This is a genomic window from Nonomuraea insulae (assembly GCF_042656245.1).
In genome coordinates, this window is record NZ_JBHSPA010000062.1 from 1 (window position 1) to 110,204 (window position 110,204).

General features: G+C 67.7%; 112 protein-coding genes, 1 tRNA gene and 2 pseudogenes (1 of these 115 running past the window's edge). 59 read left to right on the forward strand and 56 right to left on the reverse strand.

What is annotated here, in order from left to right:
- Positions 1 to 401: pseudogene (locus ACFPZ3_RS45445) on the forward strand (zinc carboxypeptidase); the annotation flags it as partial.
- A gap of 69 nt (positions 402 to 470) precedes the next feature.
- On the opposite strand, the gene ACFPZ3_RS45450 reads toward ACFPZ3_RS45445, so the two are convergent.
- The gene (locus tag ACFPZ3_RS45450) at positions 471 to 1,973 is read right to left on the reverse strand and encodes a M28 family metallopeptidase (protein ID WP_379520621.1); all 1,503 of its coding nucleotides are present in this window, start codon (positions 1,971 to 1,973) and stop codon (positions 471 to 473) included.
- Positions 1,974 to 2,096: 123 nt separating this feature from the next.
- Entirely contained in the window at positions 2,097 to 3,044 is a 948-nt protein-coding gene (locus ACFPZ3_RS45455; RefSeq protein ID WP_379520622.1) for a DNA polymerase domain-containing protein, read from the reverse strand.
- A gap of 59 nt (positions 3,045 to 3,103) precedes the next feature.
- Between ACFPZ3_RS45455 and ACFPZ3_RS45460 the strand changes: the two genes are divergently transcribed.
- Both ACFPZ3_RS45460 and ACFPZ3_RS45465 read left to right on the forward strand, forming a co-directional pair.
- Positions 3,104 to 3,670 (forward strand): histidine phosphatase family protein, encoded by a 567-nt coding sequence (locus ACFPZ3_RS45460; protein WP_379520623.1) that lies wholly within the window; start codon positions 3,104 to 3,106, stop codon positions 3,668 to 3,670.
- 34 nt (positions 3,671 to 3,704) lie between these two features.
- On the forward strand, positions 3,705 to 4,361 hold the full coding sequence (locus ACFPZ3_RS45465) for a TenA family protein (RefSeq protein ID WP_379520624.1): 657 nt from the start codon (positions 3,705 to 3,707) through the stop codon (positions 4,359 to 4,361).
- 1 nt (position 4,362) lies between these two features.
- On the opposite strand, the gene ACFPZ3_RS45470 is transcribed toward ACFPZ3_RS45465, so the two are convergent.
- Positions 4,363 to 6,477, reverse strand: a complete 2,115-nt coding sequence (locus ACFPZ3_RS45470; protein WP_379520625.1) for a carbon starvation CstA family protein — start codon at positions 6,475 to 6,477, stop codon at positions 4,363 to 4,365.
- A gap of 22 nt (positions 6,478 to 6,499) precedes the next feature.
- Positions 6,500 to 6,829: a hypothetical protein gene (locus ACFPZ3_RS45475; RefSeq protein WP_379520626.1), complete on the reverse strand. Its 330-nt coding sequence runs from the start codon at positions 6,827 to 6,829 to the stop codon at positions 6,500 to 6,502.
- A 289-nt stretch (positions 6,830 to 7,118) separates the two neighbouring features.
- Here ACFPZ3_RS45475 and ACFPZ3_RS45480 point away from each other — a divergent pair, with 289 nt between their 5' ends.
- Complete coding sequence (locus ACFPZ3_RS45480) at positions 7,119 to 9,113, forward strand: GxGYxYP domain-containing protein (protein WP_379520627.1); 1,995 nt, start codon at positions 7,119 to 7,121, stop codon at positions 9,111 to 9,113.
- A gap of 36 nt (positions 9,114 to 9,149) precedes the next feature.
- On the opposite strand, the gene ACFPZ3_RS45485 is transcribed toward ACFPZ3_RS45480, so the two are convergent.
- The 7 genes from ACFPZ3_RS45485 to ACFPZ3_RS45515 all read right to left on the reverse strand — a co-directional run bounded on the left by ACFPZ3_RS45485 (position 9,150) and on the right by ACFPZ3_RS45515 (position 17,880).
- Positions 9,150 to 10,295, reverse strand: coding sequence for a CaiB/BaiF CoA transferase family protein (locus ACFPZ3_RS45485; protein ID WP_379520628.1), 1,146 nt, complete (start codon positions 10,293 to 10,295; stop codon positions 9,150 to 9,152).
- Positions 10,296 to 10,363: 68 nt separating this feature from the next.
- Positions 10,364 to 11,317 carry a MaoC family dehydratase gene (locus ACFPZ3_RS45490; RefSeq protein ID WP_379520629.1) on the reverse strand — a complete coding sequence of 318 codons (954 nt, stop codon included), beginning with the start codon at positions 11,315 to 11,317 and terminating at the stop codon, positions 10,364 to 10,366.
- Positions 11,314 to 12,663 carry an MFS transporter gene (locus ACFPZ3_RS45495; RefSeq protein ID WP_379520630.1) on the reverse strand — a complete coding sequence of 450 codons (1,350 nt, stop codon included), beginning with the start codon at positions 12,661 to 12,663 and terminating at the stop codon, positions 11,314 to 11,316. Before ACFPZ3_RS45495 ends, ACFPZ3_RS45490 begins: the two co-directional genes overlap by 4 nt.
- A 118-nt stretch (positions 12,664 to 12,781) precedes the next feature.
- A complete protein-coding gene (locus tag ACFPZ3_RS45500) occupies positions 12,782 to 14,308 on the reverse strand; it encodes a xylulokinase (RefSeq protein ID WP_379520631.1) in 1,527 nt (508 codons plus the stop codon).
- Complete coding sequence (locus ACFPZ3_RS45505) at positions 14,305 to 15,012, reverse strand: GntR family transcriptional regulator (protein WP_379520632.1); 708 nt, start codon at positions 15,010 to 15,012, stop codon at positions 14,305 to 14,307. The genes ACFPZ3_RS45500 and ACFPZ3_RS45505 overlap by 4 nt, the downstream gene beginning before the upstream one ends.
- Positions 15,013 to 15,028: 16 nt before the next feature.
- Positions 15,029 to 16,204: a CaiB/BaiF CoA transferase family protein gene (locus tag ACFPZ3_RS45510; protein WP_379520633.1), complete on the reverse strand. Its 1,176-nt coding sequence runs from the start codon at positions 16,202 to 16,204 to the stop codon at positions 15,029 to 15,031.
- A 2-nt stretch (positions 16,205 to 16,206) separates the two neighbouring features.
- Positions 16,207 to 17,880, reverse strand: coding sequence for a thiamine pyrophosphate-binding protein (locus ACFPZ3_RS45515; RefSeq protein WP_379520634.1), 1,674 nt, complete (start codon positions 17,878 to 17,880; stop codon positions 16,207 to 16,209).
- A 161-nt stretch (positions 17,881 to 18,041) separates the two neighbouring features.
- Between ACFPZ3_RS45515 and ACFPZ3_RS45520 the strand changes: the two genes are divergently transcribed.
- The 4 genes from ACFPZ3_RS45520 to ACFPZ3_RS45535 are packed head-to-tail and all read left to right on the forward strand — an operon-like array spanning position 18,042 to position 21,700.
- Complete coding sequence (locus ACFPZ3_RS45520) at positions 18,042 to 19,025, forward strand: sugar ABC transporter substrate-binding protein (RefSeq protein ID WP_379520635.1); 984 nt, start codon at positions 18,042 to 18,044, stop codon at positions 19,023 to 19,025.
- Positions 19,022 to 20,002 carry an ABC transporter permease gene (locus ACFPZ3_RS45525; protein WP_379520636.1) on the forward strand — a complete coding sequence of 327 codons (981 nt, stop codon included), beginning with the start codon at positions 19,022 to 19,024 and terminating at the stop codon, positions 20,000 to 20,002. Before ACFPZ3_RS45520 ends, ACFPZ3_RS45525 begins: the two co-directional genes overlap by 4 nt.
- The gene (locus ACFPZ3_RS45530) at positions 19,999 to 20,751 is read left to right on the forward strand and encodes an ATP-binding cassette domain-containing protein (protein ID WP_379520637.1); all 753 of its coding nucleotides are present in this window, start codon (positions 19,999 to 20,001) and stop codon (positions 20,749 to 20,751) included. The genes ACFPZ3_RS45525 and ACFPZ3_RS45530 overlap by 4 nt, the downstream gene beginning before the upstream one ends.
- On the forward strand, positions 20,741 to 21,700 hold the full coding sequence (locus ACFPZ3_RS45535) for a hypothetical protein (protein WP_379520638.1): 960 nt from the start codon (positions 20,741 to 20,743) through the stop codon (positions 21,698 to 21,700). Before ACFPZ3_RS45530 ends, ACFPZ3_RS45535 begins: the two co-directional genes overlap by 11 nt.
- Positions 21,701 to 21,705: 5 nt before the next feature.
- Here the strand turns inward: ACFPZ3_RS45535 and ACFPZ3_RS45540 are convergent, their stop codons facing one another.
- A complete protein-coding gene (locus ACFPZ3_RS45540; protein ID WP_379520639.1) occupies positions 21,706 to 22,047 on the reverse strand; it encodes a hypothetical protein in 342 nt (113 codons plus the stop codon).
- A gap of 103 nt (positions 22,048 to 22,150) precedes the next feature.
- Here ACFPZ3_RS45540 and ACFPZ3_RS45545 point away from each other — a divergent pair, with 103 nt between their 5' ends.
- Positions 22,151 to 23,092: a DUF2332 domain-containing protein gene (locus ACFPZ3_RS45545; protein WP_379520640.1), complete on the forward strand. Its 942-nt coding sequence runs from the start codon at positions 22,151 to 22,153 to the stop codon at positions 23,090 to 23,092.
- A gap of 7 nt (positions 23,093 to 23,099) precedes the next feature.
- Here ACFPZ3_RS45545 and ACFPZ3_RS45550 read toward each other — a convergent pair whose 3' ends face one another.
- Together ACFPZ3_RS45550 and ACFPZ3_RS45555 are read right to left on the reverse strand one after the other, a co-directional pair.
- Complete coding sequence (locus tag ACFPZ3_RS45550) at positions 23,100 to 23,750, reverse strand: hypothetical protein (RefSeq protein WP_379520641.1); 651 nt, start codon at positions 23,748 to 23,750, stop codon at positions 23,100 to 23,102.
- 11 nt (positions 23,751 to 23,761) lie between these two features.
- A complete protein-coding gene (locus ACFPZ3_RS45555) occupies positions 23,762 to 24,460 on the reverse strand; it encodes a class I SAM-dependent methyltransferase (protein WP_379520642.1) in 699 nt (232 codons plus the stop codon).
- A 30-nt stretch (positions 24,461 to 24,490) separates the two neighbouring features.
- Here ACFPZ3_RS45555 and ACFPZ3_RS45560 point away from each other — a divergent pair, with 30 nt between their 5' ends.
- The 6 genes from ACFPZ3_RS45560 to ACFPZ3_RS45585 all read left to right on the forward strand — a co-directional run bounded on the left by ACFPZ3_RS45560 (position 24,491) and on the right by ACFPZ3_RS45585 (position 27,357).
- Positions 24,491 to 24,715 carry a LysE family translocator gene (locus tag ACFPZ3_RS45560; RefSeq protein ID WP_379520643.1) on the forward strand — a complete coding sequence of 75 codons (225 nt, stop codon included), beginning with the start codon at positions 24,491 to 24,493 and terminating at the stop codon, positions 24,713 to 24,715.
- Positions 24,712 to 24,951, forward strand: coding sequence for an NAD(P)H-binding protein (locus ACFPZ3_RS45565; RefSeq protein ID WP_379520644.1), 240 nt, complete (start codon positions 24,712 to 24,714; stop codon positions 24,949 to 24,951). Before ACFPZ3_RS45560 ends, ACFPZ3_RS45565 begins: the two co-directional genes overlap by 4 nt.
- Positions 24,948 to 25,427 (forward strand): GNAT family N-acetyltransferase, encoded by a 480-nt coding sequence (locus tag ACFPZ3_RS45570; RefSeq protein ID WP_379520645.1) that lies wholly within the window; start codon positions 24,948 to 24,950, stop codon positions 25,425 to 25,427. The genes ACFPZ3_RS45565 and ACFPZ3_RS45570 overlap by 4 nt, the downstream gene beginning before the upstream one ends.
- 118 nt (positions 25,428 to 25,545) lie before the next feature.
- Positions 25,546 to 26,301 (forward strand): UMP kinase, encoded by a 756-nt coding sequence (pyrH, locus tag ACFPZ3_RS45575; RefSeq protein ID WP_379520646.1) that lies wholly within the window; start codon positions 25,546 to 25,548, stop codon positions 26,299 to 26,301.
- Positions 26,288 to 26,617: a hypothetical protein gene (locus tag ACFPZ3_RS45580; protein WP_379520647.1), complete on the forward strand. Its 330-nt coding sequence runs from the start codon at positions 26,288 to 26,290 to the stop codon at positions 26,615 to 26,617. The genes pyrH and ACFPZ3_RS45580 overlap by 14 nt, the downstream gene beginning before the upstream one ends.
- Positions 26,618 to 26,643: 26 nt before the next feature.
- The gene (locus ACFPZ3_RS45585) at positions 26,644 to 27,357 is read left to right on the forward strand and encodes an HAD family hydrolase (RefSeq protein ID WP_379520648.1); all 714 of its coding nucleotides are present in this window, start codon (positions 26,644 to 26,646) and stop codon (positions 27,355 to 27,357) included.
- Here the strand turns inward: ACFPZ3_RS45585 and ACFPZ3_RS45590 are convergent.
- A complete protein-coding gene (locus ACFPZ3_RS45590) occupies positions 27,348 to 28,172 on the reverse strand; it encodes an inositol monophosphatase family protein (RefSeq protein WP_379520649.1) in 825 nt (274 codons plus the stop codon). The genes ACFPZ3_RS45585 and ACFPZ3_RS45590 overlap by 10 nt on opposite strands.
- Before the next feature lie 444 nt (positions 28,173 to 28,616).
- Here ACFPZ3_RS45590 and ACFPZ3_RS45595 point away from each other — a divergent pair, with 444 nt between their 5' ends.
- Positions 28,617 to 29,063: a GNAT family N-acetyltransferase gene (locus ACFPZ3_RS45595; protein ID WP_379520650.1), complete on the forward strand. Its 447-nt coding sequence runs from the start codon at positions 28,617 to 28,619 to the stop codon at positions 29,061 to 29,063.
- Positions 29,064 to 29,094: 31 nt separating this feature from the next.
- On the opposite strand, the gene ACFPZ3_RS45600 is transcribed toward ACFPZ3_RS45595, so the two are convergent.
- Positions 29,095 to 29,760 (reverse strand): histidine phosphatase family protein, encoded by a 666-nt coding sequence (locus ACFPZ3_RS45600; RefSeq protein WP_379520800.1) that lies wholly within the window; start codon positions 29,758 to 29,760, stop codon positions 29,095 to 29,097.
- Positions 29,761 to 30,011: 251 nt separating this feature from the next.
- Between ACFPZ3_RS45600 and ACFPZ3_RS45605 the strand changes: the two genes are divergently transcribed.
- Positions 30,012 to 30,692: a hypothetical protein gene (locus ACFPZ3_RS45605; protein WP_379520651.1), complete on the forward strand. Its 681-nt coding sequence runs from the start codon at positions 30,012 to 30,014 to the stop codon at positions 30,690 to 30,692.
- Positions 30,693 to 30,805: 113 nt separating this feature from the next.
- Complete coding sequence (locus ACFPZ3_RS45610) at positions 30,806 to 31,477, forward strand: DNA alkylation repair protein (RefSeq protein ID WP_379520652.1); 672 nt, start codon at positions 30,806 to 30,808, stop codon at positions 31,475 to 31,477.
- Positions 31,478 to 31,508: 31 nt separating this feature from the next.
- Here the strand turns inward: ACFPZ3_RS45610 and ACFPZ3_RS45615 are convergent, their stop codons facing one another.
- Both ACFPZ3_RS45615 and ACFPZ3_RS45620 read right to left on the reverse strand, forming a co-directional pair.
- Entirely contained in the window at positions 31,509 to 32,825 is a 1,317-nt protein-coding gene (locus tag ACFPZ3_RS45615; protein ID WP_379520653.1) for an aspartyl protease family protein, read from the reverse strand.
- 554 nt (positions 32,826 to 33,379) lie between these two features.
- Positions 33,380 to 33,745 (reverse strand): DUF2809 domain-containing protein, encoded by a 366-nt coding sequence (locus ACFPZ3_RS45620; protein ID WP_379520654.1) that lies wholly within the window; start codon positions 33,743 to 33,745, stop codon positions 33,380 to 33,382.
- Between the two features lie 152 nt (positions 33,746 to 33,897).
- Between ACFPZ3_RS45620 and ACFPZ3_RS45625 the strand changes: the two genes are divergently transcribed.
- The 3 genes from ACFPZ3_RS45625 to ACFPZ3_RS45635 all read left to right on the forward strand — a co-directional run bounded on the left by ACFPZ3_RS45625 (position 33,898) and on the right by ACFPZ3_RS45635 (position 37,063).
- A complete protein-coding gene (locus ACFPZ3_RS45625) occupies positions 33,898 to 34,269 on the forward strand; it encodes a type II toxin-antitoxin system RelE/ParE family toxin (protein WP_379520655.1) in 372 nt (123 codons plus the stop codon).
- Positions 34,266 to 34,628: a helix-turn-helix domain-containing protein gene (locus tag ACFPZ3_RS45630; RefSeq protein ID WP_379520656.1), complete on the forward strand. Its 363-nt coding sequence runs from the start codon at positions 34,266 to 34,268 to the stop codon at positions 34,626 to 34,628. The genes ACFPZ3_RS45625 and ACFPZ3_RS45630 overlap by 4 nt, the downstream gene beginning before the upstream one ends.
- A 719-nt stretch (positions 34,629 to 35,347) precedes the next feature.
- Positions 35,348 to 37,063 carry a BTAD domain-containing putative transcriptional regulator gene (locus ACFPZ3_RS45635; protein WP_379520657.1) on the forward strand — a complete coding sequence of 572 codons (1,716 nt, stop codon included), beginning with the start codon at positions 35,348 to 35,350 and terminating at the stop codon, positions 37,061 to 37,063.
- 111 nt (positions 37,064 to 37,174) lie between these two features.
- Here ACFPZ3_RS45635 and ACFPZ3_RS45640 read toward each other — a convergent pair.
- The 5 genes and pseudogenes from ACFPZ3_RS45640 to ACFPZ3_RS45660 form a co-directional block, all read right to left on the reverse strand.
- Positions 37,175 to 37,564, reverse strand: a pseudogene (locus ACFPZ3_RS45640) (S26 family signal peptidase); the annotation flags it as partial.
- Between the two features lies 1 nt (position 37,565).
- Positions 37,566 to 38,081: a TlpA family protein disulfide reductase gene (locus tag ACFPZ3_RS45645; RefSeq protein WP_379520658.1), complete on the reverse strand. Its 516-nt coding sequence runs from the start codon at positions 38,079 to 38,081 to the stop codon at positions 37,566 to 37,568.
- 373 nt (positions 38,082 to 38,454) lie between these two features.
- Complete coding sequence (locus ACFPZ3_RS45650) at positions 38,455 to 39,093, reverse strand: P-loop NTPase family protein (protein ID WP_379520659.1); 639 nt, start codon at positions 39,091 to 39,093, stop codon at positions 38,455 to 38,457.
- 132 nt (positions 39,094 to 39,225) lie between these two features.
- Positions 39,226 to 39,423 carry a hypothetical protein gene (locus ACFPZ3_RS45655; RefSeq protein ID WP_379520660.1) on the reverse strand — a complete coding sequence of 66 codons (198 nt, stop codon included), beginning with the start codon at positions 39,421 to 39,423 and terminating at the stop codon, positions 39,226 to 39,228.
- A 372-nt stretch (positions 39,424 to 39,795) separates the two neighbouring features.
- A complete protein-coding gene (locus ACFPZ3_RS45660) occupies positions 39,796 to 40,410 on the reverse strand; it encodes a TetR/AcrR family transcriptional regulator (RefSeq protein ID WP_379520661.1) in 615 nt (204 codons plus the stop codon).
- A gap of 106 nt (positions 40,411 to 40,516) precedes the next feature.
- On the opposite strand from ACFPZ3_RS45660, the gene ACFPZ3_RS45665 reads away from it, so the two are divergent.
- Together ACFPZ3_RS45665 and hemE are read left to right on the forward strand one after the other, a co-directional pair.
- Positions 40,517 to 41,650 (forward strand): Gfo/Idh/MocA family protein, encoded by a 1,134-nt coding sequence (locus ACFPZ3_RS45665; RefSeq protein WP_379520662.1) that lies wholly within the window; start codon positions 40,517 to 40,519, stop codon positions 41,648 to 41,650.
- 166 nt (positions 41,651 to 41,816) lie between these two features.
- Entirely contained in the window at positions 41,817 to 42,923 is a 1,107-nt protein-coding gene (hemE, locus tag ACFPZ3_RS45670; protein ID WP_379520663.1) for a uroporphyrinogen decarboxylase, read from the forward strand.
- Positions 42,924 to 42,942: 19 nt separating this feature from the next.
- Here the strand turns inward: hemE and ACFPZ3_RS45675 are convergent, their stop codons facing one another.
- Positions 42,943 to 43,506: a GNAT family N-acetyltransferase gene (locus ACFPZ3_RS45675; protein ID WP_379520664.1), complete on the reverse strand. Its 564-nt coding sequence runs from the start codon at positions 43,504 to 43,506 to the stop codon at positions 42,943 to 42,945.
- Between the two features lie 567 nt (positions 43,507 to 44,073).
- Between ACFPZ3_RS45675 and ACFPZ3_RS45680 the strand changes: the two genes are divergently transcribed.
- On the forward strand, positions 44,074 to 44,655 hold the full coding sequence (locus ACFPZ3_RS45680) for a DUF4240 domain-containing protein (protein WP_379520665.1): 582 nt from the start codon (positions 44,074 to 44,076) through the stop codon (positions 44,653 to 44,655).
- Between the two features lie 143 nt (positions 44,656 to 44,798).
- Here the strand turns inward: ACFPZ3_RS45680 and ACFPZ3_RS45685 are convergent, their stop codons facing one another.
- Positions 44,799 to 45,275, reverse strand: a complete 477-nt coding sequence (locus ACFPZ3_RS45685) for a hypothetical protein (RefSeq protein ID WP_379520666.1) — start codon at positions 45,273 to 45,275, stop codon at positions 44,799 to 44,801.
- A 346-nt stretch (positions 45,276 to 45,621) separates the two neighbouring features.
- Here ACFPZ3_RS45685 and ACFPZ3_RS45690 point away from each other — a divergent pair, with 346 nt between their 5' ends.
- Together ACFPZ3_RS45690 and ACFPZ3_RS45695 are read left to right on the forward strand one after the other, a co-directional pair.
- The gene (locus tag ACFPZ3_RS45690; RefSeq protein WP_379520667.1) at positions 45,622 to 46,161 is read left to right on the forward strand and encodes an SMI1/KNR4 family protein; all 540 of its coding nucleotides are present in this window, start codon (positions 45,622 to 45,624) and stop codon (positions 46,159 to 46,161) included.
- A gap of 224 nt (positions 46,162 to 46,385) precedes the next feature.
- Positions 46,386 to 46,823: an NUDIX hydrolase gene (locus tag ACFPZ3_RS45695; RefSeq protein WP_379520668.1), complete on the forward strand. Its 438-nt coding sequence runs from the start codon at positions 46,386 to 46,388 to the stop codon at positions 46,821 to 46,823.
- A gap of 167 nt (positions 46,824 to 46,990) precedes the next feature.
- Here ACFPZ3_RS45695 and ACFPZ3_RS45700 read toward each other — a convergent pair whose 3' ends face one another.
- A complete protein-coding gene (locus tag ACFPZ3_RS45700) occupies positions 46,991 to 47,161 on the reverse strand; it encodes a hypothetical protein (protein ID WP_379520669.1) in 171 nt (56 codons plus the stop codon).
- A 527-nt stretch (positions 47,162 to 47,688) separates the two neighbouring features.
- On the opposite strand from ACFPZ3_RS45700, the gene ACFPZ3_RS45705 reads away from it, so the two are divergent.
- Positions 47,689 to 47,949, forward strand: a complete 261-nt coding sequence (locus ACFPZ3_RS45705; protein ID WP_379520670.1) for a CopG family transcriptional regulator — start codon at positions 47,689 to 47,691, stop codon at positions 47,947 to 47,949.
- Positions 47,946 to 48,359, forward strand: a complete 414-nt coding sequence (locus ACFPZ3_RS45710; protein WP_379520671.1) for a type II toxin-antitoxin system VapC family toxin — start codon at positions 47,946 to 47,948, stop codon at positions 48,357 to 48,359. The genes ACFPZ3_RS45705 and ACFPZ3_RS45710 overlap by 4 nt, the downstream gene beginning before the upstream one ends.
- Positions 48,360 to 49,118: 759 nt before the next feature.
- On the opposite strand, the gene ACFPZ3_RS45715 is transcribed toward ACFPZ3_RS45710, so the two are convergent.
- The 10 genes from ACFPZ3_RS45715 to ACFPZ3_RS45760 form a co-directional block, all read right to left on the reverse strand.
- A complete protein-coding gene (locus ACFPZ3_RS45715; protein ID WP_379520672.1) occupies positions 49,119 to 49,706 on the reverse strand; it encodes a hypothetical protein in 588 nt (195 codons plus the stop codon).
- Between the two features lie 315 nt (positions 49,707 to 50,021).
- A complete protein-coding gene (locus ACFPZ3_RS45720) occupies positions 50,022 to 51,980 on the reverse strand; it encodes an AAA family ATPase (protein ID WP_379520673.1) in 1,959 nt (652 codons plus the stop codon).
- A gap of 27 nt (positions 51,981 to 52,007) precedes the next feature.
- Complete coding sequence (locus ACFPZ3_RS45725; RefSeq protein ID WP_379520674.1) at positions 52,008 to 52,835, reverse strand: inositol monophosphatase family protein; 828 nt, start codon at positions 52,833 to 52,835, stop codon at positions 52,008 to 52,010.
- Positions 52,832 to 53,704 carry a DUF5919 domain-containing protein gene (locus tag ACFPZ3_RS45730; RefSeq protein ID WP_379520675.1) on the reverse strand — a complete coding sequence of 291 codons (873 nt, stop codon included), beginning with the start codon at positions 53,702 to 53,704 and terminating at the stop codon, positions 52,832 to 52,834. The genes ACFPZ3_RS45725 and ACFPZ3_RS45730 overlap by 4 nt, the downstream gene beginning before the upstream one ends.
- 1,324 nt (positions 53,705 to 55,028) lie before the next feature.
- Positions 55,029 to 55,274, reverse strand: a complete 246-nt coding sequence (locus tag ACFPZ3_RS45735) for a hypothetical protein (protein ID WP_379520676.1) — start codon at positions 55,272 to 55,274, stop codon at positions 55,029 to 55,031.
- Positions 55,275 to 55,607 carry a DUF6247 family protein gene (locus tag ACFPZ3_RS45740; RefSeq protein WP_379520677.1) on the reverse strand — a complete coding sequence of 111 codons (333 nt, stop codon included), beginning with the start codon at positions 55,605 to 55,607 and terminating at the stop codon, positions 55,275 to 55,277. It lies immediately after the preceding gene.
- 491 nt (positions 55,608 to 56,098) lie between these two features.
- Positions 56,099 to 56,476: an ankyrin repeat domain-containing protein gene (locus tag ACFPZ3_RS45745; RefSeq protein ID WP_379520678.1), complete on the reverse strand. Its 378-nt coding sequence runs from the start codon at positions 56,474 to 56,476 to the stop codon at positions 56,099 to 56,101.
- A 150-nt stretch (positions 56,477 to 56,626) separates the two neighbouring features.
- Positions 56,627 to 57,172 (reverse strand): hypothetical protein, encoded by a 546-nt coding sequence (locus tag ACFPZ3_RS45750; RefSeq protein WP_379520679.1) that lies wholly within the window; start codon positions 57,170 to 57,172, stop codon positions 56,627 to 56,629.
- A 58-nt stretch (positions 57,173 to 57,230) separates the two neighbouring features.
- A complete protein-coding gene (locus ACFPZ3_RS45755; protein WP_379520680.1) occupies positions 57,231 to 58,757 on the reverse strand; it encodes an RNA-dependent RNA polymerase family protein in 1,527 nt (508 codons plus the stop codon).
- 247 nt (positions 58,758 to 59,004) lie between these two features.
- Positions 59,005 to 60,477 carry a helix-turn-helix domain-containing protein gene (locus ACFPZ3_RS45760; protein ID WP_379520681.1) on the reverse strand — a complete coding sequence of 491 codons (1,473 nt, stop codon included), beginning with the start codon at positions 60,475 to 60,477 and terminating at the stop codon, positions 59,005 to 59,007.
- A gap of 376 nt (positions 60,478 to 60,853) precedes the next feature.
- Here ACFPZ3_RS45760 and ACFPZ3_RS45765 point away from each other — a divergent pair, with 376 nt between their 5' ends.
- From ACFPZ3_RS45765 to ACFPZ3_RS45805, 9 genes are all read left to right on the forward strand, one after another.
- Positions 60,854 to 61,087: a hypothetical protein gene (locus tag ACFPZ3_RS45765; RefSeq protein ID WP_379520682.1), complete on the forward strand. Its 234-nt coding sequence runs from the start codon at positions 60,854 to 60,856 to the stop codon at positions 61,085 to 61,087.
- A gap of 148 nt (positions 61,088 to 61,235) precedes the next feature.
- Positions 61,236 to 61,967 (forward strand): GntR family transcriptional regulator, encoded by a 732-nt coding sequence (locus ACFPZ3_RS45770; RefSeq protein ID WP_379520683.1) that lies wholly within the window; start codon positions 61,236 to 61,238, stop codon positions 61,965 to 61,967.
- A 127-nt stretch (positions 61,968 to 62,094) separates the two neighbouring features.
- Entirely contained in the window at positions 62,095 to 62,511 is a 417-nt protein-coding gene (locus tag ACFPZ3_RS45775; RefSeq protein ID WP_379520684.1) for a plasmid replication, integration and excision activator, read from the forward strand.
- Complete coding sequence (locus ACFPZ3_RS45780; protein WP_379520685.1) at positions 62,508 to 62,801, forward strand: hypothetical protein; 294 nt, start codon at positions 62,508 to 62,510, stop codon at positions 62,799 to 62,801. Before ACFPZ3_RS45775 ends, ACFPZ3_RS45780 begins: the two co-directional genes overlap by 4 nt.
- 82 nt (positions 62,802 to 62,883) lie before the next feature.
- Positions 62,884 to 64,302 carry an FtsK/SpoIIIE domain-containing protein gene (locus ACFPZ3_RS45785; RefSeq protein WP_379520686.1) on the forward strand — a complete coding sequence of 473 codons (1,419 nt, stop codon included), beginning with the start codon at positions 62,884 to 62,886 and terminating at the stop codon, positions 64,300 to 64,302.
- Complete coding sequence (locus tag ACFPZ3_RS45790; RefSeq protein ID WP_379520687.1) at positions 64,299 to 64,454, forward strand: hypothetical protein; 156 nt, start codon at positions 64,299 to 64,301, stop codon at positions 64,452 to 64,454. Before ACFPZ3_RS45785 ends, ACFPZ3_RS45790 begins: the two co-directional genes overlap by 4 nt.
- Positions 64,451 to 66,061, forward strand: coding sequence for a replication initiator (locus ACFPZ3_RS45795; RefSeq protein WP_379520688.1), 1,611 nt, complete (start codon positions 64,451 to 64,453; stop codon positions 66,059 to 66,061). The genes ACFPZ3_RS45790 and ACFPZ3_RS45795 overlap by 4 nt, the downstream gene beginning before the upstream one ends.
- On the forward strand, positions 66,058 to 66,282 hold the full coding sequence (locus ACFPZ3_RS45800) for a helix-turn-helix domain-containing protein (protein ID WP_379520689.1): 225 nt from the start codon (positions 66,058 to 66,060) through the stop codon (positions 66,280 to 66,282). The genes ACFPZ3_RS45795 and ACFPZ3_RS45800 overlap by 4 nt, the downstream gene beginning before the upstream one ends.
- Positions 66,279 to 67,427 (forward strand): tyrosine-type recombinase/integrase, encoded by a 1,149-nt coding sequence (locus ACFPZ3_RS45805; protein WP_379520690.1) that lies wholly within the window; start codon positions 66,279 to 66,281, stop codon positions 67,425 to 67,427. Before ACFPZ3_RS45800 ends, ACFPZ3_RS45805 begins: the two co-directional genes overlap by 4 nt.
- A gap of 80 nt (positions 67,428 to 67,507) precedes the next feature.
- Here ACFPZ3_RS45805 and ACFPZ3_RS45810 read toward each other — a convergent pair.
- Positions 67,508 to 67,581: transfer RNA gene (locus ACFPZ3_RS45810), tRNA-Gly, on the reverse strand.
- Between the two features lie 98 nt (positions 67,582 to 67,679).
- On the opposite strand from ACFPZ3_RS45810, the gene dcd reads away from it, so the two are divergent.
- The 3 genes from dcd (at position 67,680) to ACFPZ3_RS45825 (ending at position 70,135) form a co-directional block, all read left to right on the forward strand.
- Positions 67,680 to 68,255, forward strand: a complete 576-nt coding sequence (gene dcd / locus ACFPZ3_RS45815) for a dCTP deaminase (RefSeq protein WP_379520691.1) — start codon at positions 67,680 to 67,682, stop codon at positions 68,253 to 68,255.
- Positions 68,256 to 68,501: 246 nt separating this feature from the next.
- Entirely contained in the window at positions 68,502 to 69,119 is a 618-nt protein-coding gene (locus ACFPZ3_RS45820) for a DUF47 domain-containing protein (protein ID WP_106243913.1), read from the forward strand.
- A gap of 8 nt (positions 69,120 to 69,127) precedes the next feature.
- Positions 69,128 to 70,135, forward strand: a complete 1,008-nt coding sequence (locus ACFPZ3_RS45825; RefSeq protein ID WP_379520692.1) for an inorganic phosphate transporter — start codon at positions 69,128 to 69,130, stop codon at positions 70,133 to 70,135.
- Between the two features lie 179 nt (positions 70,136 to 70,314).
- Here the strand turns inward: ACFPZ3_RS45825 and mshD are convergent, their stop codons facing one another.
- Complete coding sequence (mshD, locus tag ACFPZ3_RS45830) at positions 70,315 to 71,223, reverse strand: mycothiol synthase (RefSeq protein ID WP_379520693.1); 909 nt, start codon at positions 71,221 to 71,223, stop codon at positions 70,315 to 70,317.
- A 176-nt stretch (positions 71,224 to 71,399) separates the two neighbouring features.
- Between mshD and ACFPZ3_RS45835 the strand changes: the two genes are divergently transcribed.
- Positions 71,400 to 73,187: a bifunctional metallophosphatase/5'-nucleotidase gene (locus ACFPZ3_RS45835; protein ID WP_379520694.1), complete on the forward strand. Its 1,788-nt coding sequence runs from the start codon at positions 71,400 to 71,402 to the stop codon at positions 73,185 to 73,187.
- A 33-nt stretch (positions 73,188 to 73,220) separates the two neighbouring features.
- Here ACFPZ3_RS45835 and ACFPZ3_RS45840 read toward each other — a convergent pair whose 3' ends face one another.
- Together ACFPZ3_RS45840 and ACFPZ3_RS45845 are read right to left on the reverse strand one after the other, a co-directional pair.
- Positions 73,221 to 73,526: a nucleoside triphosphate pyrophosphohydrolase family protein gene (locus tag ACFPZ3_RS45840; protein WP_379520695.1), complete on the reverse strand. Its 306-nt coding sequence runs from the start codon at positions 73,524 to 73,526 to the stop codon at positions 73,221 to 73,223.
- A gap of 10 nt (positions 73,527 to 73,536) precedes the next feature.
- Positions 73,537 to 74,907, reverse strand: coding sequence for a sensor histidine kinase (locus ACFPZ3_RS45845; RefSeq protein ID WP_379520696.1), 1,371 nt, complete (start codon positions 74,905 to 74,907; stop codon positions 73,537 to 73,539).
- 195 nt (positions 74,908 to 75,102) lie between these two features.
- Between ACFPZ3_RS45845 and ACFPZ3_RS45850 the strand changes: the two genes are divergently transcribed.
- Positions 75,103 to 76,080: an NAD-dependent epimerase/dehydratase family protein gene (locus tag ACFPZ3_RS45850; RefSeq protein WP_379520697.1), complete on the forward strand. Its 978-nt coding sequence runs from the start codon at positions 75,103 to 75,105 to the stop codon at positions 76,078 to 76,080.
- Here ACFPZ3_RS45850 and ACFPZ3_RS45855 read toward each other — a convergent pair.
- Positions 76,075 to 77,460, reverse strand: a complete 1,386-nt coding sequence (locus tag ACFPZ3_RS45855) for an MFS transporter (protein ID WP_379520698.1) — start codon at positions 77,458 to 77,460, stop codon at positions 76,075 to 76,077. The genes ACFPZ3_RS45850 and ACFPZ3_RS45855 overlap by 6 nt on opposite strands.
- A gap of 81 nt (positions 77,461 to 77,541) precedes the next feature.
- Here ACFPZ3_RS45855 and ACFPZ3_RS45860 point away from each other — a divergent pair, with 81 nt between their 5' ends.
- Both ACFPZ3_RS45860 and ACFPZ3_RS45865 read left to right on the forward strand, forming a co-directional pair.
- Positions 77,542 to 78,969: a purine-cytosine permease family protein gene (locus ACFPZ3_RS45860; protein WP_379520699.1), complete on the forward strand. Its 1,428-nt coding sequence runs from the start codon at positions 77,542 to 77,544 to the stop codon at positions 78,967 to 78,969.
- 2 nt (positions 78,970 to 78,971) lie between these two features.
- Positions 78,972 to 79,433: a hypothetical protein gene (locus ACFPZ3_RS45865; protein WP_379520700.1), complete on the forward strand. Its 462-nt coding sequence runs from the start codon at positions 78,972 to 78,974 to the stop codon at positions 79,431 to 79,433.
- A gap of 73 nt (positions 79,434 to 79,506) precedes the next feature.
- Here the strand turns inward: ACFPZ3_RS45865 and ACFPZ3_RS45870 are convergent, their stop codons facing one another.
- Positions 79,507 to 81,294, reverse strand: coding sequence for an alkyl/aryl-sulfatase (locus ACFPZ3_RS45870; RefSeq protein WP_379520701.1), 1,788 nt, complete (start codon positions 81,292 to 81,294; stop codon positions 79,507 to 79,509).
- Positions 81,295 to 81,388: 94 nt separating this feature from the next.
- On the opposite strand from ACFPZ3_RS45870, the gene ACFPZ3_RS45875 reads away from it, so the two are divergent.
- Together ACFPZ3_RS45875 and ACFPZ3_RS45880 are read left to right on the forward strand one after the other, a co-directional pair.
- Positions 81,389 to 82,015 (forward strand): HAD family hydrolase, encoded by a 627-nt coding sequence (locus ACFPZ3_RS45875; RefSeq protein WP_379520702.1) that lies wholly within the window; start codon positions 81,389 to 81,391, stop codon positions 82,013 to 82,015.
- A 33-nt stretch (positions 82,016 to 82,048) separates the two neighbouring features.
- Entirely contained in the window at positions 82,049 to 82,987 is a 939-nt protein-coding gene (locus tag ACFPZ3_RS45880) for a ribose-phosphate diphosphokinase (protein WP_379520703.1), read from the forward strand.
- Here the strand turns inward: ACFPZ3_RS45880 and ACFPZ3_RS45885 are convergent.
- Positions 82,974 to 83,789 carry an SDR family NAD(P)-dependent oxidoreductase gene (locus ACFPZ3_RS45885; RefSeq protein ID WP_379520704.1) on the reverse strand — a complete coding sequence of 272 codons (816 nt, stop codon included), beginning with the start codon at positions 83,787 to 83,789 and terminating at the stop codon, positions 82,974 to 82,976. The two genes, ACFPZ3_RS45880 and ACFPZ3_RS45885, sit on opposite strands and share 14 nt — an antisense overlap.
- Before the next feature lie 10 nt (positions 83,790 to 83,799).
- Here ACFPZ3_RS45885 and ACFPZ3_RS45890 point away from each other — a divergent pair, with 10 nt between their 5' ends.
- Both ACFPZ3_RS45890 and ACFPZ3_RS45895 read left to right on the forward strand, forming a co-directional pair.
- Entirely contained in the window at positions 83,800 to 84,528 is a 729-nt protein-coding gene (locus ACFPZ3_RS45890; protein ID WP_379520705.1) for a nucleotidyltransferase domain-containing protein, read from the forward strand.
- A gap of 100 nt (positions 84,529 to 84,628) precedes the next feature.
- Positions 84,629 to 85,267, forward strand: coding sequence for a maleylpyruvate isomerase N-terminal domain-containing protein (locus ACFPZ3_RS45895; protein ID WP_379520706.1), 639 nt, complete (start codon positions 84,629 to 84,631; stop codon positions 85,265 to 85,267).
- Between the two features lie 93 nt (positions 85,268 to 85,360).
- Here ACFPZ3_RS45895 and ACFPZ3_RS45900 read toward each other — a convergent pair whose 3' ends face one another.
- A complete protein-coding gene (locus ACFPZ3_RS45900) occupies positions 85,361 to 85,927 on the reverse strand; it encodes a TetR/AcrR family transcriptional regulator (RefSeq protein WP_379520707.1) in 567 nt (188 codons plus the stop codon).
- A 61-nt stretch (positions 85,928 to 85,988) separates the two neighbouring features.
- On the opposite strand from ACFPZ3_RS45900, the gene ACFPZ3_RS45905 reads away from it, so the two are divergent.
- Both ACFPZ3_RS45905 and ACFPZ3_RS45910 read left to right on the forward strand, forming a co-directional pair.
- Entirely contained in the window at positions 85,989 to 87,164 is a 1,176-nt protein-coding gene (locus ACFPZ3_RS45905) for an FAD-dependent monooxygenase (RefSeq protein WP_379520708.1), read from the forward strand.
- Between the two features lie 56 nt (positions 87,165 to 87,220).
- Entirely contained in the window at positions 87,221 to 88,045 is an 825-nt protein-coding gene (locus ACFPZ3_RS45910; RefSeq protein ID WP_379520709.1) for an NAD(P)H-binding protein, read from the forward strand.
- On the opposite strand, the gene ACFPZ3_RS45915 is transcribed toward ACFPZ3_RS45910, so the two are convergent.
- Complete coding sequence (locus ACFPZ3_RS45915; protein ID WP_379520710.1) at positions 88,006 to 89,253, reverse strand: alpha/beta hydrolase family protein; 1,248 nt, start codon at positions 89,251 to 89,253, stop codon at positions 88,006 to 88,008. The genes ACFPZ3_RS45910 and ACFPZ3_RS45915 overlap by 40 nt on opposite strands.
- 108 nt (positions 89,254 to 89,361) lie before the next feature.
- Here ACFPZ3_RS45915 and ACFPZ3_RS45920 point away from each other — a divergent pair, with 108 nt between their 5' ends.
- On the forward strand, positions 89,362 to 90,564 hold the full coding sequence (locus ACFPZ3_RS45920) for a sensor histidine kinase (protein ID WP_379520711.1): 1,203 nt from the start codon (positions 89,362 to 89,364) through the stop codon (positions 90,562 to 90,564).
- Positions 90,561 to 91,208, forward strand: a complete 648-nt coding sequence (locus ACFPZ3_RS45925; RefSeq protein ID WP_379520712.1) for a response regulator — start codon at positions 90,561 to 90,563, stop codon at positions 91,206 to 91,208. Before ACFPZ3_RS45920 ends, ACFPZ3_RS45925 begins: the two co-directional genes overlap by 4 nt.
- Before the next feature lie 181 nt (positions 91,209 to 91,389).
- Here the strand turns inward: ACFPZ3_RS45925 and ACFPZ3_RS45930 are convergent, their stop codons facing one another.
- From ACFPZ3_RS45930 to ACFPZ3_RS45950, 5 genes are read right to left on the reverse strand one after another with little or no spacing between them, the layout of a single operon-like run.
- Positions 91,390 to 92,394: an ABC transporter ATP-binding protein gene (locus ACFPZ3_RS45930; RefSeq protein WP_379520713.1), complete on the reverse strand. Its 1,005-nt coding sequence runs from the start codon at positions 92,392 to 92,394 to the stop codon at positions 91,390 to 91,392.
- The gene (locus tag ACFPZ3_RS45935) at positions 92,391 to 93,470 is read right to left on the reverse strand and encodes an ABC transporter ATP-binding protein (RefSeq protein WP_379520714.1); all 1,080 of its coding nucleotides are present in this window, start codon (positions 93,468 to 93,470) and stop codon (positions 92,391 to 92,393) included. Before ACFPZ3_RS45935 ends, ACFPZ3_RS45930 begins: the two co-directional genes overlap by 4 nt.
- Positions 93,471 to 93,528: 58 nt before the next feature.
- Positions 93,529 to 94,410: an ABC transporter permease gene (locus ACFPZ3_RS45940; protein ID WP_379520715.1), complete on the reverse strand. Its 882-nt coding sequence runs from the start codon at positions 94,408 to 94,410 to the stop codon at positions 93,529 to 93,531.
- Positions 94,407 to 95,462 carry an ABC transporter permease gene (locus tag ACFPZ3_RS45945; protein WP_379520716.1) on the reverse strand — a complete coding sequence of 352 codons (1,056 nt, stop codon included), beginning with the start codon at positions 95,460 to 95,462 and terminating at the stop codon, positions 94,407 to 94,409. Before ACFPZ3_RS45945 ends, ACFPZ3_RS45940 begins: the two co-directional genes overlap by 4 nt.
- Complete coding sequence (locus tag ACFPZ3_RS45950; RefSeq protein WP_379520717.1) at positions 95,459 to 97,132, reverse strand: ABC transporter substrate-binding protein; 1,674 nt, start codon at positions 97,130 to 97,132, stop codon at positions 95,459 to 95,461. Before ACFPZ3_RS45950 ends, ACFPZ3_RS45945 begins: the two co-directional genes overlap by 4 nt.
- Before the next feature lie 288 nt (positions 97,133 to 97,420).
- Between ACFPZ3_RS45950 and ACFPZ3_RS45955 the strand changes: the two genes are divergently transcribed.
- The gene (locus ACFPZ3_RS45955) at positions 97,421 to 97,795 is read left to right on the forward strand and encodes a ribosomal maturation YjgA family protein (protein ID WP_379520718.1); all 375 of its coding nucleotides are present in this window, start codon (positions 97,421 to 97,423) and stop codon (positions 97,793 to 97,795) included.
- Here the strand turns inward: ACFPZ3_RS45955 and ACFPZ3_RS45960 are convergent.
- Positions 97,745 to 98,566, reverse strand: coding sequence for a helix-turn-helix transcriptional regulator (locus ACFPZ3_RS45960; RefSeq protein ID WP_379520719.1), 822 nt, complete (start codon positions 98,564 to 98,566; stop codon positions 97,745 to 97,747). The genes ACFPZ3_RS45955 and ACFPZ3_RS45960 overlap by 51 nt on opposite strands.
- An 87-nt stretch (positions 98,567 to 98,653) precedes the next feature.
- Here ACFPZ3_RS45960 and ACFPZ3_RS45965 point away from each other — a divergent pair, with 87 nt between their 5' ends.
- Positions 98,654 to 99,361 carry an SDR family NAD(P)-dependent oxidoreductase gene (locus ACFPZ3_RS45965; protein WP_379520720.1) on the forward strand — a complete coding sequence of 236 codons (708 nt, stop codon included), beginning with the start codon at positions 98,654 to 98,656 and terminating at the stop codon, positions 99,359 to 99,361.
- Positions 99,362 to 99,378: 17 nt separating this feature from the next.
- Here ACFPZ3_RS45965 and ACFPZ3_RS45970 read toward each other — a convergent pair whose 3' ends face one another.
- Entirely contained in the window at positions 99,379 to 99,642 is a 264-nt protein-coding gene (locus ACFPZ3_RS45970) for a heavy-metal-associated domain-containing protein (RefSeq protein ID WP_379520721.1), read from the reverse strand.
- Positions 99,643 to 99,733: 91 nt separating this feature from the next.
- On the opposite strand from ACFPZ3_RS45970, the gene ACFPZ3_RS45975 reads away from it, so the two are divergent.
- A complete protein-coding gene (locus ACFPZ3_RS45975; protein WP_379520722.1) occupies positions 99,734 to 100,279 on the forward strand; it encodes a type 1 glutamine amidotransferase domain-containing protein in 546 nt (181 codons plus the stop codon).
- Here ACFPZ3_RS45975 and ACFPZ3_RS45980 read toward each other — a convergent pair.
- Positions 100,276 to 100,824, reverse strand: coding sequence for a TetR/AcrR family transcriptional regulator (locus ACFPZ3_RS45980; protein WP_379520723.1), 549 nt, complete (start codon positions 100,822 to 100,824; stop codon positions 100,276 to 100,278). The genes ACFPZ3_RS45975 and ACFPZ3_RS45980 overlap by 4 nt on opposite strands.
- Positions 100,825 to 100,918: 94 nt before the next feature.
- Here ACFPZ3_RS45980 and ACFPZ3_RS45985 point away from each other — a divergent pair, with 94 nt between their 5' ends.
- Together ACFPZ3_RS45985 and ACFPZ3_RS45990 are read left to right on the forward strand one after the other, a co-directional pair.
- Positions 100,919 to 101,815 carry a zinc-binding dehydrogenase gene (locus ACFPZ3_RS45985; protein ID WP_379520724.1) on the forward strand — a complete coding sequence of 299 codons (897 nt, stop codon included), beginning with the start codon at positions 100,919 to 100,921 and terminating at the stop codon, positions 101,813 to 101,815.
- Positions 101,816 to 101,911: 96 nt separating this feature from the next.
- Positions 101,912 to 103,441 (forward strand): amino acid permease, encoded by a 1,530-nt coding sequence (locus tag ACFPZ3_RS45990; RefSeq protein ID WP_379520725.1) that lies wholly within the window; start codon positions 101,912 to 101,914, stop codon positions 103,439 to 103,441.
- Positions 103,442 to 103,493: 52 nt separating this feature from the next.
- Here the strand turns inward: ACFPZ3_RS45990 and ACFPZ3_RS45995 are convergent, their stop codons facing one another.
- The 3 genes from ACFPZ3_RS45995 to ACFPZ3_RS46005 all read right to left on the reverse strand — a co-directional run bounded on the left by ACFPZ3_RS45995 (position 103,494) and on the right by ACFPZ3_RS46005 (position 108,573).
- Positions 103,494 to 105,029, reverse strand: a complete 1,536-nt coding sequence (locus ACFPZ3_RS45995) for an alpha/beta fold hydrolase (RefSeq protein ID WP_379520726.1) — start codon at positions 105,027 to 105,029, stop codon at positions 103,494 to 103,496.
- Positions 105,030 to 105,154: 125 nt separating this feature from the next.
- Positions 105,155 to 105,790 (reverse strand): lipoyl(octanoyl) transferase LipB, encoded by a 636-nt coding sequence (gene lipB, locus ACFPZ3_RS46000; protein WP_379520727.1) that lies wholly within the window; start codon positions 105,788 to 105,790, stop codon positions 105,155 to 105,157.
- Between the two features lie 50 nt (positions 105,791 to 105,840).
- Positions 105,841 to 108,573 carry a helix-turn-helix transcriptional regulator gene (locus ACFPZ3_RS46005; RefSeq protein WP_379520728.1) on the reverse strand — a complete coding sequence of 911 codons (2,733 nt, stop codon included), beginning with the start codon at positions 108,571 to 108,573 and terminating at the stop codon, positions 105,841 to 105,843.
- A gap of 121 nt (positions 108,574 to 108,694) precedes the next feature.
- Between ACFPZ3_RS46005 and ACFPZ3_RS46010 the strand changes: the two genes are divergently transcribed.
- Both ACFPZ3_RS46010 and ACFPZ3_RS46015 read left to right on the forward strand, forming a co-directional pair.
- Positions 108,695 to 109,144 carry an SAM-dependent methyltransferase gene (locus ACFPZ3_RS46010; protein WP_379520729.1) on the forward strand — a complete coding sequence of 150 codons (450 nt, stop codon included), beginning with the start codon at positions 108,695 to 108,697 and terminating at the stop codon, positions 109,142 to 109,144.
- Between the two features lie 12 nt (positions 109,145 to 109,156).
- Positions 109,157 to 110,204, forward strand: the 5' portion of a protein-coding gene (locus tag ACFPZ3_RS46015) for an FAD-dependent monooxygenase (protein ID WP_379520730.1). Its footprint extends 386 nt past the window's final position; only the first 1,048 of its 1,434 coding nucleotides appear in the window; its start codon is at positions 109,157 to 109,159; the stop codon falls past the right edge of the window.

Genomic DNA, 110,204 nt, shown 5'->3' on the forward strand with positions numbered 1-110,204 from the left:
TCGGCACCACGGTCAGCGGCACGAACGACCTGGTCACGGGCCCCCTGGCGGGCACCGCCGTCGGCGACTTCGACATCGACGGCGGCATCACCTCGATCCAGTCGCCACCTATCACGCTGCCGTCGACGGGCGCGCTGAACCTCTCGCTCTCCTGGTACCTGGCGCACGGCTCGAACGCCTCCAGCGCCGACTACCTCCGGGTACGCGTGGTCGGCACCACCACGACCACCGTGCTCAACCAGGCGGGCGCGGCCACCAACCGCAACGGCGCCTGGGCCACCGCCACGGCCAGCCTGAACGCCTTCGCGGGTCAGACGGTCCGCATCCTCATCGACGCCGCCGACGCCTCGGGAGCCTCCCTGGTGGAGGCAGGGGTGGACGACGTCAAGATCACCCGATAACCCCCGGACGATTCGGCCGGGTGGGCAGACATACCCACCCGGCCGGATGCCGTCAGACCGTGAGGCCGGTCAGCTTGTGCTCTCCGGCGACAGAGCAGCCGCCGTCTTCGCGGCCACCCGCTGCGGGATGCCGCGGAGGCTGAAGGCGAAGCGGGCCGTCGAGTCGGCGATGGCGTCCAGGTCCACGTCGAGCGCCGTGTCGTTGATGTTGGCGATCGTGTCGCACGCCTGGTGGTAGCAGACGTCGTACGCCACCCCCGCCGTCCCGCCGAACAGCGCCGCCTCCTCGGCCGTCTTGATGCCCTCCGCGCCGGTGAAGATGCCGCCGGCCGGAATGCCGACCGCGATGAACGGCCCGTAGTCCGAGCGGCCGTCGAAGTCGGTGCCGATGGTGGGCAGTGAGCGCGAGCCGTAGAAGGACGTCAGTATCTGCTCGATCCGGTCCGAGCCGGGCGGACCGGCCGGGGAGCCTTCGCCGTCGGAGTCGTCACCGTCGTACAACATGTAGGCGTAGTTCGGCGAGGCGACCATGTCGAAGTTCAGGTACACCCTGATGCGGTCCCGCTGCGCCTCCGACAACGACGCCACGTACTGGTCGGAGCCCAGCAGCCCGATCTCCTCGGCCGCCCAGAACGCGAAGCGGACCTTGTTCTTGACCGGGTAGAGCGCCATCTCCTCTGCGATCTCCAGGATCGACGCCGTACCGGAGCCGTTGTCGTTGATGCCGGGCCCCTCGGGCACGCTGTCGAGGTGCGCGCCGACCATGACGACGTTGCGCGGGTCGCCGAAGCGGGACTCGGCGATCACGTTGTCGTTCGTGCCGAGCACGAGGTTGGCGTCGACCTTCAGGTGGACGGTGGCGCCCGCCGTGGCGGCCAGCTCGTTGCCCACGGCGAAGTCGGCGAAGACCATGGGGATGCCGGCCCGCCACTCACCGATGTCCAGCGGGAAGGCGTCCGTACGTCCGGGCTGGCCCTCGTTGAAGACGATGATCCCGACCGCGCCCGCCGCGGCGGCGTTCTGCACCTTGTTGACGAAGGGGCAGGTGCCGCGCTGGATGAGGGCGATCCGGCCGGCCACGAAGCCGGTGAAGTCCGCCGCCTCGCAGCCGCTGGTCGAGGTGGGTGCCGGGCTCGGCGGCAGCGTCAGGTCCACGCCCTGGACCTGCGCGGTCACGTCGCCCGACGGGGAGGGCTGGAAGGTGAAGAAGTCGTTGTTGGGCGAGTAGGACTTCGCGGTGGGCGCGGTGAGGTCGAGGACCGGCGGCGAGTTCTCCGACCAGCTCTCGACGAAGTTGATCGGCTGCAACGTGACCTTGTATCCGGCCTTGCGCAGCTTGCCCGCCACATAGTCGCGGGAGGCGTTGTAACCGGGTGTGCCGGCGGCGCGGGTGCCGCCGTTGGCGTTCGCGATGGCCTGCAGGGCTTGGAGGTGCTTCTTGGCGTTGGCTCCCTTGACCTGCTTGACGAGCAGCTTGGCGAACACGTCGTCGAGCCCGCCCGCACTGGCCGGTACAGCCATGGTCAGCGGTAAGGCGAGAGCGGCGATCAGGACGATGAGCGTTCTTCGCATACGGGATTCCCCCCACAGATGGACAGGAGATCGCGCCGGCAATTCCCCCGAGCCGCCGCGAACGGAACGTAACCCGGCGAAGAATCCCTGAGAAGACCCACTAATGCGTCAAAATCCGGACATTCACTCCCCGCGACGGGCGCGGGCCTTCCGCCGTTTGCCCTCGTGCATGGCCGCGACGCGGGCGACCGGAATCGTGTGCCCCTCCGCCACGAGGTCGTCCGGCAACCGCTGCGGCGCCGGCATGTGCTCGGCCCACGGATCGGCCTCCCCCAGCAGGCCGGGCGCGGTACGCATCGTGAAGTCCAGAGGCGCCACCCGATCCAGGTCCGCCCAGGCCACGGGGAAGGAGACGGGCACGCCGGGGCGGATGCGGGGGCTGTAGGCGGCCGCCATCGTGGCGCCGCCCGCGCGCGTGGAGTCGAGGAAGACCTTGCCCTCGCGGTCCTCGCGGATGAACGCCGTGGTGGCCACCTTCGGATCCACCCGTTCGGCACGCGCGGCCAGGGCGCGGGTGGCCGCCGCCAGGTCGTGGGGCGAGGTGCCCTCCACCACGGGCACGAACACGTGCACGCCCTTGGCCCCGCTGGTCTTCACCGCCCCCGCCAGCCCGGCATCGTCAAGGGCCTGCTTGACCAGGAACGCGCCGCGCACGGCCATCGCGAAGGAGTCGCCCTCCGGCGGGTCGAGGTCGAGGATCATGTGCGTGGGATGCTCGCCGACGAACAGCGCCGGGTGGTACTCCACCGCCCGCTGGTTCGCGAACCAGAGCAGCGTGCGCCGGTCGTCGCACAACGCGTACGTCACCTGCCTGCGCGACGAATCCGCCCACACCGTCACCGACCGCATCCAGTCGGGGGCGTATTTGGGCAGGTTCTTCTGCACGAACGGCTCCTGCCCCGGGCGTACCCGGATGACCGACAGGGCGCGGTCGCGCAGGGCGGGCAGGATGCGGTCGCGGACGGCGTCGAGATAGTCGACCAGGTCGCGCTTGGTCGCGTCCGCGCCGTCGAACAACGGCTGGTCGAGGTTGGTCAGGGCGACCTCGTCGCGTGTCTCATCAGCGGCCACCCGCCCTACGATGCCCACACTCGAACGTATGGTCAACATCCCAGGCCACAATGGTCCGCATGACCCGTTACCTCTACCTCACCCGTCACGGCGAGGCCACGCCGGACGAGAGCGGCCTGTCGGACACCGGCCGCCGCCAGGCGGCGCTGCTCGGCAAGCGCCTGCGGGGCGTCCCTCTCACCGCGATCCACCACGGCCCCCTGCCCAGGGCCGCCGAGACCGCCCGCCTGATCGGCGAGCACCTCCCCGAGGTGCCGTTGCACGTGTCGGAGGCCGCGGGAGACTACGTCCCGTACGCGCCGACCAGGGCGGAACTGCCCCCGCAGTACGCCGACCGCCTCCTCGCCTTCGTCGGCCAGTTCCCCGGCGCGGACCAGAAGCTCGCCGACGAGGCCCTCGACCTGTTCACCGGACCGGTGGACGAGACCCGCCACGAACTGGTGGTGACGCACAACTTCCTGGCCGCCTGGCTGGTCAGGGACTCCCAGTACGCCCCGCCGTGGCGCTGGCTCGGCCTCAACCACGGCAACGCCGCCCTGACCGCCATCCGCTACTCCCCTGACCGTCCGCCCGCCCTGCTCTACTTCAACGACCAGGGCCACCTGCCCCATGAGCTGCGCACCTGAGCTACTTCCACGCAATCTAGTGAAAAGAGACGCGATGTTCTGCGATGACATGTGGCTGCGCACGGCCGATCTGATGAAGGCCATCCACGGGCATCCCTTCCTCGAAGGGCTCGGCGACGGCACGCTCGAACGCGACCGTTTCGCGTTCTACATGGTGCAGGACGCCCGCTACCTGGAGGCGTACGCCAAGGCGCTGGCCACGGCCTCCGCCCGCGCCACCGATCCGGCCGACGCGGCGTTCTTCGCCCAGAGCGCGCACACGGCGCTGGCCGCCGAGCGGCTGCTGCACGCCGGGTACATCGAGGACGCGACCGGTGTCGCCACCTCGCCGACGTGCCTGGCGTACGCGTCGTTCCTACAGGCCACGGCGCTCACCGCGCCGTACCCGGTGATCGCGGCGGCGGTGCTGCCGTGCTTCTGGATCTACCAGGACGTCGGTACGGCGCTGCTGACGAAGGCCGTCCCCGGGCACCCGTACGGCAAGTGGATCTCCACCTACGCCGACCCCACCTTCGCGGCCTCCGTCGAGCAGGCCAAGGGCATCGCCGACCGGCTCGCGAACGCCGCCGACCCGGACACCCGCGAGGCGATGGCGCGGGCGTACGGCCGGGCGGCGGCGTACGAGTGGATGTTCTGGGACAGCGCCTGGAGGCGCGAGAGCTGGCCCACGGAGGGCTGGCTCGCGCCCTGACTCAGGGCGCCTTGGCCATCATCTCCCTTTCTTCACGCGTGGCGATGAGCCCGGCCGGGGCGAGGATCTTGGACTCCTCGAACGGCGCCTCCGTGCTCGGCAGCGGCTCCCGCGTCCTGATCGCCTTGGTCCACACGCGGGCCGCGTCGGCGATCACCACGATGATCAGGACCGCGAACAGCGCCGCCAGGACGCCGTCCACGGTCGAGTTGAGCACGACCTGCTGCATCGCGTCGGTCGTCTTGGCGGGCGCGAGCAGTTTCCCCTGGTCGAGCGCCGTCTGGTAGCGGTCGCGCTGGGCGAAGAAGCCCAGCGTGGGGTCGGTCGAGAAGACCTTCTGGTAGCTCGCGGTCAGCGTGACCGCCACGTCCCAGGCCAGCGGCACCCCGGTCACCCAGGCCCATTTGAGCCGCCCGCTCTTGATCAGCAAGGTCGTGGCCACGGTGAGCGCCACGGCGGCCAGGAGCTGGTTGGCGATGCCGAACAGCGGGAAGAGCTGGTTGATCCCGCCAAGCGGGTCGTTGACGCCCTGGTAGAGGAAGTACCCCCAGGCCGCCACGACCACGGCGCTGGCCGCGACCAGCCCCGGCCACCAGCTCACCCGCGAGAGGGGCTTCCACAGGTTGCCGAGCGTGTCCTGGAGCATGAACCGCCCCACCCGCGTCCCCGCGTCCACCGTGGTGAGGATGAACAGCGCCTCGAACATGATCGCGAAGTGGTACCAGAACGCCTGCAGCCCCGCTCCCCCGAGGAAGCCGGAGAAGATCTGCGAGATGCCCACCGCCAGCGTGGGCGCGCCGCCCGTCCTGGCGATCAGCGTCTCCTCCTGTACGGCCGTCGCGGCCGCCTGCAACTGCTCGGGCGTGATGACGAAGCCCATGTTGGCGACCGCCTCAGAGGCGGTCTGCACGGTGGCCCCGACGACGCCGGCCGGGGAGTTCATCGCGAAGTAGAGCCCGGGGCTCAGCACGCAGGCCGCCGTGATCGCCATGATGGCCACGAACGACTCCATGAGCATGGAGCCGTAGCCGATCATCCGTACCTGGGTCTCCTTCTGGATCATCTTGGGCGTCGTGCCGGAGGAGATCAGCGAGTGGAAGCCCGACAGCGCCCCGCAGGCGATGATGATGAACACGAACGGGAACAACGACCCGGCGAACACCGGCCCCTTGCCGCTGAAGGCGAAGTCGGTGAAGGCGGTGGTCTGCATGGCCGGCATGGTGACGGCGATGCCGATCGCGATCAGCACGATGGTGCCGATCTTCATGAACGTCGACAGGTAGTCGCGCGGCGCCAGCAACATCCAGACGGGCAGGATGGCGGCGACGAACCCGTACGCGATCAGCCACAAGGACAGCGCGGACGGGCTCAGCGTGAAGATCGGCGCCCAGCTCGACCCCTGCACCCAGCCTCCGGCCACGATCGCCAGGAGCAGCAGCGCGACCCCGATCACCGTGGTCTCGACGACCCTGCCCGGCCTGATCACCCGCAGGTAGAAGCCCATGAACAGGGCGATCGGGATGGTCATGGCGATGGAGAAGACACCCCACGGCGACTGCGCCAGGGCGTTGACCACGACGAGCGCCAGCACGGCGAGCAGGATGATCATGATGGCGAAGACCGCGATCAGCGCCGCCGCCCCGCCCACCGGGCCGATCTCGTCGCGGGCCATCTGCCCGAGGCTGCGGCCGTTGCGCCGCATGGAGAAGAACAGGATCACCATGTCCTGCACGGCCCCGGCGAAGATCACCCCGGCGACGATCCAGATGGTGCCGGGCAGGTAACCCATCTGCGCCGCCAGCACGGGCCCGACCAGCGGCCCCGCTCCGGCGATGGCGGCGAAGTGGTGACCGAACAGGATGCGGCGGTCGGTCGGCTGGTAGTCGATGCCGTTGTCGAGCCGCTCCGCGGGGGTGGCCCTGCGGTCGTCGGCGCGCAGCACCTTGCGCACGATGAAGCGGGCATAGAACCGGTAGGCGATGGCGTACGAGCCGAGCGCGGCGCACAGGAGCCACACCGCGTTGACGTTCTCGCCTCTGGACAGGGCGAGCACCGCCCACCCCACGGCCCCGACGATGGCCACCGCCGACCAGATGATGATGGAACGCAGCTTCACCGGTTACCTCCCATATATCGGGCTATATAGGGCGCCCCAGGCAGCAGCGCAGACCGGCGTCCGGTGGCAGATCGGTGACGAAACGCCGCCAGCGCCACAGCGGACGGCAGTCGATCGTGACGGGAAGCTCGGCGAGATGCACCCAGGCGGTCGGATGGGCGTACACCAACTCTTTCGCCTCTGTCGTCCTGAGGGGGCGAGCCCGGCGGGGCAGGCGGGATCGGCGCAGCGGCCTTACCGAGAACTCCCCCGCGTCCGCGCAACACAGGCCGGTGACATGCCAGTCGAAGAAGATCACTTCTTCGCCGAGCAGTGCTTCAAGGGCGGCAGGGGTGAGCGTGATACGGGACATCTGTGGCTCCTGAGATTCAGGCAGCTCAGAATTCACCGTCGGCCTTACCCGGCGTGATCAACTTATAAACCAAAAGCTTGCTTGCTTTACGGTCGCCCGTAGCCCACCACCCACCGCACTTCGGCTGACGACCACGCACACCGCTCAGGCTAGGAGCCAGCACCCGAGCGCGACACCGGCCGAAAGTACGGTCCCTTTTACAGCATGGACAACAACCCGTCACGTTGTTACGTTCACGGATGACAACGCTGTCATGCCCTGGTTCTCCCCCCACAGGAGCAGTGAACCGATGGTGTCTCGACGTAGTTTCCTCTGGGCGAACGGCGTGGTCCTGGCGGCCGGCGGACTCGGGCTCACCCTGCCCGCCTCCCCCGCCGCGGCCCGCGCCCAAGCCCCCCTCCTGCCCGGCTTCGGCCGCCCCACCCGCCTGGACTTCGCCGACATCAGCACCCTGCACGGCAACGACCAGTTACTCCTGACCACCCTCCAGGGAGTCGTCAACCGGCGCCGCCCCCGCCTGTACTTCAACTACACCCCCGAGAACTACGACGTCCGCTGGTTGCCGAGCACCGGGGCCACCGTCACCCGCCACGACCGCCCGCTCGACCTGATCACCCGCTACAAGAATGAGGTCAGGGGCGCGATCCTGCACGACCCGGCCGTACCGGACTCGGTGAACGTCGCCACCACCCTGGCGGGCCTGGAGAGCGCCGTCGCCGCCACCGCCGAGCAGGCCGCCCAGTACGGCCTCAAGACCATCACCGACCTGCGCGGCCGGTTCGACCCCGGCGACGTGCTCGCCACCTACCGCTGGCAGCTCGACACCCTGTTCCCCCGCTGCACCCACGCCCTGCTCAGCGGCCTGCCCCCGACCAGGACGGTCAAGGTGGGCGACGTCCAGTGGCGCGAGGTCGCAAGGGAGAGCGAGCGGATCAGGGACTCCTCCAACCGGGAGGTGCGCACGTTCGACCTCAGCCAGGAGCTGACCGGTCAGGACGGCGTCTACCTGCGCTTCCAGGACTCCCTGGGCGACGACGGCTGGGGCGCTTCGGTCGGCTCGGTCGTGGTCAAGGCCGACGGGACGCAGATCGCCTCGTTCACCCCCGGTACGGAGGCCGAGACCCCGTACCTCTTCGACGGCCTCAACTCGGCCCTCGGCGGGGACGCCAACCGTTTCGCCGACGGCGGCAACTACTTCATCTACCGCTTCACCGCCCCGCCCGGCGCCAAGCAGCTGCTCGTCGAGGTGGACCTGTGGAACCAGTACCTGGTCACCGCCACCACCACCGCGCCGACCCGGGTCGAGCCTTTCCCGTACTTCCGCGACTACACGGTGGCGATGCGCGCCATGGTGTTCTGGCTGCCGCCCAGCGGGCAGACGGGTGAGCTGCTCGACGAGATCCTCGGCAAGGTCGAACCCACGACGCCGTACGCGGGCTGGTTCTCCAACGACGTGGCCGGGGAGTGGGGCGGCGTGGACCGGGCCTCGCAACACGCGGTCGAGGTGGTGCCCGCCGACTACTACATGAACGCCACCGTCCACGCGGGCGTCGCCGCCAAGGTCTCCGACCGCGTACGCCCGAGGCCCCAGGCCACCGTGCGCAACAAGGTCTACCTGACGCTCACGGTCGGCGAGGGCGACAACGTCCAGTACTGCCAGCGCAGGATGCGGGAGTTGTGGGACGACCCGGCGCGCGGCCGGGTGCCGACGAACTGGACGGTCAGCCCGCTGCTGGCCGAGATCGGGCCCGCGCTGCTGGCGTACTACCAGCGCACGGTCACCGACAACGACCTGCTGATCGCGGGCCCGTCCGGCGCGGGCTACACCTATCCCGGGTCGTGGCCGGAGAAGGATGTGGACGCCTATACCGAGCTGACCGGGCGGTTCCTCCGGCGTACCGGGATGGATCTGGTCTATGCCTACAACCATCGCAAACCGGAGGGCGATGGCTGGGTGGCGTTCGATGAGCGGATCGTGGCGTCGTACCGGAAGAACACGCCGCTGCGCGGCATCATCCAGTCGTGGGAGAGCGGCGACCTGCAGATCCGGCCTGCCGGGATCCCCGTGATCGGGAACTTCTCGCCGCAGGGGAAGGCGCAGGAGTACCGGGACACGTTGCTCAGGAAGATCGAAGGGTGGGACGGGACGCGGCCGCTGTTCATCGCCGGGGCGGTGAACGCCTGGAACTGGACGCCGAGCGACATCGCCGAGCTCGGCGCCCTGCTCACTGACCCGTTCGAGATCGTACGCGGGGACGTCTTCTTCCATCTCCTCGCGAAATGATCGTCCGGTGCGGCCATCGCCCTGATGGCCGCACCGTCACCCGGGCAGCCAGTCGGCCAGGATCTCCGCCGTGTGCTCGCCCAGCCGGGGCGGCGGCAGGCGGACGGCGCCGGGAGTCCTGGAGAGCTTCACGGTGACGCCGGGCAGCGGCACGGGGCCGAGCGCGGGGTGCTCGACCTCGACGATCTGCTCGCGGTGCCGGAGTTGCGGATGGCGTACGGCCTGCGCCACCCCGTTCACCCTCCCGCAGGGCACCCCGGCCGCCTCCAGCACCGCCAGGAGCTTGTCCCCAGGCAGCCGCGACGTCCACCGCTCCACGATGGCGTCGATCTCGTCCCGATGGGCGAGCCGGTCCTCCAGCGTGCGGAAGCGCGGGTCGTCGGCCAGCTCCGGACGGTCCATGGCGGCCAGCAGCCGGGGGAAGTGGGCATCGCTGCCGCCCACGACGTGCACCCAGCCGTCGGCGCTGCGGTAGGTGTTGCCCGGAGCGCCGTACCGGTCGCGGTTGCCCACCGCCCCGGTCTCGCGGCCCTGCATGAGGTACTCGGTGGCCGAGGTCATCATCAGCGAGAACGCCGTGTCGAGCAGCGCCACGTCCACCACCTGCCCCCGCCCGGTACGCTGCCGCTCCGCGTAGGCGGCCAGCACCCCGATCGTGAGCTGCATCCCGGCCGAGTAGTCCACCATGAACGTCCCCGACATCATCGGCTCGCCGCCCGGCTCGCCGGAGATGCTCATCAGCCCCGACTCCGCCTGCGCGATCGCGTCGAACCCGGTGCGCCCGGCCTGCGGCCCGTCCTGCCCGAACCCGGAGCAGCGGGCCACGATCAGGCCCGGGTTGCGGCGCAGCAGCTCGTCCGGGCCGAGCCCCATCTTCTCCAGCGTGCCCGGCCGGAAGTTCTCCACCAGCACGTCGGCCCGCTCGGCGAGTCGGGCCAGCAGCCGCTGGTCCTCAGGGGAGCGGAAGTCCACGGTCATGCCGCGCTTGTTGCGGTTGAAGGCCAGCAGGTAGAAGCTCTCGTCGCCGGCGCGCGGCCGCATCAGCCTGGCCTCCTCGCCGGTGCCCGGCTTCTCGGCCTTGACGACGTCCGCGCCGAGGTCGCCGAGCAACATCGCGCAGTACGGCCCGGCGATGAACCGCGACAGGTCCAGCACCTTCACGCCGTCGAGCGGCCCGCTCACAGCAGCTCCTTCCACGCCGCCGGGCGGCCCGCTCACAGCAGCTCCTTCCACACCGTCGGGCGGCCCGCTCACAGCAGTTGCCCCGGCCGCTCGTCCGAGTCGCCGATCGCGGCGCTCGCCCAGCCCAAGGCCGTCTTGCGGCCGTCGTCCTTGTCCACCCAGACCTCCAGCTCCAGCCGCCCGCCGCTCTCCTCCAGCACCGCGCCGCGCACGGTGAGCGCCTCTCCGCAGTACGCCGGAGCGACGAACCGCAGGTCGAGCTGCCCGCTGGTGAACCAGGCCGCCCCGAAGAAGTCCGTCATCGCCCGCGTGATCAGCCCCGTCTGCTGCTGGGCCTGGACGATGGTGCGGTCGAGCCCGGACTCGGCGGCCCGGTGGATGCTGGTGTGCACGTTGGAGTAGTGCTGCCCGGCCCAGGAGAAGACGTTCATCTGGTCCTGGGAGACGCGCTTGGTCAGCGGCGGCAGCCCGGCCCCCTTGGGCAGCCCGTGCGCGGCCCGCTCCGCCACCGGCGCGTCCGCCCGCACCAGGCCCCCGACCCGCCGTCCCGACGGCTCCGCGCTGCCGCGCCCGACGACCTTGCCGGCCACCACGCGCATGATCTCCACACCCCGGTGGCTCACCAGCAGCCGCCCGTCCTCGCCCCTGGCCTCGGCCTCCAGCACCACGTAGCCGTTGCCGCGCCGCTCGTACTTCTCCACGTACGCGCCGCTGACCGTGACCCGCTCGCCGGCGAAGCCGGGGTTGTGGAAGGTGAGCCGTTCGTGGGTGTGCAGGCCCTGCGCGGTGTTGCCGTCGTACCTGTCGTAGAACAGGAACAGCAGGTCGTTGGCCAGCGCCAGCGGGTGCGCGACGGGGCCGCCGAAGGGTGAGGGGCCGAAGTACCAGGAGCCGTAGTCGTCCTGGCTGAAGGCGTACGAGCGGATCTTGGCCTCGTCGAGCACGACCTCGACCGGGCCGAGCGGCTCGGGCACCTCGACCAGTTCGTAACGGGCCTCCTTTTTTCCGGTGGTGGTCGTCATGCGGATGATCTCCCTGCGATGTTCGTCGGGGCTGGGGTCAAAGGCTGGTCCTGGCGTACGTCGTCGAGGTCGACGCCGACCGTCTCGCGGGCGAACGCGATGGCGACGGCGGTGATCGCCGCGGCGACGATGATGTACGTCGCGACCGGCCAGTACGAGCCGCCGGACCAGGCCAGCAGCGCGGTCGCGACGGTCGGGGTGAGTCCGCCGGCGATGATGCCCGCGGCCTGCGAGGCGATCGAGATGCCGCTGTAGCGCACGCGGGTGTCGAAGAGTTCGGCGAAGTAGGCGGGTTCGATGCCGTACTGGGCTCCGACGCCGATCGAGTAGTAGGCCACGATGCCGAGCCAGACCAGCACGGCGGTGCCGGAGTTGAGCAACCAGAAGAAGGGGAAGGCCATGGCGGCGGCGAACAGGGCGCCGAACAGGAACACCGGCCGCCGCCCGATCCGGTCCGACAGCGCCCCGAACAGGTAGGTGCTGCCGATGCCCACCGCCGCCGCGCACGCCGTGGCGAACAACACCGACGAACGGCCCAGGCCGATCTCCTGCGTGGCGTACGAGAGGGTGAAGGTGAGGATGATGTAGCCGAGGACGTTCTCCGAGATGCGCATGCCGGTGGTGAGCACCAGCGCGCGGCGGTGCGTGGCCAGCACGTCCTTCAGCGGTGAGCGCACCACCTGTGCGCTGTCGCGGATGCGCTGGAACGTCGGGGTCTCCATCAGCCGCAGCCGGATCACCAGGCCGACCCCGACGAGCAGCAGACTGGCCAGGAACGGCAGCCGCCACCCGAACGCGCGGAACTGCTCGTCGGGCAGCGCGCTGGCCGCGCCGAAGGCCAGGGTGGACAGCACCACGCCGATCGCGTTGCCCATCTGCGGGAACGCGCCGTACCTGCCGCGCTTGCCCTCCGGGGCGCTCTCCACCGCGACCAGCGCCGCGCCGCCCCACTCGCCGCCGACGCCGAACCCCTGGACCAGGCGGAGCACCACCAGCAGCACCGGGGCCAGCATGCCGACCGAATCGGCGGTGGGCAGCAGGCCGATGGCCGTGGTGGACAGGCCGGTGATCATCAGCGTGATGACCAGGGCTCGCTTCCTGCCGAGCCGGTCGCCCATGTGGCCGAAGATGATGCCGCCGAGCGGGCGGGCCAGGAAACCGACGCCGAACACCGCGAACGATGACAACGTGCCGACGATGGGGCTGCTGCCGGGGAAGAACAGGTCACCGAAGACCAGGGCCGCGGCCGAGCCGAAGATGAAGTAGTCGTACCACTCGATGGCGGTGCCGACGAGCGAGGCCAGGGCCGCTCGGCGGGCATTCTGGGGAACTTTGTCGGTGGCCATCGCGCCTCTTTCCGGTTCGTCTCCCCCGGGGAACAATTTCTGTCTAGACAACTAGACTCTATGAGGGAGTAATTTACCTGACCGAAACCCCATGTCAATAGGGTAGAAAACTCGGGCTTCAGGCGGGCAGGGACGCCCTCGTCCTCAGCCACCGCTCGTAGAGGCCGGTGTGCTGGTCAGCCCGTACGGGATCGGGCTCGAAGCGGCTCGTGGCCGTGGCCAGATGGGATTGCGCGGTGGGCGCGTCGGCGTACACACCGGCTCCGGCCAGGGCGAACAGGGCCGCGCCCAGCAGGCTCGCGTCGGGCTCCGCGCCGGCGAGCACGGGGCGGCCGGTGGCGTCGGCGCGCAACTGGCACAGCTCCGCCGATCGCGCGGCTCCGCCCGCCAGCAGGACGGGCATCGTGGCGTGCGGGTCTATGCGGTCGAGACCCGTGCGGACGACGTAGGCGGCGCCCTCCTGGGTCGCTCTGAGGACGTGCGCGGGCGTGTGGTGCTCGGCCAGTCCCCACAGGGCGCCGCGCTCGGCCGGCCGCCAGTCGGGGAAACGGGAGCCGCTGACCAGCGGCACCACCGACAGTCCCGCGCAACCCGGCGGCAGCCGCGCCATCGCGGCCGTCAGCTCGGGCGGGGCCTGGGCGAGATCGCCCAGGCCGAGCAGCCTGTGCAGGTACGCCACCGCGCCCCCGGTCATCCCGGTCGGCCCGCCCCACGCCCACAACCCCGGCATCACGTACGGATTCAGCACCGCCACCCCGGCCGCCACCCCACCGGGGTCTGTCAGCACCCTGTTCAGCACGTCCGTGGTGCCCGCAACGTCCACGATCACGTCTGTACGCGCGCCCAGCACGGCCGCCGCCCCCGCCGTGCCGTCCGGTCCCCCCGCCACGACCGGCAGCCCGGCGGGCAGGCCCGTCGCCTCGGCCGCCTCGGCGGTGACCGCTCCGACGACCTCGGAGGCGTCGTACGCGGGCGGGAACAGCCCGGGGTCCACCCCGGCCGCCTCGATCAACGGCACCGACCATTCGCGAGCGGCCACGTCGAAGCCCAGGGTGTAGGCGGCACTGGTGACGTCGGTCGCGGCCACACCGGTCAGCCGCAGGATCAGATGGTCCTTGGGGCTCAGCGCCCAGCGGGCCTTCCGCGCAACCTCGGGCCGGTTCTCGGTCAGCCACGCCAGCAGCGGCACCGCACCCCCGCTGAGCTCGGGCCTGCCGGTTACCCGCAGTGCCCGCTCAAGGCCCGGCTCAGGACCCCGCTCAGGACCTTCGCCGCAGTCTGGCCGCCTGGCGTCGTCGCCCCCGGCCCGTCGCGCAGGGCCTCCGGCCCAGGCTCGCCGCACGAGGTCGATGCCGCGTGCGTCCGACCAGCTCGCGCCCTCGATCACGGGATCGCCCGCGTCGTCGGCGAGCACGCAGCCGACATGCCCGGCGATGCCCAGCGCCATGGGCGGCTCGCGCAGGCCGTCGGTGACCTCGCGCAGCAGCCCGGCCAGCAACCGCCAGCGCTCGGCCGGGTCGAACCCGCCGCCCGCCGTGCCGGGGTGGGCCCGGCGCGCCGAACGCACGATCACACCATCGGCCCGCACGATCGCGGCCCTGGTCCCGGACGTGCCCACATCCACCGCACAAACGGCTACCGTCACGTTTCGAGCCTCGCGAACAGCGGGAACTCCGGCCGCGTCCAGCTGTGCGCCAGCTCGATCGGCGTCCCGTCGTCGACGAACGCGACCCGGGTGATCGAGATGAGCGGGCTCCCCTGCTCCACCCCGAGCCACCCCGCGTGCTCGCCGGTGGCCGCCACCGCCGAGATGGTCTGCTCGGCCCACTTCAGCTTCACGCCCCACCGCTCCAGCAACGTGCCATAGAGCGACCCGCCGATCAACTCCTCCCGGGCGAGCTGAGGAGCGAGGGAGTAGGGCAGCCACGACTCCTGGACGGCCGCCGGCGTGCCGGACACCAGCCGCACGCGCAGCAGCCGGACCGCCTTCTGCCGGGGCTTGAGCCCGAGCTTCCCCCGCACCTCGTCCGGCGGCACCACGGACCCCTGGAACTTGGTGTCCGTGGTCACCTCGGAGACGCCCATCTCCTCGCCGAACGAGCCGAGGCGGTTCATCCGGCGGTAGGTGGCGGACGGCTCGGCCACGTAGGTGCCCGAGCCGCGCCGGCGTACCAGGAGGTGCTCGGATTCGAGCTGGTCCAGAGCCTGGCGCACGGTCATGCGGCTCACGCCGTACTGGGAGGCCAGGGCGGGTTCGCTGGACAGCCGGTCGCCCGGGGCCAGCGCGCCGCTCTTGATCTGGGACAGGAGGTCGCCGTAGATGACCTCGTACATGGGGACCGGACTCACGGGAACATCATCGCCCTCAAATCGCCCCTTCCGTACGCAGCCGATCGATCTCCGCGCGATCGAGGCCGAGCAGTTCGCCGTACACGTAGGCGTTGTCCTCCCCGACGAGCGGCGGCGGTTTGCGTACCTGACCGGGTGAGGCGGACAGCTTGATCGGGATGCCGGGCAGCTTCAGCGTGCCCAGCACGGGATGTTCGACGTCGAGCAGCATGTCGCGGGCGGCCACCTGCGGCGACTCCACGACCTCCGGGATGTCGGCGACCTTACCGAAGGGGATGCCGGCCGCGCTCAGCGTGCCGGCGATCTCCGCGCAGTCGCGCGGCGTCGTCCACTCGGTGACGATCTTCTCCAGCTCCTCGACGTGCGCCATCCTGGCGGGCACGCCGTGGAAACGTTCGTCGGCGGCGAGTTCGGGGCGGCCGATGGCGGCGCACAGGCGCGGGAAGAGCGGATCGGTGCCGGCGTGGATGTAGACGAAGCCGTCGGCGGCGGGGAAGACGTTGGCGGGCGCGGTGAGCAGGTCGCGCGAGCCGTTGCGCCCACGTGTCTCCCCGAGCATCGCGTACGCGCTGGGCCTGGTGCCGAGCGCCGCGAACAGGGCGTCGAACGAGGCCACGTCCACGTGCTGCCCCTCGCCCGTGCGCTCCCGGTGCAGCAGCGCCAGCAGCGCGCCCATCGCGCCGTGGTAGCCCGCGACGTAGTCGGCGATGTACGTGCCGGTCAGCGTGGGGGCGCCGTCGCCGGTCACGCTCATCAGGCCGGCCGTGGCCTGGGCGATCGCGTCGAACAACGCGCGCTCCGCCAGGGGCCCGGTCTGGCCGAACCCGGAGATGGACACGAGGATCACGCCGGGCCGCAGTTCGCGCAGCCGGTCGTACCCGAGGCCCATCTTCTCCATGGTGCCGGGCCGGTAGTTCTCGACGACCACGTCGCTGACGCGTACCAGGCCCTCCAGCAGGGCGCGGGCCTCGGGGTGGCGGGTGTCGAGGGTGGCGCCGTGCTTGTTGCGGTTGTAGATCATGGTGTAGACGCTCTGGCCCTCGTGGAAGGGGGCGTGTTTACGCGCGTCCTCGCCACCTGGGCGTTCGACCTTGACGACCTCGGCGCCCATGTCGCCGAGGATCTGGCAGCACAGCGGCCCGGCGATGAACCTCGACAGGTCCAGCACCCTGATCCCGTCCAGTGCGCTCAATCTCAGCCCTCCTCAGGCTCGTACTTGCGGAACGCCGGGTAGGTCCACGCGTTCACCTCGGGGTCGATCGGCACGTCGAACAGCGCCGGCGTCTCCCCGGCCAGCGTCTCACCCACCCGGGCGGCGAGTTCGTCCAGGTCGGTGACGCGGCGGGCGGACAGGCCGAGTCCCCTGGCCACCTGGGCGTAGTCGGCGGGGCCGAAGTCGACGCCGATGGTGCGGGGGCCGTACTTGACGATCTGCTCCTGACGGATGTTGCCGTAGCCCTCGTCGTTCAGCACCACGACGCACACCCGGCCGCCCACCCTGACCAGCGTCTCCAGCTCGGCGAGGGTCATGCCGAGCGAGCCGTCGCCGACGAGCACCAGCACCGGGCGGGTGGGGTCGGTGACGGCGGCGGCGATCGCGGCGGGCACCGAGAAGCCCATGTTGCCGAACCCGACCGGCTTCAGGTAGGTGCCCGCCTGGCGGATCTCCCACAGGTAGGACCACACGCCGGGGTTGCCCGCGTCGGGGATGAGCAGCGTGTCGTCGGGGGTCACCTCGCGCAGCCTGCGCACGATGTCGGCGGGCGACATCCCTCCGTCCGGCGTGGACTCCCACCAGCGGGTACGCGCCCCGCCCAGCTCGGCCAGCCAGGTCTTACGCTCTTCCCGCACCGGCCCGGACAGCGCCCCGGCCAGCGTCTCCAGCGCGTCCTTGGCGTCGCCCACGACGCCGAGCGTGCTGCCCGCGTAGTAGCGGCCGATGGTGGCCGGCTCGACGTCGATCTGCACGATCTCGGGCAGCGGCAGCGTCCAGCGGCTGGTGGAGATGGCGTTGAGGCTGTTGCCGACCGCGATGACCAGGTCGGACTCGGCGACGACCCGGGTGGACAGGTTGGTGCCCATCCGGCTGAGCGCGCCGAAGACCAGCGGGTGCGTGGTCGGCACGCAGCCGATCCCGTTGAACGTCGTCACGATCGGGAGGTCGTGCGCCTCGGCCAGGGCGAGCGCCGCCTGCCCCGCCCCCGACCGGTTGCAGCCGTTGCCCAGCCAGAGCACGGGCCGGCGGGCCGCCGAGATCCGCTCGGCGGCGCCGGCCAGGGCGGCGGCGTCGGCGCGCGGGCGCTGGCCGACCCAGCCGCGCAGGGGGTGCGTGGCGGGCACCTCGGCGGGCTCCTCCAGCACGGACTCGATGACGTCGCGGGCGAAGTCCAGATGCACGGGGCCGGGGTTGCCGGTCATGGCCCGCACGTACCCCTCCTCGATCGCCTGCCCGATGCTCGACGCGTGCGCGACCAGGCGGCCGTGCTTGACCAGCGGCCGGAACAACGACACGTGGTCGGCGCCCTGGGCGTCGTCCCTGTCGATGTTCTCGCCGTTGTTGTTGCAGGTGATCACGAGGACCGGGCTGGAGTCGCGCAGCGCGCCGCCGACGCCGGTGAGCAGGTTCGTCGCACCGGGTCCCGTGGTGGCCAGGCACACGCCGGGGGTGCCGGTGAGCCGGCCGTACGCGTCGGCCATGACGGCGGCGGCGCCTTCATGGCGGGCGGTCACGAAGTCCACCTCGGGCGTGTCGATGATGGCGTCGGTGATCGCGAGCGTCTGCCCACCAGGTACGCCGAAGACGTGCCGGACACCGAGGGACACCAGGAGCCGGACCACGAGCTCACCACCGGTGATCTTGTCAGCCATGAAGATCGAAATCCATTCTGTCTGGTTGTCTAGACTGATTTAGGAGTTTCACCCGCATTACGGACAGATGTCAACCCCTTGACGAGCAGCACGGAAGCCCCGCAAACTGACCCGAAACCACGATAAGGCTAGTTGTCTAGTCAGATTAGAAGGTGGTCGCGATGCCGCACATGCAATCGGCCCGCCGCGCCCTCGCCCTGCTCACCGTCCTGGCGCTGGCCGCCTGCTCCACGGGGCAGGAGAAGGGCGCGAGCACCGGGGCACAGGAGGGCGAGCTCAAGATCGGGGCGATCATGTACGCCAGGGATCTGGAGTTCTGGCAGCTCATCGAGGCGGGGATGCGGGACGCCGCCAAAGAGGCCAAGGTGCCGATCAAGGTGGAGGTGTCCAACCGCCAGCTCGCCACGGAGGCGCAGCTCGTGGACACCCTGCACGCCCGGGGCGACAACGTGCTGGTCATCGCGCCCCTGGACAAGAGCGCCTCGGTCGCCACCCTGCGCAAGGCCGACCAGTACGGCATGACGATCGTCCAGTACGACTCCAAGGCCGGCGACAACGCCTTCCCCCACTTCGTCGGCGTGGACAACGCCCAGCTCGGCGCCTCGGTGGGCAAGCTGGCCAAGAAGTACGCGGACGACGAACTGGGCGGACAGGCGAAGATGGCCCTGCTGACCGGCGACACCGAACCCAACGGCGCCGTACGGAAGAAGGCGTTCCTGGCCGAGATGCCCGGCGCCAAGGTGGTGACCTCGGCCGAGGCCGTCGGCTCGCCCGACGCGGGCGCCAAGGCGTTCGAGACCGTGTTGCAGAGCCACCCCGACATCGACGTCGTGTGGGCCTGGAACGGCGCTGCCATGCAGGGCGCGGCGATCGCGGCGCAGCGGCTCAAGTCCAAAGCCAAGATCTTCGGCATCGACATGAGCAAGCAGGTCGCCGAGATCATGAAGACGCCCGGTTCGCCGGTGCGGGCGGTGGCCGACCAGCACGCGTACGACGTGGGCATGGAGAGCGTGCGCCTGGCGGTCAAGGCGGCCAAGGGCGACAAGGGGACGGCGGCCACCGTGCCGCCCGCCACGTACTCGGCCGGGGACACCGCGGCCCTCGACGCGTTCCTGGCGGAGCTGGGCAAGGCGGGCGCCAAGTGACGGCCGTACCGGCGCCGCGGCCCGGACTGGCCGGGGAGGGACGGCTGGCCGCCTGGCGGGCGGAGGCCGGGGTGGGCTCGGGCCTGGTCCTGCTGGTCGTCCTGTGGACCGCGGTCGCGCCCAACTTCCTCACGCTCACGAACATGACCGTGCTGCTCCAGCAGATGTCGGTGCTGATGATCGTGGCCGTGGGCCAGACGTTCGTCATCCTCACCGGCGAGATCGACCTCTCGGTCGGCTCCACGGTCGGCCTGAGCACCGTGGTGGTGGCGGCCCTGACGGTCCAGGCCGGGCTGCCGCTCGCGGTGGCCGTCGCGCTGGTCCTGGCGGGCGGCGCGCTCATCGGCCTGTTCACCGGCCTGCTCCGCGTCACCTGGAACATCCCCTCCTTCATCATCACACTCGGCCTCCTGTCCGCCCTGCAGGGCCTGGCCTTCACCATCAGCGACGGCGTGACGATCTCCCCCATCCCCGACGGCCTCGGCCCGCTCTGGGACGGCAGCCTCATCGGCATCCCCACCCCGGTCTGGATCATGATCGGCACGGTCGCCGCGGGCATGTGGATCCTGCGCCAGACCAGGTACGGTCGCCACCTGTACGCCCTGGGCGGCAACGCCGAGGCCTGCCGCCGCTACGGGCTGAACGTGAAAGCGCTGCGGGTGAGCACGTTCGTCATCGTCCAGTGCTTGGCGGTGCTCGGCGGCCTCCTGTACGCGGCCCAGCTCGACTCCGGCAACGCCACCATCGGCCGCGGCATGGAGCTGAACGTCATCGCCGGGGTCGTCGTCGGGGGCGTGAGCCTGTTCGGCGGCACGGGCCGGCTGGCCGGGACCGCGCTCGGCGTGTTGTTCATCGCCGTCCTCGGCAACGGGCTGACACTGATCGGCGTGTCGTCCTACGTCTTCCTCATCTGCCAGGGTCTGGTCGTCATCGGCGCCGTGCTCTGGAGCGGCCTGCGCCAAAGGAGGGCGTCATGAGCCTGCTGACCACCACCGGCCTGGAGATGCGCTACGGCGCCATACAGGCGCTGCGCGGGGTGGACTTCGACATCTCGGCGGGTGAGCTGGTCGCGCTGGTGGGCGACAACGGCGCGGGCAAGAGCACGTTCGTCAAGGCCCTGTCCGGCGTCATCCAGCCCACCGGCGGCACCATCGCCTGCGAGGGCCGCCCCGTCACCGCCCACTCGCCCGCCACGGCGCGCGAACTCGGCATCGAGACCGTCTACCAGGACCTCGGCCTCTGCGAGAACCTCACCGTGGCCGAGAACATCTACCTCGGCCGCGAACCCACCCGCGGCTGGGGCCCCTGGCGGCGCGTCGACCGCAGGCGCATGGCCGCCGAAGTGGCGGAGGTGCTCGGGGGCCTGTCGGTGAACGTGCCCTCCCCCGACGCCAAGGTGGCCCGGCTCTCCGGCGGTCAGCGGCAGGCGGTCGCGATCTCCCGCTGCCGGTTGTGGCGGCGCAGGCTCGTACTGCTCGACGAGCCGACCGCCGCGCTCGGCGTGCAGGAGAGCGAGCGCGTCGTCACCACCATCGGCGACCTGCGCGGCGACGGGGCCGCGATCCTGCTCATCAGCCACGACATCCCCATGGTGATGCGCCTGGCCGACCGCATCGTGGTGCTGCGCAAGGGCGCCAAGGCGGCGGACGTACGGGCTGATGAGGTTACCGAACACGACATCGTCGCCCTGATCACGGGCGCGAAGGAGATTTCCGATGAACCGTGACCTGACCGACCCCACGGCTTTCGCGCGGGGCGTCGACCCCGAGGCCGGGCTCAAGGAGCCGGTGTTCGAGAACCTGGAGATCCCCGAGGACTTCGGCCCCGTCACGATCGTCGTGGACGACCACAAGGTCAAACGCTTCGCCTTCACCCAGGACGACTACCGCCCCTGGCACTTCTCCACCAGCCCTTTCGGTGGGCGAATCGCCCAGGCCGGCCTGCTCACCAACGACCTGGTCCAGCTCTTCACCACCAGGTACGCCGCCAGCCGCACGGTCGGCCTGCACACCGAGGAACAACTCTGGTTCTCCTCACCGGCGCGGGTGGGCGAGAAGGTGACCCTCCAGGGCCGGTATGTGGAGGCGTACGAACGGCGCGGCCAGGGCTACGTCATCATGGAGGCTCAGGCGACCGGCGAGGACGGCCGCGCCCTGGTGCGCCACCGCGGCGTCGAGATCCTCCGCACGGTCCCCGGCGAGGTCGCCGGCCGCGGCAGCACCACCGGCGGCCCCCGCGTGACCGGCGAAATCGACTCCACACGTCCCTACGCCGCCGAGGCCACCGACGCCCTGACCCCCGGCACCCCGCTCCAGCCCCTCTCCAAGGTCATCACCCAGGAGCAGGCCTCGGTCTTCTCCCGCGCCGGCGAGTACGTCCGCAACATCCACAGCGACCTCGACATCGCCCGCCAGGGCGGCCTGACCCTCCCGATCGTGCAGGGCCAGCAGCAGTGCTGCCTCATCCTGGACCTCCTGACCGGCTTCTTCGGCGCCAGGTGGCTGACGGACGGCTGGATCCGGTGCAAGTTCGTCCAGCCGGTGACGGTCTTCGAACCCCTGAGCGTGGGCGGGGTGGTCACGGGCGTCGGGGAGCGAGGGATGGAGCTTGAGGTCTGGGTACGCCGCGGGGACGGCCGGCTGAGCACGGTGGGCTGGGCCGCCTGCCCGCTCTGATCCATCTATTTCCACAGATAGTCGTACCGAGGGGAGGCGGGGCCGACGAACACCTCCCCATCGCGTACCTGCCATTCGCTCTGCCCCTCCACCTCGTGAAAGGCGAGAAACAACCCGCACACCCGATCCCCGTCCTCATCGGCGGGAAGGGCCGCGATCCGCCGCACCTGATCGAGTACGCCGTCCAGAACGCCCGCCCGGACGGCCCGCGCATAACAGACCGCCTCCAGCCAGCCACCCTCGGGAAAGGCCCACCCCTGGGTGTCGCCTTCCCTGATGATGCGCTCGGCCTCCTCCCGCTGCCCGTTGAACTCCAGCCAGCCGCGTACGTACACCCACGTGCCCATGAACCCCATGATCCCCCGCCGCCATGACCCGGCCATGCATGGTGACGCCGTCGTCAGGCTTCGGACATGTGCCATGACGCCGTCGCCGGTTAGGCTTCGGGCCATGCTGACCACGGCGGATCAGTACCGGAGTTTCGCCTCCCTGGAAGCCCGCGGAGAGTCACCCCTCTACGAGGCCCTAGCCCTCGGCGTGGCGGAAGACCCCGACCTGCTCGACCTGCTGTTAACCCTCCCCGCGCCCAAACGCCAGCCCAACCTCCTCTTCGCCGCCGCCCGCCACCTCACCGGCACCCCGTCCGGCTACGCCGACTTCCGCCGCTCCGTCCTCACCCACCGCGAGGCCATCCGCACCACGATGCTCGCCCGCCGCACCCAGACCAACGAACCGGCCAGATGCGCCGCCCTCTACCCCCTGCTCGCCTCGCTCCCCCAGCCCCTGGCCCTGCTGGAGGTCGGCGCCTCCGCGGGCCTGTGTCTCCTCCCCGACCGTTACGCCTACACCTACTCCGACGGCCACAGGACGGGCGCCCCGGACAGCCCGCTGCACCTCCACTGCCAGGTAGCGGGCACCCCACCGCCCCACCTGGCCAAGCCGGGACCGATAACGGTGGCCTGGCGAGCCGGGATCGACCTCAACCCCCTGGACGTGACCGACCCCGACGACGTCCAATGGCTCCGCACCCTCGTCTGGCCCGAACAACACGACCGCCTGGAACGCCTGAACACCGCGGTCACCCTGGCCCAGGCCGACCCGCCCCACATCGTCCGCGGCGACCTGAACACCCACCTTGTCGACCTGGCCGCCCAGGCACCCCCGGACGCCACGCTGGTCGTCTTCCACACGGCGGTGCTCTATTACGTGCCGCCCCCGGACCGGACCACGTTCGTGAACCAGGTCAGGCGACTCGACGCCCATTGGATCTCCCAGGAAGCCTCACCTTCGGACCCTTTGGACACGGCGGCGTACGTACTGTCCCTGGACGACCACCCACTCGCCGTCACCGCCCTCCACGGCGGCCACGTGCGGTGGCTCGCCGCGCCATGACAAGGCCTCACAGGCGAAACCTCCCGGCCAGTTCACCCGCCAACTCCTCAACACCCCGAGAACCATCGACGCGCACAACCGCCAGACCGCATTCAAGAGCCTGACGCCGTACCTCCTCGTCCCAGAGCTCATCACGCGCCATTCGCTGGGTCAGCGCCGCGACATGGTCGGCGTTCCCCCAATTGGCCCGCGCCCGCTCCGGATCCGCATAACGATCCCCCAAGGCCCGCCGGCGGAATTCGGACGTCGGGAGCAGAAAGGCGGCCTGCTCCGGCCACCCCAGCAATGACGCCACCTCACGAGGCAACGTCCGGAAGTCATCGACCAGGACCGGCCGATCGTCGGGCAGGGCGAGCAGATCCTCAACAACGAATGCGAAGGTCTCCCCATGGAGACTCGGCATCGCCTGGAATATCTCCTCCGCCGTACGACCGGCATACCGGTCTTCGACCGGCGTCCGCAACAACGCACACATATAAGGCTGCCGCTGTACGGTGCACCGCCCGGCATATCCCCGCTCGGCCTGGTCACCGTCGTACAACACCACGTCATGCCGCTCGGCCAGCAGCCGTGCGAGCGTGCTCTTCCCGGCACCGGTGCCCCCGGCGATCCAGCGAACATGGGCGAGCCGGTGAACAAGCTCAGCGGAAACGTTCATGCCCAGCAGTCTCACTGCTTTGTCTTGGCGGCGACGAACACGTATTCCCGGCTGTCCTCGGTGAACGGCTCGCGCCCGAATCCCCCGTACAACGCCTCCACCTCAAGCCCGGCCACATCGACCAGCCCAAGCCATTCGTTCTTCGTCGCCCACCAGGAAGAACTCCGCGCACCATCATCGAGCACGATGTCGATCCGATTGTCCCCCACCGCGAACCGGGTGGTATGCGGCACCGGCTCCCCCTGACGCGCACCATCGGCCCGCGCGGCGAAGTGGTGGTCGAACGCGATGGCATTCCAGGCGAACCGCCCTCCGGGCAGCAACGAGGCGGCCACCCGTTCAAAGGCACGACGCCGGTCGGCCCAGGTCGGCAGATGCTGCAGCGAGCGAAAAGGGCAGTAAATCAGCGCCGCGGGCTCATCCAGCTCGAACTCGCGCATGTCACCCTCGCGAAGGTCGAGTTCCACACCCTGCTCGGCGGCGCGAACGCGGGCCTGTTCGAGCATCACCGGCGAGAGATCGATCCCGACGACCCGCCGCCCCGTCGCCCGCGCGACCGGAATCGCGACGCGCCCATTCCCCACCGCCAACTCGACCAGTGGCCCGTCCGCCTCCTTTGCGAGCCCGGCATAGAACGCGACATCGGCCGCCATGTGAGCCGACCATTCCTCATACCGGTCGGCGAAGGCCTCATCCCACGTCGACGCCATAGCCGCATGGTCCCATGAGACGATCCCGACATGCCCCTCGGCCTGGCGGCCCTGTTCGAGGCGGTGCCGATCGCGTTCACCGCCGTCCGCGTCATCGGCGCCGCGTACCTCATCTACCTCGGCGTCCAGGCCATCCGCAACAGGAACAGCGGCCCGATGGACGTCGCCATAGGCGGCGCAGGCATGTCGGGCCGGCGCGCGTACCTCAGCGGCCTGACGACCAATCTCCTGAACCCGAAGGAGTCTCCGCAGTGATCGCGATCTCGGCCGCTTCCGGCGCGCTCGGCCGCCTGGTCATCGACCATCTCCGTGCCAGAACCGACGTGGTGGCGGTGGTACGCGACCCCGAGCGGGCCCGGGAGGGCGTCCCGGCACTGCACGGCGACTATGACGACCTGGCCGGCCTGCGTACGGCATTCGAGGGAGTCGACGTGCTCGGCAGACCCGCCGAGACGATCACCTCCCGGCTGGGGCGTAACCTTCCGCGATGACGCCGAACCTGCGCCTCGCGCCCATCACCCTCGCCAACTTCGACACGGCCATCGCCGTGAACGTCCGCCCGGACCAGGAGCACTTCGTCTCACCCGTGGTGAAGTCGCTGGCCGAGGCCTACCTCCGCCCCGACGTCGCCTGGCCCCGGCTCATCCTCGACGGCGAGCAGGCGGTGGGCTTCCTGATGGCCTTCATCGACATCGACTGGGACGGCAGGGGACTCGACTTCCGATCCGGCCTGTGGCGCCTCAACGTGACCCCGGAAGCGCAGGGCCGCGGCATCGGCCGCTTCGCCGTCGAATCGGTGGCCGCCGAAGTGAGGCGCCGCGGCAGCACCCGCATGTACGTCTGCTGGGAGCCCGGAGAGGGTAGCCCCGGAGCCTTCTACCAGAAGCTCGGATTCGGGCTCACCGGCGAAACGAGCGGCGGCCAGACGGTCGGGGTGCTGGACCTGACTGGTGGGATCGGAGCTTAGGCACCCCCGCCCAGCGGGGCGAACCGACCCCCATCCTCCGACCGGCCTCCCGGGACCCCTCCCGCCAAGTCATATCCTTGACCAGGTCGCCGACCGCGCGACCGTGAAGGGAACGATCATGCGTCGTTACTCACGTGTCGTCGTCAAGCTCAGCGGCGAGGCCCTGGCGGGCAAGGCGGGTTGGGGCGTGGACCCGGACAGCCTGGCCCAACTGGCCGACGAAATCCTCTCCGTACACGGGCTCGGCGTCGAAATCGCCGTGGTGATCGGCGGCGGCAACTATTTCCGCGGCAGGATGGCCGAAGGCTGGGGAATCGGCAGGGCGGAAGCCGACAACATCGGCATGCTCGGCACGGTCATGAACGCCCTCATGCTCCGCGGCGTACTCACTTCCCGCTCACAAACAGACGTACGCGTCATGACCGCGGTGCCCATGCAGACCGTCGCGGAGCCTTTCATCAGACTTCGAGCCGACCGCCACCTTCGCCGCGGCCTGATCGTGCTGCTCGCCGGCGGAATCGGCCAGCCCTACGTCACCACCGACTATCCCGCCGTCCAGCGGGCCCTCGAACTCGACGCCGACGCCCTCCTGGTGGCCAAGCGCGGCGTGGACGGCGTTTACGACAGCGACCCGAACCTCAACCCTGACGCGAAGCGCTACACCAATCTCACCTATCGAGAGGCGCTGACCGCGGGCGTCAAGGTGATGGATGAAAGCGCCTTCGTCCTCGCCAACGAGCAAAAGCTCCTGATGCACGTCTTCGACGTCGCCGCCCAAGGCGCGATGACGGCGATCTGCCAGGGCGAGGACATCGGCACCCGCATAACCGCCGACCCACACCACGGCGGCCTTGACCAGCATGCACTCCAATAAAGCGATCGCCGAGTTGAGCGGCCGCATCCACACGGCCCTGCGCGACGGCGACCTCGATGCGGAACCCATCCTCGAACTGGCCTGCCTGCTGGAGGAACACGGCGTGACCACCTCCGCCACCCAGGAACTCCTCGCCCGCCCCCTCGCGCACCTGACCGCGGCCGACCTGACCCGCCTGAGCAGGAGCCTGCTCAACGCAGCCGGCTTCGAGCCGACTTTCGCCCTGACCGACCTCGACATCCCGCGAATCGCCGCCCTGCCGTTTTCCACTCGGCTGCGCCGCCGTCGGGCCGTAGAGTGCTTCCTTGCCCTGTAGATCACTAACGTGAGGCGCGAGGATCGTTGTTCATCAAGGGTGTGATGTTCGATTTCTCCGGAACGCTGCTGCGGATCGAGCCCATAGAACAATGGCTGCGAGGTGCTCTGGACGACAGCGGCCACCACCTCGACGACACCGAGATCACCGCATGCGCAGATCGTCTGCGGCTCATGGGCGCACAACCCGGGGGTCCCTCGCCCCGCGAAGTACCCCCGCATCTGACCGACCTCTGGCGTGATCGCGACCTGACCGATGACCTGCATCGCGCCTGCTACACCGCACTGGCACGCGAATCCCGCCTCCCCGACCCGGCCCTGGCCGAGCCTCTCTACGAGCGGACTTTTCAGCCGATGGCCTGGCAGCCTTACCCGGACACCCGGCACGTCCTGGGCGAGTTGCGTCAGCGCGGAATCCCCACGGCGGTGGTCAGCAATATCGGCTGGGACCTGCGCGCCGTCTTCGAGTTTCACGACCTCATCCGGTACGTCGACGTCTTCGTACTTTCCTACGAGGTCGGCGTGACGAAACCCGATCCGCGAATCTTCCAGGCCGCCTGCGATGAGCTCGGGCTACTGCCCGACAACGTTCTCATGGTCGGCGACGACCGTGACGCCGATACCGGCGCCGCCGCGCTGGGCTGCCCGATGTATCTCGTCGATCCGCTGCCCGTCAGCGCTCGCCCCGATTCCCTGGCACCCGTCCTCGATCTGATCGAGGAGCTTGGTGCCTACAAGTAGTAATCGGCGGCGTACTGGCACTGTCCTGTGGACTTACGCGCTTCGGCGACGAGCTCCAAGAGATCGACCACGAGTTCGGGGCTTGCCGCGATAGTCGTGTAGGCGGTCATGGTGTGCGGGCTGCCATCGACATCGACGACCACGGCTCCGGCTTCGCGGGCGATGGCGACCCCGGCCGCGGTGTCCCATTGATTGTTACTGAGCATGATGTTGGCGTCGATCTTGCCATCGGCCACCCAGGCGAGATCGATCGCGGCCGAGCCGAACATTCGTACCCGCTGGGCACGTGCGGCCAATTCCCGGGTCACAGCGAGTCGTGGCTTGTTTCGTTCCGGCCCATCCGGGCCCACTACGTAATCGCCGACGGCGACGACGGCCGCTTCCAGGTCACGCACGCCACTGATCTGAATACGAGACCCATTGGCCTGAGCGCCGAAACCCCGCGCGGCCGTGTAGCGGAGATCGAGGAACGGCAGGTCGATGACTCCGAGTATGGCGTCGTCCTGGTGCCAAAGACCCAAGGAAACGCCGCACAACGGCATGCCATGAAGGAAGTTGACCGCACTGCCCATCGAGTCCAGCGCCCACATGAGGCCGGCCCCTATCCGGGTGACGCGCTCCTTCTCACCGAGGAATCCGATCTCCGGTATCTCTCTGGACAGGAACTCCCGCAGAGCGTGCTCCACGGCCTTGCCCACCGCGGTGGCCGAGTCGCGATCGCCCCGGGCAGTGACGATCTTGGTTTTGATGATCTCGCCGGCGATCGATACGGCGTGTTCGGCGATGGGGAGAAAGGGCCGAGCGTCGATGGCCATATGGGCATACTCCATTTCCATATGTCTGTCTGAACACCTGATCGAAGACAGAAAGCAACCCATCGGCAACCACGCTAGGGCCGCCTTGACCGTTTAGTTCCACTCCTTACAAAGCGCGCCATAGTTCCACCGATGGCACCGCCGCAGGAAGGCCCTCAAACGGGATCCGCCGAGTCTGGCAAATCTACACCACGACTTTGCAGATACGCGCCCACTCATTTAAAGACGAAAGGATGTAATATTTTCCGACCGAGCGAGGCGACCGACATATTATGCGGCAATTGGCCGCCACCAGCGGACAAACAAAATCGAACTCTCCACCAGGAGCCCGATGGCCATGTCGGATGGCTCGCACGAGCGCGCACCGCCTCGACAACCGCCCAAAACGCCCTATAGGCGACGTCTCGTGATTGGCAGGAGCTAAAGGGCGATAACATCACGACCGTGGCAGACTGGGAGCTTCGGCTGGCTTCAGCGACGGACGTCGAGGCGGTGGCCGAGTTGCGGGCCGTGGTCATGAGACCGGACCTCGCGCGACTCGGACGGTACGACGAGCATCGTGTACGGCAACGGCTGCGGAACGGGTTCAGGCCGGCACACACCTGGATGATCGAGGTAGGTGGCACCATGGCCGGCTGCGTGGCGCTGCGCCCGGAGAAGGACACTTACTGGCTGGAGCACTTCTACCTGGACCCGGGTCTTCAGGGCAGGGGCATCGGTTCCGCCGTACTCGGCAGGCTGCTGGAACAGTGCGACCACGAGGCCGCCACGGTCCGGCTGAACGTGCTGCAGGGCAGCTCGGCCCGCCGGTTGTACGAACGGCACGGCTTCACGGTCGAGACCGAGGACGAGGTGGACATCTTCATGGTGCGCGCCCCTCTCCCGGCCTGACGAGGATCTCGCAGGACGTGAAGCGCAGCGATCACCCCGGAGCCGGAGCGCCCCCGCCCAAGGCGGGGGTTTCATTGAACCGACGGAGTGTCCATCTCGGTGGCGGCCACTCTGTGGGGTTCTGGTCGGTGATCCATTCGGTGATGGATGCCGGGGACACCTTCAGATCGAAGGCACGATAGACCGGTAGCAGCCCGAGAGCGTTGAAGGAGATCTCGACCGTCTCGGCGTGGCCGACGAGAATGACGGACTCCCCGCGATGACGGTGGGCCAGGTCGGTGATGGTGCGGCTTGTGCGAGTCACCATCTCGGCCCAGCTCTCGTTGCCTTTTTGGAAGGGCCGGTAGATGCCGCCGCCCTCGGCGTCCAGGCGTTCGAAGAATTCCGCGTGGGTGAGACCGTCCGCCTCCGGCGGCGTGTGCCAGGTACAGAGTCCGCAGTCCTGTGAGGCGCGCAGGCCGCTGGCGGCTGCGATCGCGGCGGCTGTCTCCACAGCGCGGGGCAGGGGGGAGGAGTAGATCGAGGCTTTCCCGGTTCCGATTTCAGCGGTGAGTTGCCGTGCGAGTCGTGCGGCCTGTTCGCGTCCAGTGTCGGTAAGCCCTCGGCATCCTTTCGGGCCCCCGACCACGCCTTCCCTCGTGTGGACAGAGTCTCCGTGACGTACGAACAGGAGCCGGGTTTCCATGGGATGGATCATGCCCGAGACCGGCACTTGCGGCGGGCACAATTCGCGCACGTCACCACACCGCCGGTCCGGCGTGGTGTAACGCCCGCGTTACTCCATGCGAACTGGTAGAAGATGCAACGCTGACTTCTTGCCACTCCGGCCAATGGATCAAGCATGGATGCCCCCACAAGCAACGACCACCGCCGATACGGATGGACACCCTTTCTCCCCGGCGCCGGCTCTGTGATTCCGCCATGCTGAGGTGGGGAATTCTTGCTCTGGTGACATTGATTGCGATCGTAGCATTTGTGGCACTCGAACGTCATTCAAGAGTCAACGGCGTAATAGACTGGGGAAAGGTCGCCGCGAGAGCAGCCCTCGTCCTGGCCCTCTACGCGACCCTGGTCCCGATCATCTTCAATGTATTCCCGTCCGCGCCCGGCCAGCAGACCACTCCTCCGCAACCATCGGCGGCGGCGGAAAGCTCCGCGTCGGCCCTGGCGGTAGCACGACAAGAAGCCGCCGACCGAGTCTCCGCGTGCGAGTCGATGCGCAGCATGCCCAAGGCGAATCACATCGAGTACGTCTCGGGCACCCCGTCTCGCTTCATGCACTGCGAATGGCCCCCGTCGCCACTGGCCGACGCGGACGGATTCTGGGAGATACGTGTGTCAGGGGAGCCCGGCCCAGGCGACAGCGAGGCCACCGGAATGAGCTTGGCAAACCGATTCAACGGTCCTTGCGCGTCTTTCCTGGTGACTTACGACTTCGGCCACATGGGGAACTCCCGCCACCCCAAACCATTCAAGGTGCGCCGCGGCGAGATCTACATTACGGATTATGACGCCGGTGGAGTCGTGTGGACCGAAGACCGGACCACCCTGCCGTTCTATCCGACCAGGGAAGAGGCGGTGGTTCTCACCAGCGGCCATTACGGGCTGGCAAATGCCACGTGCGCATGAAAGGTCCGAGCCTGCTCGATGCAGCCTCGCCACGGATGCCGGTCCGCACGGGCACAAGCACGCCGTCGACTTCCGTACGCTGAATCTCGCACGTGATGGACAGGGAGGCTGAGGTGGCCGAGACGATGGTGGCCGAGGTGATGGCCGAGCTGGCCGAGCTCGAGGACCCGAAGGCACGCGAGGTGAACGAGAAACACGGTGACGATCACGGTGTGAACCTCGGCAAACTACGCGCGCTCGCGAAGCGGCTGAAGACGCAGCAGGAACTCGCGTGCCGGCTCTGGGAGACCGATGACACCGCGGCGAGACTGCTGGCGATCCTGATCTGCCGCCCGAAGGCGTTCGAGCGGGACGAGTTGGACGTCATGGTGCGTGAAACGCGCGCGCCCAAGGTGCACGACTGGCTCGTGAACTACGTGGTGAAAAAGAACCCGCACTCCGAGGAGCTGCGCCTGGCCTGGTCCGCCGATCAGGATCCGGTGGTCGCGAGCGCCGGCTGGGCGCTGACCACCGAACGCGTGGCGAAGAAGCCCGAGGTCCTCGACCTCGTAGGACTGCTCGACGTCATCGAGGCGGAGATGAAAGCCGCCCCGGATCGCCTGCAGTGGGCGATGAACCACTGCCTGGCGCAGATCGGGATCGAACACGCCGAGCACCGCGCCCGTGCCATCGACATCGGTGAGCGCCTGGAGGTGCTCAAGGACTACCCGACTTCCCCAGGCTGCACTTCTCCGTTCGCGCCCACTTGGATCAACGAGATCGTGCGCCGACAGCACGACAAGTAGGAAGGCCCTCCGCTGGCAAGTGCTCCTCGTACTAGCGGGCGGTGATGTGGAAGTCCATGCTCGCGTAGTCGAAGGTGATGGCGCGGGGCTTGAAGAACTCGTGCGAGAAGTTGCCGATCGTCTCGAACCCGAAGAGATCGATCCACGGCCAGTCGCCGACGAGCCCGGGGACGTTCCGGCCGACCGCTCTGCCGAGGCTTACCCTGGCGGGGGCGATCGGATAGACCTTCATCGGGCCCATGTCCTGCGGATGGTCGTAGTCGATCTCGACACCCGCCCGTACGGCGTTCTTCTCGTTCATCATGATCCCGAGCCCCATGCCTCCCGTGTCGAGGGAGGCCACCCGTGGCCCGTCGTCGTTGACGCTGCCCAGGGTGAACGGGATGTGGTCGCCCGCGAGCCACAGCGGGAGGCGGTCCGCGCCGGTGCGGCCGGCCTCCGCCCGCAGGTCCCGCACCTGCGCGGGGGTCTTGCGCCGCAGGACGAGCGCCTGACCGGCGTAGTCCATGGTGGCGATGAAGTGATACAGAAGCGTCGTGCCGATCACACCGGCCGGCTCGGAGCCGTCCGGCAGGCTCGGCATCCTCAGGTCGTACCAGACCACGGGAACGTTGCGCAGCACGATGTCACCCAGCCGGAACGACTCCATCACGCCGTGATAGGTCGTGAGGGTCTGCCCGGCCGGGTGGGTGGTGCTGGTGGCCACCGCTCGCAGACCCGCCTCCTGCGCCGACTTCGTGGACAAGGCGAGCGTCGCCCCGGTGTCGATGAGAAAGGTCTCCGCCTGCGCCCCATTCAGCGAGGCTCGCACACTGGGCAGAGGATCGACGGACACGAAGGGCACCCGGGTCTTGTGCGCGCCCCCCATCTGATAAGCCCTGCCGGTCACGCTGGCGTACTGGTCCGCGAACGCCATGTCAGTCGGGTCGCCGGTGCCACGCAACAACGGCACCGCCCGGGCCACGTCGTCCTGCCGGATGAAACACTCCGCCAGCTGCTGCTTGGCGAACTTGTCGTCGGGAGCCGACTCGATGGCCCTGGTCAGGAAACGTTCGGCGTCCCGGAAGTCGTTGGACAACAACGCGATGCGCCCGCGTTGTGCCAGGGCGTGCGCGTTGCTCGGATCCTTGCGCAGAAGGGACGCGTAGCCCCGATCGGCCGCGCCGAACTTGCCGACCCTGAACAGCTGATCGGGACCTGCGCCGGAACTCGCGGCCACGGCCGGGCCCGCACCTTCCGCCAGCAGCACCGCGCCGGCGCCCACTGCTGCCAGGCTCGCTCGCTGCAGGAATCCCCGTCGGCCGATGGTGTTCTCGCTGGGGTGCTCGTACGTACGGGCATGAGTCATGGCAGGCAGTGAATCCGACAGCGCGTTTCCTCAGCGTTTCCAGCCGTCACAGGAGTTCCCGCTCTTGTCGGCGTACCGCCGGGGGTCTGGAATCGAGCCCGTGCTGTCAGCTTGGGGAATTGCCGGGATCTTGGCTCGTCGAGGCGCTGACCTGCATAACTCACTCGTCGTAGAGGAAGCTGCGAACCTCCCGTGCGAGATTGGTCAAGGCCTCTCCAGGGAGAATCAGGGTGCGAACTGTGGCGGACCACATGTCGTCCGGATCTTCGCACCGCGCGAAACTGATGAAGGTCACCCCTGGGCCTGGTATGACGACCTCCGGAGTTGGACGTTCACCCGCCAAGCGCTCCACGATGGTTGCTCCAACTCCGGTTCACGACGGCGATCAGTTCGTGTACCTGCACGAGGTCACAGTGTTGCGCGATGCGCTGGCTTGTCCTGAGATACGGCGGTCCTGCTTTGCGACGCCGACCGCTGCGCAGGACGAACCCGATGACCTCGCCGCTATGGGGGCATCCATACCGTCAGCGTGCCGGCGGGGTGGCGTCCGAGAGTCAGCCGGTCCGATCACCGGATCGGACCGATCGGCGTTCCCAGGCCAGGGCCGCGACCACGCCGATGGCATAGGCGACCAGGTCCCATGGGTCGGGGAACGCGCCGACCAGGACACCGCCAATGCCCGGCGGGATCATGCCGACTATTTGGTAGAACTCGACGGCGGCGGCGATCGCGGCTGTGGCCAGGATGCGGCGTGCGGCGGTGGTGCGCCACAGCAGTCCCAAGAACGCGTAGACCAGCATGGTGGCGGCGACGTCGCTCACATAACCGCGGATGAACGGTTGTCCCGGGCCCCGGTAGAAGAGGGTAAACGCGCCGACGACGAGGGCGACGCCACCCAGAAGGACCATGGCGCGGCGCATGAGATTGACATCTTCTCCGAATCTCAACGATCAGGACGAACCTGATCATAGAGCTCTGGGATAACAACCTAGATCGCGGAGCAGACACGGGGGCCAAGCCTGATACGCATCCCCGCCACGGGTTACCATCGAGTGCATATACTATTGATGGTATGTCTCAGTGGGAGATCGCCCTAGAGCCGGAGGTGGAGTCTTGGCTGGATGGACTTTCTTTTCCGCTCTACCAGCGAGTTATGCGCAACGTAGACGACTACCTCGTCACGGGTGGCATCTCTGATGGAGATCACGTGAAGAAGCTGAAGGATGCCGAAGGTGTGCATGAGCTGCGTGTTGCTCTTGACCGCACGACCTGGCGGTTGACCTTCTGGAAGCCATCCAACAGGGTGATCGTGGTCCTGACGGTCTTCCGCAAGACACAGGATGGGACGCAGACCGCCGACATCGACCGAGCGATCGCTGCTAAGAAGCAGTGTGAGGCAGAGCACGACCTAACCACCACGCACGTGTTCGAGAGGAGCGCATGATGGGTCACAGCCGTTGGGAAACCTACAAGGCGAAGCGTCTGCGCGAGATGGAAGCGGATGCACAGTCCCACCCCGAATACGAACAGGCGGGCCGTGACCTGGAGCTCGGAGACCAGCTACGTGAGATCCGTAAGCGCCGAGGCTTGTCTCAGAAGATCGTGGCGGAGCGCTCTGGGATGTCCCAACCCGCCCTGTCTCGCATCGAAGGCGGTGGCGGCATTCCAGATATAGCGACGCTGCTGCGCCTCGGTGCGGCAATGGGGGTTCGGTTCCGCGTCGAGCTCGTCATCGACGACGATGACACCACCACTGAAATCGAGCCTCTAACGGTGCATCACCGACAGCTTGCGATCGCCTAAGTTGCAGGCGGCCACTTCGAGGCTCGGTCCGCAGGCTTCCGCTGCTCCTTCCGCAGTAGCGGTCTTCAGCCGCGACAGGCTTACTCGAGAGTCAGCGCCAGGGAACGAGGAAAGGCCCAGTTCTAGATCATATTCTTGAGCTGGGCCTTTAACGTTGGAGCGAGTGACGGGAATCGAACCCGCACTGTCACTTTGGGAAGTGCAGGGATCTTGGCTCATAGGGCGCCGACCTGGTGCTGAGGCCGGTCGTAAGTAACCGTCGTTGACCCCTCGTTGCCGCCCTTGATAACCCCGGCCAGCAGCATGATCGCGAGTCCTTCGTTCCGGCGAGAACCGCGCGCAGTGCGCGGGACCGGTACGTGCCGCATCCGCACGTGACCGCCGCGGTCACGCTTCGTAAGCGTGTCAGCATGATGTTCCCTTTCGCCGTGAAGTTGAAGACCGAATTCCGGCCAGGGCCGATATAGAAACCAGGCCGCGACGGTATGGCCCCGGTATGTTCCACCGCCCACCCCGACCGCGGAGGCATGGTGGGCCCCGGGCGAGGGGTACGGTGGGGCCGCGGTGGTGGCGACGCCGTGCCCGAACATGTCGGCGCGTGAACGTCGCAGGCGGGCAGACAGGACAGCGCGCCAACGGATTACGACCAACCTTGACGAACCGAATGTGGTTCTTCAACTGAATGGGAGCGCTCCCATCGAGTCAACTGGAGGCGACTGGTGACCATTCGGTTCAGCCTCCTCGGGTCCGTCCAGGTCAAGCGGGACGGGCGCGAATGCCCTATCGGGTCGGCCAAGGTCCGCGTTCTCCTGACCGCGCTCCTGCTGGAGCCCAACCAACTGGTCTCACTGAAGCGGCTGTTCGGGGCCCTGTGGGACGGCGAGCCACCGGCTTCGGCCATCGCCAACGTGCGCACTTACGCCAGCCAGTTACGCAAGTCGCTCGACCACCAGGACCGGCTCGTCACGAAGTACGGCGGGTACTCCCTCCGGATCGAGGAGGGCGAGCTCGACGTAGCCACGTTCCGGGAAGCCGCCGCCAAGGGGCGGCTCGCGGTGCGGGCCGGTGACCCCGGCCAGGCCGTGGGTCACTTCCGCCAGGCTCTGGCCCGCTGGCGGGGCGAGCCGGCGGAGGACGTGTCGATCACCTGGACCCTCAGGCCGTCACTGGACGCGCTGGCCGATCAGCGGTGCCAGGTCATGGAGGAGTTGATCGAGGCACTCCTGCTGACCGGCGATTTCCGCCTGGCCGTAAGCCACGCCTACGACGCCGTCTCCTTGCGCCCGACCCGGGAACGTTTCTGGACCCTGCTCATGAGGGCCCGACACCAGGCGGGAGACTCGATGGGCGCCCTGTCGGACTACCAGCAGGCCAGGAAGGTGCTCGGGGACGAGTTGGGGGTCGACCCCGGGCCCGCACTGGTCGCGCTCCACCAGGCCATCCTCGACGGCGAGGCCCCACCCGGCGTGCGTTCGCCGGCCATCCCACTGCCGCCTCCGATCGTCGGCGGGGCTCTCTACGGCCGCGAGGCCGAACTGGCGGAGCTCACTTCCTTGCTCGCCAGCGCCGAACCGGGAGAGGCGATCGTCCTTCACGGCGCCGTCGGGGTCGGCAAGTCAGAACTCGCCAGGCACGCCCTGCTCGCCGCCGCTGCCAGCCGGCCTCTGCAGTTTCGGCTCATCGATCTGGCGTGCAGTGCCCCGGTGTGGGAGGAGAGGGCGCTTCCGCCCCTGCACGACGACGGTGAGGGGCTGCCACAGCTGATCCTCCTCGACAACATCACCGACATCCGGCAGGTACGGCCGGTCCAGGCCGCCTACCCGAGCGCGGCCATCGCCGTCACCAGCCGCTCACCACTCACCGGTCTCAGTTGCTCCCGGCACCTCGCGGTCCACCGGCTTTCGGCATCGGCCTCGACGGCCCTGCTGACCTCGGTCCTGACCTCAGCGTCGTTCCCCGCTCCTGAGCCGTCCGGCTATGAACCCGCCATGCTCCACCGGATCGCCGACCTCTGCGAGCACCTGCCGCTGGCGCTCCACCTCGCCGCCCGCAACATCGCCGTCCGCCGATACGGCTCCCTGCACGGCTACGCCCGCCTCCTGGCTGATCCCCGCTATCGGCTCGACATGCTGACCTGCGACGACCTCTCGCTCAGGGACGAACTGCGCGGCGGCCTGACCCAGATCGAGCAGAACGGCTCAGCGCTGGACGCCGCGGCCCGTTCCCTGCTGCTGCGCATGGGCCAGAGCTCACTCGCCTTCTACTCACCCAGCAGGGCCGCCCGCCTCCTCGACGCGGACCTCGCGTACGGCACCGCGGCCCTTTGGAGACTGGCCGAACTGTGGTTCCTCGAACCGATCGGAGGCGAGCACTATCGACTCTCCGAGCTGACCCGGCTGTTCGCTCGAGAGCTGGCGCCGCTCAGCCCGCTTTGAGTCCCGGCCTGTCAAACCCCGCCTGGTCAAGCTCGCCCGTTCAAGCCCGGCTTCTTTGAGCCCCGGCCTGTTGACGCCCTGCGCGGCACGCATCTGGCGACGGACCACGCCGAGCACCTGATCGGCGGGCAGGAACCCCGCCTGCCGGGAGTCCAGGCTGGCCTCCCGGTTGTCACCGATGACGATGAGGCTCCCCGCGGGCACCGCCACCGCTCCGGTCAGCCCCGGACTGCCGGTGAGCCAGTCCGGCACCCGCTCGCCACCGACGGCGGCGACCCGCTTGATGATCCACTGGCGGCCCGGCTCCTGCGAGGGGAAGCCGATGACCACGATCTCTCCCGTCCGTATCCTCCCGGTGGGAACCCTGCCGACCAGCACCCGATCACCATTTCTGAAGCTGGGGGCCATGCTGAGGCCCAGCACCGTCACCACGGTGAACCGGGAGCGCAGCCACCAGGCGAACATCAGGAGGGTCACCAGCAACCCGGAGGCGACCAGCACGTCAGACCCTGATCAGGGCGGCGTCGAGGGCGTCGAGATTGGTGCCGGAGGCCACCACCAGGGAGCCGTCCAGGACCGCGAACGCGGGGAACCCCTTCACCTGGAGGGCCGTGGTCACCGTCCCGCCCGGCTGCTCGACCACGACCCGTGCCACAGGCTCCAACCGGCTGCGGTACTGCGCCGCCGCGTCATCCGCCCCGGCGATCACCGCGAGCACGCTTGCACGGTCGTGCCCGGCGGCCCTGTCCACGAAGAGCGGCATCCTCTCCTCACAGGCTGGGCAGCCCGGGGAGAACACCCCTATCAGCTTCGGGTTCTCGACCCTTCCGCCGTCGGTGGCGATGGCGTCGAAGGCCGCGATCTCGCTGCCCGCCTCGGCCATCACCTCGCCGCTGTCGGTCATCTCGCTGAACATCTGAGTGTGCTCGCGCAGCCGGCGGATCACGCCGACCGTGAGAACCAGGTCGAGCAACGCGACCACACCGACGAGGCAGATGAGGACATAGAGCGCGATCATCTTTGAGCTCCCTGTTGAGGCCGATAAGACTTTCTGTGTCGGCAGTACCGTGTTCAGCAATACTCTTTATGCGCTGTGCAGACCGTGGCAGACTCGGCCGCGCAGCAGTAGCGATACCGGCAGGCGACACCCTCGTACCAGCAGTTCCTGGCCGTTTGACCTGTCGGCACCAGCCTGGCCACGAGCTTGTCGCCCAGCCATCCGATCGACTCCACCGACGTTCCTTTCCCCGGTTGTGACCGCCGATCGATACGTTAGGGATGAGACGTACACGCGAGATATATGCGAGCTGTGTCACGTCGTGGACGGGTGATATCCGGCCGCCTGAACCGCGAACAACTCCCCGTACAAACCACCCACGCCAACCAGGCCGTCATGATCGCCGATCTCCACCACCCGGCCCTCGTCCAGCACCCACGATCTGATCCGCGGATCGGATCGCACTCGGGCGATGCGAAACCAACAGGCTGGTACGGCCCTGCCGAAACCGGCGGAGTCCGAGGTGGATCTGATGCTCGGCCTCCGGGTCGAGCCCCGGACTCGGCTCGTCAAGGATCATCACGTCGCGCTCGCCACGCTGGTAGGCGCGGGCGACTGCTGGATCTCCATCAGCGCGACCAGCCCGTGCACCTCGACCTCGTGAGGGCGGGTCCGGAATGATCGCGCTGCCGATACCGAGACAGGCTCCGACGATCATCCCCGGCGTCCCACCGCCCGACTGCTGGGCCATCCGCAGCCGGTCCCGGAACTCCGGTTCCTCGAAGCGGGCCAAGCCCACGAAGCGCTCGGTCGCGGCGAACAGCAGGCCCTGGGCGGTGATCCCCACCCTCTGACGCACTCCGATACCTGCGGGACCGCGGCCGTGAGCGCTCCCGTACAGCAAGAGGGCCAGGCCGAGGATGAGGATCGCGTCGATGGTTGCCGCACCTGCCGCGATCCCGTCCATGGCCGGCTTCGTCAGCCAGGCCGTCGCGACGGGAACCACCGCCATCACCACGGTCAGCGTGACCATCGCGGCGGTGAGCCTGCGCCCGGATCGCCAGGCCGGCCGTACCGCCGCGGCTAAGGAACGAATCATCACACCACCTGAGGGGCAGTTCGGGGAGCCGGAACGCGAGGCCCGGCTCCCCTTCGCCGGCTGGGGTCAGCCGCCGCCGTCGCAGTTGTCCAGGTAATTGCCGCATCGGATGCTGCCGCTGACATACCGGCAGCACTTGCAGATGCAGCCGTTGATGCAACTCCACCAGCCACTGCCGCCGAATACCCAGCAGGCTGCGCTGGCTTCGGCTTTGGGGACCAGGAGCGACAGGAGTCTGTCGCCGAGTGAACCGATCGATTTCATCGCGCTTCTCCTTTCCGTTGACTCGATGAGCACGGTAGGAAGAACCGGCACAGCCAGAGCACACCGGCGATACATGGGCCCATGTATCGCCGGATATCGGGAGGTCGAGCTGCGCATCACGAAATCGTCGTAGGGCTGATCTCGCTCGAAAGCAGCGCCGGCAGTCACCGCCTGACTGCCGGTATTGCGTCGTCGGTGCTCAGGTCTCGCCGATGACGGCCAATTCTTTGGCAGTGGTGGGGCGCAGTGTCGGCAGGAGCAATGCTCGAAACCTGTGGATCGCCGGGAGGGACGTACCTTCCCGGATCGAGTTCACATGAGGTTCTCAAGCAGGCCGACGTTGGCGCGTCGGCTGCCCCGACCCGCAGCAGCCTAACCCGGTGGAGTGCCTGACAGGACGGTGGGCCGCGTGGTGCTCAGCCCATCCAGGACGATCTGGAGGTTGCGGTTCCATTGCTGATCATTGGCCTGCAAGCCGATCGTATGAGGGCCGGTCGCGACAGCGGCCAGGAGAAAGGGCACGTCCTGCCAGGCAACGTCCGGGCGCATGCTCCCGGCCACTTGCGCGCCTTCGACCAGGAGCCGGATCCGCTCGCGCACGTCAGCGAGAGACCGGTCCAGGGCAGGTCCGCAGGCGCCCCCAAGCGCCTCGCCGACGCCACAGCTCTCGGCGCGCAGTCGCACGAACGCGGCGGCGAAGGCACAGAATCCCTTCCACGGATCAGGATCGTCCAGCGCACGGTCCGCAGTGGCCACAGCCTCACCGAGCACCTCCTCCAGCACCGTCTCCAAGAGCGCCTCACGAGAGGAGACCCGCCGGTAGAAGGTGCCGATGCCCACACCGGCCCGCCGGGCGATCTCGTGTGCGGTGACATCGACGCCGACCTCGGCGACCGCAGACCGGGCCGCCGCTACCAACCGCTCGAGGTTACGCCGCGCATCCGCCCTGGGCCGGCGCCCCGCCTCATCGGCCAGCAGCCGGTCCACTGCACTCATACGACCGGAGCATACCAAAGTGGACGTGCCAAGTCCGGTTAGCTACTCTGCCAGAAACGGACTTGCCTGGTCCGCTTAACTGGAGGAGGGCGCTGCCATGGCATCGGACAGGATCCGGGTGGGCATCATCGGGGCCAGCCCCGACCGCGGCTGGGCGGTCAGGGCGCACATCCCGGCGCTGCAGGCGTTGCCGGACTATCAGATCACCGCAGTCGGCACCAGCCGGGAGGAAAGCGCCCGGGAGGCGGCCCGGCTGTTCGGCGCCGCACACGCCTTCACCGACCCGCGGCGCCTCGCCGAGCACCCCGAGGTCGACCTGGTCGCCATCACGGTCAAGGTCCCGGCGCACGCCCAGCTGATCCAGGCGGCGCTTGAGGCGGGCAAGCACGTCTACTGCGAATGGCCGCTGGCCCTGACCACCGATGAGGCCGAGTCCCTGGTCAAGCTCGCCGACACCGCGGGCGTGCATCACACGGTCGGCCTGCAGGCCCGTTACTCCCCGGCGATCGGTCACGCACGCGAGTTGATCGCCGGCGGCTATGTGGGGCGGGTCACCTCGGCCACCGCCTATGCCGCCCGCGGCAAGGGCTCCGGCGCACAGGTGCCGGCCTGGGTCGCGTACACCCTTGATCGCGGCAACGGGGCCGGGCTGCTGGAGGTAGCCGGCGGACACACACTCGACACGCTGGAGTACCTCCTCGGCGACATCACCGAACTGTCAGCCGAGCTGTCGATCCAGCGCCCTCGCTACACCGTCGAAGAGACCCACGAGAATATCGAAGTGACCAGCCCTGACCAGCTCCTGCTGAACGGGACCCTGGCCGGCGGCGCGGTGGTCTCGGCCCACATCCACGATGCCAAAGTGACCGACGGGCGCACCCGGATCGAGATCGCAGGCACCGAAGGCGATCTGGCCGTCGTCTCGGGCACACTCGGCCCAGGCGGGGTCCAGATGAGCGAACTACGCCTGCTCGGATCACGAGGGCCAAGTGGCTCATGGCAGGAACTGTCCATCCCAGACCGGTATCACTGGGCGCCCGGCGCGGCCCATGACACCGAGGTACTTAACGTGGCACAGCTGTACTCCCGGCTCGCCGACGACATTCGCACCGGCACGCATACCACCCCGGACTTCGAGACCGGACTGCACATACACCGGCTACTCGACACCATCCGGCGATCCGCCGAAACCGGCCACCGGCAAACCCCACCGGCTCGACCCAGCTCATGAGTCCACACAACCCATGATGTGTGTTGTCGATCACCGTTCTGTCGACCGCGCTCTGATCGTTCTAGGTGGTGGGCGTAGGTAGGCTGGTACGGCACCTTTATTTTGTGGGGGTGTGTGTGCTGATCGGGCTGGTTGGGGCTCGCGTATCTGGACAGGACGGAAGAGCGTGGGCGTCGATATGCGGGAAGAGCCGGACGTCGAGCACGTGGCGGGTGAGGCGCGGCCGAAGAAGCTGCTGTTGCGTGCGCTCGCGGGCGAGCGCACCGAGCGACCACCGATCTGGCTCATGCGGCAGGCCGGACGCTATCTGCCGGAGTACCACGATGTCCGCGAGGCTGCGGGCGGGATGGTGGGGCTGTGCAATTCGCCCGAGCATGCGGTCGAGGTCACCTTGCAACCGCTGCGCCGCTTCACGCTCGATGCCGCGATCCTGTTCGCGGATCTTCCCCAGATCGCGGCAGCCTTGGGGCAGACCTTGGAGTACCGGGTCGGTGACGGCCCCGTCCTCACGCCCCCGATCCGTTCGACTTCGGACATCACCGAGTTCTTGAGCGCGTCCCGCTTGCACGAAGAACTGGCCCCGATCTATGAGACCGTCAGACAACTCACTCGCGCATTGCCTGACGAGCTCACGTTGATCGGCTATGCCGGTGCGCCGTGGACGGTCGCGGCTTACATGGTCGAAGGGCGCGGCGGCAGCTCAGAGCACTCCTTCGTCAAGCAGTGGGCACTGAGCGATCCGGAGGGGTTCCAACCCCTGATCGACCTGCTCACGGCGGCCATCATCGAGTTCTTGGACCGTCAGATTCAGGCGGGTGCCGAAGCGATCCAACTCTTCGAGAGCTGGGCCGGAATACTCCCCGACCCGCTATTCCAGCGTTGGTGCGTCACGCCGATTGCCGCCATCGTCGCGGCGCTGAAGGCGAAGCATCCGAGTGTTCCCATCATCGCCTTTCCGCGCGGCGCGGGGCTTGCCTACAACGGCTTCGCCGAGGCGACCGGCGTGGACTGCGTCGGGCTCGACTCGACCGTACCTGTGGAGTGGGCCGCGCAGAAGCTGCAGCATGAGCTCGGCCGGTGCGTGCAGGGCAACCTCGACCCCCAGCTCCTGGTCGCGGGCGGGCCTGCACTCCACGCGGAAACAGACCGCATCCTGAACGCGCTCAGTGGTGGCCCCTTCGTGTTCAATCTCGGACACGGAATCGTCAAGACCACACCCCCCGAGCATGTGGCCGCTCTCGCCCAGCAGGTACGGTCCTGGTCCGCAGCTTGACGCAGTAGAGAGCGCCGCCCTAGTGAGCCGTCGTCGCCATCTCGAAAGCATTGAACTCAGCACGGGTGATCTCGTGGACCGCGACAGGTTGGCCATGCGCAGGCACGACGGTTTCGAGCCCAAACCGCATACCGATCTTGTCCATGACCCGCTTTGAGCGAAGGTTGTCGACATGCCGGATGCTAACGACGCGGTCGAGGCCACAGTCGACGAGCCCGAATCGCAACAGCGCCCCGGCTGCCTCCGTGGCGTAGCCTGCCCCCCAATGTTGGCGGCTCAGACGCCACCCGATCTCCACCGCTGGAAGGATCTCGGGAAGAAAGGTCGGCACCGTCAACGTCACCCACCCGGTGTACTGCCCAGTCTCCCGCACGATCACGGAGACCATGCCGAAGCCGCGTTCTTCCCACTCTCCTTGAGCACGGACGATTCCAGCCGCAGTCCGATCACGATCCAATGGCAACACCGACCCATCGCCGATGTAGCGCATGACCTCCGGGTCAGCATTCATCGTGGCGAGCGGGTCGATGTCGTCCTCGTTCGGACTACGCAGGAGGAGCCGTTCGGTCGTCAGTGAGATCATCGGCCCATTCTCTCAGGGCGGTCTGGTGAACACCGCACGGGGGAAAGGCTGGCAAACTCGGCTATCGACCCGGGACAAGTCGAGCAGATCCGGGCCCCGGGGCTGCACTTCCATGATCTCCGCCACCTGGGAACATGATCGCGGCAGCAGCGGCGGGGGCGTTGTCGTGCCCATGCGCACATTCGATGATCTGATCACCTGAGCCATCGACAATCACCTGTTCGGGCGCGCGCCGGCGGTCGGATGCGAGGCGGTGTCCAATGCCCCGCGCGACGCCTGCACCATGACCGGCCAGGTTTCCAGGCACCTGAAAGATGCTCACAAAGCCCATACCAAGGCCAACGACTCAACCCTCCGAGCCAAGGCCCACCGGCGGGGTGCTCGAGGGGCGGCAGCCCCTCGAGCGGGGCTTGGAGCGGAGCCCCGATCAGACGCAGTCTGAGCTCATGAGCGTGAAGCGCTACCGAGCGAAGGCGATGTAGTCGAAGCCCAGCTTGGGGACTCCTTCGAGATCATACTGCCGGAGATGGTGAACCCTGTCGGCCGAGGCTGGCAGCATGCAGCCTCATGGACGCGGACGACTTTTGGCTCTTCCTTCAGCGGTCCCGGCAAGTTACCAGTGATTCTGATGAGCGCCTGCGGTGGCTCACCCTCCACCTTGGACGGAGCCCGGCGGCCCGGATCGTCGACTTCCAGATCCTTCTCAACCAGATACGACGACGATCCGACACCTATGACATGTGGGAAGCAGCCAACCTGATCTTCGGCGGCGCCTGCTCCACAGACAGCTTCTGGTACTTCCAGGCCTGGCTGATCGGGCTTGGCCGCGACACCTTCGACCTCGTGGTAGCCGACCCCGACAATTTGGCTGACGTACCTGAGGTGCGGCGGTTGGCGGAGCACCCCATGCGAGAGTGGGGCGATGAATGGCCGTGGTGGGAGGCATTGAGCTACGTGGCCGCCAGAGCCTACGAAGAGTCCACCGGCGAAGAAGACGGCGTCTACGACGCGATGGCAGAACGCGGGCACACTAACCAGAGCGATCCGAACCCAACAGGGCGTGCATGGAACTCCCGGAACTCAACAGAGGCGGCTCGAAGATTGCCTCGGCTAAGCCGCATGTTCCCGCAGGAGGCATCAAAGCTTTGATGCGAATTCTTGGCAGGCATTCAATCCCCCGTTGTCAGCTTGGGAATTGCAGGGATCTCGGCTCGTAGGGGCCTGACCTGGTTCTGAGGCCGGTCGTGAGTGACCGTGGTTGACCCTCGTCACCGCCCATAAAGACACGACGATCAGGCTCTCGACCTCAGCCGTTGCCACCATGAAGGCTTGATGACATGGGCGGTTGTCCCGCCTGGCGCCTCGCCTGCCATGGCGTACTTGAAGAACGCCTCAAGGTCATGCTCATCCCCGTTGTGGATCCGCTTGGCGACCTTGTTATGCGGATAGCCGCGAAGTTCCTCAGGGCTCTCCACGGCAGCGGCGTTCTCGCCCGTGCAGTACACCCATTTCCAGTCGCTGTTTCGGACGATCATCTCGCCCAGATACGCCCCCGCACCCATGATCGCGCTGTGGACGACCTCAGGCGGCGGCTTCGAGGCGGCGAACTCGGTGCAGTAGTTGTCGAGGTGGTGAATGAACGCTGGGTCCCAGTCGAAGGAGTATCCGTCCTCGCGTGTGTGCTCAATAAAGAGCTCGGCCAGGCTCCGCATGTACTCGGCAGTCTCAGCATCGCTAGGTGGCTGTTCTTGCTGCGAGTTCCTGCGCACCGTCGACTCCTAGGTTCCGGTTCAGATCATCAGCGCAGCTTCTCATGACACGATCTGAGGACGGAAGCCTGGTCCGCGCACCGCGCGCACCCGCCCCACTGATCATCCCGCTTTGCCGTCGACCCGCCGAAGGGGAAGCGGGCCAGGTCACGGGTACCAGATGGAACGCCCCACCGGACGAACGATCTGGTGCCCGTGACCCTGGCCCGCTCGGCTTGTCCCGGGTCGATGGCGGGCGGGGTGATCAGCTTCCACCTCAGCCACCTACGGTCTCGATCCCAGCACGCCGATCATCCCGGAGCTGGAGGCATGGTTTTTGACAGTGCACGTGGTTACCGTCGGTCCCGTGGCTTACGACCCGGCAGCGCTCAATCTCCTCAGTTCCCTCGTTCCCCCGGCCGCCTCGCCGGTCTATGGCATCCGTAGCTGGGATGAGGTCTTCCGAGCTCTCGATCTTCGCCTTCCGCCCGACTACATCGCCTTCATCGAGCGATACGGAGACTGCGAGTTCGCCCGATGGCTTCGCGTCTTCGACTTTCGGACACTCACTGATGAGCAGTTCGCTCATATCCCGGAGTGGATGGACGATTACCGAGATCTCCGAGAGGACTCGCCTGAAGAGTTTCGGCTCGCGATGTGGCCGGAGCCAGGTGGTTTCTTTGAGTGGGGTTGCACCATCGACGGCGACATCATGGGCTGGATGACGGTGGGTAAGCCTGAGGAGTGGCCAATTATGATCGTCGCTCGTCATCACGACGAGGATTCGCCGGTCCAGGAGACCATGACCGAGTGGCTGGTGGGCTGGGCCTCCGGGGCTCGGTTCGGTAGCTGGGCATTCAGCGCCGAATCTGAAGAACATCCCCTGATCTGTGAGGCACCGGACTAGCGGAATCTCCATCTGCGTAACCCGGGCGCGGGCGCGCGCGAGAACGGCCCCCAGGCCGCCCGCGCGCGTGTGCGCGGCGGCAGGCACACCGTGGCGGTCGTCAGGGCTGCATCTGTACGGCGCCGCGCCGCCGTTTACGAGCTGTTCCGCGCGGGCGGTCAGTCATCCGACTTCGCTGGGCTGAATCGTATGATCCATTCATGCCGATACCCCGAGCCGCTGCCGTGGTCGTCGACGGCATCCGAGTCCTGGTAATCAAGCGGTTCCTCCGGCGCAGCCCCGGTGTCACCTGCGTCATGTGCGATGCCGGAGGCTGGGCGGGGCCGGCGTGTCCCGGGCACCACTACGCGGTTCTTCCCGGAGGCCACGTGGAGGATGGCGAGTCGGCGGAGAACGCGGCACTTCGTGAACTCCGCGAGGAGACGACTCTCACGAGCAAGATCGACCGGCTGCTCTTCACCGGCTCGCACAATGGCCGGCCAGCTTCCTACTTCCTCATGCGTGACGTCCACGGCGTTCCGTCACTTTCTGGCGAGGAAGCTGCGGAGAACGGACCGGACAACAGCTTCGAACTCCGATGGGCGACGATCGCCGACTTCGAGCGGCTGAACCTGTACCCCGTTGATGTGCGCGAGCCGCTCGTGGAGCTACTTCGCAGTTGACCTTCATGCGCCGAGCTGAGCCCAGCTTCTCAGCACAAGCAACTTTGATGCTCTTGACCGGCCCAGCAGGCTTGCTGCTCATGAAGCTGCTTGGTCAGTGAAGCTGGCCGACCGTCCAGGTGGAGGGTCACGCGCATGGCAATCCAGCGATAGCGGGAGACTTACGGCTACGTCATGTCCGCCCGCTCGGCCAGTTCCGTCTGCGACGGGCCCGGCTCGATCCGGCGGCGGTAGACGGCGGCGCCGAGTTCCTGCTCCAGCCGCGCCTTCTCCACCATCGCGGCGTACTCGGGACTCACCTCCTCACCGGCAAGTCGCTTGACCTGATCGTCTTCCACTTGCTATGCCTGGCCATGCCTTCAGCACCTTTCCTCATAGAACCCGATGCGCGACGCCGTGCTCCAGGCCGGGCTGCTTTGCGGGCGCGCTCCCACATCATGCGGCTGCCTGTCTCGCGTCTTGTTGAAAGCAGTCAGCAGCACCATCCGGCGGTGACTCAGGGGTTGACACTCGACACAGGGTGTCGGCGTCGATCTTGCCATCTGCCGTCCTGCTCAAGGAGCCGGCCCAGGGAGCGAGGGGCGGCAATCTTTCGAGACCGGTCGTGAGTGACCGTGGTTGCCCCCTCATTACTGCCCTTAATGGCACGACGATCAGCCCTCGACCTGGCATTTTCCCGCGCGACGCAGGTACCAAGCCCGCGCGAGGACTTCATACGGTCGTTATCCCGGAACCAGAACCAGTGACCTTCGCTTGCAAGAAGACCACTCAGCTCTCTCCCGGTGCGCGACTCGCCGACGGCGGTCCTCCCGACGCAAGCAAACGGTCGCGACGCCGCAGGAGGATGGGAGGTAGGATAGAGGGCATGAGCGAGCCTACCGGTAAGTATTCGATCACCATGCCACGTGACATCGCTGAGGCTGCCCGATCCCGGAGTGGCCCTTCCGGCCTGTCCGCTTATGTCGCCGCCGCCGTCGCTCGCCAGATCGAGCGCGACAACCTAAGCGAACTCATCCAGGTAGCCGAGGCCGAGCATGGCCCCATCAGCGACGACGAGGTCCAGGCACTGCGCGACCAACTCCACCAGGCCCGGCAGGGACAGGCCAATGGTGGGGCGGCCGCGTGACCCGTTCTCCCGCTACTCCCGGCGGCACCCTTGTCCTCGACAGCGAGGGACTGGCCAAGGTCGTCCTGCGCGACCGTACGGTCACCGCATGGCTTGCTCTCGCCCGTGCTGACGACCTCCGCGTCATCACCTCTGCCGCCACCCTCGTCGAGGTGGTCCACCCTCGTGTCAATCGGCCGGCTCTGGAGTGGACGCTATCCCGCCTTGTCATCGAGCCGGTCACCGAACCAATCGCCCGCCACGCCGCCACACTCTTGTCCAACGCCGGCCTGCACGGGCACAAGTACGCCATCGATGCCATGCTCAGCGCCACCGCCCTCGCCGCCCCCGGCCCCGTCACGGTCCTCACCTCCGACCCCGAGGACCTCGCCGCACTGTGCGGTGCACGCGTCACTGTCATCAAGGTTTGAGTTATGCCCGCGGTGAACAGCTCGCGTGCTGACCTGGCCGGTTACATCGCCCCCAAGGCGCGGCAGTGGCGGGCCCACAGGCTGTCCACTCACCGCATGCGGCCCGCGTGGCACCCGAACCGCCACAGGCGCCACCCACCGGACTGACCGACCCTGCAACGCGTCGTCTCCAGCCAGGGTGGCTTCCAGGTCGTCGGCCGGAAGATTCAGGTCCCGACCTGGCATCCCATTGAGCGGTGCGCCTCTAGGCTTGTCTCAACCTCTCGGGCCCAGGCCCACCGGCGGGGTGCTCGAGGGGCAGAGCCCCTCGAGCGGGCGAAGCCCCTGCAAGACTGCCCGAGCGCCAGTGAGGCCCGCTCGGGGCGGGCTCCCTACGGCTAAGCAGGTAACCGGGCAACGGGCGGGCTCGAAGGTGAGCGAAGCGAACCAGGGGTGTCGGGGGCTGTCAGCTTGGGGAATTGCAGGGATCTTGGCACGTAGGGGCGTTGACCTGCGGCTGAGGCCGGTCGTGAGTGACCGTGGTTGACCCCTTGTTACCGCCCTTAATGGCACGCTAATGGCACGACGGTCAGCTCGCGACCTGGTGTTTCTCGCGCGACGCGCGCACGCTGCCCGCCTGATCATCCCGTCTGCCACTCACGGCCTTGTCTCAGACACGGCGATCATCCCGGAGTCGGAGCGCCCCCGCCGGAGGCTGGTTGGTCTCTATGCCGTCCTACGACCATCAGGCTGAGAATGCCTTGTCGATGGGCCAACCACTTACCACGAACTGTCGTACAGGTAGCTGTACCAATACCCTTCGAGATGGGTGTAGCGGTCGCCGCCATCGGCATTCTCGTTTGGTTCGCCAGAGGTCAGCCAGACGAAGCCCTTGTCGTCTTGCTGGAACAGGTCCCGGACTACCAGCCGTGCGCTGCCGGGGATCTCTTCCCCTGTCAAGAGATCGTCGTACCGCCTTCCGTCGCATACGTAGTACAGGCCAACCCATTGGCAAGGCTCTTTGCGACCAGGATTCTCATCCACCGCTGTGGCGTATGCTCTCAGGCTCGGTTCGGAGATGGTGTAGCGGATCCAGAACGGCGCATTGGTGATGAGGGCGAGCCCGACGGCTATGGCGATGTACCACGGCATGAGCGCACTGTTGAGTGAGCCGGCTGGCGCCTTTGCCTTGTGGTCGGCCCATGTGATCCGGATCGTCCAGTAGATGAATAGGACGAAGCCGATGGGGATCCCGAACTTGAACGTCTCGAACCCGTACCAGGAGGGATAGCTGGCCCATATCAAGAGGAAGGTGGTTGCGGCCGAGAAGACGATCAGGAATGGTAATCCAGGCGGCTTGTTGATCACGGCGTCACATTAGCGGTATCCGAAGACGCCGGATAGTCAGAGCACTGGCCTCGTGGGGTGGCGCGGCGCTGGGTCGGCGGGTTCGGTTAGTACGGCGCGGGAGGTGCTACGGCGACGCCCCGCGCGGCGTGCCGCGCGAGAACGGCCCCCAGGCCGCACGCGCAGCGCGGCAGCGCTGGCGCGGGGCGTACGGCGGCGCGCCGCGCCGCCGCTTGATACCTACAAGAGCAATTCGGCAAGTTCAGCTAGTTGCTGTGGGGCTGAAGCGCAAGTTCGCAATCGTGACATTGCCGCAATCCTACTGATCATCACGTGCTAGCTGTCGCCCCGCTTCAGGAACGACGCAATCCTTTCTGCGAGTTCCGGTGGCGCTTGTCCGATTTCCATTGCGAGCTTCTTGCCATCGCGCTGTTTATTGTACTTGCGACCAAGGAAATCTTTCCAAAGCTGCGTGAGGATGTCTGCTCCCGGAGCCAACTGTAGCCATTCATTCTCCCATCGAGCGGTAACTTCCTCTTCGGCCGCCAACCACAGGCCGTCAACCATGCGGGCGAGTTCGGTTTCGCTGGGAACACGTTCCTTGATCTGAAGCAACAATCGATCTTTATCGGCGTTCTCCTTTGCCAGCTTTGCTCTTAGAGCATTGTCTACATAGGTCAGCGATCCAAGTCCGCGACACACTCTCTTTAGTATTACGATATCCCGCAACCTATCTGCGGCAGCTCTCATGGCAGCCGCGACTTCTTCCGTACTAATGCCTGTTGTTCTTCCATCGTACGAGGCAAGGACTGTCGCAAGCGCTCGGCTATCAAGTAGGTAGTTTTCAATCTCGCGACGAGAAAGCACGAAGGTGCTGTCAGAAGCCAGCAGACGCTGAAGAAGCTGGGACGGCAATTCGTCACGATCCCGCATGTAGAGGACCCGGCGTTCGGATAGCCTGTCAGCAGCTCTGAGCCAAGAGCTCAGAACGTCTGCCATTCGCGCGTTTTCTCCACCCTGCCCGTCGATTATTGTAAGACGAGGATCGTTTAGGAGCTGCGGAAACCAGACGCCCAGGATTTCTTGGTCACTCGGACCTTCAACCAAGAGAATGCGATCCGCTGACAGAACGTCGCTGAGACGGACGCCGAGATCCTTAAAGACGGCTGCGAGGGCAGACTCTGCAGGGAGAATCGTGGACTCTCCTGCTATCCGCTTTACGGAGAAGACTTTAGCGGCCCTTCCTGGTGAATCCAGGAATATCGGCGAATGAGTAGTGATCACAAAGAGACGCTCCTCCGACCAATCGCTAAGCAGATTTACTAGCGCTCTTTGAGCAGCTGGATGCAAAGCAGTCTCGGGTTCTTCGACTGCGACAACAGCTGGGCTGGGATGCGCTAATCCCACGACAAGGGTCAGAAGGAGCTGCTCCACCCCTGTACCGAGGTTTTTCAGGTTGTGCTTAAACGCGGCATAGCTGGGATCCACAAAAGTGATGCTCACTTCGGTTCCCTGTGTATCCAGCCGCAATTCTCCAACATCTGGCACAATTTGAGCTATTACCGCTTGCAGGCGACGCCACTTCTCCGGCTCATTGGTTTGCAGGTGCAATAGAACGGCTGCAAGATTACTTCCCGTTGGGCCAAGCTGACCGCTCGATTGCAATTGTTGAGTGTGAGTGGTGCCTTGCCGCAGGGCCGGGAAGTGGAAGAACCGCTCACGCCAGCAAAGGAAGGCCGTTGTTAGTGGTGCTAGAGTAGGGCTTCCCGGATTTTCAATGTAATAATTGGGGTTACCTGCTCGCCCCTGGTCGACCACACTTGAATCGTCTACAGGAACTTCTCTATGCAAAGCGGCGGCTTCGCTGTATTGCCATGTATGGCCAGTATGGTCGAGATAGTTGGTAGCGAGGATATACTCTTTGCCAGAAGCTCCCGATCCGGTGAGTTGCAGCGGGCACCGCTCGCCTGGTCGAGTGGAAGTATACTTCCACTCGACCCATTCAAAAGATCCTTCACCAGCCAGATCATGCTTTTTTGCAACGACCAGTCCACGCATCTGCGATCGTTCGATTTCTGTCAATGTAAATCGCGCGTTTATTATCGGTGCTTGCCCTGCAACATGGCACATATCGGGCGAGATCGAACGCCCTGCCACCACCTCTAATGCGGTCAGCACACTACTTTTCCCGCTATTATTAGGACCCGCTATAAGTAGTAGCCCATGTGATGGAAATTCGATAATGGCTCTTTTGTAGGCCCTGAAATCGATGAGTTCGAGCCGCGCAAGATGCATTCAGACCGCCTTGAAGACTTGATTATGTCATCGAACTATGCCTGGCTTGACGATACGCCTACCCTTATGAGCCTCTGCGGCCAGTTCAACCAGAACTGCCAATATGCCGGGGCCTGCAGCTAGGGTTGCAGCAGAATTCATTGTATGAGGACTGCCATCGAGATCGACCACAGCGGCTCCGGCTTCGCGGGCGATGATAACGCCTGCGGCGGTGTCCCACGCGTTGTTGCTGAGCATGATGCTAGCGTCAATCCTGCCGTCGGCTACCCATGCGAGATCGATAGCTGCTGAACCAAACATGCGTACGCGCTGGACACGTGCGGCTAGCTCTTGGGTCAGAGCCAGACGTGGCCTGTTCCGATCCTGCGCGTTCTCTCCGACTGCGTAGTCGCCAATGGCGACGATGGCGGTTTGTAGATCACAGGCCTCGCTCACCTGTATGTTCAATCCGTTGGCCTGAGCGCCGGCCCCTTCGGCTGCCGAATAGCGAAGGTTGAGGAACGGCAGATCGATGACTCCGAGCGTGGGCATGTTTTTGTCGACCAAGCCCAAGGACACCCCGCATAGCGGGATGCCGTGGAGGAAGTTGGCCGTACCGTCTACCGGGTCCAGCGCCCATATCAGGCTGTCGCCCGATCGGCTGACGCCTTCCTCTTCGCCGAGGAATCCGATCTCGGGTGTCTCCCGGGACAGGAGCTCTCGAACGGCATGCTCTACGGCGTAGTCAACCTCCGTGGCCATGTCCCGGTCACCCTTGGCCGTGATAACGCCGGGACCCTTGGTACGGATGATCTCGCTGGCGATCGACACGGCACGCTCAGCGATAGGGAGAAGAGTCCGGGCGTCGATGGTCATACAGGTTTGCTCCGCTCCCACATATCCCTGAACACCTGGTCGAAGATGGGGAACAGCCCCTCTGCGGCGGTGTTGTCCGTGATCACAAAGGTTGGTGAATCGACTCCGCGGGCCTGAGGTAGGTACGGCTGGACCACGCACCACGCCCGGTCCACGATCAGCAAGTTGAATCGAATCGTCTCGTCGTAGACGTGGAGTTCAAGGCGCTGGGCCGACGTGGTGTCGAGTCGATCGCGCAATCTAGTCAGCATGCTGATGTTGAGGGCTGTAAGGGTCGTCAGGGTGCTGTCGGTGTAGCCCTCTTCTGCTTCGCGGGCGCGGATCGCCTGGCCCTTCGGGTCGAGAAAGAGGCAGCGGATACGCGTCCCGGAGTCGAGCAGACGCTTGAGCTGGTGATCGGGGTAGCTCTGGCAGAGGACGTTGAGTGACAGACCTGCTGCGTTGATCTCCTTCGCGTCGTCGAACATCAACGATGCCGGGTAAGCGGAGGAGAAGGCCGAGCGGCTACTGAAGACAGCGGTCACATCGGCTATCTGCGGCATGGCGCAGGTTGCAGTGTCGGGGCCGGCGCTTCTGGCTTGCTCTGGGTCTGTTCTCTGCGCAGGGATCTCGACGGCGGTCGCGGTGAACAGCTCATGTGCCGACCTGCCCGGGAACATCGCCTCCAAGACGCGGCAGTGGCCTGAGTACGGCAGGCCCTTGAGTTCCCCGTTCAGCCACCGGTGGAGCTGCGCCCGACTCGGCCAACCGCCCTGCAACGACGGATCCACCTTCTTGGCGGCTTTGTCGTACTCCTTACAGAACGTGCTGTAGGTCTGCCAGTGGCGTTGCGTCAGGAGAGTCTTCAGCAGAATCGGCTGGTCAGTCATGATCCGCGCCTCAGGCTGGGCTGCCATTTGAGCCCCAGGTTAGCGACAGAGACGGGCTCGGACGAGACAAAGAGGAGACGGACAGAGAGGAGTCGGTCACAGACGGTACTCGGGAGCGATCGAGATGTGACAGATCCTCGGGCAATCCTCGTTCCATGACTGCGCCGTGTAACTCCTGCTCAGGCCGGGGCTGGAAATACATCAGCCTCTGTCGGGCCGTGGTGGTGGCCGAGAACAACTCAGGCGATGCCGCTGCGGACAACCGACACCGCGATGACTGCTGGCGGTGCAACGGGACCGGACAGGCGGGTGTGCTGCTGTGACGATCGACGCTGAGTGCTTTGCACCTCATGTTGCTCCGCCTCAGTCAGAGCACATGCGCTTGGTCTGGCGGGAGGTCGCTCGAGAGCAGGGTCCACCACGTGTGAGCGAGTACACCTGCGAGTGCAGGAAAACGGTCTACGAACGGTGCCGCGAGGGGGGTCTTGTCTACATCCGTCGGACCACACGCCTCGATGGGGTGGTCCAGCGGGTTCACGAGACGTATCGCTGGATGTCCAAGAAGACGCAAGACGTCTGGATTGCCCTTCTTAACGGCGAGGCTCGATAGGCGAGCGCGGCGGGTGGCGAGTACAGGGGTGTCATCCGGTCGCGTCTTGGTGCTGATGGAGGGGCTATCTGCTGCGCAGCCAGATGGTTTTCCTCCACCAGCTCATACGTTCCTGTAGCTGAGGGAGCCGACAAACTGGTCACCGAAGCCTTCGACAAACACCTGCTCGGGCACGCGCCGACGGTCGGATACGAGGCGGTGGTCCAATGCCCCGCGCGACGCCTGCACCATGACCGGTCGGGCTCTCAGGCAGCTGAAAGGTGCTCACAAAGCCATACCAAGGCCAACAACTCAACCTTTCCAACAACGTCCACTTCGAGGGGCAGAGCCCCTCGACCGGGCGAAGCCCTAGCAAAGACTGCCCGAGCGCCAGCGAGGCCCACTCGGGGCGGGCTCCCAACGGGCAAGCCGGTAACCGGGCAACGGGCGGGCTCGAAGGTGAGCGAAGCGAACCAGGGGGGTCGAAGGGGGCGGAGCCCCCTGGGAGGCGCTGTCTGGAGCTCGAAACGTGCGAAGCACGCCCTGATGCGGAAGGCCTTGCAGTTTGGAGCGGGTGACGGGAATCGAACCCGCGCTGTCAGCTTGGGAACTCTTTCAGAAATATAGCGTCTGAGCAGGAAAAACGTCCACCTGGGCATAGGCCGGCGGAGTGACCGTGAGTCCCCGTAGCTCCCCGCCGGTCACTACGAGAACGGGCACGCAACGGGCACGGCCTTACGGCCATTCAATGCGGACAAGGTAGACCTCTCGCTGCCGGTCCAGGACCACGTACGTGGCAAGACCGCGCTCTCCGAACGGATGCGTAAGCATGTTCGCTCTGGGATTGGCGGAGTTGTACGGGTCGCCGCTCCAAGGAGCGGTTTCCAGAAGCGCGAACAACTCCGCGAGCGGACGCAACGCGTGATCGGGTAGGGCAGCGATCTGATCCTCGGCTACAGGATCAATGATGAGCTTGAACACCTAGACATCGATCCCACGAGCCGCAAGGATCTCCCGCCACGGCCTACCCTGTGGAACAGGCTCGCCGGCCAGGGCCTGCTCTGCTCGAACGTGCATCTGTCGGCGTCCCTCAGGATCCTTTGCGGTGTCGCATGCGGAGATCCACCAGCGGTGCACGAAGGTGTTCAGTGCTCCGAGATCCAGGCTCACTCGTACCTCGTCGAGCACCGCCTTGAGACCAGCGTCAAAAGCGTCGCGATCTTCCGGGACGACCAGCGCCGCACGGATAGCGCGCAGGTTCCTCTCAGGCAGAGGCGGACCAACGGAGATGAAGTCCTGCGGTTGTGCGGTCATGCCCAGCTCCCTTCCTTGTCTCATAGAGAGTACAGAGGGAGGGCGACATCCTTCATGCACATGTGACGCCGAGCCAGCCACGGCGGCGCGAAGTTGGAGCGGGTGACGGGAATCGAACCCGCGCTGTCAGCTTGGGAATTGCAGGGATCTTGCCTCGTGGGGGCGTTGACGTGGGTCTGAGGCCGGTCGTGAGTGACCGTGGCTGACCCCTTGTTACCGCCCTTAATGGCACGCTAATGGCACGACGATCAGCTCACGACCTGGTGTTTCCCGCGCGACGCGCGCACCTCCCTCGCCTGATCATCCCGTCTGCTGTCGACCCGCCCGAAGGGGAAGCGGGCCAAGGCCACGGGGTCAAGGTGGAGCGCCCCGCTGGACGAACGACCTTGACCCCGTGGCCTTGGTCTGCTCGGCTTGCCCCGGGTCGATGGCGGACGGGATGGTCAGGCTTCCACCTCAGCCACCTACGGGCCCGGCGTAACGGGTGGCGATCATCCCGGAGCTGGAGCGCCCCCGCCGGAGGCGTCGTTCTTGATCCGATTCTCGGATATCGCACGTTGGCCGAGCCACGCTCGGATGATCTCGACGGCAAGCCAGTGGCGTTGTGACTCAGCTTGCTGGAGTGCTGTCACGTATCTCCGTGATGAGGCGAGCGGGTCGGCGCCACGGGCAAGGAGGTAGGCCGTCACATCGACATGCAGGGGCTCGCCGGTCTGAACGTGTCCGTCGATCTCCACGTCTATGGCGTGGTGTAACAGAGTCCACCCGTGTTCGTCGGGGTCCTCGACGCTGTGGCCGTTGTCAAGTAGTTCCCGAAGCGTGGGAAGGTCTTCGAATTCGACTGCCAGGTGTGCGGGACTCTGCGTCATTGGGGAAGCTTGGCATACGAGCTGAGGCGCGGCCGGAGCTGCCGGCGGCCGGGACCGGCCCCCAGGCCGCATGCCCGGCCGCCGAGCGGGCGACGGCCGCGAGGCGGCGCGGAGCGCCGCCGCTTGATACCTACAAGAACAATTCGGCAATCAGCCAAGGGGACACTTCTGATCCACGCTGCGTATGAAGGCTCGGCAAGCATCACGGACGGTTCGTGCTGTAGCCAGTGTCAGACGTACTCGCCCTGCATCAATCGATACGCCGATGGCTGACAGGGCGCTTGCGATATTAGCCTTCTTCTGCTGCAGCGGCGTCAACCTGCCCAAGCCATGCGCAATAGTATTTCTTACTTCAATCGCAGCATTTACCTTGTTCCACTCACTGCACTCCTTCAATCGTATCGAGTGTATCTTGCTGAACTTTTCGTGGCGGCGCTCCCAATTGCTCGTTGTCTGTATTTCGTATTCTTCTATCAGTATCTTCACAAGCGGATTCGAGTACGGCATAGCGTTGCTCATTAACTCGGAGGACAAAGCGTCTATGTAAGCTTCTGTGATGCTCACATAACGGAAAATAGTAGCCTCAGCCTGAAGAATCTCTGGCTCTAGCGTTCCAAGGGTTGAATAGGACGTGCGTATGCGCTTGGGAGCCTTATGGGAGGTGCGCGTGATCGCCGTCAGTTCAACTTCGTGCACTAGTGTCAGTGCAGCCTCTGCTAGCGCCCTACGAGGAAAGATATCAGAGCCGTCCACCTTAATCTCCAAGTAGCCATCTGTATAGACGCGATGAGTTTTTCACGGCTTCAATTTGCTTATCGGTGGGAGCTGTCTCGCCTTTTGTGAGCTGTTTGACGGCAAGTACATACCACGGGGCAAGAGCTTGTGACTCCATCCTCAACGCCCGATCTAGTTCTGCAAAGCTTGTTTCCGAGATCATGGCGAGTGCTATTTCTGCTTCGCCATGAATGAGTCGGCCTTGTCCTTTATTCTTTTGCTTCCTGATCCAGTCGATTCGGCTGGAGGATCCACCTGTAATGCCTAGGTAGCGGCTTACGTATATAAGCCACAAGCTCTGCCACTCGCTTGAAGCACGCTGCGATAGCTTATCCCATAGTTGCTCCACCTTCTCACCATGTCCTTCGTGCATGGCAATCAGATAATGTGCGATCTCGGGTGTAAGAGACGGGACGAAGCTAAACAGTCGTTGCATGTACGCGAGACCAACGTCGCTAGAAAAGCGGGTGAGTGATGCGAGGGCGTTGCGCAGAATTGTTGTTTCATCCCTCTTGATGTCCTTCAGATTTATACTCTGTGGATCGCTCGGATCGAGAGCTATCCGGCGTATTGCAGTCGACGCCTCCTCAATCGTTTTTTCGCCGCCTGGATCGAGATAGTCGCTTAGTTCGATTTGCGCAGTATCTAGATCGACGTCTGCATTGAGGGTGTCCGGCTCGGACCGCAAGGCTCTTCTCACGTAGGTGCGCACTGAAGGCGTGAGTGTCTTATGGTCTGCGATAACTAGCCCAATGGCGCGCGCTGATTCTGCAAGCATTTCGATAGCGCCGAGCGCATCAGAGTAACTTTCGCAAGCGACTCTAAAGTCGTCGTTAAACCGCCACAAATAGAGGCCCTGTCGTACGAGATCCCGCTCCATGATTCCAATATGTACCTCCGACAGGTCGTCTGATGGCCCTAGAAGTTGAGGCAATCCGTATGCCTTGCCTTCTAGCTCGGCCAAGAACTGAATCAGATACGCTACCGCCTCCGTCTTGCCTGTCTGTAGCTCCAGTTCTCGACGAAGCACTTCATGGTCAATGTACTGATAGAAGGCAGTAATGTCACTTTCTACGATATATCTGATGTTTCGCAGGGTAGGAAGCTGCGCTTCCTCAAGTCTCTTATTCTCCTTGCTTCTTGCGTGTGCAAAAACGATAGGCGCTATTACGAAGTCTCGATAGTCCTTTTGAGTTCTTGACCCCACTCTATGTTCGCGAAGAATGTATTCGACTAGACTTCTGTAAACAACGCGTTCTGCTAGCCCAAGGGTGGGGACAGGACGGATACCATGGCTTGCCTTCTTGGCATTCGTGAGCACACTGCCTGTCGGGCGATAATTTGAAGACAGCATGGATGATATCCAGGCTGTGACCTCTTTCTTTTTCGAAGCTAAGGCCTCTGTCCAGGGCTCGGGTGGTATCAAATTTCTAACGGCCTGGAGCTCCAGCTCGACTGCTTCAAAGATTTTCAAGCTTTTTATAAGGGTTTGAGGAAGTGAGTCCATAGTCCTGTTCCTGCCGTGACCAGTTTCCTGGATATTGCAGCCAGCGCACGCGTCCCACGTCCGGGTTGAAATCCAGTGGGAGAATTCTCTTAATACTGCACAAGGAGCCAGCTAGTCAAGTGCTTGTTCTATGACCGCCGGCTAGTTTCCTTACCTGCAGGAGCAGCGCCTTGAGCTGCAGGTCCCTCGATGTGCCTGATCGCCAGGCCCGCCCATGCGCATAGGGTCCTGGACTCCGCACCTTGCATTACGCCTTGGGGCGGTGAAGAGCTCGGTGCGCTGCGTTGATGCTTGTCAGCAGTTCCCGAGCTGAGGATCCTTGTCTGAGGGTGAGAGCGTTCTCCACACCCGCAAGTTGCTGAAGTGCCCAGCGAGACTCCGTGTGCTGTGCCGTTTCCAGCGCCCGATGTCCGTTGGCGATACCCTCAGTGAGGTCTCCGAGGCGGAGCTGAGCGGTCGCAATGTCGGCGTGGACTGCGGCAATCTTCTTGTGGTCGGTCTCGTGGGCCAGGGCGTTGAGGGCGGCTTGGCCTTCGTCGATGACGTGGTGTTCGTCGCCGAGATTGATGTACGTCGAGAGTCGGTAGGCGGCCATGCGGCCAGGGTCGAGGAAGCGAGTCCAGGCTCGTTCGCGCTGGGGACGCGCTTCGTTGTACGCCTCCCTTGCCTGCTCCAGCCGGATGAGGGCTTGGCGGTCGCCGAGGCCGGCGAGTTCTTCGGCTTCGCGGGCCAAGAGCCAGGCGCGGGTGGCGTTGTCGCCCTGGGCCGGTAGGTACTGCTGGGCGAGGTGGATGTTCTGCACGGCCGGAGCGCCGCGTGTGGCGTAGGAGCGATAGCCGTAGGCGCAAGCTTGGATGATCGGGTGTCCGCTCTCCTGGGCTGCCAGGGTGGCGATGCGGTCGAACGCGGCGGACTGTCCTGGCTGCTTGATCTCCCAGGCGATCCATGAGGCCAGCACCGCTGCCTCACCTGTGGTCGCGGCCAGTCGGCGGCGAAGCCGGTCCGGGAGCCCCGCCTGGAGCAAGGTGCTCAGCTCGTTGAGGTGGGCGGTGAGGCCCTGGTAGAGGCTGCGGGCGGGCATGGTCTCTTCGAGGCGGTGGAAACCGACCGTTCGCGCTTCGAGGCGTTCGACGGTGTCTTCTTGGTCGGCTCGGGTGCCGGAGAGGGCCAGGGTGAGGCGCTCCCAGGGGTTGGCGATGGAGGCGGCGCTTTCGGCGGTCAGTCCTGCTGCGATGAGCAGCATTGTTCGGCGGTCCATGTGGCCATCTAGCCTTCCCACGGTCCAGGCCAGCGTCAGCATGTCCACGTCGCAAGCGTCGTCGGGCTGGCGCGAGCCGATGACTACTTGTTCCACGCTAAGAAGGCTGCTTGCTGGTGTTCCATCCCGTGGCGGGATGGGTGTTGGCGGGTGGGTCACGCCGGTGAGGATGCGGGGAGCCAGGCCGAGGGTCATGCGGGCGGGGTCGGGCATGTGCAGGCCTTCGGCGATGCGCTCGAACACGTCGAGTGCGGTTACTTGGGCCTTGCCTTGCATGTACTCGCTGACTTTGCCCTGGCTGAAGCCCACGGCGACGCCGATGCGGGTTTGGCTGACGCCTGCGTACTGGCGGACGAGTCGGAAGAGATGGCCGATGTCGCGATGTGTGAGGGCAGTGTGCATTTCGGGGCGTTGCCACAGGTCAGCCGGTATGACGACCGGTTCGGCCCCATCTGCGGGCATCTGCGATATCCCCTTGCGTCCTTGGACTGCCGGTAACTCAACGCTCACGGTTCGGAGTTATCCCGTCAAGGGATATTGCTGATCCCGCCTGAGGATTCCGGCTCGGGATGGGTTGCCTTGTCGCAGGTGAAGACCCTTGTCCCATGACTCGGAGCGATCAACCGACAAGTGAGAGGTGCTGTGCCTGCCGGGGCAAGGGGTGGCGCTGGGTGCGCAAGAGCCGTGCCGATGCGCTGCGCCACCTGGATGGGACGGCTGTGGAGCTTGTGCAGGTGACCTGCTTCGAGTGTTCGGGAGTCGGGAGAAAGCGGGTCGGGTAGTGGAGATCATCACGAGCTGTCTCAGTCCGCACGTCAGCGAGGTTCGGGAGGGGCACATGCAGTTGGTCTGGCGTAAGCCGACGAAGGCCGAAGACCGTGCCCGGGTGGTGGCCTGGTCGTGCCACTGCCGGTCGATCGTGTACGAGCTGCGCTGCGCAGGCGGTCAGTCGTACATCCACCGGACGGAATACGACGACAAGGGCGGGGAGATGGTCCACGAGACCTATCGGTGGCCGTACAAGAAGGCCGCCGAGGTCTGGACCGCCTTGCTGGAAGGTCAGACGATGTAGGCGATGCTCGACGGCGCGGTTCCCTGGATGTGGGGCCGCGCCGTCGTCGCGTTTCGGGGTAGGCCCATGTGTCGGTAGAAGGGGTTGCCTAAGCAGCATGCGCTGATAGCCTGCTTGGCTAGACAGGCATGTTGAATGTGGAGCCCTGATGTCATTTGAGTACACGCCTCCGAAGTACGCGCAACTGATCGCGGAACTTGAGCGGCGCATCGACTCGGGCGAGTATCCGCCCGGCTCCCTGCTGCCCAGTGAACACCAGCTCATGGCCGAATTCGCCATGGCGCGCCCGACCGTCGTCAAGGCGCTCGGCGTCCTGCGGGATCAGGGCTGGATTGTCACCCATCAGGGCAAGGGCCGGTTCGTGCGCGGTCGCCCGGCCATCCCCAGCAGCCAGCAGGCGCGGGCCGGACGCGAACTCCTCGACCGCAAGGAAGCCCAGGTCTCCAGCCGCTTGCTGGCGGCCGGAGAGGTTGAGGCGCCGAACCGGATCGCGGCCTATCTCGGTGGCAAGCCCAAGTCGCTGGTCGTGCTGCGGCAATCGCTCATCGAGCACGACAGTGAGCCGACCGAAATCTCCTCCACCTGGCTGCCCGTTGAGGTGGCGCAAGGCACGGCCCTGATCGAGCCGGAGGAGTTGAAGCAGGGCGTTCGGCGTTACGTCGAGAGCAAGGCCGGCGCGTCACTGGATCACATCATCGAGCACGTCACCGCGCGCAATCCGACCAAGGAGGAGTCGTCGCTCCTGGGGGTCAAGAGTTCGGCTGCGCTGCTGGCCGTCTATGCGGTGGCGTGCGACGCGACCGGTAAGCCGTGGGTCGTGGTGGAGTCTCTTCTGCCTGGTGACCGGCACGAATTGGAAGATGCCTACCCAATTCGGTAGCCGGAGTTCCAACTTCTTCGCGAAGCCCGCTTGGTGCACTTGACTGGCCAAGTGGGCTTCGTGCTTAATGGGCTTACAACTTGGTCAGTCAAGATGGCTGACCGCTCAAGAAGAGAAGAGATCCACCATGGCAATCCAGGGACCCATCCCCGTGACGTTCGCCCAGGTTTTCCCGCACGGCTGCTACACGGTCGGGGAGGTCGAGCAGGTCAAGGACTTCGAGGCTTCGACGAACGGCAGGTTCGTCCAGGCGCGGGACAAGCAGACGGGCGAACTCGTCTGGCAGATCCCCGTCATGGACGCCGACCCGTCGCTCAAGGCGGCACAGAAGACCGTGGCCGTCAAGATCCTCAGCCCGGTCCAACCGGTCGCCCCGGCCCCGGTTGCGGGGCTGCCGTTCACGCCGGTCGAGTTCGACGGCATGACCGTCACCCCGTACGTCAACGGCTCCGGACGGCTCGCCTACTCCATCAAGGCGCGGCAGATGCTCGCGCCCCGCACCAACACCGCCAAGTCCAACGGCAGCAAGGAGGTCGCAGCATGAACGACGGCTACAGCTACACGGTCATCCGGGTTCGCCCTGACGAGGAGCCCCGCATCGGGGTCTCGATCTACCCGGACAGCTCGGCCCAGGTGACGTACTACCCGGCTGGCAAGGGCTCCCATGCTTTCATCGACATCACCTTCGCAGCTACGCACGTGAGTATCGGCACGACGAAGGACGCCGAGGCCACGGCCGAACGTGTCGCCTTCGCTCGCCAGTTGTCCGACGCGGCGACGGCTTACCTCGCGGACTGCGAGCGCCTGCATGCCGAGAAGCAGGCTGCGGCCTGACAAGCAAGCGGGGCCGCTGGAACTGGTCCTTCCGGCGGCCCCTCATCTCCCCTGACGCGAATCACGAGAGGTCTTCAGCCTAATGTTCAAACGGCTCCCTGGTGACGAGGCACGCAACCTCGTCTCCACCACTCCGGACACCGCCGTCGTCTTCCAACCGGCCGTCGTCCGCACGCCCGCCATCATCACCCTGGTCATCTACCTCTACCGCTTCCTCATCGCCCTGGTCCGGACGATCTGGCGGCACCCGGTCGCGACGGCCGTTCCCACTGCCCTCGGCTTCACCTGGTACCAGTACGGCTGGCCACTGGCGGCGTCCCTGTTCGGGATCGTCACGCTGAGCCTGACCTCCTGGGCCTACCTCGACCGTGCCTCATTCGCCCGCCTCGTCGGCTGGCGACTGCTGGCCTGGTGGCGGCTCATGTCGGTCTACCAGCGTCACTGGCAGTCCGTCATGGACGTCTCCGGCCTCGGCAAACGCGTCAACGGGCGCGTCTACCTGCCCCGGCTCGTCCGCGTCCAGTGCGACGGCTGGGCCGACCGCATCACCGTGCGCATGCTGCGCGGCCAGGCAGTCAAGGACTGGTCCGACCGCATCGACAACCTCGCCCACGGCTTCGGCGTCACGTCCTGCCGGGTCGCGCTCATCAAGGGCGGCAGACTGCTGCTCATCTTCCCGCGCCGCGACCCCTTGGCCACGCCGATCCCAGCGCTACCTGTCCCCGAGGAACCCACTGTGGGGCCGGTCGAGATAGGCAAGCAAGAGGACGGCCGACCGCTCCGGCTTAAGGTGCACGGCACCCACGTCCTGATCGCAGGTGCGACCGGGGCAGGCAAGGGCTCGTTCCTGTGGGACACAATCCGCGGCTTGCTCCCCGCCATCCGGGCGGGCCTGGCCCAAGTCTGGGCGCTCGATCCCAAGCTGATGGAGCTGTCCTTCGGGCGCGAGCTGTTCCAAGGCCGCTACGCCGCCGATCCCGCAGACTGCGCCGATCTCCTCGACGAGGCGGTCAGCGTCATGCAGAAGCGAGCGGCCCGCTTCGCCGGACTCCAGCGCACCCACGTCCCGACCATCGAGGACCCGTTCGTCCTGGTCCTCGTCGACGAGGTGGCGTTCCTAACCGCCTACCAGCCCGACAAACAACTCCGGCAGCGCATCTCCGCTGCTCTGGCCACGCTCGCCACCCAAGGCCGCTCGGTCGGCGTCGGCGTGATGGCGGCTCTTCAGGACCCGCGCAAGGAGGTCATGAACATCCGCAATCTGTTCCCCGACAAGATCGCGCTGAGGCTCGACGAGTCGGAGCAGGTGGACATGGTCCTCGGCGACGGCGCACGCGACCGGGGAGCACTCGCCGACCACATCTCACCCATCCCCGAGCAAGGGGCCGGCGTCGCCTACATGCGCCTAGAGACCTCACCCGAACCCATCCGCGTCCGCGCCGCCTACGTCTCCGACACCGACATCCGCGCCATGGTTGCCCAGTTCGGGGAGGCCGCATGAACCTCGCCCACGTCCTCGACGGGCTGCGCTGCGCCTCCTGCGGCACGCTGAACGCCCTGTGGCTCGACCTGACCCGCGCCCTGGTCGAGTGCCGCGAGTGCGGCCAGACCGCGCTCATCCTCACTGACACCGACGAAGGGAGGTCCCCATGACACATGCGCACGACCGCGCCCTACCCCGAGCGGTACGACTGGCCATGCCCCTCGCCCGCGACGTCGTCGAAGAGGTCGCCAAGCTGAACGGCGTCTGCATCCGGCCCGTCCCGCTCAAGCGGCTCGACACCCACACCAGCCAGTGGGAGATCATCGACGTCCCGTGCGGTTCGCCGATGGACAGCAAGTGCCCGCCGTGTGCCAAGCGCAACAAGCAGCTCCGTAAGGCCCAATGCCGGGAAGGCTGGCACCTGGACGAGGAACCCACGATCACCCCGGACGACCCGAACGAGGAACAGCGCTGGCTGGTGGAGTTCCGCGCCGACGTCCAAGCCCAGCGCGACGAGGCCGAACAGGTCGGTGACGACACGACCGACTTGGACGCACTCATCGAGGGCCTGGACGAGGAGATCAACGCAGCCGGTATGCGCGGCAACGTACTCGGCCGGACGGCGTCCAAGCGCTCCCGCTCGACCAAGCGCAGACAGGACGCACCGGACCTGCCCAAGCGCAAGATGGCCCACACCACGCTGGGCCGGACCTTCCAGGCACCGGACGGCAAGACCTACCGGCCCTCGCTGTTCGTCACGCTCACCTTGCCCTCGTACGGCAAGGTCCGCGACGGCGTACCGGTCCATCCCGACACCTACGACTACGCACGCGCTGCCCGGGACGCGCTGCACTTCTCCAAGCTCGTGGACCGGTTCGTGCAGAACCTGCGCCGCGTGGCTGGCTTCGACGTGCAGTACTTCGCGACCGTGGAGCCTCAAAAGCGGCTCGCCCCGCACCTGCACATGGCCATCCGTGGAACGCTCCCACGAGCAGAGATCAAGCAGATCGCGGCGGCCACCTACCACCAAGTGTGGTGGCCCTCCGTCGATCGCGTGGCCTTCGAGGGCGAGCACCTGCCCGTCTGGCAAGAAGAGGCCGGCTACCTCGACCCCGACACCGGAGAGGTCCTGCCCACCTGGGACGAAGCCCTCGACGAGCTGGACAACGACGAGGACGCCGAACCCCTGCATGTGATCCGCTTCGGCGACCAGGTGGACGTCAAGGGCGTGCTCGCGGGCACCAAGGACGCCGACCAGTGCATCCGCTACCTGGCCAAGTACCTGACCAAGAGCCTCGGCGACGGGCTCGACAACCAGGCCCAGCACGAGCACGCAGCCCGCTTCGTCGATGCCCTGCGCTACGAACCCTGCTCACCGACCTGCCCGAACTGGCTCCGCTACGGCATCCAGCCCAAGAGCGCAAAAGCCGGGATGGTTCCCGGCCGCTGCCGGTCCAAGGCCCACAAGCCCGAACACCTCGGGTACGCAGGTCGTCGGGTCCTGGTCTCCCGCAAGTGGTCCAACAAGACCCTGGCCGAACACAAGCAGGACCGCCGTACCTGGGTCTTGGAAGCCCTCGGCAAAGCCGACGAATCAATAGACCCGCACCGATACATCTGGCGCCCAGTTCCGGCCGGAGACGCCAATGTGCCTCCTCTGGCCGCTCGTCTGCTGCGATCCGTTCGTGAGCGGCAACGCTGGCGCGCTCACATGGCCGAACTCCAGGCCAGAGGAGAAGGCCAAGATCTTTCGGCAGCGGAAGGGAGAGCGGCATGAGCGGGGCATCCAAGCACCCCGTTGACCGCCTTCTCACCGTCACCGAAGTAGCGGAACGGCTCAGCACCAGCGAGCGGTTCCCCCGGCGTCTCATCGAGGAACGCCGGATCACCTTCGTCCGCATAGGGCGCAAGGTTCGCATTCCCGAATCCGCGCTCAACGACTTCATCGCGGCGGGACTCGTCCACCCCATTTCCACTCGCACATGGAGGGCGGCATGAGTAAGCGTCGATTCGGGCGCGTTCGGAAACTCCCCTCGGGACGATTCCAAGCCAGGTATCAGGGACCGGACGGCGTGGACCGTACCGCGCCGAACACCTTCGCCACCAAGAAGGAAGCCGAGATCTGGCTGACCAAGAAAGAGGCCGAGCTGCTTGCCGGCGACTGGTTGAACCCGGACCTGGGGAAGGTCAGCTTCAAGGAGTACGGCTCGACGTGGATCGACGAGCGCCCGGGACTGCGGCCGAAGACCGTCCAGCTCTACGAGGGCCTTCTCCGCATCCACCTCCTCCCGACTTTCGGCAACTGCGCGATGAGCGAGGTCAAGGTCGCTCACATCCGCAAATGGCGCAAGCAACTCCTCGACAACGGCGTCGGACCGGTCACCGTGGCCAAGGCGTACCGGCTCCTGAAGGCCATCTTCAACACGGCTGTGGAGGACGGGCTGATCAAGGCCAACCCGTGCACCATCAAGAAGGCGGGCAAGGAGGATTCGCCCGAGCGGCCCGTACTGACCATGAAGCAGGTCTTCGCCCTGGCCGACGCCATCGAGCCGCGCTTTCGCATGCTGATCCTGCTCGCCACCTTCGCCAGCCTGCGGTGGGGCGAGCTGGCCGCACTCCAGCGCAAGAACCTCGACCTGGACGCGGGCACGATTCGCGTCGTCGGCACCACGACCGAGCTGAAGGACGGCTCGGTGACGATCGGTCCGCCCAAGTCCGAAGCGGGCAAGCGCCTCGTCAGTATCCCGGCGACCCTGCTCCCGGACCTTCGCAAACACATGGAGACGTACGCCGAGAAGGGCGAGCACGGACATGTCTTCGTCGGCCCCAAGGGCGCCAAACTCAGGCGCGCGAATTTCACCCGAGTCTGGGCGGCGGCGCTCAAGAAGGCGAAACTCGGCGGATTTCACTTCCATGATCTTCGCCACACCGGAAACACCCTCGCCGCCCAGTCCGGTGCCACCCTCCGGGACCTCATGACCCGCATGGGGCACTCCTCCACGCGGGCCGCGCTGATCTACCAGCACACCGCGATGGAGCGCGACCGGGCCATCGCAGACGCTCTCGGCAAGCTCGCCGAGGAAGCCCTGAAGCCTGAGAAACCCGAGCCCCACGAGGAAGATCCAGACGGATCGGGCACGTAACGGGCACGGAAGATCGAAAAGAACCCTAGGAACGATCAAAGCCAGGTCGGGAATCCATCCCTGACCTGGCTCTTTCAGTCTGGAGCGGGTGACGGGAATCGAACCCGCGCTGTCAGCTTGGGAAGCTGATGTTCTACCATTGAACTACACCCGCGCACGACCCGAAGTCGCGTCCCTACTGTATCGGAAACTTGGCGCACTTCAGCAATCCCAGCCCCGCACACTTCCAACCCGACCGGTAAGTTGCTCACCGTGTTGCTATCTGACCGTGACATCCTTGCTGAGCTCGACGCCGGACGTCTCTCCCTGGAACCGTTCGATCCGGACATGATTCAGCCTTCCAGCATCGACGTACGGCTCGACCGCTTCTTCCGGGTGTTCGAGAACCATCGCTACCCGCACATCGACCCGTGCGAGGAGCAGCCGGATCTCACGCGGATGGTGGAGCCGAACGGGGATGACCCGTTCATCCTGCATCCGGGGGAGTTCGTGCTGGCCTCCACGTACGAGGTCATCTCCCTGCCCGACGATCTGGCCTCGCGGTTGGAGGGGAAGAGTTCGCTGGGGCGGCTCGGGTTGCTGACGCATTCGACGGCCGGGTTCATCGATCCGGGGTTCAGCGGGCATGTGACGCTGGAGTTGTCGAACGTGGCGACGTTGCCGATCAAGCTCTGGCCGGGGATGAAGATCGGGCAGTTGTGCGTGTTCAGGCTCAGCTCGCCCGCCGAGCACCCGTACGGGTCCGACAAGTACGGCTCGCGCTACCAAGGCCAAAGGGGCCCGACCCCGTCGAGGTCGTTCATGAACTTTCACCGCACGAAGATATGATGAACAACAGATGAACAGCGCGGGAACAAGTAGCTGACTGAAGCCGGATCGCCCCATGGAAATGGGGCGTTCCAAAGGGCCCAGAAGCCGGTGCGAGCTGCAAAGAAGCCCCTAAAACTACGCAGATCAGCGGTGTTGCACAACATACGCCGGGTAGCCAGTAGGCGAAGGGGACATGAAGTTCGCATTTCGCCTGGTAAGCCATACCCTCTTCCACGGACCATCCCCGCACATCTGGAGAACGACGTGCGCCTGCGTCTCACGCCACGTGAGGACAGCTACTACGACCTGTTCGCCGACTCAGCGAACAACCTGGTCACGGCATCTCGTCTACTGGTAGAGATCATCAGTGACGGATCGGACAGGGAAGCCCTGGCCGAGAAGATGCGCGCTTGCGAGCACGCCGGTGACGAACGCACCCATGCGATCATGAACCGGCTCAACGAGAGCTTCATTACTCCGTTCGACCGCGAGGACATCTACCGGCTCGCCTCGAACCTTGACGACGTGATGGACGCCATGGAGGCCGCCTCCGACCTCATCGTGCTGTACCAGATCGATCACCTCCCCAAGGACGTCGTCCGGCAGGTGGAGGTGCTGGAGCGGGCAGCGGAGCTGACCGCCGAGGCCATGCCGCGCCTGCGGTCGATGAAGAACCTCAACGAGTACTGGATCGAGGTCAACCGCCTCGAGAACCAGGGCGACCAGGTCTACAGGAGGCTACTGGCCAAGCTGTTCAGCGGTGAGTACGACGCCCTCACCGTCATGAAGATGAAGGAGGTCGTCGACGCCCTCGAAGAGGCCGCCGACGCCTTCGAGCACGTGGCCAACACCGTCGAGTCGATCGCGGTCAAGGAAAGCTAGGCCTGGTAGTGAACCTCACGCTCGCCCTCGTCATCGGGGTGGTCGTCATCGCTCTGGCCTTCGACTACACCAACGGATTCCACGACGCGGCGAACGCTATCGCGACCTCCGTCTCGACCAGGGCCCTGACCCCCAGGGCCGCGTTGTTCATGGCCGCGGCGATGAACTTCATCGGCGCCCACCTGGGCACCCAGGTCGCCCAGACGGTCGGCGTAGGCATCATCGACGCTCCGGACGGCTCCCACGGCCTGGTCATCGTGGCCTCGGCACTGATCGGCGCGATCTGCTGGAACCTGATCACCTGGTATTTCGGCCTGCCCTCCTCCTCCAGCCACGCTCTCATCGGTGGCCTGGTGGGCGCCGCGCTGGCCTCGGCCAGCCTGGTGCACTGGGACGGCGTCGTCGAGAAGGTCGTCATCCCGATGGTCCTGTCACCGCTGATCGGGTTCTCCCTGGCCGCGGCGATCATGATCGCAATTTATTGGATCTTCCGCAACAGCCAGCCCGGCAAGACCAACCGCGGCTTCCGCTACGCGCAGACCGTCTCGGCCGCCGCCATGGCGCTCGGGCACGGGCTGCAGGACGCACAGAAGACGATGGGTGTGATCTTCCTGGCCCTCACCGTCGGCGGGTTCGCCGAGCCGACGGATCCCATCCCTCAATGGGTCATCCTGGCCGCCGCCGGGGCGATCTCGCTCGGAACGTACGCGGGTGGCTGGCGCATCATGCGCACGCTCGGACGGCGCATCATCGCGCTGAACCCGCCCCAGGGGTTCGCCGCGGAGGCGGCGGCGGCGACCGTCCTGTACGCGGCCGCCATCGGATTCGGGGCGCCCGTCTCCACCACGCACACGATCACGACGGCGATCATGGGCGTGGGGGCCACCAAGCGGATCAGCGCCGTGCGGTGGGGGGTCGCGGGCAACATCGTGACCGCCTGGGTCCTGACCATCCCGGCCGCCGCCGTCGTGGCCGCCGTGTCCTACTTCATCCTCCACGCCATCGTCGAAAGCTGACCGCCAGGACGACACGCCCTCGCCGAAGGCCGACCGTCAGGGCAACATGCCATCGTCAAAGGCTGACCGTCAGGACGACACGCCCGCGCCGAAGGCCGACCTTCAGGACAACACGCATCGTCGAACGCTGACAGTCAGGACAAGTCGCCGTGAACGCCAACGCCGCCGTTCACACCAGCTCAGCCCTCCGGGGCGTACATCACGTCCACGTCCCATCGGTTGAACCCGAGGGACTCATACAGCCGAATCGCCGCCGTGTTGGTCTCGTCCACGTACAACATCGCCTGGGCGAGACCACGCGAGCGCAGATGACTCAGCCCGGCCAGGGTGAGGACTTTGCCCAGGCCGGTGCCCTGCTGGGAGGGATCCACGCCGACCACGTACACCTCCCCGAGGGGTTCGTGACCGTGGTCGGAGGAGCCGTGGATCTTCGTCCAGTGGAAGCCGACAAGGCGCTCGTCCCGGAAGGCCAGGAAGAAGCCCTCCGGGTCGAACCAGGGCTCCTGCTCGCGCCGCAGGAGGTCGTCCACGGTCCAGTCGCCCTGCTCCGGGTGGTGGGCGAAGGCGGCGGCGTTGACCTTGAGCCAGGCCTCCTCGTCCCTCCCGGGGACGAACGTACGCAGGTCCACCCCGTCCGGCAGCGTGTACGCCGTCAGCGGCGCGAAGAGGGAGCGGCGCATCTGCCAGAGGGAGCGGACCCGTTCGAAGCCGAAGGAGGCGGCGAGCGCGCCCGCGCCCGTGTGGTCGCCGTGGGCCCAGAGGCGTGGCCTGCCGTTCGTCAGCTCCATGACGGCGCTCAGCAGGCGCGCCCCGTGCCCCTGGCGGCGGTGGGCCGGGTGGATGACCAGCTCGACGCTCGGCCCCTCGACCTCGTCCGTCGGATCGACGTGCGCGTAGCCGGCCAGCGCGTCCCCCGCGTACAGCAGCAGCGATCGGGCCCGCGGATCGCCTCCGTACCGTAGGTGGAGCATCACGTGCTCGTTGAGCGGGCGGACGCCGTCGGCCTCCGTCGCCGCCTCCACCAGGGCGAGCACCCCGTCGACCTGCCGGTCGTCCAGCCGTTCGCCGGCCTCTACCCGCACGCTCACAGAACCTCCTCCGTCGGCTCCGTGAGTGAACTGCCGCGTTCCATTGTTCGTTCGCTTCGCTCTCTCACGAAACGAACTCTAGGCGTATGACTGGCAAATAACGCCATGTGACAGCCCGGCAAATCGTTACCTTTGCGACATTGGCTGCATAGGTTACCGCCGTAACGTCTTAGGCCATGACGTCTCGTTCCTTCCTCCGGCTGGTGCTGGCCGGAGCCGTCGCTTCGGGGGCGGTTCTGTTCGCCACCCTCCCGGCGAACGCGAGCAAAGCGCCCAATACGGTCCCCGTCCGGCTGCTCGCGCTCAACGACTTCCACGGCAACCTCGAACCCCCCACCGGCTCCTCCGGTCGCATGGTGGACGAGAACGGCAACACGGTCGACGCCGGAGGCGCGGCCTACGTGGCCACGCACATGAAGGCCCTGGCCGACGGGAACACCATCGCCGTCGCCCAGGGCGACCTCATCGGGGCCTCGCCGCTGACCTCGGCGGCCTACCACGACGAGCCGTCGATCGAGTTCCTGGACAAGGTGGGGCTCAAGGTGGCCGCGGTCGGCAACCACGAGTTCGACGAGGGCTACACCGAGCTGCGCCGGATCATGAACGGCGGGTGCCACCCGGTGGACGGCTGCTCGCCCGCCGGGACGTGGAAGGGCGCCAAGTTCGACTACGTCGGCGCGAACGTCCTGTTCAAGAACCCGAACGAGAAGACCGACGCGCTGGCCGCCCTCGGCGGGTCGAACTCGCCCCAGGTCAAGCAGGCCCTGTCCGACTGGGGCGTGCCCGCGCTGCCGCCGGTCAGCATCCAGTGGATGAACGGCGTGCCGATCGGCTTCATCGGGCTGGTCACGCAGACGACGCCGAACATCGTCGGGAGCGAGGGCATCAAGGACCTCAAGTTCGTGGACGAGGTCAAGGCCGCGAACGTGGCCTCCAAGCTGCTCAAGCTGGTGGGCGTGAAGGCACAGGTCATCCTGGTGCACGAGGGTGACCAGGTGACGGCGAACCAGTCGCCCGACGCCTGCAGCGCCGTCCCCGGGGCGGGCAACCGCATCGCCACGCAGGTGGACGCCGAGATCGACCTCATCCTGAGTGGCCACTCGCACCAGGCGTACCTGTGCAAGGTCAAGGACCCGGCGGGCAACGAGCGTGTGTATTCGCAGGGTGGCTCGTTCGGGCGGGTCATCACGCAGATCGACATGAAGGTGAACGCCAAGACGCGGGACATCGACCGCGCCTCGGTCGTGGCGGACAATCACGTCGTGACGCGTACGGTCGCCGCGGATCCTGAGATTTCGGCGTTCGTACAGACGTGGAAGGACCGCGTCGCGCCCGTCGCCAACAAGACGGCCGGCACGATCAGCGCCGACATCACGAACGCGGCCGCGCCCTCCGGCGAGTCCCCGCTCGGCAATCTGATCGCCGACGGCCAGCTCGCCGGCACGAAGACGGGCGGAAGCGCCCAGATCGCGCTGATGAACCCCGGCGGTGTACGGGCGTCGCTGACCTACGCCACCTCCCCGGCGAACGAGGGCGACGGCGTCGTCACCTACGGCGAGGCGTTCACCGTGCAGCCGTTCAACAACCTGATGCAGGTCGTCACGCTGACGGGCGCCCAGCTCAAGACGGTGCTGGAGCAGCAGTTCCCCGGCGGGCCCAACAACCAGGCGTTCGCCAAGATCCTGCAGCCGTCGGCGAACTTCACCTACACCTACAGCCGGAACGCCGCCTGGGGCTCCAAGGTCTCCGGCATGACGATCGACGGGGTGGCGGTGACGGACGCGCAGCAGATCCGGGTCGCGGCCAACAACTTCCTGGTGGGCGGCGGCGACGCGTTCCTCGCCTTCAGGGACGGCACGGACCTGTGGAGCGGGCCGCTGGACATCGACGCCTTCGTCGAGCAGCTCGGCAGGGACAACCCGATCGCCCCTCCGGCCACCAACCGCATCACCGTCGTCGACTGACCGACATGGGGCCCGTCTTCCAGGAGGCGGGCCCTACCGTTTCCAGGCCAGCCACTTCTGCTCGATCTCCGCGTCCAGGTCCACCCCGTGGTTGCGGGCCATGAGCACCACGTGACACAGCACGTCGGCCAGCTCCGCGCGGAAGTCGGCCGCCAGTTGCTCCTCCGTGCGGCCCTTCTTCCTGGCCCGGCCCGTGAGCATGAGGAAGGCCTGGGTCAGCTCTCCGACCTCCTCCTGCAGTTTGAGCAGGAACCAGGTGTCGTCCCGCTCGATGCCGAGCTTGTCCGCGTACCGATGCGAGATGGGCTCGATCTCGTCAGAGAGCTCGCGCAGATCCATGCGGGAGAGTCTAGGTCTCCTCGTGCAGCGGCAGGACGGCCACCAAACGGGCTCCGGGCGAGTGGTCGGCGATGGTGAGGGTGCCGCCGTGAGCCGCGGCGATCTCCCTGGACAGGGGCAGCCCGAGGCCGCTGCCGCCCTTCTCCTTGGCCCTGGCGTTCTCCAGCCGGGTGAACCGCTCGAACACCCGCTCCCTGTCCTGCGGCGGGATCCCGTCACCGTCGTCGGTCACCGTCACGACCACCCGGTCCCCCCGCACCGCCACCTCCACCTCGATCCGCGTCGCCGCGTGCCTGACGGCGTTGTCGAGGAGGTTCGTCAGGAGGCGGTCGAGCTGCAGCGGCGAGCCGTGGACCGGGGCGTTCCCGCACGACAGGTCGACGAGGATGGGCACCCTGGCGCCCTCGCGACGGCGTACGTGATCTTCCACCAGGCGGCACATGTCCACCACGCGGCGCTGCGGAACGGCGCCCGCGTCGAGCCTGGCCAGCATCAGGAGCTCGTCGATGATGCTGGTGAGGCGTTCCGCGGCGCTCAGGGCCCGCGCGCCGGTGGCCGCCCAGTCCGTTTCGTCCGGGTAGGCGTTGGCCACCTCCAGCTGGGCCCTGAGCGCCGCGATGGGGCTGCGCAGCTCGTGCGAGGCGTCGGCGATGAAGCGGCGCTGGGTCTCGGCCGAGCGTTCGAGCCGGTCGAGGGTGTGGTTGGTGGTGGCCGCCAGGTCGGCGATCTCGTCGCCGCTGTCCGGTACGGGGACGCGCCGGCTGAGGTCCCTGCCGGTGATCTCGGCCAGCTCGGAGCGGATGCGTTCGACCGGGCGCAGGGCCGACCTGATCGCGGACCAGGTGAGGCCGCCGACGGCCAGCAGCACGAGCGGAGTGCCGAGGTAGACCAGCAGCTGGACCCACACGAGCGCCCGGTCGATGTCGACGAGGGAGGCGGCCCCGTAGACGGTGGCGGGGCCCTGGGGTGTGCGCACGGTCAGGGCCATCACCAGGTAGCGGGTCTCGGGCTCGTCCGACCGCTGTGGCGGCTCCAGCTCGGCTGTCACGAGGCTCTCGTACTCGCGGGGACGCAACTTCGTGATGCGCGGGTCCTGGGGGAAGGACGGGCTGGAGGCGAGCACCTGACCGGTCGAGGAGACCACGCGGAGAAGTCGTACGCGGGTCGGCGTCTCCAGCACGCGGGGCAGATCCCCCAAACGCGCCTGGCTCGCCACCCGGCGCACGGCCAGCTCGACCCTGGCGCGGACGGCTCCCTCCAGGTTGTCCGGCACCGTGGCGAGCGTGAGGGCGGCCGCGGCGGTGAAGACGACGCCGGCGACCAGGGTCGCGATCGTGGTCAGGCGCGCCCGGATCGTGCGCGGAAAGAACCGTGTCACCATCCCACCCCACCCTCCATACGTCACTGTCAGTGACATTTACCCTTGGCGAGCGTTCGCAACATGATGCGCGCTGATCTGGGCTTATGAGATAAGAGTCGCGCGCCCGTGGATACGCTCCGCGACTTTCGCTCCTGGCGATTCCGCTGACGGCGTGCACGCCTTCCGCGCGAGGGTCGCGAGGGCCAGGGTGATGCCATGAAGGTTCTGGTGCTGGGTGGCACGGAGTTCGTGGGGCGGGCGTTCGTCGATGAGGCGCTGGCGCTGGAGTGGCAGGTGACGGTCTTCAACCGGGGCAGCCACGCGCCGCCCGCGGGGGTGACGGCGCTACGCGGCGACCGGTCCGCGCCCGGCGGGCTGGCGGCGCTGGAGCACGACGAGTGGGACATGGTGGTGGACACCTGGTCGTGGGCGCCCTCCGCGGTCAGGGACACGGCGGCGCTGCTGGCGGGGCGGGCCGGTCACTACGTCTACGTCTCCAGCCGGTCGGTCTACGCCGATCCCGTGCCGTTCGGGGCGTCCGAGAGCGCGCCCGTGGTGCCCGCCTCGGCCGACGACGGCGACGGTGACTACGCGCGGAACAAGGCGGGGGCGGAGCTGGGGGCCGTGGCCGCGTTCGGGGATCGGGCGCTGCTGGCCAGGGCCGGGCTGATCCTCGGGCCCTACGAGAACGTCGGGCGGCTGCCGTGGTGGCTCGGCCGGATCGCCCGGGGCGGCCCTGTGGTCGCGCCCGCGCCCGGCGAGGCGGGGCTCCAGTACATCGATGCCCGCGACCTGGCCCGATGGTGCCTGGAGGCGGGGGCGCGCGGCGTCGGCGGGGCCTTCAACGTGGTGAGCCCGCCGGGGTTCACGACCATGCGGGAGCTGCTCGACGCGTGCGTGAAGGCGACGGGGTCCGATGCCGAGCTGCGCTGGATCGAGGCGGAGCGGCTGCTGGCGGCCGGGGCGGAGCCGTGGATCGGGCTGCCGATCTGGCTGGTGGGCGACGACTACGACTTCATGCACGGGGGCGATGTGTCCAAGGCGGTGGCGGAGGGGCTGCGGCTGCGGCCGATGGAGGAGACGGTGACCGACACGTGGGCCTGGTTGAGCGGCCTCGGCGGCGTGGCGCCGATGCGCCCTGACCGCCCGCTCAAGGGGCTCGACCCGGCGGTGGAGGCCAGGCTCCTCTCATGAGCGGATGAGGTCGTAGACGGCGGCCGACAGGGCGATGAGGATCGAGACGATCACGACGATGAGCCCGTGCCTGAAGGCCGTCGCCCACCCTTCGCCCAGTGACCCGAAGAACGTCGTGCCCGCCGCCGCGATCCCGAAGGCCGAGCCCAGCCGCTGCCCCGTCTGCAACACCCCGGCCGCGCTCCCCCCGCCCTCGGGCGGCACCTCCGACAGCGTGATGGCCTGGTTGGGCGAGATGACCAGGCCGCTGCCCATGCCCGCGAGCAGCAACGGCAGCGCGGTCGCCCAGCCCACCGCCTGTCCCGGCACCAGCAGGGTGGCAGCCATGGTGGCGAGCAGCCCGATGATCACCATCGTCAGCCCGATGGCGACCAGCCGCCGCCCCATCCGCGTGACGAGGTGGCCGCCGAGCATGGCGGCGGAGGCCGAGCCGACCGCGAACGGGGTGATCGACAGCCCGGCCAGCAGGGGGCTGTAGCCGTGACCGTTCTGCAGGTACAGCGTGAAGATGAAGAAGATGCCGGTGAAGCCGGAGAAGTAGAACAGCGCGATGGCCGCGCCCAGGCTGTAGGAACGTTTGCGGAAGAGCGCCAGGTTCACCAGCGGCTCGCGCCGGTAGAACCGCTCCCAGGTGACGAACCCGCCCAGCACCACCAGCGCGGCGGGGACGAGCAACCACTTGGCCGTCCCCTCCCACTGGTGCCGCTGGATGAACGGCAGCAGCAGCCCCGCCACACCGATCCCCAGCAGGAGCACGCCCACGGGGTCCATGCTCTCCCCCCGCCGGTGCACCGGTTGCGGGCGCGGCAGCAGCTTCCAGGCCAGCGGCAGCAGCACCATCCCGATCGGCACGTTCACCAGGAACACCCACCGCCACCCCTGCTCAGGCCCGAACACGGTGACCAGGGCGCCGCCGATGAGCGGCCCCGCGGCCGTGGACACGCCGATGGTGGCGCCGAGCGCGCCGAAGGCCCGGCCCCGCTCGTACCCCTGGAACATCTGCTGGATCAGCCCCGAGACCTGCGGGTTCAGCATCCCGGCCGCCATGCCCTGGATGAGGCGGGAGACGATGAGGACGTTCATGTCCCAGGCGAGGCCGCAGAAGGCGCTGGAGAGGGTGAAGCCCACCACGCCCACCATGAAGATCTTCCGGCGGCTCCTGGCGTCTCCCAGCCGTCCCGCGGGGACCAGGAGGAGGCCGAAGGTCAGCGCGTACCCGGACAACGTCCACTGCAGCCCGTCCTCCGTCGCGTGCAGGCCCTCGCGGATCGACGGCAGCGCGACGTTGACGATGCTCACGTCGAGCCCCGTCATGAACGCGGACACCAGGCACACGGCCAGCGCGCGTTTTCGCGTGTCGAACCGGGAAGCCCCCATCATCGCGCTGATGATTCCCTGTAAATCGGGAAATATCGCCCACCAATGATTTCTTTGCCGCGGCCGCCCGGGTACCGTCCGATCATGGGCACGATGGCGGTCGAGCAGAACGGCATCAACGCGGTTCCCGAGGGCGAGCGGCGCGGCCGGCCGCGCGATCTGTTCTGGCCCTGGGCCGGCTCCAACCTGTCGCTGTTCGGGGTGGCCTTCGGCGTCTACATCGTCGGGCTCGGGCTCGGCGTGGTGCCCGCGATCATCACCGGCGCCGTCGGGTACGCGCTGTCGTTCCTGCTCGTCGGCCTGGTCGCCATCGGGGGCTCCCGCTCAGGCGTGCCGACGATGACGCTGGGGCGGGCGCCGTTCGGCTACCAGGGCAACAAGCTGCCCACTCTCTTCTCCTACGTCTCGAACGTCGGCTGGGAGATCGTGCTCGTCACGCTCTCGGCGCAGGCGGGCGCGGAGATCCTCAAGCGGCTCGCGCCCGGTCTCCCGGTCACGACGACCACGGCCGTCTGCTTCGCCGTCGCGGCCCTGGTGGTGATCGCGGTCGGCGTGTACGGGCACGCGATGATCATGCTGGTCCAGCGCTACCTGACGTACGTGTTCGTCGTGCTGACCGTCGTCTACATGATCCTCATGGTCCCGAGGCTCGGCGGCTCGCTGCAGACCACGGCCGGACCCGGCGGCTGGGTCGGCGGGATCATCTTCGCCATGACCCTGCTCGGCCTGGGCTGGGTCAACTGCGGCGCCGACTACTCCCGCTACCTGCCCACGGGCTCCTCCTCCCGCTCGGTGGCCCTGTGGACGACGCTCGGGGGCGCGCTGCCGCCGATGGTGCTGCTCGTGTTCGGCGTGCTGCTGGCGGGCGGCGATCCGAAGCTGGCCGAGGCGGCGGGGGCCAATCCGGTGGGGGCGCTGGCGCAGGCGCTGCCGACCTGGTTCCTGCTGCCTTACCTGCTGACCGCGATCGGCGGGTTCCTGGCCGGGGCGATCATGGACATCTACTCCTCCGGGCTGTCGATGCTGGCGCTGGGTGTGCCCGTCAGGCGGCACTACGCGGTGCTGATCGACGGGCTGCTCATGGTGCTCGGCGGCTACTACCTGCTGTTCGTCTCCACCAGCTTCCTGGCCACCTTCCAGGCGTTCCTGGCGATCGCCGGCGTGGTGATGGCGGCCTGGGTCGCGATCTTCCTGGTGGACATGTGGCGGTTGCGGGCGGGCGGCAGGGCGTACGACGAGGGGGTGCTGCGGCCCGGCGCGCCAGCGTTCAACTGGCAGGGGCTGGTGTCGCTGGTCGTGGCGTCGATCGTGGGGCTCGGGCTGATCACCTCGGCGGACGCGAACATCGCCAGGATCGTCGGCTTCCTGATGAGTGATGAGCTGAAGGACGGCACGTTCGGGTTCGCGAACATCGGCGTGGCCATCGCGCTCGTCCTGGCCGGAGTCCTGTACTACGCGATCACCGCCATCGTGCGGCCCAGGACCGCGCGGGAGGTTACTCTTGGTGAGTAATGATGGACGTTCCGTTGCGCCTGTTGAGCTGGGCGGTGCACGCCACGGCCTATGGGCTGCTGGCTATGGCCGCGGTCGTCGCGCTGCGTGATGACCACGTGGCCGTCGCCGCCGGAGGCGCGCTGCTCGCCCTGCTCTACTCCTGTGGCCCGACGTTGCAGGGCCGTGAGATCGCCAGGAGGGTGTGGCTGGGCCTGGTGACCGCCGGATGGGCGGTGCTGGCCGTGGCGGCGCCGTCGTTCGTGTGGCTGGCGTTCCCGCTGCTGTTCGCCTACCTGAACGTGTTGCCCCTGTGGGGCGCGATGTTCGGCGTGGCGGTGCTGACCTCGGCGGCGATCCTGGCGGCGGCCTGGCACGCGGGCGAGCTGACCCTGCCGCTGCTGGTCGGGCCCGGGGTGGCGGCGGTCGTGGTGACGCTGCTCGCGCTCGCCTGCAAGGCACTGCGCGCCGAGACGGACGGCTAGGCACGCGTCCGCAAAGCGCTGCGCGCCGAGACGGGCGGTCAGGGCCTGTGCGGAGTCGGATCTTCAGGCCGGTCTAGGCCGTCACGATGGCGAAGTCCGGCGCCGGCCGGTCCAGCACCGCCACCAGTCGCTGCAGCACGCTCGTGTCCCCCTCGCGCTCGACGCCCTCCACCCCCTTGCCCGCCAGCAGCCCGACGAGCTGAGCCTTGGTCAGCCGCAACGTCAGGTCGGCGCCCCCGTCGGGCGGGGCGGGCTGCTGGATGAACGCGCCGTTCGACAACGTCGTACGGTGCCGCTCCCCCAGGTCGGTCAGGTCCCAGTCGATGGCCAGCCGCTCGTGCCAGGCCCGTGGCCCGTTCACGCGGATGGCGATCGAGTCGAAGATCTGCTCCACGCTCAGCGCGGCGAGGACGTCGGGCGAGCCGGGCGCCATGGCGGCGGGCAGGATACCGTCGGCCAGCTCCAGTGCGCCCATGAGGTAGAAGTTGCGCCAGGTGGCGTTCTCGGCGCCGTGGCCGAGCCGGGTGTAGACCTCGGCCAGCAGGTCGCGGGCCTCCTTGTTGCCCTCGTCCGCGAAGACGGCGTGGTTGAGGAGCTGGGCGGCGAAGCGCAGGTCGTTCTCGTCGATGTAGCGCCTGGCGAACGCGACCACGGCCGCGCCGCCGCCGAGGCACTCGACGTACCGGATCGCGCTCTCCCGCGGCGGGTGCTCCCACAGGTGTGCCGGGTTGCCGTCGAACCAGCCCAGGTAGCGCTGGTAGATGGCCTTGACGTTGTGGCTGAGCGAGCCGTAGTAGCCGTGCGTGTGCCAGACCTGCTCCAGTTCGGGCGGCATGTGGACGGCCTCGGCGATCTCGGGGGCGGTCAGGCCCTGGTTGAGCAGGCGCAGGGTCTGGTCGTGCAGGTAGGCGTACAGGTCGCGCTGCTGGGCGAGAAAGCGCTCTATCCGGTCGTGGCCCCACGTGGGCCAGTGATGCGCGGCGAAGGCCACTTCGGCCCGGCCGCCGAACAGGGCGATGGCCTCGGTCAGTTGGCGCGCCCAGGCCCGTACGTCGCGGACCGCGCCGCCGCCCAGGGGCAGGAGGTTGTGCTGGTTGTGCGTGGCGTTCTCGGCCAGGCAGAGGGCGCGGCGGTCGGGGAGCAGGAAGTTCATCTCGGCGGGGGCCGTGAGCTGGAAGAGCATCCGCACCCCATCGATCGTCTCCTCCTGGCCGGTACGCGTGACCTCGATCGTGGGCGGGATGAGGGACACGGTGCCCGTCGAGGCGGTCATGCCGGGCCCCGCGCCGATCTGACCCTCCGGGGAGCGGGGCAGGGCGGGAGCGTACATGTAGACGGCACGGCGGGTCATGGCGAAGCCCGCGTAGACGTTGTCGGTGACCGCGTTCTCCATGAAGCCGGCGGGGGCCAGGATCGGCACGCCGCCGCCGGTGACGCCGCGTACGCCGCCGTAGTGGTCGGCGTGGGCGTGGGTGTAGATCACGCCGGTGACGGGGCGGTCGCCGCGGTGGGCACGGTACAGCTTGAGGGCGGCGGCGGCGCACTCGGTGGAGATGAGCGGGTCGATGACGACGACGCCGTGCTCGCCCTCGACCAGCGTCATGTTCGACAGGTCCAGGCCGCGTACCTGGTAGATGCCGTCCGTGACCTCGTACAGGCCCTGTCTGGCGCAGAGCGCGCCCTGCCGCCAGAGGCTGGGGTGGGCCGTGGCGGGGCAGTCACCCTGGAGGAAGTCGTAGGAGTCGTTGTCCCACACGACCCGGCCGTCCATGGTTTTGATCACGGCGGGGGTGAGTTTGGCGATGAAGCCGCGGTCCGCGTCCTCGAAGTCGCCCCTGTCGTGAAATGGAAGGTCTGCCATGCCAAGCGGCATGCCCCACAATCTGGGCAAATAGCTCAATAAAGGCTCTAAATAGGGCAAGTAGATGTGATTGGCTGGTCGCGTGGAAGCGTGCGTGTTCGACCTCGACGGTGTGCTGGTGGACTCCGAACCGGTGTGGGAGGAGGTGCGCCGGGCGTTCGTCGCGGACCACGGCGGCACCTGGCAGCCCGACACACAGTCGAGGCTCATGGGCATGAGCACCGCCGAATGGGCCTCCTACCTGCGTGAACTCGGTGTTCGGATGGAACCTGACGACATCGCGCGCGGTGTGGTTGCGGAGATGGCGGACCGTTACCGGGACGGGGTGCCGCTGATGCCGGGGGCCGTGGAGGCCGTACGCCGTCTGTCGGCGGATCTCCCGCTGGGGCTGGCCAGTTCGTCCCCACGGCGGCTGATCGACGTGGTGCTGGACGCGGCCGGGCTGAAGGAGTGCTTCGCGGCCACCGTGTCCACCGAGGAGGTGCCGCGCGGCAAGCCGGCGCCCGACGGCTACCTGGAGGCGGCGCGGCGGATGGAGGTCGATCCGCACGGCTGCGTGGCGGTCGAGGACTCCAGCAACGGACTGCGCTCGGCGTACGCGGCCGGCATGCGGGTGATCGCCGTGCCGCACCCCCGCTACCCGCCCGCGCCCGACGCGCTGGCCCTTGCCTGGCGCGTACTGCCCGATCTCGACGCGCTCACACCGGGGTCGCTCTCGTAAGACGTCACCTGCGGTGGCTACGATTACGGAATCGTGCGAGACATCACGGTTTTCAGCGGCAGCGCCCACCCCGAACTGGCTGAGGAGATCTGCGCCCACCTGCGCACCCCACTGCATCCCGTCCAACTCAACCGCTTCGCCAATGACGTGCTCGAAGTGCAACTCCAGGCCAACTGCCGCGAGCGTGACGTGTTCCTCATCCAGCCGCTCGTGCCGCCCGTGCAGGAGCACCTGGTCGAGTTGCTGCTCATGCTCGACGCCGCGCGCGGCGCCTCCGCGGCCAGGACCACCGTGGTGATGCCTCACTACGCCTATGCGCGCAGCGACAAGAAGGACGCCCCGCGCATCTCGATCGGGGCGCGCCTGGTGGCCGACCTGATGGTGGCCGCCGGCGCCAACCGGTTCCTGGCCATGACGCTGCACTCGCCGCAGGTGCACGGCTTCTTCAGCGTCCCCGTGGACCACCTGCACGCGCTGCGCGAACTGGCCGCGCACTTCCGCCGGTACGACCTGTCGAACACGGTCGTCGTCTCCCCCGACCTCGGCAACGCCAAGGAGGCCGCCCACTTCGCCCGCCTGCTCGGCACCGGAGTCGCGATGGGCGCCAAGCAGCGCTTCAGCGACGACCGCGTGGTGATCAGCTCGGTGATCGGCGAGGTGACGGGCAAGGACGTGATCATCCTGGACGACGAGATCGCCAAGGGCAGCACGGTCATCGAGCTGCTCGACCGGCTGCGCGAGCAGCGGGTCCGTTCGGTACGGGTGGCCTGCACGCACGGCCTGTTCGCCGGCGGGGCGATCGAGCGGCTGAGCGAGCTGCCCGAGGTCGAGGAGATCGTCTGCACCAACACGGTGCCGCCGCCCAAGCCCAGCGACAAGCTCACCGTGCTCTCCATCGCGCCCGCCCTGGCCGAGGCCATGCGCCGCATCCACGACGGAGAATCGGTCAGCGCCCTGTTCAGTACATCCTGAGGATCTGCCCCGTCACCCGCCGTCCCTGATGCGAGGCCAGGAACGTGATCACTTCGGCCACGTCCTCGGGCTGGGCGATCTCACGCAGGACATCGCTGGCCGCGACCGCCTTCTCGACCTCCTCGTTGATCCAGCCGGTGTCGGTGACGGGCGGGTAGACCATGTTGGCCGTGATGCCGTATTGGCCGAGCTCATGCGCGGCCGACATGGTGTAGTTCTCCTGGGCCGCCTTCGCCGCGCCGTAGCTGACCTCGGTCGGGAAGCCGTTCGGGCCGCCTGAGGTCAGGCCGATGATGCGGCCCCAGCTCGCGCCGCGTGCCTGGTGCCGCCGCGCGAACTCGGCGATCAGCAGCGCCGGGGCCCGCACGTCCACCGCGAACTGCCGCTCGTGCGTCTCGGCGTCCACCATGCGCAGCGGACGGCCGAAGCTGTCGCGCCCGGCGGGCGTGAAGGTGTTGCCGAGCGAGCCGCTGGCGTTGTTGACCAGGATGTCCACCGGCCCGAACGCCTTCTCCGCCTGGTCGAACAGGGCCTCCGGGCTCCGCGTGTCGACCAGGTCGGCCTCGGCCGCCTCCGCCGCGCCGCCCGCCGCGCGGATGCGCGCCACCACCTCGTCGGCGCTCCCGGCCCGCGCCTTGTCGTAGGCGTCCGGATAGGCCGGTTCGTTCAGGGGTTCGAGCCGCTTGTACGTCAGGAAGACCGCGACACCCTCGGCCGCCAGCGCGATCGCGGTCGCGGCGCCGATGCCGTGATTGGCGCCTGTGATCAGCGCGACCTTTCCTGTCAGCCGTGAATCGATCATAGTTGCCATCATGCACGCAGCGACCGAACGCCTGCTAAGGGATTTTCTCGAGGGTGTCGAACCGGCAGTTCCCCTGGTCGCGGTCTGGGCGCACGGCTCCTTGGCGGCCGGCGACTACCAGCCTGGGCGCAGCGACCTCGACCTGGTCGCGGTGCTCGACCGCCCTCCGACGATGGACCACTGGCGCCGGATCAAGGCGGCCCATCGCCGGCTCCGGCTCCCCCTGACCGAGCACCTGCACTGCTCGTACATGGCCAGGCAGGAACTTGAGGACCTCTCGGCCGAGCACATCACGTGGGCGTTCGGGCAGATCTTCCGCCGCCCGGTCAGCGCGGTGACGCGACGCGAGCTGCACAACGGGGCCAGGGTCCTGCACGGGCCGCCGCCGGACGGGTTACTGCCGCCGGTGTCGGAGGAGGAGCTGACCCACTACGTCCGCACCGATCTGCGTGACTACTGGCTCGTCAAGGCCCAGGCGCGGCGGCGCTGGCTGCAGGACGTCTGGGTGGACCTGGGCATGCTGACGGTCGCCAGGGCCACGGTCACCCTGCGGGAGGGGCGGCTGATCAGCAAGCTGGAGGCGCTCGACGTACTGAACGACCTGGGGGCGCCGGAGATCGTGGTGGCCGACATCCGCGCCCGCCGGTACGACTCGCCCCCGCCGGTGCTGAGCCGGTTCAGGCGGGCGCGGCTGGCGCGCGCGTTCGTCAAGACGGCGATCAGGCGGGCCCTGGCCTGATCGCACCCCATCTCAGCAGGAAGGATGGCAATGCGGGGCTCGTTTGTTAGGTGCATAGTGTTAGCGCGAAAGAGCACCTGAACCCGGGAAAGGGCGGCAAATGGGGGAAAGCAGGCAGTCCTATCTGGTGGCAGCGGCGTCGGCGGTGACGCTCCTGCGCGATCCGGCCGTGTCCGGATCGTGGGACAAGCCGAGCGCGCTCATGGAGTTCAGCGTCGCGGGGCTGGCCGGGCATGTGGCTCACCAGCTCGTCAGGGTCGGCGACGTGCTCGTACCGCATGGGGAGGTCCAGGAGCCGATCCCGCTCATCGAGCACTTCTCGCGCTCGCCGTGGGTGCAGGCGGGGCTTGAGCACGAGAGCAACCTGAGCGTCAGGCGCGGCGGCGAGGCGGCCGCGGCCGCCGGGCCCGCGGTGCTGGTCGAGCGGGCTCAGGCGCTGCTGGAGATGCAGAGCGCGGCGCTGGCCGCCGAGCCCGCCGATCGGGTCGTGCACCTGCCGTGGTCGGGCTGGTCGCTGCGGCTGGACGACTTTCTGCTGACCCGGCTCGTGGAGCTGGTCGTGCACTCCGACGACCTGGCGGCCAGTGTGGGGGTGGAGACTCCCGAGCTGCCCGCGTCGGTGATCGAGCCGGTGGTGGAGCTGCTGGCCCGGCTCGCCGTGCACCGCCACGGGCCCACGGCGGTCATCCGCACCCTCAGCCGCGCCGAACGCGCACCGGCCACCATCAGCGCCTTCTAGCACCTCGGGGAAGGGCACGGCCGGCTGCGGACCCCCTGGAGGCTGTCGGCCGGGCTGCAAACTTTAGGGGAAGAGTGCGACCCGCCGTGGGGCTCAGCTGGTGATCATGCGTAGGGCCGCGGACACTTCGCGGCCCGAGAGGGCGCTGGCCGGGTCGAGGAGCCACTGCGACAGGAAGCCCGTCAGCAGGGCCTGGTAGAGCGTCCCGGTGAGCCGCTCGCGCTCGGGATCGGTGCCCTGCGCCACCCCCTCGAACAGCTCGGCCAGCCCCAGCCGCGCCTCCCCGATGCCGCGGACGAGCTGCTCCCGCACCTCCGGCACGTGGTCGATCTGCCCGAGCAGCTCGAACTGCGTCACCCACAGCGGCCGCAACCTCGCGAACGACTCCACCACCCGGTCCCAAGCCGCCTCGAACCGCTCCAGCGGCGTCGCGTCGGCCTTGACGTCGGCCGCCAGGGTCGCCGCCAGCTCATCGCCCCACTCCTGCATGGCCTCGAACAGCGCCTCGTTCATCAGCGCTTCCTTGGACTTGAAGTGGTAACCGATGCCCGCCAGGCTCACGCCGGAAGCGCCGGCGATGTCTCGCGCCGTCGTGCGCGAGTAGCCCTTCTCGATCAAGCACCGCTTCGCACCGGCCAGCAGGTCTTCCCTGTTTCCCATGCGCAAAAGCCTAGCACAAGCGTACTAGACAAGCGTCTTAGACAGATGTACCGTCATCGGCATGACAAACATTCTCATCTCAGGCGCAAGCATCGCCGGCACGGCGACGGCATACTGGCTGCGGCGGCACGGCTTCACCGTGACCGTGGTCGAGCGGGCCCCCGCGATCCGCGAGGGCGGCTACAAGGTGGACATCCGCGGGGCGGCGCTCAAGGTCATCGAGCGCATGGGCTTACTGGACGCGGTCCGCGCCAGGAGCACGGAGATGCGCGTCGCCACCCACTACGACGCCAAGGGCCGCCCGGTGGCCACCTTCGACGCCGACCTGTTCGGCGGGCGCACGGGCGACGACGTCGAGATCATGCGCGGCGACCTCAACGAGCTCCTGTACGACCTGACCCGCGACGACGTCGAATACCTCTTCGACGACTCCATCACCGGCATCGCCGAGGACGGCACGGTGACGTTCGAGCGCTCCGAGCCGCGCGGGTTCGACCTGGCCGTCGGGGCCGACGGCGCCCACTCCGTCACCCGGCGGATCGCCTTCGGCGAGGAGTCGCAGTTCGCCCGCGACCTGGGCTACTACATCTCGATCTGCACCGTGCCCAACACGCTGCGCCTGGACCGCGAGGAGGCCATGCACGCCACCGTGGGCAGGACCGCGAACGTCTACAGCACCCGCCAGGACACCGGCGCCAAGGCCCTGTTCATGTGGTCGTCGGAGCCGCTGGCCTACGACCACAGGGACGTCGCCGGGCAGAAGGAGCTGCTGACGCGGGCCATGGACGGGGTCGGGTGGCGGGTTCCCGAACTGCTGGAGGCGGTGCGGGAGGCCAAGGACTTCTACTTCGACTCGGTCAGCCAGATCCACATGGACCGCTGGTCGAAGGGGCGCGTCGTGCTGGTGGGCGACGCCGGTTACTGCGCCTCGCCGGCCTCGGGGCAGGGCACGAGCCTGGCCCTCGTGGGGGCGTACGTGCTGGCGGGCGAGCTGGCCGCGGGGGACGGCCTGGAGGGGTACGAGCGGGAGCTGCGGCCGTTCGTCGAGGCCAACCAGGCACTGGGGCCCGCGAACGTCAAGGGCATGGTCATCGGATCACGGGTGGCGCTGTGGTTCCAGCTCAAGATGATCAAGCTGCTCCCCCGGCTGCCCGGCCGGGACCGGATGGTCGAGCGGGTGACCGGCCCGATCGCCCGAGCGGCGAACGCCATCGAGCTCAAATCCTACGTGGAATAAAGCGTTCCGTTCTGGTATTCTGATATCAGAACATTCCGTTCCGATTGGAGCTTGTCATGACCTTCCTCGTCACCGGTGCCACCGGGACCGTCGGCCGTCTCGTCGTCCAGGAACTCCTCGCTGCCGGGCAGCAAGTGCGCGCCCTGACCAGGAACCCGGCCAAGGCCGACCTGCCCTCCGGCGTCGAGGTCGTCGCCGGAGACCTCGCCCGGCCCGACTCCGTGGCCGCCGCGTTCGAGGGCGTGACCGGCGTGCACTTCATCAACTTCGCGGGCGACGACTACACTCCCCTGCCCGACGGCGCCCGGCTCGTGGAGCTGGCCGTCAAGGCGGGCGTGCGGCGGGCCACGGTGCTCGGCGGGCGTGCGGACGGCGCGCTCGAGCAGGCCCTCGCCGCGACCGACCTGGAGTGGACGCTGCTCCACCCGGTCGAGTTCATGTCCAACACGCTGCGCTGGTGGGCCCACACGGTCAGGACGGAAGGCGTCATCAAGGAGCCTTTCGGCGATCGGCTCAGCGCGCTGGTGCACGAGCGCGACATCGCCGCCGTGGCCGCGACGGTGCTGGTCGAGGGGGGACACGGCGGCAGGTCGTACACGCTGACCGGACCCGAGGCGATCACGCTCAGGGAGAAGGTGGCGATCCTGGGGGCCTCCATCGGCAGGGACGTTGCGTTCGTGGAGCTGACGGTGGAGCAGGCGCGCGCCAAGTGGGCCGCCGACGGCATGGGCGAGCAGACCATCGAGTTCCTCGTCAGCGCGCTCGGCAACACCCCCGAGGAGGGCTACACCGTGCTCCCGACCGTGCGCGAGGTGACCGGCCGGGACGCGCTCGGTTTCGCTCAGTGGGCCTCGGAGAACGCCGCCGCCTTCCGCGAGTGATCGGTGACCTCGGGATAGTCCTCGACCGGGGTCCGCTTACCCCTCAGGTGCCGGTCCAGGAAGCTCGCCAGGTGGGCGCGGGTGATCTCCAGTGCCCGCGCGCCGTCGAGCTCCTGCCCGGGGAGGCCGATCTGCTTCCTGAGCACGGCATAGTCCACGAACGCCGAATGATCGGTGCCCTCGACCGTGATCCAGCGCTTCCAGCCCTTCAGATTGGCCCAGGACTTCTTCCAGGAGTCGTCGGTGCCGTCCGGGGTGTGCGACTTGGGCGCGCCGATCAGCAGGAACGGCTTCTTCAGCGGTTTTGTGAGCTCGAAGGTGCCGTCCAGGTTGACGCCGGCCTTGATGCGGGGGTCGGCGAACGCGGCCTCGGCGGCGGTGTAACCACCGACCGAATGACCGACCATGGCGATCCGCGACCGGTCGATCAGCCTGCCCCATCGGCCCTTGGCCAGTTCGTCGAGCACGAAACCCACGTCCTTCACCCGGCCCGCCACCACCTTGGCCTGGTCCTGGCCCTTCACGCAGGCCAGGCAGGAAGTGGTGCGGCCGTCGGGGAACGTGGTGGCCACCGACTCGTAGGTGTGCTCCACCGCGGCGACCAGATAGCCCCTGCTGGCGAGGTCCTCCGCCAGTGAGGTCAGGGTGGCGCGCGGGAAGCTGAAGCCCGGTGACATGACGACCAGCGGCAGCCTGCCCGCCGTGATGGGGGCGTTGAGGCGGGCGTGCGTCCTGACCTCGGTGAGCACGTCCTTCCTGGCGACGGGGAGGTCCTTGAGTATCGCCTCCGACTCCTGCGCGGTCACGTACGGGGACGGCTTGCCGGTGGCCTTCCTGGCCGGATACCAGAGCGACACCATGAGTTCCCGCTCGTCCGCCCCGGGGTTCCACAGGTCCGGACGGCTCTCGTCGACCAGATGCAGGCTGGTGGTGCCAACGGGCTTGGCCCCGGTCGGCGCAGGCAGGACCGGCCCGGCCGCCTGCACCTGAACATCGGCGCTCAAGACGGCCCCGGCCGCCTGTGCTTGAGCGGCGACGCTCAGGGCAGGCTCGGCCACCCGCGCCCGAGCGGCGGCGTTCAAGACGGAGCCGGGTGTCTGGGCCCAGGTTGCGGTGTCGGAGGTGGGCTCGGCCGCCTGTGCTTGGAGGGGGGCGGTTCCCAGGACGATCAACGATGAGGTGGCCGCGACGGCAAGTGTTCTTCGCATGGCTCCACGGTCGCGGCCGAGGGCCGCCGAGCGTATGCCCCGATCGTCGATCGGCTCTTACTACTTTCGTCGTAAAGCCCTCCTCCGGCCGCCCCCTACGCTGTGACCATGCGGTTCGTACTGCTCGGCGTGGCCGTCTTCGCGGCGTCGCTGCTCGTGGTGCACGGCCAGGTCGGGATCCCCTCGGACCTGCCGCTCCCCGTGCTGGTCGCGATCGCCGCCGCCGCGGGTGTGGCCGCCTGGCACGCGCGGCGCTCCTGGTGGCCGCTGGCCGTCCTGGGGGCCGTCGCATACGCCGGGCTGGTGATGTGGCCGCCGCTGCTGATCGCCTCCTACTACGCGGGCCGCACGCTCAGCAGGAGCCGCGGCATCGCCGCCTACCTCGGCGGTTGTGCGGCCGTGTGCGGGATCACGGCGCTGGTCGGCGAGTGGCGCGACGGCCTGCAGAAGCTGATGACCGCGACCCTCGGCAACGCGCTGATGATGGCGCTGGCCGTGATCGCGCTGCCGCTGGTCGTGGGGCTCTGGGCGCGGGCCAGGGGCGAGGTGCTGGCGGCGGCCAGGGAGCGGGCGGAACGGCTCGAACGCGAGCAGGTCATGCGAGCCGAGCAGGCCAGGACGCAGGAGCGGGCCAGGATCGCCAGGGAGATGCACGACGTGGTGGCGCACCGGGTCTCGCTGATCGTGCTGCACGCCGGGGCGCTGGAGGTGCGCACGTCCGACGAGGAGAGCGCCAAGGCCGCCGCCCTGATCGGCGGGATCGGCAGAGAGGCCCTGACCAACCTGCGCGACGTGCTGGGCGTGCTGCGCTCACCCCAGTCCGAGTCCGACTACCGTCCGCCACCCACGCTCGAAGACCTCGACCGGCTCCTCGACCAGTCCCGTGCCCTGGGCATCGCGGTGACCCGGCACGACAAGGGCGCTCCCCGGCCGGTGGAGGCGACCGTGGAGCGGACCGCGTACCGGGTGATCCAAGAAGCGCTCACCAACGTGCACAAACACGCCGGAGACGCCGTAACCGACGTAATCATCCGCTACGGGACCGGAGAACTGGAGGTGCGGGTGCGCAACCAGGCGCCACACGCACGGCGCGAGAAGCTGCCCGACGCGGGCCGGGGACTGACAGGGCGGGAACGGGTGGGACTGCCCGGCGCGGGCCGAGGGCTGGCGGGGCGGGAACAGGTTGAGCTGCCCGGGGCGGGGTGGGGGTTGGTGGGGCTGCGGGAGCGGGTGGAGTTGCTCGGCGGCACACTGCGCACGAGCGCGGAGGACGGCGGCGGTTTCCTGGTGAGCGCCAGGATCCCCGCATGATCAGGGTTCTCGTCGTGGACGACGAGGAGCTGGTGCGGTCCGGGTTGCGGATGATCCTGGAGGCGTCAGGGGACATCGCGATCGTCGGTGAGGCGCGCGATGGTGCCGAGGCGATTTCGGCGGTGGGGCGGCTGCGGCCTGAGGTCGTGTTGATGGACGTACGGATGCCGGGCGTCGACGGCCTGACCGCCGCCGCCCGCATCCTGTCGGGGCCGCAGCCGCCCAAGCTGATCATGCTGACCACGTTCGATCTGGACGAATACGTCCATGAGGCACTGCGGCTGGGTGCGGTCGGCTTTCTGCTCAAGGACACGCCGCCGAGAGAGCTGACCGCCGCCGTCCACACGGTCGCCGGCGGTCAGGCCATGCTCTCCCCGTCGGTCACCAAGCGCCTGATCGCCTCCTACACCCACCGCGTGCCTTCCCGTGCGCAGGCCGCCCGCACGCAGCTCGCCGTGCTCACAGGGCGGGAGGGAGACGTGATCAGGGCGCTGGCCCGCGGGCTGTCCAACGCCGAGATCGGCCGCGAGCTGCGCCTGACGGAGGCCACGGTGAAGGCGCACGTGAGCCGCGTGCTGGCCAAGCTGGGCCTGGCCAACCGCGTCCAGGCCGCCATCCTGGTCCACGACGCCAACCTCTCCTAAGAGGCCAGCCTCGGCTCCTTTGAGATGCCGCCTCGGCTCCTTTGAGACCGCCTCCGCCCTCAAGTGACCACCTCGGCCCCTCAAGAGAACACCTCGGCCCCTCAAGAGAACGCCTCAGATCTTCAAGAGAACGCCTCAGATCTTCAAGAGAACGCCTCAGATCTTCAAGAGAACGCCTCGGTCAAGAGGTCGCCTCGGCGTAGTGGCAGGCTGCCTGGGCGGTGGGGACGGCGGGGAGGATGTCGAGGAGCTCCGAGCGGCAGCGGGCGTCCACCCCGGCCGTGGCGGCCTGGCCGGAGGCCAGGACCTGGCAGCGGGCGTGGAAGCGGCAGCCGCCCGGGATCCTGGTCGGGTCCGGGGGTTCGCCGGTCAGGACCACGCGCTCGGGCGACTCCGGCAGCACCGACATCAGAGCCTGCGTGTACGGGTGCCGCGGCGCCGTCAGCACCTGCTCCACCGGGCCGGACTCGACGATCCTGCCCAGGTACATCACGGCCACCCGGTCGGCGATGTTCCAGGCCAGGCCCAGGTCATGGGTGACGACCAGCGCCGACAGGCCCAGGTCCGCGCGCAGCTTGAGCAGCAGGGCCAGGATCTCACCGCGTACGGAGGCGTCCAGCGAGGCCACCGGCTCGTCGGCGATCAGCACCTTCGGGTTCAGGGCGAGGGCCCCCGCGATGACCACCCGCTGCCGCTGCCCGCCGGACAGCTCGTGCGGGTAGCGCAGGAAGAACCGGTCGGGCGGTCGCAGCCCCGCCCTGGACAGGGCCGTGGACACGACGTCGCGTTCGTCCGCCAAGCCGTGGATGCGCGGGCCTTCCGCGACGGCCTCGTACACGGTGTGCCTGGGGTTGAGTGAGCCGGTCGGGTCCTGCAGGACGAGCTGCACCTGCCTGCGGTACGCCTTGAGCGCCTTCGAGCCGTAGTCCAGGGCGTTGCCGCCGTAGCGGACCTCGCCGGAGGTGGGGCGTTCGAGGCCGAGCAGCGTGCGGGCGAGCGTCGTCTTGCCGCAGCCCGACTCCCCGACGAGGGCCACGATCTCGCCCTCGCCGATGGCCAGGTTCACGCCGTCCACGGCGCGGGCGCGGCGGCCCCGCGAGGAGAACTCGACGTGCAGGTCACGGGCCTCCAGCAGGGTCGGCCCGGTGGTCGTGACCGCCTCGGCGGTGGTCTGCGTCTCGGTCATGACGCCTCCTCCTTCGCCTCAACGGCCTGGGCATCCACCGCATCCACCGGAGCGTCTGTCGTACCGGCCTGCTCGTTCACCGAAGCGTCCGGCACCGAAGCGTCCGGCACCGAAGCGTCCGATCTGACGTGGACGCAGGCCGCCGTACGGCCGGGGCCGGCCGGCCACAGGTCCACGTCCAGGGTCGCGCATTCGTCCAGCACCACCGGGCAGCGCGGGTGGAACGAGCAACCACTGGGCAGCTGCATCGGGTCGGGCGGGTCGCCGCCCAAGCCCTTGGGCGCCATCCGCGACAGCGGGTCCCCCACCGTCGGGAAGGCGGCCGCCAGCGCCCGGCTGTAGGGGTGCCTGGCCTCGTGGAACACCTCGCCGGACGGGCCGTGTTCGACGACGCGGCCCGCGTACATGACGGCGAGTTGGTCGCACACGTCGGCGAGCACCGACAGGTCATGCGAGATCATGATCAGTGAGATGCCGTGCTCGGCCACCAGGTCCTTGATCAGTGTCAGGACCTGGGCCTGCACCATCACGTCGAGCGCGGTGGTCGGTTCGTCGGCGATGATCAGGCGGGGCGAGCAGGCCAGCGCCATCGCGATCATCACGCGCTGCCGCTGCCCGCCCGACAACTCGTGCGGGTAGCTGCGCGACCGCCAGGCGGGCAGGCCGACCTGGTCGAGCAGTTCGGCGACGCGCTTGCGGGCGGCGTCCGGCTTGGCCAGGCCGTGGACGAGCAGCGGTTCGGCGATCTGGTCGCCGATCCTGCGTACGGGGTTGAGGCCGTGCTGGGCGCCCTGGAACACGATGGACGCCTCGGCCCACCGTACGGCGCGCATGCGGCCCCAGCTCATGGCGAGCACGTCCTCGCCGCCGAGCAGGATCCGGCCGCCGACGCGCGCGTCCCGGGGCAGGAGCCGGAGCAGCGCCATGGCCAGCGTCGATTTGCCGGATCCCGACTCGCCGGCGACTCCGAGTGCCGCTCCGGAGTCCAGCGTCAGCGACACACCGCGCACGGCGGGCACCTCGCCCGAGGCGATCCGGTACGTCACCGACAGGTCATCGAGTTCGAGCAAAGTCATGCGACCAACTCCGTTGGCCGCATGACTTCAAGCGTGCTGTGTCTGATTGTTCGCTCACTCACGAGGCCCTCCTGAGGCGAGGGTTGAGCACGGCCTCCAGGGCCCGTCCCACCAGGGTGAACGCCATGACGACGATGAGGATGGCCAGGCCGGGGATGAGGATGTACCACCAGGCGCCCTCGTTGGCGGCGCCGAAGTCGTAGGAGCCGCGCAACATGCTGCCCCAGGAGGTCTTGTTGGAGCTGGCGCCGAGGAAGGCCAGCGTGGACTCGGTCACGATCGCGCTGGCGACCTCCAGCGTGGTGCTGGCCAGCAGCAGCGGCGCCACGTTGGGCAGCACGTGCCTGGTCGTGATGTGCCAGTGGCCGGCGCCGAGGGCCTTGGAGCGCTCGATGTACGGCCTGGCCTCCACGGAGAGCGTCTGCGCCCTGATCAGCCGCGCGGTCGACGGCCAGGTGGTGATCCCGATCGCCATGATGATGGTGAACGTGCTGCCGCCCAGGACGGCCGCCAGCACCAGCGCCGTGACCAGCGACGGGAGCACCAGGAACCAGTCGGTGACCCGCATGAGGACGCCGGACAGCCAGCCGCGGAAGTGTCCGGCGGCCACGCCGATCACCAGGCCGATGACGATGCTGAGGAGCGCGGCGAGGAACCCGATGAGCAGCGACGTGCGCGAGCCCCACCACACCATCAGCAGGATCGAGCGGCCCGACTCGTCGGTGCCGAACGGCTGGTCCAGGCTCGGCGGCGCCCATTTCTTCCCGACGCCGCTGATGACGCTGGTCACGTCCTCGCTGATGAACAGCGGCGCGACCAGCGCGAGCAGGACGGCGGCGACGAGGACGACCGTGCCGATCATGCCGGCGCGGTGGTGGCGGAACTCGGCCCAGAACCGGGTCAGCGCCAGCCGCCTGCGGGCCGCGGTGACGCTCGTCACGTCGACCTCACCCTCGGGTCGAGTATGTGGTAGACCACGTCGGCCAGCGTGTTCATGACGATCACGGCCACCGTGATGAGCAGGAACGTCCCTTGCATGAGGGTGAAGTCGGGCACACTGATCGCCTCGTAGAACAACTGCCCCAGGCCGGGCCAGGTGTAGATCGTCTCGACGGTGACCGCGCCGCCGACCACGAAGCCGACGCGCATGAACACCAGGGTCACCGTGGGCAGCAGGGCGTTGGGCACCGCGTGACGGCGGCGTACCTCGTCGTCGCGCAGTCCCTTGGCGCGGGCCACGGTCACGTAGTCCTGGTTGACCTCCTCCACCAGCGACGACCGCATGACCAGGAGATATTGGGCGTAGACCACGGCCACCAGCGTCAGGCACGGCAGCACCATGTGCGAGCCGACGTCCAGCACGTACGCGAACCCGTCGGGCGCGTCCACGCTCTCGATGCCGCGGAACGGGAAGATGCCCGGGATCGGCCCGATGCCGACGCCGAACACCATCATGAGCAGCAGCCCGAGCCAGAATGTCGGCACCGACCACAACAGCAGGGACGCGCTCGTGGAGAAGCGGTCGAACCTGCCGCCGTGGTACCACCCGGCCCGCGTGCCCTGCCAGATGCCGAGGCTGACCGCGATCACCAGGCCCGTGCCGGCCAGCAGCAACGTCGGCCCGATGCGCTCACCGATCAGGTCGAGCACCGGCCGCTTGTACTCGTAGGACGTGCCGAGGTCCAGCCGGAGCGTCTTGCCGACGAAGTCGAAGAACTGCTCGACCACCGGCTTGTCCAGACCGAGGCGGTGACGTTCGAGGTTGAGCTGGGCCGGGGTCATGTTGCGGCCCTGGGCCATGTTGCGCACGGGGTCGCCGGGCAGCAGCCGGAACACGAAGAACGTGCCCGTGATCACCATAGCGATGCTGAACAGCGCCCCACCGACCTTCGACAGCGCGTACTGCAGCGCGCCTCGGTGGGTGGAGCGCTCGTCACCAGGGCCCGCCGCCTGGGCGGCGGCGGGCTCTGCCGCTTCTAGCGGAGTTGTCATTCGCGCTCGTCGGCGGTGCTCTTGCGCCGCCGCGTCAGGAGGAAGACCGCCAGGCCGATGACCACCACGCCGCCGACGATGCCGATGATGAGGCCGGTGTTCGACCCGCCGCCGCCGCTCGTGCCGGCCGGCGCCGTGGCCTTGGCGTCCACGGTGTAGAACGGCCAGTAGCCGCTGCCGCCGTACAGGATGCCCTTTTCCTCAGGGATGGGGGTGATGCTGGTGATCTTGTCCTTGCGGTAGCCCTCAAGGTCGTTGGGGTAGTAGATCGCGATGACCGGGGCCTCGGTGTAGAGCCGCTCCTGCATCTGCTTGAGGAGGTCGGCGCGCTTGGGCCGGTCGAGCTCCTTCAGCTGATCCTTGTAGAGCTTCTCGAAGGTGTCGTCGCAGAAGAACGACTCGGTGCCGCCGCCTTCGCCGCCCGGAGCCGGCCTGCGGCTGCACAGGTGCGTCGCCATGACCTCTTCGGGGTCGGGGTTGACCGACCAGCCGCTGATCGCGATGTCGAACAGGCCGGTGACGCCGGTCTCCTCGGTGAACTTGCTGGAGTCGAGCTTGTTGGTCGTCAGCGTGATGCCGATCTCCTTGAAGAAGCCCGTCAGGTATTCGGCGAGCTTGTCCTCGATCGGGGTCTCGGTGTGGATGCTGAACCGGAACTCCAGCTTGCGCTTGCCGTCGGGCATCGTACGGATGCCGTCGGAGCCCTTCTTGTAACCCGCGTCGTCGAGGATCTGGTTGGCCTTGGCGGGGTCATAGCCGACCTTCTCGGCGCCGGTGGCCTCCCAGAAGAAGTCCTTGTACATCGGCGGCACGATCGAGCCGTCGGCGGGCTTGGCCAGGCCGTTCTGGACCTCGTCGACCAGCTTCTGCTTGTCGATGGCGTAGTGCAGCGCCTGACGCACCTTGACGTCCTTCAGCGCGGGGTGACCGTCGCCGACGGGCTTGTCGTCCGTGGTGGTGGCGCCGTGGTTGATCTGCAGGTACGCCGCCCGGCGGCCCTGGGTGTTCCACGCCTCGACGTTCGGGTCGTTCTCGATGCCCTCGAACTCCTGCGGCGTCATCCGGCCGAGCAGGTCGATGTCACCCTTCTTCAGGCTGGCGATCGCGGCCTGCGGGTTGTCGAAGAAGATGACCTGCAGCTCGTCGATCTTCGGCTTGCCCCGCCAGTAGTTGGGGTTGGCCTGCAGCTTGACGTACTGGTCCTTCTTGTGCTCGACCGCGATGTACGGGCCGCTGCTCACGGTCGGGTACTTCTCGGCGTCGTAGTTGGTCATGTCGGTGACCGACTCCCAAGCATGCTTGGGCATGATCGGGACCGGGTTCTCCAGCATGCTGGCCTGCGGGGACTTGAGCTTGATGGTCAAGTCCTGGCCGCTGGCCGTGACGGTCTCGAAGTTCTCCACCGACGGGCCGTTCGCGGTCTTCGCGGCCTCGTCGGTCATGATCTTGTTGAACGTCCAGGCCGCGTCGTCGGCCGTGATCGGCTGGCCGTCGGACCACTTGGCCGTGCGGATCTTGAACGTCCACGTGAGCCCGTCCTCGGACGTGGTCCACGACTCGGCCAGGTCGGGGCTGGGCTGGAGCGTCTTGGAGTCGGGCACCGTGAGGTAGCCGTACATCCAGCGATGGATCGACGTCGAGACCAGCCGGACCGCCAGGAAGGGGTTCATCGAATCCATGGACTGTGTCGCGCCCACGCGTACGATCTTCTTCCCCGCCCCCGGGTCCTGGGCAAGGGCAGCCGTACTGCCCTGACCAGCCACTAATAGCGCGACACCCAGCGCAGCCAGGCGCGCGAACCATTTCCTCATAAGTGCCTCACCTTCAGGCGGGGGAATCCTGTGTAGAGAAAGGCACACCATACGGAGACCGCGTGTCAACGAGTGCCGGAAAATTGTTTCATTCTCGTTTCCTTCGGCGGTGTAAATTTTCAGCGCTCTTGGCACTACCGTGAGCTGGTGCCCCGTCCGCTCACCGCCCTGACCCTCATCGTCATTGTCGCGTGCGGACTCGTTTCGAGGGCACTCTGGGACGGCCCGGTGGTGAAATACGCCGGCGACGCCCTCTACACGGCGGCGATCTACGCGGTCGTGCTGCTCGCCCTGCCCAAGGTGCGCCCGTGGGTGGCGGCGGCGGTGTCTGCCGGGCTGAGCTGGCTGATCGAGTTCGCACAGCTCGGGGACATCCCGCAGGTGCTACAGCCGCTGCTGGGCAGCACGTTCAACCCGCCCGACCTGCTCTGGTACGCCATCGGCGCCGCCGCCTGCTGGGCCGCACACGCATCAGGGCTGTCCCACAAGCGTCTCGGCGCCGAGAACCGCGAGCAGCTCTAGCCGCTCGGCGTCCTCCGTGCCCGGCTCGGCCGTGTAGATCATGATGCGCAGGTCGCTGCCCGCCACGCTGAGCACGTCGCAGTCCAGCGTCAGGTCGCCCACCTGCGGATGCTCTATGGTCTTGTGCGAGCCCACATGGCGCCCGACGACCCCCGCGTCCCACAACTCGGCGAACCGCTCGCTCTCCGCCCGCAACTCCGCGATCAGCCGCCGCAACCGCTGGTCGGCCGGATACCGTCCGGCCGTCGTTCGGAGGTCGGCGACCAGCGCCACCTCGAACGCCCGGTGCTCCTCGGGCGTGTGCCTGACCCGGTTGCCCGAGCCGGCGAAGGCGCGCCAGACCCCGTTCCCTGGCCGATCCCCCATCAGCGCCGTGTACAGCGGGTTGGCCAGGAGCAACGTCCACGCCGCGTCGTGGACCCCGACCGCTGCGCCGCTCATCCTGTCCAGCAGCCGGTGAACGCTCGGGGTGATGTACGCGGGCACGCTCTCGGGGCCGGGCGGCACCAGGCCGGCCGTCCTGAACAGGTACGCGCGCTCATCCTCCGACAACCGCAGCGCCCGCGCCAGAGCCTCGACGACCTGCGCCGACGGGTTGGTTGCCCGGCCCTGTTCGAGGCGGGTGAGGTAGTCGGCGGAGATCCCCGCCAGCATGGCCAGCTCCTCGCGCCGCAACCCGGACGCGCGCCGGTGCCCGCCCGCCGGCAACCCGGCCGCCCGCGGCTCGACCCGGTCGCGCCACCGCCGCACTGCCTGCCCGAATTCCCTCATATGTCGCTCAACACCGTTCCTGGCCCTGACAGTCCCAGGAAGAGGAGACGGCTGGCTGCTCCACCTGCCCGGCCACAAGCTGGACCCATGACAACGACACTGATCACCGGAGCGAACAAGGGTCTCGGCTTCGAGACCGCCCGCCGGCTCATCGCCGCGGGCCACACCGTCTACGTGGGCAGCAGGGACGCCGAGCGCGGCCGTTTGGCCGCCGAGCGGCTGGGGGCGCGCCACGTCCGCCTCGACGTCACCGACGACGCCTCCGTCGCCGCCGCGGTGACGGCCGTCGAGGCCGGCGGCGGGCTCGATGTGCTGGTCAACAACGCCGGCATCGAGGCACGCAAGGACGACGGAGGGGTGTTCGGGGCCGCGGAGGTGACCGCCGACCTGATGCGCACGACGTTCGAGACGAACGTCTTCGGCCTCGTCCGCGTCACGCACGCGTTCCTGCCGCTGCTGCGACGCTCCCCCTCCCCGGTCGTGGTGAACGTCAGCAGCGGCCTGGCCTCGCTGACCGGGGTCACGACCGAGGGCTCGCCGGCGTACGCGTATCCGGGGGTCGCCTACCCGGCCTCCAAGTCCGCGGTCAACATGGTCACCGTGCAGTTCGCGAAGGCGTTCCCCGGGATGCGGATCAACGCGGTCGAACCTGGCTTCACGGCGACCGACCTGAACGGCAGGACCGGCACGCAGACCGTCGAGGAGGGCGCCGAGATCATCGTCAGGATGGCGCAGGTGGGCCCCGACGGCCCCACGGGGGGCTACGTCGACGCGTCCGGCCCCCTGCCGTGGTGACCGCCGTTTCCTGGTGTCTAGTGGCAACCGCCTGAGCCGCAGCACGACCCGCCGGCCTGCGGGAGCAGGTCGACCTTGCCGCCCAGCTCGTAACCCGCCTCGACCACGGCCGCGTCGATCAACGCCGCGTCGACCGGCTCCGCGCTCGTCACGGTCACGGCCCCGGCCGCCAGATCGACCTCGACCCCGCTCACCCCTGCGACCCTGCCCACCTCGGCGCTCACCGCGCTGACGCAGTGACCGCAGGTCATGCCCTCAACCTGGTACGTCGTAATAGTCATGACCGCCACTATACCCCCATGGGGTAAAGACGCATACATCCCGCTCCACCGGTAAGGGGGATGGAAACACTCACTCCACGAGGGAGCTCACATGCTGAACGGCAAGACCATCGCCTTCCTGGTCGCCCCTGAAGGAGTCGAGCAGGTAGAGCTCACGGAACCATGGAAGGCGGTCAAGCAGGCGGGCGGCACGCCGCGGCTCGTCTCCACCGCCCCCGGCCAGATCCAGGGGTTCCACCACCTGGACAGGGCGGACACCTTCGCCGTGGACGACACGGTGGACAACGTCCAGGCATCCTCGTTCGACGGCCTCGTCCTGCCGGGCGGCGTCGCGAACCCGGACTTCCTGCGTACGGTGCCGCAGGCCGTGCAGTTCGCCCGCGCCTTCTTCAACGACGGCAAACCGGTGGCCGCCATCTGCCACGCGCCCTGGACGCTGGTCGAGGCGGACGTCGTACGCGGCCGTACGATCACGTCCTGGCCCAGCCTGCAGACCGACCTGCGCAACGCCGGGGCGAACTGGGTGGACAAGGAGGTCGTGGTCTGCACGGCAGGGCCGAACATGCTGGTCAGCAGCCGTAAGCCGGACGACCTGAAGGCGTTCTGCCAGGCCGCGATCGACGCCTTCAGCTCCTAGAGGATCGCCAGGGCCAGCCCTCGCACCGAGGACTTGAGCCGGTCCACCCCGCCGTCCGCCATGACGTGCCGGGCCAGATCGGCGTCGAACGACCCGAGCAGGGTATGGGCGGCGAACTCCGCGTCCAGCCCCGGCCCCGCCTCGGCGATCAGGGCTGTCACGTGGGCGTGCCAGCGGAGGTAGGTCGGATCGCGATACTTGTCCTCCGCGCACGCCCGTTCGTGCGCCGCGAACAACGCCAGATTGCGCTCGGCCAGCTCCGCCAGCTCGTCGAGGAAGGCCAGCAGCCGCTCCCGCGGCGGCGCGCCTGGACCGAGCGCCGTGCCCGGGGTCTCGATGGCCTGCGCCAGCGCGCTCGCCCGCTCGGCCAGCAACTCCTGGAACAACCCGGTCCTGCTGCCGAACCGCCGGAACAACGTCCCCTTGCCGACCCCGGCCGCCGCGGCCACCCGGTCGAGCGAGATGTGCTCGGCGCCGTGCGCGGCCAGCAACTCCTCGGTGGCCCGCAGGATCGACTCCCGGTTCCGCGTCGCATCCGACCGCACGCGCCCCCTCCCTTCGGTTGCAAACGGACTGTCAGTCCTCATACTATCGCCACCACCGAAGCGGACCGGCAGTCCGCATGACGTGGAGGTGCAAATGCGCGCACTGGTAGCCGGCGCCGGCGGAAGAGGTCGTCACGCGGAGGTCCCCGAGCCCGTGCCCGGCCCCGGCCAGGCCCTGATCGAGGTCCACCACGTGGCCGTCAACCACAGCGAGCTCCGCCACATGGACCGGCTCCCGATCGGCACGGCGCTCGGCTACGACGCCGCCGGAGTGGTGCTGCGTCCCGCCGCGGACGGCACGGGCCCGGAGAAGGGCGCGCGGGTGGCGGCGTTCGGGGCGGGGGCGTGGGCGGAGCGGGCGGCGTTCGACACCGACGCGCTCGCCGTCGTACCCGAGCAGGTGCCCCTGACGCAGGCCGCCGCCCTCCCGATGGCCGGCCTCACGGCGCTGCGCTCGCTGCGGGCGGCCGGGGCGGGGCCGGGTTCGCGCGTGCTGGTGACGGGGGCGTCGGGCGCGGTGGGACGGCTGGCCGTGCAACTGGCGACGCTGGCGGGCGCGCACGTCATCGCCTCCGTACGCACCCCCGGCCGCGTGCCGACGGCCTGGAACCAGGTGGTGGGCCTCGACGGGATCGACCCCGTGGACGTCGTCATCGAGTCGGTCGGCGGCCCCGCTCTCGTACAGGCGTGGGGCCTGCTGAAGCCGGGCGGGAACCTTCAGAGCATCGGCTGGGCCTCCGGCGAACCGGCCGTCTTCCCCTGGAACTCCACCTTCTCGCTCGGCGCGGCGCGTACCCTCCAGTCCTTCGGCGACGTCGCCTCCCCCGCCGCCGACCTCAGCCACCTCCTCACGCTGATGGCCGCGGGAGACCTGTCCGTCGAGGTCGGCTGGCACGGCTCATGGGAACGCCTGGAGGAGGCCGGAGCGGCTCAACTCGACCCCGCCACCAGCGGCAAGGTCACCCTCGAAATAGACCACCGGCCCACCTGACGAGATCGAAACCCGGGTGTAACGCCTTGTCCCCTGGCCGGAAATGGTCTAGAGGTAGACCAAAAGGAGCGTCGTCCGCCCCCCAGGGAGACCTCAATGACCACTGAAGAGGATTCCAGGCGACTCGCCGAGCTCGGCTACAAGCAGGAGCTGGCACGTACCTGGAGCGGATTCTCGAACTTCGCCATCTCCTTCTCGATCATCTCCATCCTCGCCGGCTGCTTCACGACTTTCGGACAAGCCTGGAACAACGGCGGCCCCATCGCCATCTCCTGGGGCTGGCCGCTGATCTCCGTGTTCATTCTGATCATCGGTTTCTGCATGTCGGAGCTGGTGTCGGCGTACCCGACGGCGGGCGGCATCTACTGGTGGGCCGCCAAGCTGGGCAAGCCGATCCACGGCTGGTTCACCGGCTGGCTCAACCTGATCGGCCTCGTCGCCGTCACCGCGTCGGTCGACTACGGCTGCGCTACCTTCCTCAACATCACCCTCAACCGGCTGACGGGCGGCGCCTGGGAGGCCACGCTGTCGCAGGCGTTCCTGCTGTTCGTGATCGTCCTGGCGCTGCACGCGCTGATCAACATCTACAGCCACAGGCTGATCTCCCTGCTGCAGAACGTCTCCGTCTGGTGGCACGTGGCAGGCGCCGCGATCATCGTCGCCATCCTCATCTTCGCGCCCAGCGAACACCAGTCCGCCGACTTCGTCTTCTTCGGCACCAACAACAACTCCGGCTTCGGCTCGGGTTCCGACGGAGTGCCCTTCTGGCTGTACGTGCTGCCGCTCGGCTTCCTGCTCACCCAGTACACGATCACCGGCTTCGACGCCTGCGCCCACGTGTCGGAGGAGACCCAGGGCGCGTCCAAGAGCGCGGCGCGCGGCCTGTGGCAGTCGATCTTCTACTCGGCCATCGGCGGCTGGATCCTGCTGCTGGCGTTCCTGTTCGCCGCCACGAACGTCGACGAACTCAACAAACAGGCCGGTTTCGTCGGAGCCATCTTCGAGACCGCGCTCTCCTCCCCGCTCGCCACGGCCATCTTCGCCATCTCCACGATCGGCCAGTTCTTCTGCGGGATGAGCTGCGTGACGTCGATGTCGCGGATGACGTACGCGTTCTCGCGCGACGGGGCGGTGCCCGGCTGGCGGCTGTGGTCGAAGGTGGACCGCAACCGCACGCCGGTCAACGCCATCATCGCCGGCTGCGTCGTCGCCGCCCTGATCACTCTGCCCGCCCTCTACGCCCCTCCCGGGCTGACCACGCCGGTCGCCTTCTACGCCGTCGTGTCGATCGCGGTCATCGGCCTCTACCTGGCCTTCCTCATCCCGATCTGGCTCCGCCTGCGCATGGGCGACGACTTCAGACCGGGGCCGTGGACGCTCGGCAAGAAGTACAAGGCTCTGTGCTGGATCGCCTGCGTCGAGATCGTCATCGTCTCGCTCTACTTCATCATGCCGTTCTCGCCGGCGGGCGTGCCGGGCAACGCGGACTTCGCCTGGACCTCGGTCAACTACGCGCCCATCGCGGTGGGGGTCGTGCTGGTGGGCATCGCCCTCTGGTGGGCGTTGTCGGCCCGCCACTGGTTCACGGGGCCACGCCGCACCATCGACGAGATTCCCGCGCCGTGAGGTCGTGAGCAGTGGGGAGCGCGCCGAGCACTCCCCACGGCCGGTCAGCCGATCAGCGGAGCGGGGCGGCGCTCCAGTTGAGGCCGTCCGTCGGCCACGCCGGCTGGGACTGCTTCTTGAGCGCGTTCTCCGCGATCGTGCCCACGGCGCAGCGGGTGCCCTGCGGGGGTGTCTTCAACGAGATCAGGTACTCGTCGATGATGTCCGTCTGGCACTTGTCCTTGCCGTAGATGCGGTGCCCCCAGCCCTCGTATGTGAGCAGCACCGCCTTCGGCCCGAGCTGGCGGGCCGCGTTGGCCGACCAGATCCACGGCGTCGCGGGGTCGTGCAGCGAGTTGCCCAGCAGCAGCGGGGCGTCGCCGGTGTACCGCAGCTCGTGCGGCGGGTTGACGTTCGGGTAGTTCAGGCAGATGGGCAGGTCATCGGTCGGGTACGGGTGGTACCGCGTGTCCGGAGCCAGGGCGTTGGAGACGCGCATGAGCTGGGCGTACTCCGCGTAGTTCCGCACCTTGAGGTGGTAGTCCTGGCACAGGATCGTCGTCGGCAGTTCGGCGACGTCGCCCTCCACGGGACCACGGCCCGGCAGCGGAGGCACCCACTCCGGCTCCGCCCCGCCGTTCAGCCAGTTGATCGTCTGGCTCAGCGTGACCCAGTCCGGCCCCTCGTTGCCCAGCGCGGCGTTGTAGATGACCTGCAGCTCGGTCATCTTCGTGCCGGTGCTCGGGTAGACGAGCTCACCCTTGCTCGCCTTGGCCAGCAGGTTCTTCCAGATGGCGCGGATGTCCTGGCCGTGCAGGACACAGCTCGTCTCCTGCTCGCACCACCCGACGAACTGGTCGAAACCATCCTCGACGGCGAGCGCCTCGGTGGCGAAGAAGCCCTGCAGGCCGAGGCTGTGGTCCATGTTGCTGTCGAGCGCGAGTGCCCGGATCCGGCCGGGGAACTGCTCGGCGTACATCTGGCCCATCAGGGTGCCGTACGAGATCCCGTAGTAGGTGAGCTTCTCCTCACCGAGGGCGGCGCGCAGGGCGTCCATGTCGTGCGCCACGGAGACGGAGTCGACGTGGTCGTAGAGCGGACCGGTACGAGCCCGGCAGTCGGCGTGCAGCTTCTTGGTGAAGGAGTTCCAGGCGTCGAAGTCGGCCTGGCTCTTCATGACGGTGTGCGGAAGCTGGTTGTAGACGGACGCCGAGCAGATCACCGGATGGCTGCGCCCCACACCCCGGGGGTCGAACCCGACGATGTCGAACCGCCGCTGCAATTCCTCGGTGTAGGAGTCCGGAGCGCCGTAGACGGCCTCCACCCCGGACCCGCCGGGCCCGCCCGGGTTGATCACCAGGGACCCGATCCGCGCCGCGGGGTCCGTGGCCTTACGCCGGGCGATGGCCAGGTCGACGGTGGGCCCGCTGGGCTTGGCCCAGTCGATGGGGACGGTCAACGTGCCGCACTCGGCGGTCGGCTCCTCCTCACACGCGGCCCAGGTGATGCCGGCGGTCGCGTCCTCGGCGTCCGCGCTGGCCGTCGATACAGGTAACAGCGTCGCCAGCGCCAGGGAGGCGACGGCGAGCAGGGAGAATCTTCCACGCATATTGCTCCAATCATCGGTCGGTCCGCCCGGAACGCCCGGGCATGCGGCCAACCTTGATCTTTACTCGCCGTCAGCGAGCATGGAGCAATAATTGAAGAATCTTCACAATTGACGGGCGCGGCCTGTCAGGAGGCCTCGAACGCCTCCGCGACCGCCTCGCGCACCTCGCCCATGGTCGTGGAGCCCAGATCGCGCTTGACCGAGGTCATGTCCACGTCGGGCATCCCGCACGCGACCGCCCAGTCCCACGGCGTCAGATCGCCGTCGACGTTGAGCGCGAACCCATGACTGGTGACGCCCCGGCTCTGCCGCATCCCGATGGAGATGATCTTCCGCCCGGTCTCGACGGTCCAGACCCCGGTCAGCAGCTCCGACCCCGGCGGCGTGTCCCGCCGCTCGGCCGGCAGGCCCAGCTTGCCCAGCCCCTCCACCAGCCGCAGCTCCACCTCGCGCACGTAGTCGACGATGCCCTCGCTCTCGTCCAGCTTGACGATCAGGTAGCCGACGAGCTGCCCTGGCCCGTGGTAGGTGAGCTGACCACCCCGCCCCGTCTCGAGGACGGGGATGCCGCGGGTGGGGTCGGGCAGGTGGGAGATCGGGGTACGGCGCCCGATGGTGTAGACGGACGGGTGGCTCAGCAGCCAGAGCGTGTCCGGCCGCTCGTCCCGTTGGCGCTGCCCGACGAGGTCGGTCATGCGCTCCATCGCTTTGTCGTAATCGACGAGCTCATCCTGGATGAGCGTCAGCGGCCTTGCCCTCATGCTTCGAGGATATGCCGGGTCCCAAATGACAGGACACGCGGCATCGTCCGCTACGGGCCCAGGTCGAGGCCCGCCAGTTCGGCACGCGAGGAGACGCCCAGTTTGGGATAGGCCTTGTACAGGTGGAATCCCACGGTCCTGGGGCTGAGGAAGAGCTGGGCGCCGATCTGCCGGTTGGTGGCACCGGTCGCGGCCAGCCGTACCACCTGAAGCTCCTGGGAGGTCAGCGTGCTCCCGGCGGGTGGCTTCGGCTCGGTGGCGCGGATGCCCGCCGCCGCCAGTTCCGCGCGGGCGCGCTCCGCCCAGGGCTCGGCGCCCAGCGCGCCGAAACCCTCCAGCGCGGCGCGCAGCTGCGCGCCGGCGTCGGCCCTGCGCCTGGCCCGCCGCAGCCATTCGCCGTAGAGAAGCCGGGTTCTGGCCTCCTCGAAGGGCCGGCCGCCGCGGAGATCCGGGGCGAGCGCCGCCTCGTAGTGCGCCTCGGCCTCGTCTCGTGGAGCGAGCAGCGCGCGGCAACGGTGGGCGACCGCCGCGGCCCATGCCTGGCCGCTGGCTCCGGCCCACGCGTCGAAGCGGGAGAACGCGGCGTACGCCCGGGTGGGCTGGTTCAGGCGGGCGCAGGCCTCGACGTAGTCGGCGATGGCGAACGTGACGATCACGGTGTGGCCGAGCGGGCCGTCGAGGACGCTCGCCAGCCGCTCGGCCGCGGCCTCGTAGCGGGCCCGTACGAGATCGAGCAGGGTCAGCGCGCACCCTCCCCACCCCGACCCGTTGCGTTCCCTGGCGGCGCCCTCCGCCTGGAGAGCCAGACGGCGGCATTCCTCGTCCTCACCCCGGATGGCGGCCAGGCGGGCCAGGATCCCGTGCAGGTGACGCAGCCGTCCCTCCTGCCCCGTGTCACGCGCGATCTGCCAGGCCTCGGCCCCCGATTCGGCCGCCTCGGCGTGCCTGCCGCGCAGGATCTGCGCCTGGGTGAGGAGTTGCAGCGCGTGCGGCAACGCTCCGATGAGCCCGTGGCGGCGGCAGGCGGCCACCCGGACGGCGGCCAGCTCACAGGCCGCGTCGTCGTCGCCGGTCATGAGAGCGCCGAACACGGCGTAGGTTCCGGTGGTCTGATCGGTCACGCCGCCGGCCTGCGCGGGAAGCGCGGCGCGCAGGAGCGGCAGACCCGTGGCCACGTCGCCGGCGGCCACCCGTTCCATGCCGCGTACCGCCGCGACCACTCCGGTCAGGCGGGCTTCTACTCGGGAGCCGAGAGACTCCAGGAGGTCGGCGGCCTGCCCGAGCGCGCCGCGGTCCCCGGCGAACCAGGCCTCGCCGGCCGCCGTGGCGAGCATGGACGCGGCCTCATCGGCCGCGACCGCGGTCGGTGCGAGGGCAGCAGCCGCGGAGATCAGCATGTGCGCGGCCGGAGCCGGGTCGCCCTGCTCGGCCTCCACCGCCGCGCGTACGCGGGCCAGCCGGGCCAGCAGCAGCGGCTCAGCGGTCAGACGGCGGCCCCGGTCCGCGGCGGCCCGGGCGCGGCCCAGTTGCCCGGCGCCGAGTGCCGCCTCCGCGGCCGAGGCCAGCCATCGGGCACGTCGCTCCCGGTCGATCGTGAGCTGCGCCGCCCGCTCGTACGCCGTGGCGGCCGAGGCGTTGCTGCCGCGCTCCGAGGCACGCTCGCCGGCCGCCGCCAGGATGGCCGAGGTCTCCTCGTCGGGTTCGAGCGCGGCCGCCGACAGATGCCAGGCCCTGCGGTCGGCGTGCTCGTCACCGCCGAGGGCGCCGGCCAGCGCGTGGTGGGCGGCCGTACGCCGGGCGATCGGCGCCTCATGGTAGGCCGCGGCCTTGACGAGAGGGTGGCGGAAACGTACCCGGCCGTCCGAGACCTCGATCAGCGCGGCGTGCTCGGCGGGTTCCAGGTCCTCGGGGCCGGCCCCGAGAGCCTGGGCCGCCTTCATGACGAACCGCAGGGTGCCCGAGCCGTCGGCGGCGGCGACCAGGAGCAGCAGCCGGGTGCGTTCAGGGAGCTTACGGATCGCGACCCGCAGGGACTGCTCCAGCCGCCCGGCCATGGACGACCCCGGCGACTGCAGGGGGAGCGGCGCCAGGTGACCGCCCCGCTGCTCGGGGGTCAGGATCTCGGCGAAGTGCAGCAGGGCCAGCGGGTTGCCCTCGGCCTCCTCGATCACGCGGCCGCGTGCCTCAGGGGTGAGGTCCGCCGCGCGTTCGGCGAGCAGCAGCTCACAATCGGCCCTGGTCAGACTCGTCATCCGCACCTCGGGGATGCCGTGCACGGCCGGTTCCGCGGCGTCCCGCCCGGCGAAGATCATGGTGATCCGCTCGGCCGCCAGACGACGCGCGGCGAACATGAGCGCGTCCGCGGACGCGCGGTCCAGCCAGTGCACGTCGTCGACCAGGCACAGCAGCGGACGTTCCTCGGCGAGGTCGGCGAGCAGGGTCAGCACCGCGAGCCCGACGAGGAATCGGTCCGGAGCACCCCCATGCCCTTCGCCGAACGCGCTGCGCAGCGCCGTACTCTGCCCGACGGGAAGCCGGTCGATCAGCCGGCGTGCCGGGCGCAGCAGCAGGTGCAGGGCGGCGAAGGGCAGCTCGGACTCGGCCTCGACGCCGGTGGCACGCAGCACGAGCGCGTCTCCCGGGGCCCGGTCCGCGACCTCCGCGAGCAGCGCCGACTTGCCGATCCCGGCTTCGCCGTACACCGCGACGGCATTGCCCTGCCCGGCCCACGAGGTGGCGATCATTCCGTCGAGGAGGGCAATCTCCGCATTCCGCCCGATCATGATGGGCCGACCCTACCTAACCCACAGGCGGGGTCCCCTTGAGGCCCCGGTCGCCTTGACTGATCCGCTCAAGGCCCGCGGACCGTACGGTCGTGAGCACACCACACATTGGAGGATCACCATGGAGGCCGTGGGAACGGTCGTCGGCGGGCGCACCGAGGCGTTCGACGACGACTGGAACACCGAGCAGGCGCTCATCCGCCTCGACGGGACCCGCTTCGGGCCCGAGAGCGTCGCCGGGCTCGACGCGTTCTCGCATCTGGAGGTGGTCTTCCAGTTCCATCTCGTGGATCCCTCCTCGGTGCAGACCGCCGCCCGGCGGCCCAGGGGGAACCCGGACTGGCCGGAGGTCGGCATCTTCGCCCAGCGGGGCAAGAACCGCCCGAACCGGCTGGGCGTCTCCCGCTGCCGACTGCTCGCCGTGGATGGGCTCGATCTTCACGTACGTGGTCTGGACGCCATCGACGGCACCCCGGTCCTGGACGTCAAGCCCTACATGGCCGAATTCGGCCCCCAGGGCGAGACGGTCCAGCCGGCCTGGGCGACCGAGCTCATGCGTGCCTATTACTAAGGAGGACGTGACATGTCCGAGGTGATCGTCGTAGGGGCGGGACCGGCCGGGCTGCTGCTCGCCGGTGATCTGGCGGAGGCGGGGATCGCGGTCACGGTGCTGGAGCGCCGGGACGGCAGGATGTCCAATCTGTCGCGCGCGTTCGCCGTCCATGCCCGCACCCTGGAGCAACTGGACGCGCGTGGCCTGGCCGACCGGCTCGTGAGCACGGGCACCCCGCTCAGGAGTCTGCGGCTGTTCGAGCATGTGGAGATCGACCTGGGCACGCTGCCCAGCCGCTTTCCCTACCTGCTGGTCACACCGCAGTACAACGTGGAGCAACTGCTCCTGGAACGGGCGCTGAGGGCGGGCGCCGAGATCATCCATAATGCCGAGGTCGTGGGTCTGAGCCAGGACGCCACCGGCGTCACGGTCGCCACCGGCGTCACGGTCGCCACCGCGGACGACACCTATCGCGCCGCCTACGTGGTGGGCGCCGACGGCCTCCACAGCGCGGTGCGGCGGCTCATCGGCCAGCCGTTCCCCGGCAAGTCGGTCCTGAAGTCCATCATGCTGGCCGACGTGAAGGTCGCGGAACCGCCGGAGGAGGTGCTGACCGCGAACGGCGTCGGCGACGCCTTCGCCTTCATCGCGCCCTTCGGCGACGGCTACTATCGCGTCTTCGCCTGGGACCGCGACCACGTCGTACCCGATGACGAGCCTGTCGCTCTGGAGGAGGTCCGCGACGTCACCCGGCGGGCCCTGGGCACCGACTTCGGCATGTACGAGGCCCGCTGGATGTCGCGCTTCCACAGCGACGAGCGGCAGGCGCCCGGCTACCGCGTGGGCCGGGTCTTCCTGGCCGGAGACGCGGCCCACGTGCACTCGCCCGCGGGCGGGCAGGGCATGAACACCGGGTTGCAGGACGCGGCCAACCTGGCCTGGAAGCTCGCCTCGGTGCTGCACGGCGCACCCGACGCCCTGCTCGACACCTACCAGGCCGAGCGTCATCCGGTCGGCCGCTCCGTACTGCGCAGCAGCGGCGCCCTCGTCCGCGCCGCCGTCATCGGATCGACCGTCG

Bases quoted from the DNA above. Each gene is read 5' to 3' on its own strand.
- ACFPZ3_RS45450 (WP_379520621.1), bottom strand. From the start codon at position 1,973: ATGCGAAGAACGCTCATCGTCCTGATCGCCGCTCTCGCCTTACCGCTG.
- ACFPZ3_RS45460 (WP_379520623.1), top strand. From the start codon at position 3,104: ATGACCCGTTACCTCTACCTCACCCGTCACGGCGAGGCCACGCCGGAC.
- ACFPZ3_RS45465 (WP_379520624.1), top strand. From the start codon at position 3,705: ATGTTCTGCGATGACATGTGGCTGCGCACGGCCGATCTGATGAAGGCC.
- ACFPZ3_RS45475 (WP_379520626.1), bottom strand. From the start codon at position 6,829: ATGTCCCGTATCACGCTCACCCCTGCCGCCCTTGAAGCACTGCTCGGC.
- ACFPZ3_RS45480 (WP_379520627.1), top strand. From the start codon at position 7,119: ATGGTGTCTCGACGTAGTTTCCTCTGGGCGAACGGCGTGGTCCTGGCG.
- ACFPZ3_RS45490 (WP_379520629.1), bottom strand. From the start codon at position 11,317: ATGACGACCACCACCGGAAAAAAGGAGGCCCGTTACGAACTGGTCGAG.
- ACFPZ3_RS45495 (WP_379520630.1), bottom strand. From the start codon at position 12,663: ATGGCCACCGACAAAGTTCCCCAGAATGCCCGCCGAGCGGCCCTGGCC.
- ACFPZ3_RS45515 (WP_379520634.1), bottom strand. From the start codon at position 17,880: ATGGCTGACAAGATCACCGGTGGTGAGCTCGTGGTCCGGCTCCTGGTG.
- ACFPZ3_RS45520 (WP_379520635.1), top strand. From the start codon at position 18,042: ATGCCGCACATGCAATCGGCCCGCCGCGCCCTCGCCCTGCTCACCGTC.
- ACFPZ3_RS45530 (WP_379520637.1), top strand. From the start codon at position 19,999: ATGAGCCTGCTGACCACCACCGGCCTGGAGATGCGCTACGGCGCCATA.
- ACFPZ3_RS45535 (WP_379520638.1), top strand. From the start codon at position 20,741: ATGAACCGTGACCTGACCGACCCCACGGCTTTCGCGCGGGGCGTCGAC.
- ACFPZ3_RS45540 (WP_379520639.1), bottom strand. From the start codon at position 22,047: ATGGGCACGTGGGTGTACGTACGCGGCTGGCTGGAGTTCAACGGGCAG.
- ACFPZ3_RS45545 (WP_379520640.1), top strand. From the start codon at position 22,151: ATGCTGACCACGGCGGATCAGTACCGGAGTTTCGCCTCCCTGGAAGCC.
- ACFPZ3_RS45550 (WP_379520641.1), bottom strand. From the start codon at position 23,750: ATGAACGTTTCCGCTGAGCTTGTTCACCGGCTCGCCCATGTTCGCTGG.
- ACFPZ3_RS45555 (WP_379520642.1), bottom strand. From the start codon at position 24,460: ATGGCGTCGACGTGGGATGAGGCCTTCGCCGACCGGTATGAGGAATGG.
- ACFPZ3_RS45560 (WP_379520643.1), top strand. From the start codon at position 24,491: ATGCCCCTCGGCCTGGCGGCCCTGTTCGAGGCGGTGCCGATCGCGTTC.
- ACFPZ3_RS45570 (WP_379520645.1), top strand. From the start codon at position 24,948: ATGACGCCGAACCTGCGCCTCGCGCCCATCACCCTCGCCAACTTCGAC.
- pyrH (WP_379520646.1), top strand. From the start codon at position 25,546: ATGCGTCGTTACTCACGTGTCGTCGTCAAGCTCAGCGGCGAGGCCCTG.
- ACFPZ3_RS45580 (WP_379520647.1), top strand. From the start codon at position 26,288: ATGCACTCCAATAAAGCGATCGCCGAGTTGAGCGGCCGCATCCACACG.
- ACFPZ3_RS45590 (WP_379520649.1), bottom strand. From the start codon at position 28,172: ATGGCCATCGACGCTCGGCCCTTTCTCCCCATCGCCGAACACGCCGTA.
- ACFPZ3_RS45600 (WP_379520800.1), bottom strand. From the start codon at position 29,760: ATGATCCATCCCATGGAAACCCGGCTCCTGTTCGTACGTCACGGAGAC.
- ACFPZ3_RS45615 (WP_379520653.1), bottom strand. From the start codon at position 32,825: ATGACTCATGCCCGTACGTACGAGCACCCCAGCGAGAACACCATCGGC.
- ACFPZ3_RS45620 (WP_379520654.1), bottom strand. From the start codon at position 33,745: ATGCGCCGCGCCATGGTCCTTCTGGGTGGCGTCGCCCTCGTCGTCGGC.
- ACFPZ3_RS45625 (WP_379520655.1), top strand. From the start codon at position 33,898: ATGTCTCAGTGGGAGATCGCCCTAGAGCCGGAGGTGGAGTCTTGGCTG.
- ACFPZ3_RS45630 (WP_379520656.1), top strand. From the start codon at position 34,266: ATGATGGGTCACAGCCGTTGGGAAACCTACAAGGCGAAGCGTCTGCGC.
- ACFPZ3_RS45645 (WP_379520658.1), bottom strand. From the start codon at position 38,081: ATGATCGCGCTCTATGTCCTCATCTGCCTCGTCGGTGTGGTCGCGTTG.
- ACFPZ3_RS45650 (WP_379520659.1), bottom strand. From the start codon at position 39,093: ATGGTCACGCTGACCGTGGTGATGGCGGTGGTTCCCGTCGCGACGGCC.
- ACFPZ3_RS45655 (WP_379520660.1), bottom strand. From the start codon at position 39,423: ATGAAATCGATCGGTTCACTCGGCGACAGACTCCTGTCGCTCCTGGTC.
- ACFPZ3_RS45665 (WP_379520662.1), top strand. From the start codon at position 40,517: ATGGCATCGGACAGGATCCGGGTGGGCATCATCGGGGCCAGCCCCGAC.
- ACFPZ3_RS45675 (WP_379520664.1), bottom strand. From the start codon at position 43,506: ATGATCTCACTGACGACCGAACGGCTCCTCCTGCGTAGTCCGAACGAG.
- ACFPZ3_RS45680 (WP_379520665.1), top strand. From the start codon at position 44,074: ATGGACGCGGACGACTTTTGGCTCTTCCTTCAGCGGTCCCGGCAAGTT.
- ACFPZ3_RS45705 (WP_379520670.1), top strand. From the start codon at position 47,689: ATGAGCGAGCCTACCGGTAAGTATTCGATCACCATGCCACGTGACATC.
- ACFPZ3_RS45720 (WP_379520673.1), bottom strand. From the start codon at position 51,980: ATGCATCTTGCGCGGCTCGAACTCATCGATTTCAGGGCCTACAAAAGA.
- ACFPZ3_RS45725 (WP_379520674.1), bottom strand. From the start codon at position 52,835: ATGACCATCGACGCCCGGACTCTTCTCCCTATCGCTGAGCGTGCCGTG.
- ACFPZ3_RS45730 (WP_379520675.1), bottom strand. From the start codon at position 53,704: ATGACTGACCAGCCGATTCTGCTGAAGACTCTCCTGACGCAACGCCAC.
- ACFPZ3_RS45740 (WP_379520677.1), bottom strand. From the start codon at position 55,607: ATGACCGCACAACCGCAGGACTTCATCTCCGTTGGTCCGCCTCTGCCT.
- ACFPZ3_RS45745 (WP_379520678.1), bottom strand. From the start codon at position 56,476: ATGACGCAGAGTCCCGCACACCTGGCAGTCGAATTCGAAGACCTTCCC.
- ACFPZ3_RS45755 (WP_379520680.1), bottom strand. From the start codon at position 58,757: ATGGACTCACTTCCTCAAACCCTTATAAAAAGCTTGAAAATCTTTGAA.
- ACFPZ3_RS45760 (WP_379520681.1), bottom strand. From the start codon at position 60,477: ATGCCCGCAGATGGGGCCGAACCGGTCGTCATACCGGCTGACCTGTGG.
- ACFPZ3_RS45765 (WP_379520682.1), top strand. From the start codon at position 60,854: ATGCAGTTGGTCTGGCGTAAGCCGACGAAGGCCGAAGACCGTGCCCGG.
- ACFPZ3_RS45770 (WP_379520683.1), top strand. From the start codon at position 61,236: ATGTCATTTGAGTACACGCCTCCGAAGTACGCGCAACTGATCGCGGAA.
- ACFPZ3_RS45775 (WP_379520684.1), top strand. From the start codon at position 62,095: ATGGCAATCCAGGGACCCATCCCCGTGACGTTCGCCCAGGTTTTCCCG.
- ACFPZ3_RS45780 (WP_379520685.1), top strand. From the start codon at position 62,508: ATGAACGACGGCTACAGCTACACGGTCATCCGGGTTCGCCCTGACGAG.
- ACFPZ3_RS45785 (WP_379520686.1), top strand. From the start codon at position 62,884: ATGTTCAAACGGCTCCCTGGTGACGAGGCACGCAACCTCGTCTCCACC.
- ACFPZ3_RS45790 (WP_379520687.1), top strand. From the start codon at position 64,299: ATGAACCTCGCCCACGTCCTCGACGGGCTGCGCTGCGCCTCCTGCGGC.
- ACFPZ3_RS45795 (WP_379520688.1), top strand. From the start codon at position 64,451: ATGACACATGCGCACGACCGCGCCCTACCCCGAGCGGTACGACTGGCC.
- ACFPZ3_RS45800 (WP_379520689.1), top strand. From the start codon at position 66,058: ATGAGCGGGGCATCCAAGCACCCCGTTGACCGCCTTCTCACCGTCACC.
- ACFPZ3_RS45805 (WP_379520690.1), top strand. From the start codon at position 66,279: ATGAGTAAGCGTCGATTCGGGCGCGTTCGGAAACTCCCCTCGGGACGA.
- ACFPZ3_RS45835 (WP_379520694.1), top strand. From the start codon at position 71,400: ATGACGTCTCGTTCCTTCCTCCGGCTGGTGCTGGCCGGAGCCGTCGCT.
- ACFPZ3_RS45840 (WP_379520695.1), bottom strand. From the start codon at position 73,526: ATGGATCTGCGCGAGCTCTCTGACGAGATCGAGCCCATCTCGCATCGG.
- ACFPZ3_RS45845 (WP_379520696.1), bottom strand. From the start codon at position 74,907: ATGGTGACACGGTTCTTTCCGCGCACGATCCGGGCGCGCCTGACCACG.
- ACFPZ3_RS45850 (WP_379520697.1), top strand. From the start codon at position 75,103: ATGAAGGTTCTGGTGCTGGGTGGCACGGAGTTCGTGGGGCGGGCGTTC.
- ACFPZ3_RS45855 (WP_379520698.1), bottom strand. From the start codon at position 77,460: ATGATGGGGGCTTCCCGGTTCGACACGCGAAAACGCGCGCTGGCCGTG.
- ACFPZ3_RS45860 (WP_379520699.1), top strand. From the start codon at position 77,542: ATGGGCACGATGGCGGTCGAGCAGAACGGCATCAACGCGGTTCCCGAG.
- ACFPZ3_RS45865 (WP_379520700.1), top strand. From the start codon at position 78,972: ATGGACGTTCCGTTGCGCCTGTTGAGCTGGGCGGTGCACGCCACGGCC.
- ACFPZ3_RS45870 (WP_379520701.1), bottom strand. From the start codon at position 81,294: ATGGCAGACCTTCCATTTCACGACAGGGGCGACTTCGAGGACGCGGAC.
- ACFPZ3_RS45885 (WP_379520704.1), bottom strand. From the start codon at position 83,789: ATGATCGATTCACGGCTGACAGGAAAGGTCGCGCTGATCACAGGCGCC.
- ACFPZ3_RS45890 (WP_379520705.1), top strand. From the start codon at position 83,800: ATGCACGCAGCGACCGAACGCCTGCTAAGGGATTTTCTCGAGGGTGTC.
- ACFPZ3_RS45895 (WP_379520706.1), top strand. From the start codon at position 84,629: ATGGGGGAAAGCAGGCAGTCCTATCTGGTGGCAGCGGCGTCGGCGGTG.
- ACFPZ3_RS45900 (WP_379520707.1), bottom strand. From the start codon at position 85,927: ATGGGAAACAGGGAAGACCTGCTGGCCGGTGCGAAGCGGTGCTTGATC.
- ACFPZ3_RS45905 (WP_379520708.1), top strand. From the start codon at position 85,989: ATGACAAACATTCTCATCTCAGGCGCAAGCATCGCCGGCACGGCGACG.
- ACFPZ3_RS45910 (WP_379520709.1), top strand. From the start codon at position 87,221: ATGACCTTCCTCGTCACCGGTGCCACCGGGACCGTCGGCCGTCTCGTC.
- ACFPZ3_RS45915 (WP_379520710.1), bottom strand. From the start codon at position 89,253: ATGCGAAGAACACTTGCCGTCGCGGCCACCTCATCGTTGATCGTCCTG.
- ACFPZ3_RS45920 (WP_379520711.1), top strand. From the start codon at position 89,362: ATGCGGTTCGTACTGCTCGGCGTGGCCGTCTTCGCGGCGTCGCTGCTC.
- ACFPZ3_RS45925 (WP_379520712.1), top strand. From the start codon at position 90,561: ATGATCAGGGTTCTCGTCGTGGACGACGAGGAGCTGGTGCGGTCCGGG.
- ACFPZ3_RS45930 (WP_379520713.1), bottom strand. From the start codon at position 92,394: ATGACCGAGACGCAGACCACCGCCGAGGCGGTCACGACCACCGGGCCG.
- ACFPZ3_RS45935 (WP_379520714.1), bottom strand. From the start codon at position 93,470: ATGACTTTGCTCGAACTCGATGACCTGTCGGTGACGTACCGGATCGCC.
- ACFPZ3_RS45945 (WP_379520716.1), bottom strand. From the start codon at position 95,462: ATGACAACTCCGCTAGAAGCGGCAGAGCCCGCCGCCGCCCAGGCGGCG.
- ACFPZ3_RS45950 (WP_379520717.1), bottom strand. From the start codon at position 97,132: ATGAACCCCTTCCTGGCGGTCCGGCTGGTCTCGACGTCGATCCATCGC.
- ACFPZ3_RS45960 (WP_379520719.1), bottom strand. From the start codon at position 98,566: ATGAGGGAATTCGGGCAGGCAGTGCGGCGGTGGCGCGACCGGGTCGAG.
- ACFPZ3_RS45965 (WP_379520720.1), top strand. From the start codon at position 98,654: ATGACAACGACACTGATCACCGGAGCGAACAAGGGTCTCGGCTTCGAG.
- ACFPZ3_RS45970 (WP_379520721.1), bottom strand. From the start codon at position 99,642: ATGACTATTACGACGTACCAGGTTGAGGGCATGACCTGCGGTCACTGC.
- ACFPZ3_RS45975 (WP_379520722.1), top strand. From the start codon at position 99,734: ATGCTGAACGGCAAGACCATCGCCTTCCTGGTCGCCCCTGAAGGAGTC.
- ACFPZ3_RS45985 (WP_379520724.1), top strand. From the start codon at position 100,919: ATGCGCGCACTGGTAGCCGGCGCCGGCGGAAGAGGTCGTCACGCGGAG.
- ACFPZ3_RS45990 (WP_379520725.1), top strand. From the start codon at position 101,912: ATGACCACTGAAGAGGATTCCAGGCGACTCGCCGAGCTCGGCTACAAG.
- ACFPZ3_RS45995 (WP_379520726.1), bottom strand. From the start codon at position 105,029: ATGCGTGGAAGATTCTCCCTGCTCGCCGTCGCCTCCCTGGCGCTGGCG.
- lipB (WP_379520727.1), bottom strand. From the start codon at position 105,790: ATGAGGGCAAGGCCGCTGACGCTCATCCAGGATGAGCTCGTCGATTAC.
- ACFPZ3_RS46005 (WP_379520728.1), bottom strand. From the start codon at position 108,573: ATGATCGGGCGGAATGCGGAGATTGCCCTCCTCGACGGAATGATCGCC.
- ACFPZ3_RS46010 (WP_379520729.1), top strand. From the start codon at position 108,695: ATGGAGGCCGTGGGAACGGTCGTCGGCGGGCGCACCGAGGCGTTCGAC.